The organism is Rhizobacter sp. P2_G4, from assembly GCF_056403575.1.
On sequence record NZ_JBFUFG010000002.1, the window covers coordinates 1,253,855 to 1,366,134 of the forward strand.

Sequence of the window (112,280 nt, forward strand, 5' to 3'; positions counted from 1 at the left end):
CTACAGCGGAATCCGGCCGAAGATTCATTCACGCTTTGAGCCGGCGCCTGACTTTTTGATTCAAGGGCCGGGGGAGCACGGTGTGGCTGAATTGGTGAATCTTTTTGGGATCGAGTCGCCGGGGTTGACGTCTTGTTTGGCGATTGGGGATGAGGTGGTGGGGCGCTTGTCGTTGTGATTGCCGCCTCGCGTTGACGCCTTTTCTGCCTACCAGCAGGCGCGCCGGTCAGCCCTAACAGATGACGAATTACATCCCCGAATAATTCGGCCCGCCGCCGCCCTCAGGCGTCACCCACACAATGTTCTGCGTCGGGTCCTTGATGTCGCAGGTCTTGCAGTGCACGCAGTTCTGCGCATTGATCTGCAGGCGATCGGTGTTGTCTTCGTTCTTCACGAACTCGTACACGCCTGCGGGGCAGTAACGCGCCTCGGGCCCGGCGTACTTGGCGAGGTTGATCGCCACGGGCACGCTGTTGTCCTTCAGCGTGAGGTGAGCTGGTTGGTGTTCTTCGTGGTTCGTGTTGCTGACGAACACGCTGCTCAGCCGGTCGAAGGTGATCTTGCCGTCGGGCTTGGGGTAGGTGATCTGCTCGCACTCGGCGGCAGGCTTGAGGTACAGGTGGTCGGGCTTGTCGCGGTGGATCGCCCACGGCGGTGCCTTGAAGCCCAGGCGGGGCAACAGCCAGTGTTCGATGCCGACCATCAGACCGCCGAAGAGGTTGCCGAACTTGAACCAGCTCTTGAAGTTGCGCGAACCCTCGAGCTCGGTGCGCAGCCAGCTCTTGTCGAAGGCGACCGGGTACTCAGCCAGTTCATCGTGCTGGCGGCCGGCCTGCAGGGCCGCGAAGGCGGCGTCTGCGCACAGCATGCCGCTCTTGATGGCCGCGTGGCTGCCTTTGATGCGCGCGCCGTTGAGGTAGCCGGCGTCGCAGCCGACGAGCGCCCCGCCGGGGAACACCGTCTTCGGCAGGCTCATGATGCCGCCGGTGGTGATGGCGCGTGCGCCGTAGCTGATGCGCTTGCCGCCTTCGAGGAAGGCCTTGATGCGCGGGTGCGTCTTCCAGCGCTGCATCTCTTCGAACGGGCTCAGGTACGGGTTGCTGTAGTTGAGGCCGGTCACGAGGCCGAGCGTCACCTTGTTGTCTTCGAGGTGGTACATGAAGCCGCCACCGTAGGTGTCGTTCTTCATGGGCCAGCCGGCGGTGTGGATCACGAGGCCGGCCTGGTGCTTCGCGGGGTCGATCTCCCACAGCTCCTTCACGCCCAGTGCAAAGGTCTGCGGGTCCTTGCCCTGGTCGAGTTTGTACTTGGCGATGAGCTGGCGGCCGAGGTGGCCGCGAGAGCCTTCGGCAAAGACGGTGTACTTGCCGTGCAGCTCCATGCCGAGCTGGAAGTTGCCCGTCGGCTGCCCATCCTTGCCGACACCGAGGTTGCCGGTGGCGATGCCCTTGACCGAGCCGTCGTCGTTGTAGAGCACCTCGGCAGCAGTGAAGCCGGGGAAGATTTCAACGCCCAGCGCCTCGGCTTGCTGGCCGAGCCAGCGGACGACGTTGCCCAGCCCGACGATGTAGTTGCCTTCGTTGTGGAAGTTGTTCGGGATCAGGAACTTCGGCGTGTCGAACGCACCACCTTGCGTCAGCCACAGCAGCTTGTCGTCGGTGACCGGCTGGTTCAGTGGTGCGCCGTCGGCTTTCCAGTTGGGCAGCAGTTCCGTTAATGCCTTCGGGTCCATCACCGCGCCACTCAGCGTGTGGGCGCCAGGTTCGGAGCCTTTCTCCAGCACGACGACAGAGACTTCCTTGCCTTGTGCGGCCGCGAGCTGCTTCAGCCGAATCGCCGTGGCCAGGCCTGCCGGGCCACCGCCGACCACCACCACGTCGTATTCCATGGCTTCGCGCGGACCGTACTGGGCAAGAATTTCGGCGGGGGTCATGCAGTCTCCTTCGATGAACATTTGCCGGGCATTCTAAGTGGCGCAGAGGCTTAAAAGAACGATCGTTCTTTTTCTCTGATCCGCTGATGAAGAAGCGGCGCGTTGCGCAAATGCGCGTGCTATCTTCATCGCAACATTCGAACCCTTGAGGAGAAGTACATGGCCTACACCATTGATCTGTCCGGCCGCGTGGCGCTCGTCACTGGCGCCTCCAGCGGACTGGGCACGCAGTTCGCCAAGACGCTGGCGGCTGCGGGTGCTGCCGTGGTGCTGGCCGGCCGGCGCGTCGAACGCCTGAAGACCTTGCGCGCAGAGATCGAAGCCTCGGGCGGCGACGCCCACGTGGTCACGCTGGACGTGACGGACCACGACAGCATCAAGGCCGCGGTGGCCCACGCCGAAACCGAGATGGGCACGATCGACATCCTGGTCAACAACTCGGGCGTGAGCACCACGCAGAAGCTCACCGACGTGTCGCCCGAAGACTACGACTACGTCATGGATACCAACACCAAGGGCGCCTTCTTCGTGGCGCAAGAGGTGGGCAAGCGCATGTTGGCGCGCGCCAAGGGCTCGGCCCCGGGCACCTTCACCGGTGGGCGCATCGTCAACATCGCATCGATGGCGGGGCTCAAGGTGTTGGGCCAGATCGGCGTGTACTGCATGAGCAAGGCGGCGGTCGTTCACATGACGCGCGCGATGGCGCTGGAGTGGGGCCGTTACGGCATCAACGTGAACGCGATCTGCCCTGGGTACATCGACACCGAGATCAACCACCACCACTGGCAGACCGATCAGGGCCAGAAGCTCATCAGCATGCTGCCGCGAAAGCGCGTCGGCCAGCCACAGGATCTGGACGCCGTGCTGATGATGTTGTGCTCGAACGAGAGCCACTTCGTGAATGGCGCGGTGATCCAGGCAGACGACGGGTTCGCCGTCTGATGCGTGAGCTGTCTCTGCTCGAAGCGCGTGTGCTGGGCGTTCTCATCGAGAAGGCCCACACCGTGCCCGACAGCTACCCGCTGTCGCTCAACTCGCTGGTCTCGGGCTGCAACCAGAAGACCACGCGCGACCCGGTGATGAACGCCACCGAGGCCGAGGTGCAGGTGGCGGCCGATGCGCTGAAGGCGCTGCACCTGGTGTTCGAGTCGAGCGGCTCACGTGTGACACGCTACGAGCACAACATGGGCCGCGCACTGGCGCTACCGTCGCAGTCGGTGGCCGTGTTGGCGGTGCTGATGCTGCGCGGGCCGCAGACCAGCTCGGAGCTGCGCGCCAACACCGATCGGCTGCACCGCTTCGCCGATGTGTCGTCGGTCGAGGCCTTTCTCGACGAACTGGCCGCGCGGTCTGAAGAGAAGGGCGGTCCCTTGGTGATGAAGCTGCCCCGTGCGCCAGGCGCACGCGAGGCGCGATGGACACACCTGCTGTGCGGAGCCGTCGACGTGTCGGCGATGCCCGTGGCTGCGCAGTCGGAAGACTTCGTCGCAGCCAGCGAGCTGGCGGCCATCAAATCGCAGCAGCTAACGATGCAGCGGGAGATTCAGGATTTGAAAGCGCTGGTCGACAAGCTATACGCCGAGCTGGGTGTCAGCCGGGATTGAGCGCTCGAAGCACGGCTGCCGGCGAGATCAAACGCTGAGCAGCTTGTGCACGAGATCCGGCGTGGTGGCCGCGCCGTACTTGCGCATGAGCCTCGCGCGATAGACGTCGACGGTGCGTGGGCTGATGCCCAGGCGCTTGCCGATCAGCTTGCTGGTAAGCCCATCAATGAGCAGCGCCACGATCTCGCGCTCGCGCGCCGTGAGTTCGGTCTTGAGCTGGCGATGCGAAGAAAGGTCCTCGAACGACCAGATGCCGGCGGCGTGCGGCTGCGTCGGGTCCAGCGCTCGGCCCGACACATGGCACCAGAACAACTCGCCGCTCTTCGGGCCGTCCACCCGTTTCATCACCCGCTCGTCGGCGTACCAGCCGTTCGCGTTGAGGCTAGCCGCGATGCGCTGGCCGGTGCGCTCGAACTCGGCGTGCGTGGGATAGAGCACCTCGAAGGACTGGCCCAGCAGCTGCTCTCGGGCGGCGCCGAACATGTCCAGCACATGCTGGTTGCAATCGAGCATCAACCGGTTGCGCGACAGCACCAGGCCCACCGGCGCGAGATCGAAGGCGGTGCGGTAGTCGTCGGCACTTAGGGGCATCGCGGCGGTGGAATGGGGCACGGATGAGGGCGTAAAGAGAGCGCAGGAAGCTGCGCGGGTATGTGTCTAGTCAATTCTACGTAACGACTACGTAATGCGTTACGTAGTACGCTCCGGCGCTGGAATTCCACCCTGCAGGAGATTGCAATGAACAAGGTGTACGCCAGTGCCGCCGAGGCGCTGAAGGGCATCGTCAATGACGGCCAGTTGCTGGCGGTCGGCGGCTTCGGCCTCTGCGGCATTCCCGAGGCGCTGATCGCCGCGCTGCGCGACAGCGGCGTGAAGAACCTCAGCGTCATCTCCAACAACGCTGGTGTCGACGGCTTCGGCCTGGGCCAGTTGCTGGAGACGCGGCAGATCAAGAAGATGATCTCCAGCTACGTGGGCGAGAACAAGGAGTTCGAGCGCCAGTACCTGGCCGGTGAACTCGAGCTCGAGTTCACGCCGCAAGGCACGCTGGCCGAAAAGCTGCGCGCTGGCGGCGCCGGCATCCCCGCCTTCTTCACCAAGACCGGTGTCGGCACGCTGGTGGCCGAAGGCAAGGAGACGCGCGAATTCGACGGCCAGCTGTACGTGATGGAACGCTCGCTCGTGCCCGACGTGAGCCTGATCAAGGCGCACAAGGCCGACAAGAGCGGCAACCTCATCTTTCGCCGCACGGCGCGCAACTTCAACCCCGCAGCGGCAATGGCCGGCCGCATCACGGTGGCCGAGGTCGAGCAGATCGTCGAGACGGGCAGCCTGGATCCGGACGAGATCCATCTGTCCGGCATCTACGTGCACCGCATCGTGCTGAACGCCACGCCCGAGAAGCGCATCGAGAAGCGCACCCTGACCGAAAAGGCTGGCGCGTAGCCGGACCCAATTTTGAAGGGTGTCGCGAGGCACCCGCTTATCCATCTCTCCGAAGGAGTCCCACCATGCCGTGGACACATGACCAAATGGCCGCCAAGGCCGCTGCCGAACTGAAAGACGGCTTCTACGTGAACCTTGGCATCGGCCTGCCGACGCTGGTGGCCAACCACGTGCCGAGCAACATCGAAGTCTGGCTGCACAGCGAGAACGGCATGCTGGGCATCGGCCCGTTCCCGACCGAAGACCAGGTCGACGCCGACATCATCAATGCCGGCAAGCAGACGGTGACAACGATCCCCGGCTCGTCGATCTTCGGCTCGCACGACAGCTTCGCGATGATTCGCGGCGGCAAGATCAACCTCGCCATCCTCGGCGCCATGCAAGTCAGCGAGAAGGGTGATCTCGCGAACTGGATGATCCCCGGCAAGATGATCAAGGGCATGGGCGGCGCCATGGATTTGGTGGCCGGCGTCGGCCGCGTGCTGGTGCTGATGGAGCACGTGGCCAAGAAGAAAGACGGCGGCATCGATTTGAAGCTGCTGCCTTCGTGCACGCTGCCGCTCACTGGCGTGGGCGTGGTCAACCGCATCATTACCGACCTCGCGGTGATGGACGTCACGCCACAAGGGCTGAAGGTCGTCGAGATCGCACCCGGCGTCACGCGCGAAGAGTTGCAGTCCAAGACAGGCGTGCCGCTGCACTGAGGCGCGGCGTTCAACACGTTGCGCCGCACCCCGGGGAACTCAGCATCGTCGACTGAGCGTGCCGGCCTCGGCATCGCGCTGGTGTTGCTGGCTGGCGCGGGCTTCTCGCTGCTCGACGGCACCGTGAAGTATCTCGGTGCCTTTCTGCCCCTGCTGCTGGTGGTGTGGACGCGCTACACCGTGCAGGCGCTGGTGATGGGCGTGTGGCTGGCGCTGCGGAGCGGACGAGCCGGCTTTCGCGTCGCGCATCCCAGCTTCCAGGTGTTGCGTGGCGCGCTGCTGCTGTCCACCAGTGTGCTGGCCTTCTTGGGCTTGCGTTCGATGCCGGTGGCGGAGTTCACCGCCATCGTGATGCTGGCGCCCGTCGTGGTGACCCTGCTGTCGCCACTGCTCTTGCACGAACGCGTTTCGCCGCTGCGCTGGGGGCTGGTGCTGCTGGCCTTCGGCGGCGGGTTGCTGGTGGTGCGGCCGGGCGCTGGCATCTTCGGCGCGGCCGCGGTGTACCCGATGCTGGTGGCGATTGCAGGCGCGCTGTTCCAGATCCTCACGCGGCGCATGGCCTCGCTCGAAGCGCCGTTGACGACGCATTTCTGTACGGGGTTGGTCGGTGCCGTGCTGCTGAGTCTGGCGCTGCCACTCTCGCCGGAGCCTTTGCTGCAGGTGATGGCCGATGCGCCAGCCTGGCAATGGGGCCTGATGCTGCTGGCCGGCCTGTTCGGCACCTTCGGGCACCTGGCCTTCATCCACGCGGTGGGTGTCGCGCCGATGGCGGTGCTGATGCCCTTCACCTATGTGCAGATCGCCTATGCGGCTTTGCTGGGCGCGATCGCGTTCTCGCATCTGCCGGACCACCTCGCGCTGGTCGGCATGGCGGTGATTGCCGTGAGCGGCGCCTTGTCGGTCTGGCTGAATGTACGCAGCGGGCCTCGCACGCCGGTGGTCGCGATGGACACGACGATCGGCGACTAGATTTCAGCGCTTCGCGAGTCCCCGGGCGATCTCGGTCACGAGGTCCGGGCCCTTGTAGATGAAGCCGGTGTAGACCTGCACAACGTCCGCACCAGCGGCGACCTTGGCCTGTGCATCCGCAGCGCTCATCACACCTCCCACGCCGATGATCGGAAAGCCCGCACCCAATGCCGCGCGCAACTGGCCGATGACGCGGTTGCTGGCAGCGAGGACCGGCGAACCCGAGAGGCCCCCCATTTCCTCGCCATGCGGCAGGTGCTTCACGGCGTCGCGCGCGATGGTGGTGTTGGTGCCGATCACGCCGTCGATGCCGTTCTTGCGGAGGGTGGCAGCGATCACCTGCACCTGCGCGTCATCGAGGTCAGGCGCGATCTTCACGAACACCGGTACTCGGCGGCCGTGCCGTTGCTCGAGCTGCAGCTTGCGCTCTTGCACGGCGGAGAGCAGGGCATCGAGCGCCTGGTCGCTTTGCAGCTCGCGCAAGTTCTTGGTGTTGGGCGACGAGATGTTGACCGTCACGTAGTCGGCATGCGGGTACACGCCGTCGAGGCAGGTCAGGTAGTCGTCAACAGCACGCTCGATCGGCGTCGCGGCGTTCTTGCCGATGTTCAGGCCGAGGATGCCGCCGCGCTTGCGAAAGTTGCTGCGCTTGACGTTCGCGATGAAGGTGTCGAGCCCCTCGTTGTTGAACCCAAGGCGGTTGATCAGCGCGTGGGCCTCGGGCAGGCGGAACATGCGCGGCTTGGGGTTGCCGGGCTGGGCCTTCGGGGTGACCGTGCCCACTTCGACGAAGCCGAAACCCATGGCGCCGAAGCCGTCGATGCAGCGGCCGTTCTTGTCCAGGCCCGCAGCCAAACCGACGCGATTTGGAAACTTCAGGCCTGCCAGCGTGACGAGATCATCGATACGCGTTTGCGACACCGCGCAGACCAGCGGCGTGTGCTGGATGCGTGCGAGCGCGCCGAGGGTGAGTTCATGCGCTTGTTCCGGGTCGAGCCCGAAGAGGAAAGGGCGGGTCAGGGCGTAGGGGACGAGGGGCATCGGGAACACTCTTGGATAATCCGCGCATTCTCTCAAACGCATTTCAGCAGGCGGGCCACTCATGACGCAAGACGAACTCAAAGCTTTGGTGGGCCAGGCGGCCCTGGCCTACGTGGTGCCCGGCAGCGTGGTGGGGGTCGGCACCGGCTCCACCGTCAACTGCTTCATCGATGCGCTTGCGGGCATCAAGGGAACGATTGCCGGCGCGGTGTCGAGCAGCGAGAAGAGCACCGAACTCCTGCGTGCGCATGGCATCGCAGTGCTCGATAGCAACACCGTGGCCAGCATCCCGGTCTACATCGACGGCGCCGACGAGATCGATCACGGCGGCAACATGATCAAGGGTGGTGGGGCCGCGTTGACGCGCGAGAAGATCGTGGCCGATACCGCCGAGCGTTTCATTTGCATCGCCGATGAATCCAAGCTCGTGGAGACGCTGGGCACATTCCCGCTGCCAGTGGAGGTGATTCCGATGGCGGCTGCGCAAGTGGCGCGGCGCCTGCGCGGTCTTGGTGGCGACGCACAACTGCGTGCGGGCGTCGTGACCGACAACGGCTGCCACATTCTCGACGTGCGCGGCTTGTCGATCACCGACCCCGCCGCCATGGAGCGCGAGATCAACCAGTGGCCGGGTGTCGTGACGGTCGGCATCTTTGCTCGCAACAAGGCGAGCGTGTGTCTGCTTGGTACGTCGCTGGGCGTCAAGACGCTCACTTTCTGAACCGCAGCGGCCAGCGGGGGCTGAAAAGCGCGTACCCTCGGGCCTGTTGCATCGCGTTCCAGCAACCCACAGGAAGGACGGCTTATGGCCAAACCAAATTACTCGTTTGAAAAGCGCCAGCGCGAGCTGGCCAAGAAGAAGAAGAAAGAAGAGAAGCTGAAGGAAAAGGCGGATCGCAAGGTCAGCGGTGAACCCGCAGCTGGAGACGACGAGCCGCAGCCGGCCGAAGACGCATCGGCCAATCCGCCGAGCGAGAGCTGATCCGCAGCCGGCGCGGCGCTTGCCACCATGGCCAGTCGCCGCAAACCCGGCCCACCTGCATCGCCGACAGCGCCTCTGGCGCCTGCCACCTACGCGCCAGTCCTCAACGCAGGCATCCAGGCCACCACGGCGCGTGTGCAGGAAATGCACAACGCCATATCCGGCAAGACCTTCGACGCCTTGCTCATGCTGCCCGGCTTGTCGGTACCCACCCGGCTGGTGCAAGGCGCGCATGACGCCATCACAACCGGGGTGTACGCGGCAGTGCGCCATGGCGCCAACGCCTTGCTCGCGCTGGCGGGTGATGCCGAGCGCCTGTTGGTCGACCCGACGCGCGAACTCGAAGGCCGCGAGCTTGCATTCCGCAGTGCGCTGAACGCGGCGGCCGGTGATGCGCTGGCGCAGGCCGGCAGCCCCTTGGCTGTGCAGATGGGCTTGCATGCCGATGGCAAGACGGTGGCGCTCACGCGTGAGGCATTGGCAGGCCTGCGCGAGCGTGTCTGCGTTTTCGTGCACGGCCTGGCTTGCGACGAGCAGAGCTGGTGGCTGTTCCCGGATGCGTGGCGCGGCTCGCAGTGGGACGGCATTGGCAGCAGCTACGGTGTGCTGTTGGGCGCCGAGCTTGGCTTCAGCTCGCTCTACCTTCGCTACAACACCGGCGTGGCGATCGACGACAACGCGCGCCAACTGGCTGAGCACTTGGCCCGACTGACGACGCTTGCGCCGCAGGTGCGCGAGATCGTGCTGATGGGCCACAGCATGGGCGGCCTGGTCGCGCGCCGTGCCTGCGAGCGGCCTGCCGAGCATGACGCGGGTTGGCGCCAGCGGGTCCATACCCTGATCTGCCTCGGCTCGCCGCATCAGGGTGCACCGCTCGAGAAACTTGGCCACTTCGTGGCTTCGGCGCTGAGCCTGTCCAACGTGACGCAACCGTTGGGCACGATTGCCAACGCGCGCAGCCAGGGCATCAAGGACTTGCGCCAGGGCCTGCGCGGCAAGAAGCGCCGGCCCGACGGCCTGGCGCTGCGCCTGGTAGCCGGCAGCTTGGCCGACGAATCGGACGCGATGATGGGGCCGATGGTCGGCTCGGTTCTCGGCGATGGTCTGGTGACCACCCGCAGTGCGTCCGACGCCAGCCTCACAGGCGATGTGCAGCGCGTCGAACTGGCCGGCCTCGGGCACATGGCCCTGCTCAACCACCCTCGCGTGTATGCGCTGATCCGCGAATGGCTTGGGGCGTCACCCCTTTGACGCATCGCGCCGAACTGCGCGGCTGATGAAGCGTGCTGGGTCGACGGCGTCGAGCAGGCTCGATTCCAGTGGTGATGGGGCACCCGTGATCAGAGACGCCAGCGTGCGTGCACCGAGCGCAGACCAGGTGATGCCGCGCGAGCCCAGGGCAGTGAACACATAAAGCCCGGGCATGCGGGGCACGAAGCGTGGTTGATCGAGCGGGCGGCCAATCTTCTCGCTGCTTGTGTCGGGCACGCCACCGATCAGCGGCAACCTGTCTTGTGCGACCCAGCGCCAGCCGGTGCGGCCTTGCATCGACGATGGTGGGACGTCGATCGCGTGGCCCACCAGGCGGGCCAGCTGAGCCAGGTTGTGGGCGTGGTCTTCACTGCGGACTGCTGGCTCCATGTCGCCAGGTTGTGATGTCGCGCCGAAGAGCGCCAGGCCATTCAGCTCGGGCAGCAGGTAGCCAGCACCGGCAACCGGCACGCTTGGCAACGCCAGCGCTGGAGCGTGCCGGCGCTCGAACATGCTGACCTGGCCACGAACGGCTTCCATCGACCAGTGCGGCTGGTCGAGCAGGCGCAGCGCATCACCGGCGTTGGCGAGCACCACGGTCTCGGCTTCGTCGATGACCTCGCCCTGTGCGTCGAGCAACTGCCACACATCGCCGACGCTTCGGAGTTGCGCCGCTTGAACTCCGCCGCGAAAAGTCGCGAGCGGTGCCGCTTGTTCCATCCAGGCGCTTGCCAAGCTCTGTGGCTGCACCCACCCGCCGCCTGGATAGAACCAGGCTGATTGCTGAAGTGGGATGCCGCTCAGGGCGCTGGCTTCTGTCGGCGAAATAGCGCGCACATAGTCATCCGGCAGGCCCAGTTGTTCGAGCACGGCCTTCATGACGGACACCTCGGCGTCGTCGAGCCGCAGCAAGCCCTGGACAGCGCCCGCCACGCCGCGCTTGTTCACGGCTTCGAGGACCGTGGCTTCCGCATGCAGCGCGGCCGCGCGGTTGAAGCGTGCGTGCGTGCCGTCTTGCGCATTGACGATGCCGTGGAACAGGCCCGCGAGGTTGCCCGAGGTTTCCTGCGCGGGCGAGGCGTGCCGGTCGAGCACCGTGCTGCTCCAGCCTTGCTCGGCCAGGGCCCATGCGGTGGCGCACCCCGCCAGACCGGCACCGACGATCAACGCGCGCTGGCGCTTTGGTGGAGCGGCAACGCGCGACGGTGCAGCACGCGGCGCGAACGCCGGTGCATAACGAGCCAGCGTGATGTCGCGCTTGCCGCCGCGACCGGGCGCCTTGCGCACGTCGAAGCCCGCGGCGCGCAAGCCGTCGCGCACGGCAGTGGCGGCGGTCCAGGTGGCCAGGGTGGCCTCGGGTGCGGCGAGGCGCGCGAAGGCTTTGAACAGCCGCGGCTGCCACATCAGCGGGTTGCGTGCGGGCGCGAATCCATCGAGGTAAAAGGCGTCTACACGTGCCACCAGCTCGGGCAGCCAGGTGTTCACGTCCCCCAGTGCGAGCAGCAGTTGAACCTGGCCGCCCTCGAAGTTCAACGAGTGCAGGTTGTGCGTGAGAGGGGGCCAGGCGTCGAGAAGCTGCTTGGCCAGGTCAGGGGCCGGGGATTGCGCGTGGGCTCGGCGCAGGTCGTCGACTGTGAGCGGGTGCTGCTCGATGGAGATGAAGACGAGGCGCTTGCTGCGAGATGGATCGGCTCGCCAGGCCTGCCAGGTGGCGAGGAAGTTGTTGCCCAGGCCGAAGCCGGTTTCGAGCACGACGAAGCGGTCGCGGTGCCGCCAGCGCTCCGGCAATCCGTTGCCGACGAGGAAGACGTGGTGGGCCTGCGTGAACGCACCGGCCAGCGGGTGATAGATGTCCTGGTAGGTGGCCGAGTAGGGCAGGCCATCGTCGTTGAAGCTCAGCGAGGCGGCGACGACAGGTTGGGTCTTCATGCCTCGGCTTGCGTGGCCAGCCAAACCAGCAGTCGATCACGCGCGTCAGTGAGGCCGCGGTAGGCCAGCACCGCGGGGCTCATGCTGGCGAGGGCGTCATGCACTTGCTTCGCGTGTGCGGCATCGGGCAGCGCTTGGGTGAGCGGTTGCAGATCCACACGGATGGTGAAGACCGCCTGCTTGAGCTTCGGCAGGGGGATGAAGGTCTGGTGCTCGGTGCGGAAGAAGGCTTGCTGCGCCAGCTGCTCCGCGCTGATGTCTGCCGGCCATGGGGCAGGGTCTTGCCGTTCGGGATGGGCATGCAGGCGAGGGTGGCGCGTGATGGTCCACACGAAGCGCTCCCAGCGATCGTGGCCGGTGACCAGCCGGGCGAGATGATCGGCCGCGGTGATCAGCAACTGGTTGTCGGCCACCGGCGCGTGCACCTGCGCGAAATGGCGGCCGATCTTCTCTTCGGGCGCCCAGCCCGAGGGCAGGCACACGGCCATCCACGGGATGTGCGCTGTGGTGCCGTCGATGATGGCGAAGTCTTCGACGAAGGCGAGGCTCAGCAGCGCGGGCAAGCGCCACTCGGGCGGCAGGGCGCGCAGCGTGGTGCCGACTTCGGGCAAGGCGTCACCGTGAGGCAGCGGTTCGCTTTCCGTGCCTTGCAAGGACCAGCCGAGTTGATGGGCGTGGACATCCGTCGGTCCTTCGGACGACCATGCGTGGGGATGCTCGTTTGCGGCCTGGGCGCTGACTGCCTGCAATGCCGGGCGTGCATCGAATCCAGGGCTCGCAAGCAGCGCCTGAGGTGCATACGCGCTGAGCACCGCCAGCTTCTCGCGCAGTGCCCGATCACCCGGCTGATTGGGTGTCAGCTGCGGCGCGCCCGCTGCGATGCGGCGCAAGCCCGGCTGCATGCGGAAGGGGGCGGTGATGCTGGCGAAGTCGAAACTCATGCCGCGATGATGACCGCAAAAGAGAAGGGCCCGCAACGCGGGCCCGCCTTCCGTCGCGCCGAAAGCCTTACACGCGCTTGCGGTACTCGTGCGTGCGGGTGTCGATTTCGATCTTGTCGCCGGTTTCGACGAACAGCGGCACGGCCACTTCGAAGCCCGTGGCCAGCTTGGCCGGCTTGAGCACCTTGCCCGAGGTGTCGCCCTTGACGGCCGGCTCTGTGTAGGTGACTTCGCGCACCAGGCTCGTCGGCAGTTCGACCGAGATGGCCTTGCCGTCGTAGAACACCACTTCGACGGGCATCGCGTCTTCGAGGTACTGGATGGCGTCGCCCATGTTCTCGGCTTCCACCTCGAACTGGTTGTACTCGGCGTCCATGAAGGCGTACATCGGGTCGGCGAAGTAGGAGTAGGTGCACTCCTTCTTGTCGAGAATGATCTGGTCCATCTTGTCGTCGGCCTTGAAGACGACTTCTGTGCCCGAATTGCCGACCAGGCTCTTCAGCTTCATGCGCACGGTGGCCGAGTTGCGGCCGCCGCGGCTGTATTCGGTGCGCAGGACAACCATCGGGTCCTTGCCGTGCATGATCACATTGCCGGCGCGAATTTCTTGAGCGATCTTCATAGCGATTTCCGTGTGCGGTGCCCGCAGGTGCGATGTGCTTGTGCAATACGCGCTGGCGGGCAAGTTGGTGACGCGTGGAGCGCGTGCCGGAAATGCATTTGAGATGCACCAGAACGCGCAAAGCCCGCAATTTTAGCGTGATTCGGCTGCGAAACCCAGCAGCTGCGTGACCAGGTCGGGTTGACGCATCAACTCTTCGCGCCAAGCCAGGCACTGGCTTTCCCAAGGCCCGAGCAGGGGCAATCGGTCAGGAAAGGCAGCCAGACCGTTCCAGCTGGCCCAGAGCTCGCGCAAACCCTCGACCGGCGGAAATCGATCGAGAAAGGCCGTCAGCTTGCCGGCGTGGGCGTCGTCATGTTGCGGGTAGATCTGCCAGACGAAGGGCTTGCCGGCCCACTGCGCGCGCACGAAGGAGTCTTCACCTCGAACGAAGTTGAGGTCGCAGCTCCAGAGCAGGCGGTCGTAGTGGTGCTGGCTGACATGGGGCAAGCGCTGCGTGCGCACGCCCAGCGGGAGCCGGGACGGCTCGGCCACGCCGGGTGTCAGCAGCACCACGGTCGGCGTATCGGCCAAGGCTTGCAGCAGCGCGGCCTGAGCGGGGTTGTCGTAGCTGAACAGGCTGACCAGACGCTCGCCCGGCTGGCGCTGGATGGCGTGCTGCGCCAGCCAGGCGTCGCGGTCGAACGACTGCTGTGCTCGCTCCAGCCCGGGCTCGCGGATCAGGCCTCCTGTGGCCGGCGTGAAGCCGGGATAGAAGAACCATTTGGTCAACCCTCGGCCCGGCCCGCTGAGCTGCGGCGAGGGCAGGCGGTGGCTGCGCTCCACGTATGCCTCGGCGCTGAGGTACTCGAGGTTGATCCACAGCGGTGCCCTTGCCGCACCGGCCATGCGCTGCACGAAAGCGGCCGGCAGCTCGCAGCCGAAGGCTTCGATCACCACATCACCCGGTTCGACCCTCGACATCGAATCGGACCAATCGTGCACCGCAACACCCGGTCGGCCGGCTGGCGCCATCCAAGCCAATGCCGACGGGTCGTCAACCCACAGCCGCACCCGTTCGCCGCGCGAGGCGAGGTCGGCGGCGAGGCGCCAGCACACGCCGATGTCGCCGAAGTTGTCGATCACGCGACAGAACAAGTCCCACTGCATGCGTGGATTATCGAGGCGGCACAATTCGCGTCCGATGAGCGAAACACTCCCTGACCAAGAGCCCGATGACGAGGCGCCGGACGCTGCGCGCGAGCAGCTGTTGAACGACGTGGCCGCGCTGCCGGCCTTGCCGGGCGTGTACCGCTATTTCGACGCTCAAGGCGCGGTGCTCTACGTGGGCAAGGCGCGCGACTTGAAAAAGCGCGTCTCGAGCTACTTCCAGAAGAACCACGGCGGCACGCGCATCGGCCACATGATCACGAAGATCGTGCGGCTGGAGACGACCGTCGTGCGCTCGGAAGCTGAAGCGCTGCTGCTCGAAAACAACCTCATCAAGACGCTCAACCCGCGATACAACATCCTGTTTCGCGACGACAAGAGCTACCCGTATCTGAAGATCGTGTCGCACACCTTCCCGCGCATGGCGTACTACCGTGGGTCGGTGGATCGCAAGCACCGGTACTTCGGGCCGTACCCCACGGCCTGGGCGGTGAAGGAGTCGATCCAGATGCTGCAGAAGGTGTTCAAGCTGCGCACCTGCGAAGACACGGTCTTCAACAACCGCACGCGGCCGTGCCTGCTGTACCAGATCAAGCGCTGCTCGGGCCCGTGCGTGCAGTACATCGGCCCCGAAGACTACGCACGAGACGTTGCCAATGCCGAGCGCTTCCTGCTCGGCGAGCAGCAGGAGGTGATGGACACGCTGCAGTCGCAAATGATGGCGCACGCCGAAGCGTTGCAGTTCGAGCAGGCGGCCGAGATCCGCAACCAGCTCGGCGCACTGTCGAAGGTGCTGCATCAGCAGTCGGTGGAAGACAACACCGGTGTCACGACCAAGGACGCCGACATCTTGGCGGTGAAGGTGCAAGGCGGCCGGGCCTGCGTGAACCTGGCGATGGTGCGCGGCGGCCGGCACCTGGGCGACCGCCCGTACTTCCCCGCGCATGTGGACGACGCCACAGCGGTCAACGACGCTGAAGGCGAAGAGCGCGACTCGCCCGAGGTGCAGGTGCTCGAGGCCTTCATCGCGCAGCACTATCTGGAAAGCCCCGTGCCGCCGCTGCTGGTGCTGAGCCACGCGGTGAGCAAGTCGCTGATCGAAGCGCTCTCGGTGCACAGCGGCATCAAGGTGACGGCGCAACACCAGCCGCGCGAGCCGCGCCGGGCCTGGCTGGACATGTGCATCCAAGGGGCCGACATCAAGCTCACGCGATTGCTGTCAGAAGAAGGTTCACAGCAGGCGCGCACGCGCGCTTTGGTGGATGCGCTGGACATGGCAGTCGAAAATCTCGACACCTTTCGCATCGAGTGTTTCGACATCAGCCACACCGCGGGCGAGTCGACTCAGGCATCGTGCGTGGTGTTCGAAGGCCACAAGATGCAAAGTTCGCAGTACCGCCGCTACAACATCGAAGGCATCACTGGCGGCGACGACTACGCCGCCATGCGCCAGGTGCTGACGCGCCGCTACAGCAAGCTCGCTGCGGCTGCTCAAACCGGCGAAGCGCGCCTGCCCGACCTCGTGCTGGTGGATGGCGGCAAAGGCCAGGTCAGCATGGCGCGCGAGGTGTTCGAAGAGCTGGGCCTGGACCTCGGGCTGATCGCCGGTGTCGAGAAAGGCGAGGGCCGCAAGGTGGGCCTCGAAGAGCTGGTCTTTGCCGATGGTCGTGAGAAGGTCTATCTCGGCCACGACTCGGCCGCGTTGATGCTGGTGGCCCAGATCCGTGACGAGGCACACCGCTTTGCCATCACCGGAATGCGCGCCAAGCGTGCGAGTGTGCGCACCGGAGGCAGCCTGCTCGAGGACATACCGGGCATCGGCCCGAAGAAACGTGCGAAACTTTTGCAGCGCTTCGGGGGGGCTCGCGGCGTGGGCCACGCGAGTGTCGAAGATCTCGCCAGCGTGGATGGGATATCCAAGGAACTGGCAGAGGAAATCTATCGTGCACTGCATTGACTTGAACTCGATGAAGCGTGGCGTCCATGCTCGCTGGGCCGCCGTCGGCGGCGTGGCATTGGCACTTGGGCTGGCCGGTTGCGGCAGCAAGCCGCCCGTAGAGGCGCCACCCCCACCACCGGCGGCAGTAGCACCTATTGCTGCAGTGCCGAGCGCGGGCGGCTCCGTGAAGCTGTCGCCGCCTCTGCCCTCGAAGAACTGGAACGAGTTCAAGCTGCAAGCGGCCAAGCGCATGGTGGCGGCAAACCCGAATGGCTCATACACCGGCAAGCCTCAGCAGATGCTGCTGGCCATCCCGGTGATTGAGGTCGAACTCAACGTCGATGGCAGCATCAAGAACATCGACATCATGCGGCGCCCGAGCCAGGCACCCGAGACCACGCAAATGGCGATCGACGCCATCCGGCGCGCCGCGCCGTTCGGCGATGTCTCCAAGCTGCCCAAGCCCTGGAAGTTTGCCGAAGCTTTCCTGTTCAACGACGACAAGCGCTTCAAGCCACGCACGCTCGACGCACAGTAACCGGGCACTGCGCGACCTCATCCGCGCGGGTGCCGAGAACTTCGGCACAATGCCCGCATGTTTTTCAATCTGCCAACCCTGCTCACTTGGGCACGCATCGTCGCGATCCCGCTGATCGTTGGCATCTTCTCCCTCGAGATCAGCGAGGCGAACAAGAACCTCGTGGCCACGGTGCTGTTCATCGTGGTGGCCCTGACCGATTGGGCCGATGGTTACCTGGCGCGCAAGCTGAATCAGACATCGTCGTTCGGCGCCTTCCTCGACCCTGTGGCCGACAAGTTCCTCGTCTGCGCCGCCTTGCTCGTTCTCGTTCATCTGAACCGTGTGGATGCCTTGGTGGCGCTCGTGATCATCGGGCGCGAGATCGCGATCTCGGCCTTGCGTGAATGGATGGCACAGATCGGCGCGTCGCGCAGCGTGGCCGTTCACATGCTGGGCAAGGTTAAGACGGTGGTGCAGATGGTGGCCATTCCGTTTCTGCTGTTCCACGGTTCGCTCTTCGGGCTGATCGACACCCACGTGTGGGGCACGGTGCTCATCTACTGCGCTGCCGTGCTGACCATCTGGTCGATGGTGTATTACCTGCAGAAGGCACTGCCCGAGATCCGAGCCAAGGCCCGATGAATTTGCCATGACTGCGGCTCAGCGCACTGCGCTGCTGCGCGCCATGCCGGCGGTGTTCGTGTTCATCTGGAGCAAAGGGTTCATCGTCGCGCGCTACGGCATGCCGCACGCGCCACCGTTCACCTTTCTGTCGTTGCGTTATGCGCTGTCGGTGCTGTGCTTCGGCATCTGGATCACCATCGCACGGGCCGAGTGGCCGCAAGGTCGAACGCAGTGGATGCATTTGTGCGTCAGCGGTGTGCTCATGCATGCGGGGTACCTCGGAGGCGTGTGGGCCGCAGTAAAGACTGGCATGGGCGCCGGCACCGTCGCCTTGCTCGTCGGCCTGCAGCCGGTGCTCACGGCCTTGTGGTTGAGTGCCAGCGCGAAAACAGATGCATCACGCGCATCGCGCAGGCAGTGGCTGGGTCTGTTGCTCGGCCTTGCCGGGCTCGTGCTCGTGGTGTGGCCCAAGCTCGGCGCGGGCGAGTTGTCCGCCTGGAATCTGTCACTCGCGGCGCTTGCGCTGCTGTCGATCACCATCGGCACGCTGTATCAAAAGCGCTTCGTTGCGCCTTGCGATGTGCGCACTGCGAACACAGTGCAACTGCTCGCAGCATTCGCCGTCAGCCTTCCCGTGGCCTTGCTGGAGCGTGAGCACATCGTGCTGCACCCGCACTTCATTGGTGCCCTGGTGTGGTCGGTCGTGGGTCTCACGCTCGGGGGCAGTTCGCTGCTCTACCTGTTGATTCAGCGCGGTGCAGCAACGCAGGTCACGAGCCTGCTTTACCTCGTGCCACCAAGCACTGCGTTGATGGCATGGTTGCTTTTCAACGAGTCGTTGACCGCGCCGATGTTGGCGGGGATGGCGTTGACTGCCGTGGGTGTGTCGCTGGTAGTGCGCCGCGAGGGAAAGCCCGAACCATCGGTCACGTGATACTCAGGTAGGCGTGGCACCGAGGCTTGTCAAGCGTGGAAGCACGTGGCGTAGCCCGGCGATGATGCAGTTGATTACGCATAGAATCCGCTTCCGCGCTTGACACTGGGTGTGCGTGCGGCTGTAATGATTCGAGCCGTGATGCCACCTGTTCGTGAACAACGGCGCGGCCCAGATCACCATCCCAGATTCTTCAGAGACACCTTTTTTGAGGGGGTACCTTCGTGAACAAATCCGAATTGATTGAACACATCGCCAAGCAGGCTGACATTTCCAAAGCGGCTGCCACGCGCGCATTGGAAGCCCTGATCGGCGGTGTGAAATCAACACTCAAGAAGAACAACAGCGTATCGCTGGTGGGCTTCGGTACCTTCAGCGTCAGCAAGCGTGCGGCACGTGCCGGCCGCAATCCGCGAACCGGTGCCACCATCAAGATCAAGGCCGCCAAGGTCCCCAAGTTCCGTCCGGGCAAGGCCCTCAAGGATGCAGTTAACTGATTGATGCTCTCGGGTGCTTAGCTCAGTTGGTAGAGCGGCGCCCTTACAAGGCGTAGGTCGGGGGTTCGAGCCCCTCAGCACCCACCAACGAGACACCACGCAAGCCCCCAGCAGGCTCGCTTCCATCAGCTAAAATCTTCACCGTCCACCCCTCGAAGGCGAACCTTGGTTCGCCTTTGTCGCATCTGGAGGCAGCCTTGCTTCCATGCTTTGAGACCCACTGATCGAGGTCATCGATGTTTGAATTTGTCCGCACCCACACGCGCATCTTGCAGTTCATTCTGCTGATCCTGATTGTTCCTTCGTTCGTGGTCTTCGGGATTCAGGGCTACAGCCGTCTCTCTGATGGAGCGAACGCAACCGTCGCCACCGTGGCTGGCCAGAAGATCACGCAGAGCGAGCTCGACGCAGCTCACCGCAGGCAGATCGACATGCTGCGCAACCAGATGCCCAACGTCGATGTGAAGATGTTCGACACGCCGCAGATGAAGCGCAACACCCTCGACTCGCTCGTGCGAGAAAAGGTCTTGCTCGTGGCGGCAGACAAGGCCGGCTACGAGACGACCGACGAGCGTCTCTTGCGCGAGTACATGACCAATCGCCAGTTCGACCAGTTCCGCAAACCTGACGGTGGCCTGAATGTCGCGGCACTCGAGGGCGCTCTGGCTGCGCAGGGCCTCAGCAAGCAGGGTTTCGACCGCTTGAAGCGCGAAGAGCTGGCTATGCGCCAAGTGCAGGCCGGCATCGCCGGTACCGTGTTCGCGCCGGCGACCGCCGCGTCGGGTGCCATCGATGCGATGTTCCAGCAGCGTGAGGTGCAGGTGCAGCGCTTCGACACCAAGGACTATCTGAGCAAGGTAAACCCGAGTCAGGCCGAGATCGAGGCCTATTACAAGGACCCAGCTCACGCCGCCGAATTCCAGACCAAAGAAAAGGCCGACATCGAGTACGTGGTGCTCGACCTCGAAGCCATCAAAAAGGGCATCAAGGTGCCCGAAGAGGAATTGAAGAAGTACTACACCGAGAACGAGAAGAGCTTCACCGTGCCCGAAGAGCGGCGTGCAAGCCACATCCTCATCAAGGCCGAGAAGGACACTGCTGACGAGCGCGCGAAGGCCAAGGCAAAGGCCGAGGCTCTTCAAGCCGAACTCGCCAAGAACCCGGCGGCGTTTGCCGATATTGCACGCAAGAATTCGCAAGACCCCGGCTCAGCCGAGAAGGGCGGCGACACCGATCTGTTCATCGGCCGCGGTGACACCGACAAGGCGTACGAAGACGCGCTGTTCGCTCTGAAGAAGCCGGGTGACCTGAGCCCGGTGACGGAAACCAAGGAGGGTTTCTACATCCTGCAACTGAAGGCTGCTCGTGGTGGCGACAAGCGCAGTTTCGAGAGCGTGCGTGCCGAGATCGAACAAGAGCGCAAGAAGCAACTCGCGCAGGCTGAGTTCTCCAAAGACGCAACTGATTTCACCAACCTCGTTTATGAGCAAGCCGACAGCCTGAAGCCGGCAGCCGACCGGCTCAAGCTGGAGGTGCGCACGGCCAAGGGCGTGACCCGCACTCCGGCTGCCGATGCGGCGGGTCCGCTGGCGTCGCCCAAGTTGCTGGAGGCCTTGTTTAGTGCTGACGCGCTGCGCAACAAGCGCAACACCGAAGCCGTCGAGACATCGGCCAGCACGCTGGTGTCGGCGCGCATCACTCAGTACAGCCCAGCTGCCACGCCGCCGCTGGCAGAAGTCAGCGCCAAGGTGCGCGAGAAGGTCGTCGCCATTCAGGCGGCGGCATTGGCGCGCAAGGAAGGCGAAGCTCGGTTGGCCGCATTGCGCCAGACGCCGACCACCGACCTCGGCAGCCCACCCATGACCGTTTCGCGCGCGCAGGCCAAAGACCTGCCGCGGCCAGTGGTCGACGCCGTGCTCAAGGCACCCGCCAATCCCTTACCTGCCGTCACTGGCGTTGACCTGGGCAACGATGGCTACGCCGTGGCCCGTGTCCTCAAGATTCTGGGGCGCGACCCGATTGCAGCGGACGCGACGCAGGCGTCGGCTCAGTACGCGCAAAGCTGGGCGGCGGCCGAGGCGCAGGCCTACTATGCTGCGTTGAAGTCGAGATTCAAGGTCGAGGTGACCGCGCCCGCTGCGACCGAGATTGCCGTGAACAAGTGATTGCCGAGCGGGAGCATGGCGGCTTCATCCGCTATACTCCTCGGCTCAGTGGTGGCTGTAGCTCAGTTGGTAGAGTCCAGGATTGTGATTCCTGTTGTCGTGGGTTCGAGCCCCATCAGCCACCCCAAAAGTCAGCCAAGGCCTCCGAGTGATCGGAGGCCTTTTGTCTTGGGGCGTCAGCCTTTCTCGGACAACTGGCGGATGCAGACGCGGCAGCAGATGCCTCCGCTGACGACTTCGCGCCACTCGACTTCACCGCTCAACTGCTTGACGCGCTTGCGCACGCCGCCCAGGCCGAGGCCGTGCGCCCAGGCTTGTGGGTTGCGGCCGACGCCGTTGTCGGTGACGCTCAGGTCCACCCGGTCGCTTTCAAGCACGAACTCGATGTCGACGCGGCGCGCCTGCGAATGCTGGATGACGTTGTTCACGAGTTCCCGCATCACACGGGTCAATGCCGACCACTGGACGACGGTGAGCGAGATGTCGATGTCGGCGCTGAAGCTCCAGCCTAGAGAAATGTGTGCGGCGGTGAGGCGTTGGGTGAGGTCGGCCTTCCACTCTGCCGAGGCATGCGAGAGCGGGTGGTTGGGCGCCGCCAGGCCGCGCGTCAAGGTCTTCAAGTCTTGAAGCGTGTGGCGAACATAGTTCTCCATCTCGGGCGACTGGGCCTTGTACATCAAGGTCAGCAGGCGCGCGCCGATGTCGTCGTGCAAGTCCTGCGCGAGGCGCAAGCGCTCTTCGCTTCGGCCTTGCTCGACAGCCTTATCAAAGGCCACAGCACGAAGCAGCTGTTCCACCACGCGGTCCGCGAGGCGTGCGTCTTCTGACGTGAACAAGCGCCGTCCATGGTGCGCAAAGCGGATGACGATGGAGCTCGCGTCCGTGCTGTCACTGCCAGTCAACTCCGGCACTGGAATCGACAAGGCAGAGCCACCGCCTGTGACATGCGTGTGGGTGCTTCGCCTGTCGATGACCACGGCCTCGAGGGGCTCGAACAAGTCGCGCACGAGTTGCGTCAGCAGGGCCGGAGTGCGTTCGGGATGAACCTCGACTTCACGTGCAATGCGGTAGAGCTTCTCGAACATGCGCTCGGTGGTGAGCACGTTCTCATTGCGCAGACGGTTCAGCAGCCACTGGCGTACGCCGGAGTACAAACCCAGTGAGAGGAACAGCGCCAAGGTGAGAGAGGCGAACTGTCCGAGAGAGAAGGCGGCGACAAACAGCAGGTCAAGAATGGTTGCGATGGTGCTGACGGCGGCCAGCAGCGAGAACTCGCGCATCACCTGCTGCGACTTGGTCAGGAAAGGCAGCAACAGCAACAACGACGCAAGAAAGACGTACCAGATCGTCGGCCCGACGGCGGCGATTTGTTGCTGCACCATCGGCACGCCGTTGGTCGCAGTCAGTGCAACGGTGAGCAGCAGCCAGGTGCTGACAGCCAGCACAGCAAATCGTCGCATCACGATGGCAAATGGGTGCGGCTCGATGCGGTGCGACCAGGTGAGCAAGCCAATGGTCAGCAGGCACATGGCCGCGACACTGAATTGCAACCACCACCAGGCGCCAGGCAGCTGGCCATTGCTCAGCAGCACGATCAACCCGGCGACGGCAGCCCACCCTAGCCAGGCCATGCTGGCGGCGCCGGGAATGCGCCGCGGGTGCAGCGCAGAGGCATGCACCACAGCCGCGGCCGTGAGCAGGTCGAAGCTCATGCGCACCGGCATGTTCCAGCCCGGCAGCGGCAAGGGCAGGGCCAGTTCCATCGTGGACTCGATGGCAATGAAAGCCAGGTTGCCCGACTGGCAAAGCGCCGAGAGCACATAGAGCAGATTGCGTGCGGTCGGCCGCGCGAGCAGCACCACCATGGCCACAAGGTACAGCACGAGGGCCAAGCCCGACAGCAGCCAGAACATCGCCCCGAGCGAACCGAGCCCGCGCGGTGCGAGCTGCTGCTCGACCATCTCTCCTTCGGCGAAAACGAGCTTCGCCTTGCTGTGCGAGAGCGCACCCGACAGCTGCTCGTGCATCGTGCGATGGCGTTCGCGCTCGATGTCGCTCGGCAGCCAGCGAGAAGAGCGCCGCAGCGTCAGTGCGTCCACCACGGCAACGTTGCTGTCACCACCAATTACGCCGACCAGGGTGTGACCCACCTGCGCCTTCAGCGAAGGGGCGGTAGAGGACGCGAGTTCGAGTTGGCCTTGCGCTCCGACCTTCCAGCTGGCGTCGAGATGAGGTGCCTCGGCCAACCAGCGCGCCAGCAGCAGCACCGCCACGCAGCCGAGCAGGGCGGCCACGACGAGCAACCGCAAGCGCCAGCCCATCCAGCGAGACAAGGGCTCGCTGCCATCGAAGCTGCCGTCGATCAGGCCGGAGTCGAGCGCGCTTGTGTCAGCGCCTGCGCTGAAGCCGGCGGGCTCATGGGGATTCGCTGGAGCCGCACCACGCAAACGCATGTCCATGGTGGCGTACGCGGCGGTGCCGGGTCGGCGTTAGACCAGACCCTGCTTGCTGGCCAGCACAGCGGCCTCGGCGCGGCTCGACACGTTGAGTTTTTTGTAGATCGACTTGATGTGGTCGTTGACGGTGAACCACTTGATGCCCATCAGGTTTGCGATTTCCTTGATGGTGAAGCCCTTGCTGAGATAGGTCAGCACTTCGCTCTCGCGCGGCGTCAGCCGTTCATGATCCAGCGGCGCACCGCGGCCCAGCGGCATGGGGCGGCTGCTCTGGAAACCCGAGGTGCCTGCCAGGCCCGGCTCGGCCAAGCCGCCCATGCCACCCGGACCCTGCCGGAAGTGGCTCAGCAGCCGCCGGGCGATGGCCGGCGACAGAGGTGGCTGRCCGCGCACGATCTTCTGCAGCTCCTCGACCAACACCTCGAAGCGGTCTTCTTTCAGCAGGTAGCCATCGGCCCCGCATTGCAGGGCGGGGAAGAGGTGGTCGTCGTCGGAATAGAGCGTAGTGACTATCTTGGTGGCGGGATAGCGCGCCAACTCGGCGAGCAGTTCCATGCCGTTGCCGTCGGGAAGCTCCAGGTCGACCAGTACCAGCTTGAACGGGTCGGCCGGTGGTTCGCTGCGCTGGGGGTCAAGCAGGCCCACGTGGCGACGCGCGCTTTCAAGGTCACCGGCCTCGGTGATGATGATGGTGTCGCTGAAGCTCTCGCGCACCACGCGGCAAAGAAAGCTGCGGGCGACCGGGTTGTCCTCAACGATCAAAACCTTGATAGCCATGCCGTACGGACGCTCTCAGGAGGGGCTTGCATCGTAGCGCACTGGACGTGCGGGCTTGTATCCCACGAATACCAGGGTCCGAGGTTGCTGCCAGCCGCTTGCAGACGCCGTGCCAGCCGTGGGTCGTCGTGGCGCAGTCGGTTGCCGGTAGCCTTGAGAGGGCCTCCAGCCGGACTTGTGTGAGAGCGGTGCGCCGGAAGGTCAGTCGTTGACGAGCACGAGCTTCCCACGCACTTGGCGGCTGCCCATTCGGGCAAAGGCTTCGGGCAGCGATGTCATCGGCAGGCGAGCATCGATCACCGGCTTGATCTTGCCCTGGGCGTACCAGTCAGCCAGGGCGGCCAGCGAAGCGGCATGGTTCTTTGGTTCGCGGCGCGCGTACTCGCCCCAGAACACGCCGACGATCGAGGCGCCTTTCAGCAGCGTGAGGTTCAGTGGCAGCGACGGGATGGCACCTTGTGCAAAGCCAATCACCAGGTACCGGCCACGCCATGCGATGGAGCGGAACACCGGCTCGGCCAGGTCGCCGCCCACCGGGTCGTACACGACGTCGGGGCCTTTGCCGTCAGTCAGCGCCTTGATCTCGTCGCGGATGTTGCCCTTGCTGTAGTTGATCGTGGCATCGGCGCCGAGTTCTTTGCACAACGCGCATTTCTCGTCAGTCGACGCAGCAGCAATGACCTTGGCGCCCGCCGCTTTGGCGATCTGGATGGCAGCGGTGCCTACGCCTCCGGCAGCGCCGAGCACCAGCACGGTCTCACCAGCCTTGAGCGCGCCGCGGTCTATCAGCGCGTGATGGGTCGTGCCATAGGTGCACAGGAAGGCGGCGGCGTCGTCGAAGGCAAAGCCCTTGGGCAAGGGCATCAGCAGGTTCGCCTTGACGCATGTGTGGGTGCCGAAGCCGCCACCGCCGCCGAACGCGGCTACTGCGTCGCCGACCATCAGGCCAGTGACGCCTTCACCCAGCGCCTCGATCACGCCGGCGTACTCGGAGCCCGGCACGAAGGGCAGCGGCGGCTTCATCTGATACTTGTTCTGCACGATCAGCAGGTCAGGAAAATTCAGGCTCGCCGCCCGGATGGCGATGCGAACTTCACCGGCCTTGGGTTCGGGCGTCGGCAGCTCCTTCCACTCGAGCGCTTCCGGGCCAATCGGGTTCTCGCAAAGCCATGCCTTCATGATCGTCTCCGTCTGGTTTTGTCAGCGGGAATGATAAACAGCGAGGCCTCTGTGCACGCGTCACGCAGGTGACGAGTCCCTACAATCGCCGCATGCGCATCCTCATTGCCAACGACGATGGTTACCTCGCGCCCGGCCTTGCGGCCCTGGTGCAGGCTTGCGAAGGGCTCGGCGAGATCGACGTCGTGGCACCGGAACAGAACGCCAGCGGGACGTCGAATTCGCTCACGCTGAACCGCCCGCTGTCAGCCTTCACTGCCGCCAACGGCTTTCGCTACTTCAACGGCACGCCGTCCGACTGCGTGCACGTCGCCCTGACGGGCTTGCTGCCGCACCGCCCGGACCTCGTGCTCTCGGGCATCAACAACGGCGCCAACATGGGCGACGACACCTTGTATTCGGGCACCGTGGCGGCGGCGATGGAGGGCTTCTTGTTCGGCATACCCGCCATCGCGTTCTCGCAGGTCGAGAAGGGCTGGGCGCATGTGGACGCTGCGGCGCAGGTCGCGCGCGCCATCGTCGAGCACGTGCTGGCGACGCCGCCAGCCGCCGGGCCGTGGCTGTTGAACGTGAACATTCCGAACCGCGCTGATGCGGTCACGCTGCCCCGCGAATTCACGCGGCTCGGTCGGCGCCATGCAAGCCAGCCGGTGATCCGCCAGACCAACCCGCGCGGCGAACCCATCTACTGGATCGGCCCCGCCGGCGATGCCCGTGACGCTGCCGCCGGCACCGACTTCCACGCCACTGCAAACGGCCGTGTCTCGATCACGCCGCTGCAGGTGGATCTGACGGACCATGCGGCCCTTCCGGCTTGGCGGCAATGGGCCGACCAATGAGTGCCCCGGAGCGGCCCCGTCCGAAATTTCCTTTGCGGCTCGATGGCCTGAGCGGCGCACCCAAGAAGTCTCCGATGTTGCGACCGCAGCAACCGCTGCACCAGGCAGCAGCTGACTCGGCAAGAACGGTCAGGCCATCCGGCCTGGGCCTCGATTCGGCAGATGTGCGCCAGGGCATGATCACCAAATTGCAGGCTATCGGTTTGCGCGATGAGTTGGTGATGGCGGCGCTGGCGAAGGTGCCGCGCCATCTCTTCGTCGACACTGCACTCGCAACGCAGGCCTATGAAGACACCAGTCTGCCGATCGGGCTTGGTCAGACCATTTCAAAGCCTTCAGTGGTCGCTCGCATGATCGAGCTGCTGATGGCCGGCGCCTCGGCACGCGCTCGGCGCGGGCTAGGACACACGCTGGAGATCGGTACCGGCTGYGGTTACCAGGCTGCAGTGTTGTCGCAGCTGTCGAGGCAGGTGATGAGCGTCGAGCGCCTCAAGCCGCTGCACGACAAGGCGCGAGAACTGCTGGCGCCCTTGCGATTGATGAACATTCGGCTGGTGTATGGTGACGGCATGCGGGGGCATCCTCCCAACGCGCCCTACGACAGCATCATTGCCGCAGCGGGCGGCGAGTCGTTGCCAAATGCTTGGCTTGAACAACTTGCCGTCGGCGGGCGTCTAGTCGCTCCAGTGCACGACGCAAGTGGCCGTCGCCAGGTGCTGGTGGTGGTGGACCGAACAGAAGAAGCTTACGAGCGCTCAGTGCATGAGGCCGTGAACTTCGTCCCCTTAAAATCAGGAACGGATTGATGACATTGGCCATGATGCGATGGATAGCAAGCGGCGCGCGAGACGCCCGCAATTCGAGCTGGGCACGGCACGTGGGCGGCGCGCTCGTCGTGCTGGTGTTGGCTGGCTGTGCATCTTCGACATACCGTGCTCCGGTGGAAGACCGCTCGGTGTTGAACCGCGCGGGTGGCTCCGCAGCGACGCCCAGCGCCTTGCCGGCCTCGGCGCCTGCAACGGTCGCTCTTCCCGCAGAACCCGGCAAGGTACTGCCCGGTGCAGAGAATGCCGGCAAGCCTGGCTTCTACACCGTCAAGCCGGGCGACACCTTGATTCGTGTCGGCCTGGAGACCGGGCAGAACTGGAAGGACATCATCAAGTGGAATACCCTGGACAACCCGAACGTCATTGAGGTCGGACAGGTGCTGCGGGTGGTTCCGCCCGGTGCAGATCCCAATGCCGTGGCAACGCGCGGCGTGACGACCGCCAAGCTCGAAACGCGTCCGCTCGATGCACCGAAGGGTCCGCCTGCTTCCGCCTCCGCTGCACCGGCGGCGCCGCCGACCCCACCCCCGGTCGCTCAGCCGACAGCGCCTCCGGCGGCAGCCCGAGAAGGTGATGACGATGTCAACTGGTTGTGGCCGGCTTCTGGGCCGGTGGTTGGCAATTTCGACGAGACACGCACCAAGGGCCTCTCCATTGCCGGCAAGGCCGGTGACCCGGTGCTTGCGGCCGCTGATGGGCGGGTGGTGTATGCCGGCTCGGGGCTGAGAGGCTACGGCAACCTCGTGATCATCAAGCACAACAACACCTACCTCACTGCGTACGCGCATAACCAGACCTTGCTGGTGAAAGAAGAGCAGTCGGTGAAGCGCGGGCAGAAGATCGCCGAAATGGGCGCGACCGATGCCGAGCGGGTGCTACTGCACTTCGAGATCCGCAAGCAGGGCAAGCCCATCGACCCTGCCAGGTTGCTGCCGCCGCGCTGAAGCGCGATTGGCCTAGCTTCAAACCCGTTCCGCGCGCAGCACCATGAGCAAGAAGCGCAGCACACAGAACGGGCTTGTGCCAGATTCTGCGGCCCAGATTCCGGTGTCGCCGACGGTTGCTCAGTTCTCGCCGCCGAGCCTTCAGTCGGTACTGCAAGGCACAGCGGATTCCGCACCCGACGCGGCAGACCCATTGATCGAAGACGCGCCCGCGGCCATCGAGATCGCGGCGGGTGACGGTGAGGTCGGCAACACCTTGCAGACCTACCTGCGCGAGATTCGCCGTGCGCCCTTGCTCACGCCGCAAGAAGAGTTCGAGACGGCGACCCGGGCCCGCGCTGGCGATTTCGCCGCCCGCCAGCAGATGATCGAGCGCAATCTTCGTCTTGTGGTGAGCATTGCCAAGAACTACCTCGGGCGCGGCTTGCCGATGACCGATCTGATCGAAGAGGGCAATCTCGGGCTTATGCACGCCATCGGCAAATTCGAGCCAGAGCGTGGTTTCCGTTTCTCCACCTATTCGTCGTGGTGGATACGGCAGAGCATCGAGCGGGCGATCATGCATCAGGCTCGATTGGTTCGATTGCCGGTGCATGTGGTGCGCGAGCTCAACCACGTGCTGAAGGCGCGTCGTGCACTTGAAGCCGCGTTGACGCATGCGGATGGCGACCAGCCGGTGCGAGTCGAAGACATTGCAGCTCGACTGGGCCGCCCGGTTCACGAAGTCAGCGAGTTGCTGAAGTTCTCCGAAGCACCGACGTCGCTGGATGCACCGTTGGACCGAGATGGCTCCGAGTCGATGCTTGACAGCGTGGCCGACGATGGTGCCAGCGACCCGGCCAGCCACACTCTGAATCACGAGGTCGACGTGCTGCTTCAGCACGGCCTGGACGAACTCAACGATCGCGAGCGCGAGGTGCTGGCGGGACGCTATGGGCTGCGCGATCGCGAGCCCGAGACGCTGGAGGTGTTGGCCGAGCGGTTGGGGCTCACGCGTGAACGCATCCGCCAGATCCAGCAGGAGGCGCTGGTCAAGCTCAAGCGCCGCATGGCCCGAAGCGGCATCAACCGCGAGTCGCTTTTTTGAGGCGCTGGGGCTGAGACAATTGGTCTCATGACAGCAGCAGATGAGTGGTTGAAGGTCGAGTCTCTCGACCTCGAGGCGCAGGGCGTTGCACACAACGCCGAGGGCAAGGTGGTCTTCATCGAAGGTGCTTTGCCAGGCGAAGAAGTACTGGTCAGCGTCCAGCGCAAGAAGAACAACTGGGAGCAGGCCTCCCTCGTGGCGTTGCGGCATGAAAGCTCACAGCGCGTGACGCCCGGTTGCCGGCACTTCGGCACCTGCGGCGGCTGCAAGATGCAGCACTTTCATGTCGGCGCGCAGGTCGCGACCAAGCAGCGTGCGCTGGAAGATGCGCTCTGGCACCTGGGCAAGGTGAAGGCCGAGCGCATGCTGCGGCCGATCGAGGGCCCATCCTGGGGCTATCGCTATCGGGCGCGCTTGTCCGTGCGCTACGTCGTCAAGAAAGAGCGCGTGTTGGTCGGCTTTCATGAGCGCAAGTCGAGCTACGTGGCCGACATGGACAGTTGCGAAATTCTGCCGCCGCACCTGAGTGCGATGCTCGTGCCGCTTCGCGACCTGATCACCGGCATGGACCAGCGCGACCGGTTGCCGCAGATCGAGGTGGCGGTGGGCGACGAGGTCACTGCGCTGGTGTTGCGGCACCTCGAGCCGTTGACTGAGAAGGACCTGCAGCGGCTGCGCGATTTCGCGTCAGCCCATGGCGTGCAGTGGTGGCTGCAGCCGAAGGGGCCGGAAACAGTTCATCGGCTGGATGCTGAAGGGCCGTCGCTGGCTTACACCTTGCCGGAGTTCGGCATCAGCATGCCGTTCAAGCCCACCGATTTCACGCAGGTCAATCACCAGATCAACCGCGTGCTCGTCAGCCGGGCGTTGCGCCTGCTTGATTCGAAGCCGGACGAGCGGGTGATTGACTGGTTTTGCGGCTTGGGCAACTTCACGCTGCCGATCGCCACGCAAGCCGGCGAGGTACTGGGAATCGAAGGCAGCGAGACGCTGGTCGCCCGCTCACGCGAGAACGCGGCCCTCAATGGCCTGGGTGGCAAGACGAGCTTCGTCGCGCGCAACCTCTTCGAGATCACGCCGGAAGAGCTGGCCAGCTATGGCAACGCAGGCAAATGGCTGGTCGACCCCCCGCGCGAAGGTGCGTTCGCGTTGGCAAAGGCGCTGGCCGATYTGGCGGCCGACCCCATCCGGGCCATGAGCTATGTGCCGCCAAGTCGAATCGTCTATGTCAGCTGCAACCCCGCGACGCTGGCACGAGATGCCGGCCTGCTGGTGCACCAGGCCGGCTACACCTGCGTGGCAGCCGGGGCGATCAACATGTTCCCGCACACGGCACACGTCGAAAGCATGGCGGTCTTCGAAAGAAGCTGACCAGAAAAAAAGAAGGGGGCCCCAAAGGGCCCCCGCCTTCCGACCCGCCGATAGGCGTTAGTCGCGTTCGCCGCCAAAGATGCCGAGGATGCTCAGCAGATTGACGAAGACGTTATAGACGTCCAGATAGATCGCCAGCGTGGCAGTGATGTAGTTGGTTTCACCGCCGTCGATCACGCGCTTCAGGTCGTACACCATGTAGGCCGAGAAGATCACGATCGCAAGCACTGACACGGTGAGCATCAGCGCCGGCATCTGCAGCCAGATGTTGGCCACGCTCGCTGCAATGATGCCGAGCAGGCCGACGAACAGCCATTTGCCCATGCCGGAGATGTCGCGCTTAATGGTGGTGGCCACAGTGGCCATGCCGAAGAACACCAGCGCGGTGCCGCCAAAGGCCATCGCGATCAGCTGGCTGCCGTTGCGATAGTTGCCCAACACGCTGCCGATCATTCGCGACAGCATCAAGCCCATGAAGAAGGTGAAGGCCAGCAGCAAGACCACACCCAGGCCTGAGTTCTTCGTCTTCTCGATGGCGAAGAAGAAGCCGAACGCGACGCCCATGAAGACCATGAAGCCGATGAGCGGGTTGCGTGCGAACCAGTTGAACCCCATTTGCATGCCCACCCAGGAACCCAGCACCGTGGGCACCATGGAAAGCGCCAGCAACCAGTAAGTGTTGCGAAGCACACGGCTGCGCTGATCGGCCGTGGTGATCGAGCCGGTCATGCCGTATGCGGTCTGCAGGTTGTCGTTCATGGAAACTCCTAGTGAAAAACTGCCTGGGTCAGACCCGGGCAGGTGAATTCTAGTTCCCCACTGGCATAGTGCGACATTCCTGCAGGCCCGTGTCGCGACGAAAGTCCATCGACCGGCACAGGCACGCAATCACTTTCACAACTACGGGAACACCGATGAAGACCAAGCCGATGCTGACCCTCGAGGACGTCAAGAAAATCGCAGCCGCAGCTGAAGCAGAGGCGCTCCGCCAAGCCTGGGCAGTGACGATTTCCATCGTCGACGACGGAGGCCACCTGCTGTGGCTGCAAAGGCTTGATGGTGCGGCGCCGATTTCGGCCCACATCGCACCGGCCAAGGCTCACACCGCAGCACTCGGGCAGCGCGAAAGCAAGGTCTACGAAGACATGATCAACCAGGGGCGGACGGCGTTTCTGAGTGCGCCGGAGGTCCAAGGGCTGCTCGAAGGCGGCGTGCCCATCCTCGTGCAAGGACAGTGCGTGGGCGCCGTGGGCGTCAGTGGGGTGAAGGCGAGCGAAGACGTTCAAATCGCCAAGGCCGGCATCGCGGCCCTGGGCTGAGCGTATTCAGGCAGCGATCGGAATCAACGCGAAGGTCGCTGCGTGAGGCCGGTTGCCCGACGACGACGAGCGAGCGTTATCGAACACGTCCCGCGCGCAGTCGGCGCAGCTGCCGCAGCAGGATGCGACTCCGCTGTCCATCTGCAGTTCGTCAAAGCTGGCGCAGCCATTGCGAACGTGGCGCTCGATGTCGCGGTCTGAGATGCGGTGACACACGCAAACAATCATTCGAATCGCTCCCGGCCCGATTCAGTGGGCCGTCAGACGCGATCATAAATAAGAATGATTCGTAATTCAAGGGGCGATCAAGCCCCTGTTTGCGGGAGGTTTTGGCAATTCAGGAAGCCACGTCGCCCATCTGGGATTGCAGATAGTTCTGCAGGCCCACCTTGGTGACCAAGTCGAGCTGGGTTTCCAGGAAATCGATGTGCTCTTCGGTGTCGTCAAGGATCTCCTGCAGCAAGTCGCGAGAGACATAGTCACGTACCGATTCGCAGTGTGCAATGCCGTCTTTGATGGTGGCTTGCGCGCCTTGCTCTGACTTCAGGTCGCAATTCAGGATCTCGACGGTGTCTTCGCCGACCAGCAGCTTCCCAAGGTCTTGCAGATTGGGTAGTCCATCCAGTGTGAAGATTCGATCCATCAGGCGGTCCGCATGCTTCATCTCGCCGATCGATTCGGCGTATTCCTTGGCCGCCAGCTTGTCCAAGCCCCAGTGCTTGAGCATGCGGTAGTGCAGGAAATACTGGTTGATGGCCGTGAGCTCGTTCTTCAGCTGTGCGTTGAGCCACTCGATGACCTTGGGGTCGCCCTTCATGCTTCACTCCTCGTTTGATAGGCGCTGATTATGGGTGCGGAGGCACCACTCAAGTCCTTGTCCCGCGGGCCGTACCGGGCTCTAGAAACGATAAGCGTTCTTACTCCAGACCGGGGAGGCTGCGCCTCTTGCCTCGGGTACAATTCGAAGGTTTACCCGCAACCCCACCGCCCAGCGAATCTCTCGCTGTTTCCTGCCGAAAACTCCACCAGTTTTCCCAACCGGTCTCGTGCTCGAAGAGCAGAGCTGGGCGCGCACAAATCGGAGAATCGTGTGCCCCCGCCATTGCTGCCAAATCAAGCTCAGGCTCTCCTTGCACTTGCGGACGGAACGGTCTTCCAAGGCGTGTCCATCGGTGCTGCCGGCCACACGGTCGGCGAAGTGGTGTTCAACACCGCGCTGACCGGCTACCAGGAAATCCTCACCGACCCGAGCTACTGCCGCCAGATCGTCACGCTGACCTATCCGCACATCGGCAACTACGGTGTCAATGTTGAAGACGTCGAGGCCAGCAAGGTGTTCGCCGCCGGCCTGATCATCAAAGACTTGTCGATCGTCGCATCCAACTTCCGCCAGAACATGAATCTGTCGGACTACCTCAAGCGCGAGGGCACCGTTGCCATTGCCAACATCGATACCCGTCGGCTGACGCGCGTACTGCGCAGCAAGGGCGCGCAGAACGGTTGCATATTCACGCTGCCTCTTGGCGAGACTTTGACGGCTGCGCACGCGGACAAGGCGATCTCGCTGGCCAAGTCGGCACCGTCCATGAACGGCCTTGATTTGGCGAAGGTGGTCAGCCAGACGGACGTCACCGAATGGAGTGAAACCGAATGGGTGCTGGAAGGCGGTTACGGCTCGCTCAAGTCGCCCCGCTTCCACGTGGTGGCTTACGACTTCGGGGTGAAGCGCAACATCCTTCGCATGCTCGCCAGCCGTGGTTGCAAGGTGACTGTGGTGCCTGCTCAGACCTCGTCGGCCGATGTGCTCGCACGCAAGCCCGACGGCATCTTCCTCAGCAACGGCCCGGGTGACCCTGAGCCTTGCGATTACGCCATTCAAGCGACACGTGAGCTCATCGACGCGGGCATTCCCACGTTCGGCATTTGCCTCGGGCACCAGATCCTGGCGCTGGCCTCGGGCGCCAAGACCTTCAAGATGAAGTTCGGCCACCACGGTGCCAACCATCCGGTAAAAGATCTGGACGATGGCCGCGTCAGCATCACCAGCCAGAACCATGGTTTCGCGGTCGATGAGAAAACRCTGCCTGCCAACCTGCGCCCCACGCACGTGAGCCTGTTCGACGGCACGCTGCAAGGCCTGGCTCGCACAGACAAACCGGCCTTCTGCTTCCAAGGCCACCCCGAGGCCTCGCCCGGACCGCATGACATCTCGTACCTGTTCGACCGCTTCACCGCGCTGATGGAGAAGAACAATGCCTAAGCGCGCAGACCTCAAGAGCATCCTCATCATCGGCGCCGGCCCGATCATCATCGGCCAGGCCTGCGAGTTCGACTATTCCGGCGCGCAAGCTTGCAAGGCGCTCCGCGAAGAAGGCTACAAGGTCATCCTCGTCAACAGCAACCCGGCGACGATCATGACCGACCCGGAGATGGCCGATGTCACCTACATCGAGCCCATCACATGGCAAGTGGTCGAGAAGATCATCGCGAAGGAGCGGCCTGATGCAGTGCTGCCCACCATGGGGGGCCAGACCGCGCTGAACTGCGCCCTGGATTTGCACAAGAACGGCGTGCTCGCCAAGTACGGCGTCGAGATGATCGGGGCCAACGAGAAGGCGATCGAGAAAGCCGAAGACCGCCTGAAATTCAAGGATGCGATGACGGGCATCGGCCTGCATTCCGCCAAGTCTGGCATTGCCCACTCAATGGAAGATGCGCTCGCCGTTCAGCGCCGCATCACGCAAGATATTGGCGGCACCGGCTTCCCGATGGTGATCCGCCCGAGCTTCACGCTGGGCGGCACGGGTGGCGGCATTGCTTACAACCCGGAAGAGTTCGAAGAGATCTGCAAGCGCGGGCTCGACCTGTCGCCCACCAAGGAACTGCTGATCGAAGAAAGCCTCATCGGTTGGAAAGAATTCGAGATGGAAGTCGTGCGCGACCGCGCCGACAACTGCATCATCGTGTGCTCCATCGAGAATCTCGACCCGATGGGCATCCACACCGGTGACTCGATCACCGTGGCGCCGGCGCAGACGCTCACCGACAAAGAGTACCAACTCCTGCGCAACGCAAGCATCGCGATCCTGCGTGAAATCGGTGTGGACACCGGCGGCTCCAACGTGCAGTTCTCCATCAACCCGAAGGACGGCCGCATGGTCGTCATCGAGATGAACCCGCGCGTGAGCAGATCGTCGGCTTTGGCCTCCAAGGCCACGGGTTTCCCCATCGCGAAGGTGGCCGCCAAACTCGCCGTCGGCTACACGCTCGACGAGTTGCGCAACGACATCACCGGTGGCGCGACGCCAGCTTCGTTCGAGCCCAGCATCGACTACGTGGTCACCAAGATCCCGCGCTTCGCCTTTGAGAAGTTCCCGGCGGCCGACTCGCACCTGACGACGCAGATGAAGTCTGTCGGCGAAGTGATGGCGATGGGCCGCACCTTCCAGGAAAGCTTTCAGAAAGCCTTGCGCGGCCTGGAGACTGGCATCGACGGCTTGACCGAGCGCTCGACCGATAGGGACGAGATCATCGAAGAGATCGGTGAAGCTGGCCCTGAGCGCATCCTGTACGTCGGTGACGCGTTCCGCATCGGCATGAGCCTGCAGGAAGTGTTCGAAGAGACCGCCATCGACCCGTGGTTCCTGGCGCAGATCGAGCAGTTGATCCAGGCCGAGAAGGCGCTGGCCGGTCGTGCGCTCGATGGCCTCTCGACCGAAGAGCTGCGCTTTCTCAAGCAGAAGGGGTTTTCCGACAGGCGCCTGGCCAAGTTGCTGGGCACGCACCAGCACGCCGTGCGCGAGGCGCGCTGGGCGAAGAACGTGCGCCCCGTCTACAAGCGGGTGGACACCTGCGCGGCCGAGTTTGCCACGCAGACCGCCTACATGTACTCCACCTATGACGAGGAGTGCGAGGCCGAGCCCACTAACCGCAAGAAGATCATGGTGCTCGGTGGCGGTCCAAACCGCATCGGCCAGGGCATCGAGTTCGATTACTGCTGCGTGCACGCTGCGCTGGCGATGCGCGAAGACGGCTACGAGACCATCATGGTCAACTGCAATCCCGAGACGGTGTCGACCGATTACGACACCTCGGATCGCCTGTACTTCGAGCCGGTGACGCTGGAAGACGTGCTCGAGATCGTCGACAAGGAAAAGCCGGTCGGTGTGATCGTGCAGTACGGCGGCCAGACGCCGCTGAAGCTGGCGCTCGATCTTGAGCGTGCAGGTGTCCCGATCGTCGGCACCTCGCCCGACAGCATCGACATTGCCGAAGACCGTGAGCGCTTCCAGAAACTGCTACAGCAGCTTGGCCTGAAGCAGCCGCCGAACCGCACCGCCCGCACCGAGGAGCAGGCGCTCGTCTTGGCTCAAGAAATCGGTTACCCGCTGGTTGTGCGCCCGAGCTACGTGTTGGGTGGGCGCGCGATGGAAATCGTGCACGGCGACAAGGACCTCGAGCGCTACATGCGCGAAGCCGTCAAGGTGTCGGAGAAGTCGCCGGTGCTGCTCGATCGCTTTCTCGATGACGCGATCGAGGTCGACGTCGATTGCATCAGCGACGGCAGCGACCGGGCCGACGGCACGATGATCGGCGGCATCATGGAACACGTTGAACAGGCGGGCATCCACTCCGGCGACTCGGCGTGCTCGCTGCCTCCTTACTCGCTGCCCAAGACACTTCAAGGCGAACTGCGCCGCCAGACGATCGCGATGGCGCGCGCTCTCAAGGTCAAGGGGCTGATGAACGTCCAGTTCGCCATCCAGGGCGAGGGCGCCGACGCGGTGGTCTACGTTCTCGAAGTGAATCCGCGGGCGTCGCGCACGGTGCCCTTCGTTTCCAAGGCGACGGGGCAGCCATTGGCGAAGATTGCTGCTCGCTGCATGGTGGGTCAGAAGCTGTCGGAGCAAAAGGATCGCCACGGCCGCGTGCCGAGCGAAGTCATTCCACCGTACTTCTCGGTGAAGGAAGCGGTCTTCCCGTTCAACAAGTTCCCCGGCGTGGATCCGATCCTTGGCCCGGAGATGCGCTCCACCGGCGAGGTGATGGGGGCAGGGCGCAGCTTCGGCGAAGCCATGCTCAAGAGTCAGCTCGGCGCGGGCTCGCGCCTGCCGACCAAGGGCACGGTTTGCATCACGGTCAAGAATGGCGATAAGGCGCGCGCAGTCGTCGTAGCTCGTGATTTGCACGCCCTCGGTTTCCAGGTCATCGCGACCAAGGGCACGGCCGCGGCCATCGCCGAAGGTGGCGTGCCGGTGAAGGCCGTCAACAAGGTCAAGGATGGCCGGCCCCACATCGTCGACATGGTGAAGGCAGGAGAGATCCAGCTCGTCTTCACCACGGTGGATGAAACGCGTACGGCAATCGCTGACTCGCGCCACATCCGCCAGGCTGCACTTGCCAACCGCATCACCTACTACACCAGCATGGCTGGCTGTGAGGCTGCTGTCGAAGGCATGAAGCACCAGGATGATCTGGTGGTGCTATCCCTGCAGGAACTGCACGCGGAACTGCACTAGACTTTCTCGATCTCCTGGGGGGAACGCGGGACGCCCCAAGTTCCCTTGTCCCTCGGGGGCGAGCCGGCAGAGCCGGCCCGGGGCACCATTTCACACATCGGCCGCCGCCGAAACTCCCGCAAGGGAGAAGGCGGCGGTTCTCATTTTGAGTTTCAAGGTTTCAACATGGCCACCATTCCCATCACCAAACGCGGCGCGCAATTGCTGAAAGACGAGTTGCATCGCCTGAAGACCGTGGAGCGCCACGCTGTGGTTCAGGCCATTGCGGAAGCGCGTGCGCAAGGGGATCTGTCGGAGAACGCCGAATACGAAGCCGCCAAGGACAAGCAGGGTTTCATCGAGGGGCGCATCCTCGAGGTCGAAGGCAAGTTGGCTGCGGCACAGATCATCGATCCGAGCACGTTGAACGCCGATGGCCGTGTCGTCTTTGGTGCCACGGTCGATCTGGAAGATGAAGAGACCGGTGCAGCCGTCACCTACCAGATCGTCGGTGAAGACGAAGCCGATCTGAAGCAAGGCCGCATCTCGATTGGCTCCCCAATCGCGCGCGCGCTCATCGGCAAGGAAGAAGGCTCAGTGGCCGAAGTTCAGGCGCCCGGCGGCTTGAAGAGCTACGAGATCATCAAGGTTCGCTATCTCTGACCGCGGCATCGGTGATGCGCATTGACCTGAGGCGTGCCGCTGCGCTGCTTGCCGGTCTCTGGGCTGGCGTGATTCTGTGCATTGCTGCGATCGGAGCGCCGGCAAGCTTTGCCATCGCGCCGCGCGACGTCGCCGGACAAGTGGCTGGGCAGATGTTTGCGCGAGAGGCCTATGTGGGCCTCGGCGTCGCGCTGATCCTGCTGATGGCTATTCGTCGACGCACCAGAGATGACGTCGAGGCGGGAGCTGGTTCGGTGATGAGCGCCAACATGTTGCTGGTACTCGGTGCGCTCTTCTGTACCGTTCTTGGCTACTTCGCCCTGCAGCCGATGATGGCTGCAGCGAAAGTGGGGCAGGGCGCACTTTCCTTCGGCGCCTTGCACGGCATTTCTGCGGTGTTCTTTGTGCTCAAAGGCCTGCTGATCCTCGCACTGGCGTGGCGCCTTTCAGCGGCCTGAGGCCGATCTCAATCAACAGCAGTTCGCTTGACGCTGGTGATGCGCTTCTTTGCCCGCTTGACCTGCCCGCCAGCGGCGATGCGCTGATTGCCGAGCAGTTTGATCTTCTTGACCTGGGGCCGGTGATTGCCGCTTTTGGAGAACTTGAGGATCTTCACCACCTTGGGGCCGGCTCCGCGGTCCTCGCGTTCGATCTTTTCCTTCGGCGGAATCGGGCGCCACAAGACGAGCAGCTTGCCGATGTGCTGAATGGGCGCGGCATTCAGTTCGTCGCTCAGGCGGGCGAGCATGGCCTCGCGGGTCTCGCGCTCATCGGAAAACACCCGTACCTTGATCAGGCCGTGGGCGTTGAGCGCGGCATCGGTTTCCTTGATCACGGCGGGAGTCAGGCCATCGCCGCCGATGCGAACCACGGGTTCGAGGTGATGGGCTTCAGCGCGTTTTTCCTTGCGCTGGGCGGGGCGGAGTTCGATGGCAGGCATGCCTCTATTATCGTTGGCAAAGGGTTGGGCCAAGGTGTCCGCCCAAGAGCAGGCTCATGAAAACACAGACGAAAAGCAAGAAGGTGAACAAGGCGTGGTTGCACGACCACGTGAACGACACCTATGTCAAGCTGGCCCAGAAAGAGGGCTACCGCGCGCGTGCCGCTTACAAGCTGAAGGAAATCGACGAAACGCTGCAGCTGATCAAGCCGGGGCAGCTGGTGGTCGATCTGGGCGCGGCACCCGGCGCCTGGAGCCAGTACGTGCGCCGCAAGTTCGCACCCAAGGAAGCGGGCGTCGGAGGGGCAGCAGCTGGCGCGCTGAACGGCACCATCATTGCGCTCGACGTGCTGCCGCTGGAGCCGATCGAGGGTGTCAGCTTCCTCCAGGGCGACTTTCGGGAAGATGAGGTGCTGGCCCAGCTGCGCACGCTGTTGGCAGGACGTGCGGTGAACGTGGTGATTTCCGACATGGCGCCAAATCTCTCAGGTATCGAGAGCTCGGATGCCGCGCGAATGGAACATCTGGTCGAGTTGGCGGTCGAATTCGCACAGAACCATCTGGCGCCCAACGGAGCACTGGTGGCCAAGGTGTTCCATGGCAGCGGTTACAGCCAGTTGACCAACCTTTTCAAGAAGACCTTTCGCGTTGTGAAACCGCTCAAACCGAAAGCATCTCGAGACAAATCGGCTGAAACTTTTCTGGTCGGCATGGGACTGAAGAAGCCTGGTGTTGCGGTCGACGGCCGATCGTGAAGTAGTGCCCTGGCTCCAGCGATGAGCCTGCGCGCCGCGAGGGAAACGAAAGCGGTCACCGCACTTGACTGGAATAGAATCCGCCCCATATGCCGTGGATGCGGGGCACGCCGTGCGCCTGTGCGGAAGTTTTGATTGCAAAGGAGCCGCGGTGAACAATCAATGGTTCTCTAAAGTCGCTGTCTGGTTGGTGATCGCCCTGGTGCTGTTCACTGTCTTCAAACAGTTCGACAAACCCCGTGTTGCCGAGGGTGTGACCTACACCCAGTTCATGGACGACGCGAAGGCCGGCAAGGTCAAGCGCGTTGAAGTCCAGGGGCGCAACCTGAAGGTCACGCCGTCAGACGGCCAGTCGTACACCATCGCGTCGCCCGGCGACATCTGGATGGTCGGGGACCTGATGAAGTACGGTGTTCAGGTGTCTGGCAAGGCCGACGAAGAGCCGTCGATCCTGATGAGCATCCTGGTCTCCTGGGGCCCGATGCTGCTGCTGATCTGCGTCTGGATCTACTTCATGCGGCAGATGCAAGGTGGCGGAAAAGGCGGCGCCTTCAGCTTTGGCAAATCCAAGGCGCGGATGCTCGACGAAGCCAACAACACCACCACGTTTGCCGACGTCGCAGGTTGCGATGAGGCCAAGGAAGAGGTCAAGGAGCTTGTCGACTTCCTGAAGGATCCACAGAAATTCCAGAAGTTGGGTGGCCGTATCCCGCGTGGCGTGTTGCTGGTCGGCCCTCCGGGAACTGGCAAGACCCTACTCGCCAAGGCGATTGCCGGCGAAGCCAAGGTGCCGTTCTTCAGCATTTCGGGTTCTGACTTCGTCGAGATGTTCGTTGGCGTGGGCGCAGCCCGCGTGCGCGACATGTTCGAACAGGCCAAGAAGAGTGCGCCTTGCATCATCTTCGTTGACGAAATCGACGCGGTCGGTCGTCACCGCGGTGCCGGCTTGGGTGGCGGTAACGACGAGCGCGAGCAGACCTTGAACCAGATGCTGGTCGAGATGGACGGCTTCGAGACCAATCTCGGCGTGATCGTGATGGCGGCGACCAACCGGCCCGACATCCTCGACCCCGCGCTGCTGCGCCCAGGCCGTTTCGACCGCCAGGTCTATGTGACCTTGCCCGATGTTCGTGGCCGCGAGCAGATCCTCAATGTGCACATGCGCAAGGTGCCGGTGGGCCAAGACATCCGTGCTGACATCCTGGCGCGAGGTACGCCTGGTTTCTCGGGTGCCGACCTGGCCAACCTGGTCAACGAGGCCGCCTTGTTCGCGGCGCGCCGCAATGGTCGCGTGGTCGACATGATCGACTTCGAGAAGGCCAAGGACAAGATCATGATGGGCCCTGAGCGCAAGTCCATGGCCATGGCCGAGGAAGAGCGTCGCAACACCGCGTACCACGAGTCGGGCCACGCTTTGGTGGCACGACTGATGCCCAAGGCTGACCCGGTGCATAAGGTGACGGTGATCCCGCGTGGCCGTGCGCTGGGTGTCACGATGCAGTTGCCCGAAGGTGATCGCTACAGCAGCGACAAGGTCCGCATGCTGAGCACTATCTCGATTCTCTTTGGCGGGCGTATCGCCGAAGAGGTGTTTATGAACGAGATGACCACCGGCGCCAGCAACGACTTTGAGCGCGCCACGCAAATTGCTCGCGACATGGTCATGCGCTATGGCATGAGCGAAGCGATGGGCCCGATGGTCTACGCTGAGAACGAAGGCGAGGTCTTCCTGGGTCGGTCGGTCACGAAGACGACCAACGTGTCCGAAGAGACCATGCAGCGTGTCGACGTAGAAGTGCGCCGCATCATCGATGAGCAGTACGCGGTCGCCCGGAAGCACATCGAAGACAACAAGGACAAGATGCACGCGATGGCGAAGGCCTTGCTCGAATGGGAAACCATCGACGCCGAGCAGATCGACGACATCATGAACGGCAAGCCGCCGCGCCCGCCGAAGGACTGGTCGACACCCTCCAGCAAGTCGGGGGGCTCGGTGCCTCCCGTCAACCCTGACAGCGCGCCCGCCGCGGCCTGAACGGGCTTCGAAGGCAACTTCAGAAAACGGGGCTTCGGCCCCGTTTTCGTTTCTCGTGGTGAAACTGCATGACCGCGTCGACCTGGCAGACAACCCGTTTTCGCATCGACCTGAGCGAGCACCGGGTGATGGGCATCGTCAACATCACGCCGGACTCGTTTTCCGACGGCGGGCGACATGCAACCACGAAAGCTGCGCTTGCGCACTGCGAGCAATTAGTGAAGGAAGGGGCCGACATCCTTGACTTGGGAGGCGAATCGAGTCGCCCGGGTGCTGTCCCCTTGCCACTGGAAGAAGAACTGGCCCGCGTGTTGCCGGTGCTGCAAGGAGCACTGTCGCTCGGCGTGCCGGTGTCCGTCGACACCTACAAGCCGGAAACGATGCGTGCAGTGCTCGATCTGGGTGCGGACATCGTCAACGATATCTACGCCCTGAGGTGGATAGGGGCCATGGAAGTCGTTTCTGCGCATCCGACTTGCGGTGTGTGCCTGATGCACATGCAAGGCGAGCCTGAATCGATGCAGATCAAGCCGATCTATGGCGACGTGCTGCCAGAGGTGGGTAGTTTTCTGCGCAGCCGTGCGACAGCGCTTGAGGCGGCGGGAGTGCAGGCTGAGCGCATCGTGCTCGACCCTGGCATCGGCTTTGGCAAGACGGTTGAACACAACCTCGCGCTCCTCGCTCGGCAGCCGGAGTTGCTCGCGCTGGGCTACCCCTTGCTGATCGGCTGGTCGCGCAAGAGCAGCCTGGGCGTCTTGACCGGCCGCGCGACGGGTGACCGGGTCGTCGCCAGTGTGGCCGCCGCGCTGGCAGCCGCACAGCATGGTGCCAAGGTACTGCGCGTTCACGACGTGGCGGCCACGATTGATGGCCTCAAGGTGATGCGCGCGGCGGGCCTTTTAGGCGGCTCGTAAACCCGGCTGCTGCACAATCCTGAGGCAGCAATAGYAGCCACAAAGCCAAGAGAAGCAACCAAGCATGAGCAGAACCTATTTCGGCACCGATGGCATCCGTGGGACCGTGGGGCAGGCGCCCATCACGCCCGATTTCATGCTGCGCCTCGGCCACGCTGTCGGCCGCGTGCTGAAGTCTCACACCGCGCGGGCCACCGTGCTGATCGGCAAGGACACTCGCATCTCGGGCTACATGATCGAATCGGCCCTCGAAGCCGGCTTTGCTTCTGCTGGGGTGGACGTGTTGCTCAGCGGGCCGTTGCCCACGCCGGGCGTCGCTTACCTGACCCGTGCGTTGCGGCTCGACCTGGGGGTTGTGATCAGTGCGTCTCACAACGCCYACCCAGACAACGGCATCAAGTTCTTTTCCGCGCGCGGCGAGAAGCTGTCCGACGAATGGGAGATCGAAGTCGAGGCAGCATTGGCCGAAGCGCCGCATTGGGTGGACTCGGCGCGGCTTGGCAAGGCACGGCGCCTGGACGACGCGCGAGGTCGCTACGTAGAGTTCTGCAAGAGCACCTTCGGCAACGACCTCTCGCTCAAGGGGCTGAAGATCGTGGTCGATGCGGCCCATGGTGCGGCCTATCAGACGGCGCCCGAGGTTTTCCACGAGTTGGGGGCCGAGGTCGTGCGCATCGGCTGCAGCCCGGATGGCGTCAACATCAATGCCGGCTTCGGCGCGACGGCTCCGGCGGCGCTGGTGAAGGCCGTCCGTGAGCACAAGGCCGACTACGGCGTCGCGCTCGACGGCGACGCCGACCGCTTGCAGTTGGTGGACGCCGGCGGCCGCCTCTACAACGGCGACGAATTGCTGTATGTGATGGTCGACGACCGGCTGGCCCAAGGACAGCGAGTGCCGGGCGCAGTCGGTACGCTGATGACCAACATGGCCGTCGAAGTGGCGCTCAAGGCGCGCGACATCGAGTTTGTCCGTGCCAAAGTCGGCGACCGTTACGTGTTGGAAGAACTCTCCACTCGCGGTTGGCTGCTGGGTGGCGAGGGTTCTGGTCACCTGCTGGCGCTGGATAAGCACACCACGGGCGATGGGATCGTCAGCGCCCTGCAGGTGTTGCAAGCCATAAGTCGCAGTGGCAAGTCGCTGGCCGAGCTGCTGGCGCCGGTGACGCTGTTTCCGCAGGTGCTGATCAACGTGCGGCTCGAACCTGCGCAGGATTGGAAGGCGGCGGCCGGCTTGGCCGAAGCCGAGAGCCAGGTTCGGCGCGAGCTTGGCAACGATGGGCGCTTGCTGATCCGCGCTTCGGGGACCGAGCCGCTGGTACGCGTGATGGTCGAGGCCCGTGATGCGGCCCAGGCCCAAGGCTGCGCCGACCGGCTGGCGAACCTGTTCCGAGCCTGAATATTTCGCCCCGCGAGGGGTGATATGTCAGTTGCGTGACAACACAGTGACGATGACAAGTCGTCCATTTGTGTCACGGCGGTGTCACATGCGACTTTTACAGTCACGCCATTCCATCAGTTGCTCACTGGAAAGGTGCACACGCATGAACTCCTCGATTCGATTTGCCACGACCACGATCGCCCTGGGCCTCCTGTCCGGCGCAGCCTTCGCTCAAGACGTTACCGGCGCCGGCGCGACATTCCCGGCGCCCCTGTATGCCAAATGGGCAGACTCCTACAACAAGGTCAGCGGCGCTCGCATCAACTATCAATCCGTCGGCTCGGGTGCCGGCCTGAAGCAGATCCGTGGCAAGACCGTCGACTTCGGCGCGTCCGACATGCCGCTCAAAGACGAAGAACTTAAGGCCGACGGCCTGGTCCAGTTCCCGACCGTCATTGGCGGCGTGGTGCCGGTGGTCAACATCGCCGGCATCAAGCCGGGTCAGATCAAGTTGACCGGTCAAGTGCTGGGCGACATCTATCTGGGCAAGGTCACCAAGTGGAACGACGCTGCGTTGACGGCACTGAACCCCGGTGTGCCGTTGCCTGATGCCGCCATCTCGGTGGTGCGCCGTGCCGACGGTTCGGGCACGAGCTTCATCTTCACCAACTACCTCTCGAAGGTGAACGAAGAATGGAAGACCAAGGTCGGTGAAGGTACGGCCGTCAACTGGCCTGCCGGCGCGGGCGGCAAGGGCAACGAAGGCGTGGCGGCATTCGTCAATCGCCTGCCCAACTCGATCGGCTATGTCGAGTACGCCTACGTCAAGCAGAACAAGATGACCTACACCCAGCTGAAGAACAAGGACGGCGTTTTCGTCTCGCCTGACGACATCAACTTCAAGGCTGCAGCAGCTGGTGCCGACTGGAACAAGAGCTTCTACCAAGTGCTGACCGAGCAGGCCGGCAAGGATGCGTGGCCGCTCACTGGCGCCACCTTCATCATGATGCACAAGGCGCAAGACAAGCCTGCCCAGGCTGCCGCTTCGCTGAAGTTCTTCGAGTGGGCCTACGCCAACGGCGATGCCGCCGCCGCTGACCTCGAGTACGTGGCACTGCCTGATGYGGTGAAGAATCTGGTGCGCAAGCAGTGGGCCGAGATCAAGGACGCGACGGGCAAGCAAGTCGCGTTCAAGTGAGCTGAACAGAGCATCGATCGACTGCGGTGAGCGCCCGTCAACGGGCGTCACCGCTTGCCTAACGGAGGGGCCGTGGCCGCTACACTTCCTGCATCTCACTACGAGCCAGACAAGATGCAACGCTCTGACCCGTTGGGGCACCCGCCTTCGGATCGGCGGTCTGCGCCGTGGGCTGACACGGTGTTCTCGGTGCTCGCGCACGGCGCCGCCATCCTCACCTTGCTGCTGCTGGCGGGCATCATCGCCTCGCTGCTCTACGGTGCCGCACCGGCGATCCGGGAATACGGCCTGAGCTTCTTGTGGACCAGCGAGTGGGACCCCGTGCAGAACAAGTACGGCGGCCTGGTCATGATCTACGGCACGCTGATGACCTCCCTCATCGCGCTGCTGATTGCGGTGCCTGTGAGCTTCGGCATTGCGCTGTTCCTTACTGAACTGTCTCCGGGCTGGCTGCGCCGCCCGCTGGGCATTGCCGTCGAGTTGCTGGCCGCCGTACCGTCCATCGTCTACGGCATGTGGGGTCTGCTGGTGTTCAGCCCCGTGCTCTCCACATACGTGCAGCAGCCGCTGCAGGCGATGCTGGTCAACGTGCCGGTGCTGCGCACGCTGGTATCCGGCGCGCCAGTGGGCATCGGCATCCTGTCCGCCGGCATCATCCTCGCGATCATGATCATTCCGTTCATCGCCTCGGTGATGCGGGATGTGTTCGACGTGACACCCGCCATGYTGAAGGAGTCTTCGTACGCTTTGGGCTCCACGACCTGGGAGGTTGTGTTCAAGGTGGTCCTGCCGTACACCAAGACGGGTGTGGTCGGCGGCATCATGCTGGGGCTCGGTCGTGCACTCGGCGAGACCATGGCCGTGACCTTCGTGATCGGCAACTTCAACCAGCTCAACAGCTTGTCGCTGTTCGAGGCAGCGAACAGCATTTCTTCCGCACTGGCCAACGAGTTCGCCGAAGCAGGCGAGGGTCTTCACCAGGCTTCGCTGATCTATCTCGGCCTGGTGCTGTTCTTCATCACCTTCGTGGTCTTGTCGTTCTCCAGGCTGCTGCTTTCTCGCCTGAAGAAGGGCGAGGGGACCCGCACATGAGCAGCAATAACTTCATCGCGATGGACGCTGGCCGCTTGGCCAAGCACCGCCGGCGCAAGACAGTGAATGCGATTGCGCTGACGCTGTCGCTTGCTGCCATGGCCTTCGGCTTGTTCTGGCTGTTCTGGATACTGTTTGAGACCATCCGTCTGGGTCTGGGCGGCTTGAACCTCGATACCTTCACCCAGATGACGCCGCCGCCGCAAGCCGAAACTGGTGGCTTGGCCAATGCCATCTTCGGCTCTCTGGTGATGGTGGGCTTGGCCACTGCGGTCGGCACACCTGTCGGCGTGCTTGCGGGCATCTATCTCGGCGAATATGGGCAGAAGACATGGCTGGGCAGCGCCACGCGCTTCATCAACGACATCTTGTTGTCGGCGCCGAGCATCGTGATCGGCCTCTTCATCTATTCGGTGGTGGTTGCGCAGGTCAAGTCGTTCTCGGCGATGGCTGGCATTCTGGCGCTGTCGCTCATCGTGATTCCGGTGGTGATCCGCACCACCGAAAACATGCTGACGCTGATCCCCAACTCGTTGCGTGAAGCGGCCTACGCGCTAGGCACGCCGAAGTGGCGCGTCATCATGACGATCACGCTGAAGGCGGCACGGGCGGGCGTGATCACCGGTGTGCTGCTGGCGCTGGCGCGCATTGCAGGCGAGACAGCGCCTTTGCTGTTCACCGCCTTGTCGAACCAGTTCTGGACCACCAACCTCGCGGCACCAATGGCCAGCCTGCCGGTGACCATCTTCAAGTTTGCGATGAGCCCGTACGAGAACTGGCAGAAGTTGGCATGGGCGGGGGTATTCCTCATCACGCTCGGCGTGCTGACGCTCAACATCATGGCGCGGGTTTTCTTCCGCAACAAACACTGATTCCGGAGTTCGCAGAACATGGACACCAAAGTCGAATTTGGCGTGACCGAAAAGCCGAAGCTGGCGGTTCGCGACCTGAACTTTTACTACGGCGCGTTTCATGCGCTCAAGCACATCAACCTCGAGATTCCCGAGAAGAAGGTCACTGCCTTCATCGGCCCGTCGGGCTGTGGGAAATCGACACTTCTGCGCACCTTCAATCGCATGTTCGAGCTCTATCCCGAGCAGCGCGCAGAAGGCGAGATCATGATCGACGGCGAGAACATCCTGAAGTCGAAGCAGGACGTCTCGCTGATCCGCGCCAAGATCGGCATGGTGTTCCAGAAGCCGACGCCATTCCCGATGTCGATCTACGACAACATCGCTTTCGGTGTTCGCCTGTTCGAGACTTTGCCACGTGTGGAGATGGACGAACGCGTCGAGTGGGCGTTGAAGAAGGCCGCGTTGTGGAATGAAGTCCGCGACAAGCTCAATCAAAGCGGCTCTGGCCTGTCAGGTGGCCAGCAGCAGCGCCTGTGCATCGCGCGAGGTATTGCGATCAAACCCGAAGTGCTGCTGCTCGACGAACCCTGTTCGGCGCTGGACCCGATCTCCACCGGCAAGATCGAAGAATTGATCCACGAACTGAAGAACGACTACACCGTCGTCATCGTCACGCACAACATGCAGCAGGCCGCACGCTGCTCCGACTTCACTGCCTACATGTACTTGGGTGACCTGATCGAATTCGGCCCAACGTCTGAGCTCTTCATGAAGCCGAAGAAGAAGGACACCGAGGACTACATCACCGGCCGGTTCGGCTGATACCAGAGGCCACCAAGGAGCCAACATGAGTGAAAAGCATCTGTCCACGCAATTCGACACAGAACTCAGTGGTATCTCCACCCGCGTTCTGGAGATGGGCGGCTTGGTCGAGTCACAGGTGGCCCAGGCCGTTTACGCGCTCACCAACTTCAGCGGCGAAGTCGCCACCGAAGTGCTGCGCAACGAAGAGCGCGTGAACGCGATGGAGATCGAGATCGACCGTGATCTGTCGACCATCATTGCGCGGCGCCAACCCACGGCACGCGATCTTCGCCTGCTGATTGCCATCTCCAAGACGATCGCGAACCTGGAGCGTGTGGGCGACGAAGCCGCACGCATTGCGCGCACCGTGCAGCGGTTGATCAACACCGGCGTGTCGAGCCGCCTGCGCCTGCCGGTGAACGACCTCGCGTACGAGTCCGAGCTCGCCATTGCCCAGTTGCGTAAAGCCCTGGACGCGTTTGCTCGGCTAGACATCACCAAGGCCGTCGAGGTGCTCAAGCAGGACGACCAGATCGACCAGGAGTTCGATGGACTGATGCGCAAGCTCATCACCTACATGATGGAAGACCCGCGCACGATCTCATCGAGCATTGACCTCATCTTCGTGGCCAAGGCCATCGAGCGTGTAGGTGACCATGCCAAGAATCTGGCTGAAGTCATCATCTACATCGTCAAGGGAACCGACGTGCGGCACAACCCGGTGGAAACCGTGGAGTCGATGGTCAAGTGAGCATGACTGCAAGACACGCCAAACGGAACGAGCGCCAGGCCGCTCTCGAGCCGACCTGCATCCGCTCTGTGGATCGGCCGGGGTACTCAACGGACAGGGAGTTGCCATGAGCCAGGTTCTGGTGGTGGAAGATGAATCGGCCATTGCCGAACTGATCTCGATCAACTTGCGCCACGCCGGCTACGAGGTGGTGGTATCGACCACCGCTGACGAGGCGTTGCAGCAAGTCGACAAGGTGCTGCCCGATCTCGTGGTGCTCGACTGGATGCTGCCAGGCCAGTCCGGCCTGCAGCTCGCCAAACGCTGGCGTTCACAAGCGCGCACGCGCGAGTTGCCGATCATCATGCTGACCGCACGCGCCGAAGAGTCTGACAAGATCTCCGGGCTCGACGCAGGGGCCGACGATTACCTGACCAAGCCGTTCTCCACGCATGAACTGATGGCGCGCATCCGCGCCGTGCTGCGCCGCAAGGCGCCCGAAGCGCTGGACGCCGCGGTGGAGGTGGGGCTGCTTAAGCTCGACCCGGCCACGCGACGCGTGGCACGCGATGGGCAGGAAGTTCGCCTCGGTCCGACCGAGTTTCGCCTGCTGCATTTCTTCATGACCCACCCCGAGCGCGTGCACAGCCGCTCGCAGTTGCTCGACCGCGTGTGGGGCGACCATGTCTTCATCGAGGAGCGCACGGTCGATGTCCATGTGAAACGCCTGCGCGAAGCCCTGAGCCCTGTGCACTGCTCCCACATGATCGAAACCGTGCGCGGTGCGGGCTACCGACTGACGCAGCAAGTGCAGACCCTGTCTGCCTGAATCGAGTGAACTGGCTGCTACCGCGACTGTTGACAGGCGCCATCGTGATGGCGGTGGGTGGCTTCATCGGGTTTCTGGCCGGAGACCCCTTTCATGCGCCCGTGGTGGGCTCGGTGATGGGCGGTGCCATCGGTGTGAGCGTGCTGGCGCTGATCGATACGCTGCGCGGCTACCGGCTCATTCACTGGTTGAGCGGCACGCTGGAAAACCAGGCACCGCGCGACACAGGCTTCTGGGGTGAGATCGGCTACCGCGTCGAACGCTCCATTCGCAGCCGCGAAAAAGGCATGGAGCTTGAGCAGACGCGCCTCGCGCAGTTCTTGTCCGCAATGGAGGCGTCACCCAACGGCGTGCTGCTGCTCGATGAAGGCGACCAGATCACGTGGTGCAACTCGATTGCAGCCGATCACTTCGGGCTGGACCCGACGCGAGACCGCCGCCAGCGCGTCACCAACCTCGTGCGTGCGCCGGCCTTCGTGGCCTATCTGCAGGCTGGAGAATTCGGCGAGCCCGTGCTGATCCCCGAGCCGCGCGGACGCGGCACCTTGTCTGTTCTCGTTCGGCCGTATGGCGATGGGCTCAAGCTGGTGCTGTCTCTGGACGTGACGGAGCGCGAGCGCTCAGATGCGATGCGGCGCGATTTCGTGGCGAATGTGTCGCACGAGATCCGCACGCCGCTGACGGTTTTGTCAGGCTTCATCGAGACCATGAGCAACCTGCCGCTCACCGAAGTGGAACGGCGCCGCGTGTTGGTGTTGATGTCGCAGCAGACGCAGCGCATGCAGACCCTGGTGAGCGACCTGCTCACGCTGGCGCAGCTGGAAGGCAGCCGCCGCCCGCCAAGCGATCGCTGGGTGGCTGTGGGCAAGCTGCTGGGGCAGGCACATGCCGACGCGTCGGCCTTGTCTATGGGGCGGCACCAGTTCACCGTGACGGATGCCGATGCCGCTCAATTGGCCGGCACGGAGAGCGAGCTGTTGAGTGCCGTTGGCAACCTGGTGACGAACGCCGTTCGCTACACGCCTGAGGGTGGACGCATTGGCGTGGCGTGGCGCATGCGAGACGACGGCTCCGGTGAAATCACCGTGAGCGATACCGGCATCGGCGTCGCGCGCGAACACATCCCGCGCTTGACCGAGCGCTTCTACCGTGTGGATGGCAGCCGTTCGCGTGAGACGGGTGGCACTGGCTTGGGACTGTCCATCGTGAAGCACGTGGTGCAGCGCCATGGCGGTGAGCTCGACGTGCAGAGCGAACCCGGCAAGGGGTCGAGCTTCTGCCTGATTTTTCCGTCGGCGCGTGTGCGCCTTGTCGAGCCGGCAGCTGATGCCAAGCGCTTCACTCGCGCCAGCGATCAGGCTGTTTCGGGTTGACGAGCGCGAGAGCTACCGGGCTGTGAAGCTTTCGCTGTTGCGCCGATAGACCGCGATGACCTCTTCCTTGTCGGAAGGGCGCTGTTCACGGGCCATGAGCAGCCAGCCCGGCGCTGCCTGTGCACGCTGCGAGACGGTTTCGGTGAGCAGCAAGAACTCGCAACGTGTGTTGCTTCCACTCGCCGTGCCGTCGACCCGATAGTCGCCGAAGAACTCGAGTGCGGCCAGCTGCGCCCGGGTCATGCCGGGGGCCGCGATGCAGGCGTCTCGAGGCACGTACTGGGCGATGCGGGTGATCAGCGGCCTGTAGCTGCGCGCGTAGTCGAACAGTGGCAGGCCGAGCGTCATCAACAACAACCAGCACAGGGCCACGCCGCTGGCGGGCAGCACCATGCTTTTCCACAATGGGTGGCGATTGCGCCCGGTGCGCCACTGCACCAGCCACAACCAAGCCACGGTGGCCAGCGCAGCCAAGATCAAGGCCACGACCGAGAGGCTCGGCACGAAACCGGGGGCGAGGCGCATCACATTGGCCGCGGGCTTGGCAGGGATGCCGGTGTAGACAGAGAGATAGACGACCCAGATCGCAATCGCCAAGGCGCTAAAGAAGAAGACCGAGAACCAGTCGATCGCCGAGGCTGTGCCGCGGTGAAGCGTGGGCAGCGCGAATGAGGCCAACACCGCCAGGGGCGGTAGCGCCAGCATTAACGCGCGGTCCGACCCACCCATCGCGATGCAGGCAACGAGGCCGACCAGAGCGCAGCCCAGTGGCACGAAGATGTGCCGATGCAGCAGGTGGTTGCGCCACCGCCAGAGCGTCCACAACGCCAGCGGCCAGGCTGGCCACATGAACCACGCGAAGAGACGGGAGATGCTGAAAATCTCGGCTGCGACGTTGTAGGTCTGAAGCCTCCAGCCCCAGGCACCCAAGGCCGTGGCGACCAACGCAGCCAGAACGGCGGAAGCCACGACCCAGGCCACAAAACGCCGCGCCGGCTCATAGCTACTGCGCACGCAAGCCACGGCACCTACTGCGGCCAACAGCATCGCGATGCTGGGCGCGCCGCTGGCTGCCAGTGCAGGCAAGGCGGCTAGTACGGCGATGCGGCTTTGCCAGGGACGGAACGGGCCGGCCGACAGCGCATACAGAAACAGCGCGACGCTGGCCAGTTGCACGAGCTCGGGCGTGGTCTCATGGCCGAGCTGCAGCAAGCCGAGCGACGCGATCAGGGCGAGCAACGCGCCGTCAGCGACAGCGCGGGCGTAGTCGGTCGGGCGTGCCTCGCCGCCAAAAGCGAAAGGCACAGGCTGGGCTGCGTCGGTGCGGGCCAGGTGATAGGTGCTGTACCAGGTCAGCAGAAAGCTCAGCCCCAGCAGAATGGTGAACGGGATGCGAGCGGCCAGCTCGGGGGTCATCCATGGGCCTAACAGCTTGATGAAACCTGCTCCCAGCCAATAGGGAAGAAGCGCCGCATCGGCTGGCAACCCACCGACCATCGGCGAGAGCCACGAGGTGTGGTTCTGCGCGATGTTCACCATGTAGCCGAAGGCAATGAGGTCGGCGCTCTTCCAAGGGTCGCGGCCGAACAGGCCGGGCAGCAGGTAAGCCGCACACAGCAGCAGCAGCGCGACACGTGGCAGGCGACTGGCCGCACGCTCAGTCACGAGAGCAGGGTTCGGTGAGTTCAAGGTGTCATGGATTTGAGCAGACGGCGATGATGCAGCAACTTGGCCGTCGGATGAACGCTTGCGCCAATGAAAAAGGCAGCCGAAGCTGCCTTTGTCTGTGTCCCGTTTGACGCTTATTTCTTGAGGTGCGCAAACTTGTTGCGGAACTTCTCGACGCGGCCGCCCAGGGAGTCCACGCTTTTCTGCGTGCCGGTATAGAACGGGTGCGATTCGCTGGTGGTTTCGAGCTTGAAGAGAGGCACTTCACGGCCGTCTTCCAGCTTGATCATTTCCTTGGCTTGCGCGCACGAACGTGTCACGAACTTGAAGCCGTTGGACAGGTCGACGAAGCAAACGTCGCGGTAGTTGGGGTGAATGCCGTCTTTCATGGGAACCTCTTCGCGGTGAGTACCGGGAGCCACGCTGAACCCTTCAGCGCACTTTCCAGAATGCGGAAAACCCGAGATTATGCCACGGAGCTGACGCCCGTCAGCCGCCGCGCCGCATCATGTCGAAGAAATCGTGATTGTTCTTCGTCGACTTCATCTTGTCGAGGATGAACTCCATCGCCTCGATCTCGTCCATCGGGTACAGCAGCTTGCGAAGAATCCAGGTCTTTTGCAGGATTTCAGGCTGCAGCAGCAGTTCTTCGCGGCGGGTACCGCTCTTGTTGATCAGGATCGAGGGGTAGACGCGCTTCTCGGCCATGCGGCGGTCGAGGTGGATTTCGCAGTTGCCCGTGCCCTTGAACTCTTCGTAGATCACTTCGTCCATGCGGCTGCCGGTATCGACCAGCGCAGTGCCGATGATGGTCAGCGAGCCGCCTTCTTCGACATTGCGTGCGGCACCGAAGAAGCGCTTCGGGCGTTGCAGCGCATTGGAATCCATGCCGCCAGTCAGCACCTTGCCTGACGATGGCAGCACGTTGTTGTAGGCGCGGGCGAGGCGGGTGATGGAGTCCAGCAAGATCACCACGTCGCGCTTCATTTCGACCAGGCGTTTGGCGCGCTCGATCACCATCTCGGCCACCTGCACGTGGCGGGCGGCGGGTTCGTCGAAAGTCGAGCTGATGACTTCACCGCGCACGGTGCGAACCATTTCGGTCACTTCTTCCGGGCGCTCGTCGACGAGCAGCACGATCAGGTAGACCTCGGGATGGTTGGCCACCAGCGCATGCGCCAGCTGCTGCATCATCACCGTCTTGCCGGTCTTGGGCTGCGCGACCAGCAGGGCGCGCTGGCCTTTGCCGATCGGGGCGATCAAGTCGATGATGCGGCTGGTGACGTTCTCTTCGCTCTTGATGTCGCGTTCGAGCTTGAACTGTTCCTTGGGAAACAGCGGGGTCAAGTTCTCGAACATGATCTTGTGCTTGCTCTCCTCGGGCGTCACGCCGTTGACGCGATCCACCTTGACCAGTGCGAAGTAGCGCTCGCCATCTTTCGGGACGCGAACTTCGCCTTCGATGGCATCGCCGGTGTGCAAGTTGAAGCGTCGGATCTGGCTCGGCGACAGATAGATGTCGTCGGTCGATGCCATGTAGCTCGCATCAGGGGCCCGCAGGAAGCCGAAGCCGTCAGGCAGCACTTCGAGCACGCCATCACCGAAAACCTGCTCGCCGCCCTTGGCGCGCTTCTTCATGATCGCGAACATCAGCTCCTGCTTGCGCATGCGAGCGACGTTCTCGATCTCCAGCTCTTCGCCCATCGTGATGAGGGCAGAGACGTGGAGGGCTTTCAGTTCGGAAAGATGCATGGGCGGTGCCCCTGGTGTGATTCCCAGTTGGCTGACATCAGCCAAGTCTGGTGTTTTGCGGTTGAAGCCACCAGCGACTTAGATAAGCCGAGATGGAAACACGCGTTGCGAGCAGATATGCAAAACGCTGGAGTGGGGGCCGAACCGACGCGCCTCAAAGGGCGTGGTGGCTAAGTCTACGTGCGGTGGCGTGTGGTGGGCCTCATGAGCCCCTATCCATTGCCACCGCGATTGACCTGATTATAGATGACCGTCGAGGAACGCCGTCAACTGGGCTTTCGACAAGGCGCCCACCTTGGTAGCGGCCAGCTGGCCACCCTTGAACAGCATCAGGGTCGGGATGCCGCGGATGCCGAACTTGGCAGGCACGTCGCGGTTCTCGTCCACATTCAGCTTGGCGATTTGCAGGCGGCCGTCGTAATCCTTGGACACTTCGTCCAGAATGGGGGCGATCATCTTGCAAGGGCCGCACCATTCAGCCCAGTAGTCCACCAGGACGGGCTTGCTTGCCTGAAGCACGTCGCTGTCGAACGATGCATCGGTGGTGTGTTTGATCAATTCACTGCTCATTGTCTTGTCCTCTGGCTGATGCTGCTCGTTGCGAGCGGCAAGGCAGAATGATTCTGACACAAAGCCTTCTCCGCCGTTGCCCACGGCACCTCAGGCTCTCTATGGCGTTGATAGCTCGTTTGTCCCTTGAAATACCGCCCACCTGGGGTGACATCGCCGCGCGGTCATCGGCATGGATACAAGCCCGAGGCATCGACCCGCGATCCGCCGTCGTGCTGGTGCCGTTTGCACAGCACCTCACACCTGCCCGCAAGGCTTGGGTGCAACAAGGCGGATGGCAGCCGCGCATCGAGACCTCGCACACGCTGGCCGCTGCGCTCGGGCCAATACCGCGCGCCGATGATGGGCAACTCACGCTCGACGTCAGCACCGACCGGCTGAATGCGGCGCGTTTGCTCCGTTCGCAATCGTGGGTGCGTAAGGACCTGCTCGCGTTTGACGAGGCGGTGACCGCCGTGGTCGCGACTGCCCATTCGCTGACGAAAGCTGCAGCAGCCATTCGGCCGGATCTGCGAGCCGCCCACTGGCAACAGGGCCGCGAGCAGTTAGGCTCTTCAGGAGGCCCGGGTGCCAGCGAGCGCGCCTTGGCGCGCCTCGCACTCGAGTGGGCTGCGTTGGCTCCGCCCAGACCGACCGACGCGCTGTTTTCGCTGGCGCCCTCGGCCTGGATCGTGATCCAGGCGGGTGGGGAAGACGCCCTCACGCTTCAATTGCTGTCGTCAGCGCCCGAGTCGACAGCCTGTGTCGTGCTGGACTGCGACGCACCCGTTGCCGCATCGCTTGCATCCCATCTTTCGCTCGCCGCCTGCGACGGCTTCGAGCATGAAGCCGAATGTGCTGCAGCCCAGGTGCTAGCGCATTTGCAGCAGGGCGAAACGCCGGTGGCCCTGGTCGCACAGGACCGCGTGCTGGTGCGGCGCGTGCGTGCGCTGCTCGAGCGTCAACAGGTGAGCCTGCTCGACGAGACTGGCTGGAAACTGTCGACCACACGCGCAGCCGCGCAAGTCATGAGCTTGCTGCGTGCCGCCAGTCCCGTCGCATCCACCGATCTCTGGCTGGATTGGCTCAAGGCGGGTGCTTGGCTGGACGCAAGGCGAGCCGTTGTCGATTTGGAAACGGCTTGTCGGCGCGAAGCCTGGAGCCGTGCGACCGCGATTGATGCCATCCGATTGAGCCCGGCTGCGGCCGACCTGCACGCGAACGCGACGGCGGTGTTGCAAGGCTTGGCCCTCGAACGCCGGCAGCCCTTGTCCTTGTGGTTAACCGCGCTTCAAACGGCACTGAAAGACAGCGGCATGTGGGGCGCCTTGACCGCTGACGAGGCCGGCGCGCAAGTCGTGCAGGTGTTGCGGCTGGCGGACCCGCCCGCATGGTCGGGCCAGCAGGCAGCGCAGACCATGATGGCGCTGGACGACTTCAGCGCGTGGGTCGATGGCGCGCTGGAAGACGCTGCTTTCATTCCCGCCGCCCCGCCGGAGCAACCCAGCGTCGTCATCACGCCGCTGACGCGCGTGATGCTCCGGCCGTTCGCGGCCATCGTGTTCCCGGGGTCGGATGACCACCATCTGGGCGCTGCCGCCGCCCCGCAGCCGCTGTTGAACGACGCCCAGGCGCTGGCGCTCGGCGTGCCCACGTCGGCGCAGCGGCGCAACGCCGAGACGCTGGCCTTTGCGCATGCCGTGAGCGCCGCGCCGGTCAGCTTGTTCTACCGGCGCAGCGAAGGTGCTGAGCCTCTGGCGCAAAGCCCTGTCGTTGAACGCTTGGGGCTGCAGCTGCGGCGAGCCGGCCGAGCCTTCACGCCATGGGTCGATCCGCGACACGAGCAGCGCATTTCGCCGACATCCATCGGCATGCCGGCACCCAGCGCTGCCACCTTGCTGCCTGCAAAGCTTTCGGCCAGCGCGTGCGAGGCCTTGCGCGCCTGCCCCTATCGCTTCTACGCGCTGAATCTGCTGCGCCTGCGCGAGGCCGATGAGCTTGATGCCGAGATCGAGAAGCGCGACTACGGTACGTGGTTGCATGCCGTGCTGATGGCGTTTCACGAGCAGCGCACGGGGCCTGATTCGGCCGAGGCGGAATGCGCACAGCTGACGGCGGTTGCGCATCAGCAGAAGGTGGCCTTTGGCCTCGACGACGCAGACTTCCTGCCCTTCGAAGCCGGCTTCGCCGAACTTGCCCCGCGCTACATCGCCTGGGTCCATCAGCGTGACGCGCAAGGCGCGAACTGGTGGCAGGGCGAACTCGATCGCGAGACACAGCCGCCCGAATGGCAAGGCATCACGCTGCACGGCCGCATCGACCGTCTCGACCACGTTCGCGATGACCAGGGTGCAGCCATCGAGCTGATCGACTACAAGACCGGCAGCGCGGGCGCCCTGCGAGACAAGGTGAAACAACCCCTCGAAGACACGCAGCTCGCGTTCTACGTCGCGTTGATGCAGGGCGAAACCAAGGTGCCTTTGCAGGCGATGTACCTTGCGCTCGGCCGCAAGATTGAAACCATCTCGCACCCCGACGTCGAAGCGAGCGCCCAAGCCCTCGTCCAAGGTCTCGCTCACGACCTGGCTCGCATCCGCCAAGGGGCTGGCATGCCGGCCCTGGGTGAAGGGCAGGTTTGCGATTTTTGCGAAGCGCGTGGCCTGTGCCGCCGCGACCACTGGACCACCCGATGACCGCGCCCGCCTACCAGGCCAATGGCCAACCCACGACGCGCGAGGCGTTCTATGCCATCGCCTGCGACCCGCAGCGCAGCGTGGTCGTCGAGGCCTGCGCCGGCGCAGGCAAGACCTGGATGCTGGTGTCACGAATCATGCGGGCCTTGCTCGACGGCGCCAAGCCTCACGAGATCCTGGCCATCACCTTCACACGCAAGGCCGCGGGCGAGATGCGCGAGCGCCTGAACGACTGGCTGCGCGAATTCGCCTCGCCTCACATGAGCGACGAGCAGCGTGCACGTGAGCTGGTGATGCGCGGTGTGGCGCCCGCACAGGCGCAGGCACTGGCGCCCGCGCTGGCCGGCTTGTACGAAAGCATGCTGGCCATCGGGCGCAGTGTCGAGATCCGCACCTTCCATGCGTGGTTCTCGCAACTGCTGCGTGCCGCGCCGCTTGATCTGCTGGCCGAGCTGGGCCTCGCGCCCGGCATGGAGCTGATGGAAGAGCTCGACGACCACAGCGCCGCCGTGTTCCGCCGCTTCCACGCTGCCATCCTTGCCGATGAGGGGCTGCGTGCCGACCACGCTGCCCTGGTGCAGCGCCGTGGCCGCGACCAGGTGCGCGCGTGGTTCGATGCCGCGCTCCAAAAGCGCGTTGAGCTGGAGTTGGCTGACGAGGCGGGTGTGCTCGAATCCAGCGTGCCGCCGCCCGCATCTTTGGGCGCCCCCACCGACGTGCTGCATGGCGCGCCATGGCGCGAGACGCTGCGCGAACTGGCGATCGCCCTGGCACTCGGTGGCCTGAAAGCACAAGACGCGGCGACCGGTCTCGTCATGGCGCTGGCCCACACCGATTCGCAGGCAATCTATGCTGAGGTGCGCGACGCCTTGTTCACCAAGGCGAGCACGCCACGCAAGCTCGGCAACGTGCCGAATCTCGCATCGGTGCAGACCGAAATCGACGCCATCGCCGCGCTGCTGCAGCAGCACGAGGCCCACGTCGAGCACTTGCAGCTCGTTCGCCTGTCGCGCGTGCTGCTCGGCGAACTGGCCGCCTACAAGCGCGCACGCGGCCTCGCTGACATGGCCGACCTGGAGCGCTGCGCGCTGGCCTTGTTGCGCGATGCCACACTGTCTGGCTGGGTGCAGGAGCGGCTGGACACGCGCATCCGCCATGTGCTGATCGATGAGTTTCAGGACACGAGCCCGCTGCAGTGGCACGCGTTGCACAGCTGGCTGTCGGCTTACGTCGGCGCCGGGGGCGGGCAGAGTGGTCAGCGCCCGCCTGGCGTCTTCATCGTCGGCGACCCCAAGCAGAGCATTTACCGCTTCCGCCGCGCCGAGCCCCGCGTGTTTGCTGCAGCACGGCAGTTCGTCAGTGAAGGCTTGGGTGGCGCCTGGCTGGCCTGCGATCACACGCGGCGCAACGCGCCCGAGGTGCTCGCAGCCATCAACCAGGTGTTCAGCACCGCCACGCAACAAGGCGACTACAGCGACTTTCGCGCCCACACCACCGAACTCGGCCCGGTGAAAGGCGCCGGCGTGCTGGCCTTGCCGCCGGTGCTGCGGCCGCCCAAGGCGGTGAAGGGTGAAGACCCGGCTCCGGCCGAATGGCGCGACAGCCTCGCCGTGCCGCGCCACGAGCCGGAGGAGTTGCTGCGCGAGCAAGAGGCGCGCTGGGTGGCGCAGGCGGTTCACGAGCTGATGCAGACCGGCCAGGCGCGCCCGAGCGAGATGTTCGTGCTGTGCCGTAAGCGAGCATCGCTGCGCCTCGTCGCTCAGGCGCTGCAGGCCCTGCACGTGCCGTTTGCAGCCGCCGAAGACTTCGCGCTGATGTCGGCCCCCGAAGTGCGCGATCTGGTGGCCGTGCTCGACGTGCTGGCGTCAACCTCGCATCGCCTGTCGCTCGCACACGCCTTGCGAAGCCCCTTGTTCGGCGCCAGTGACGGCGACTTGGTGGCCTTGGCGCTCGCGGCCGGGCGCAGTGGCGACTGGTGGGCCGCGCTGACGCAAACCGACCACGCCGATCGCCCGGCCTTGCAGCGTGCGAGCACGCTGCTCCTCGCGTGGCAAGAGGCGGCCCACCAACTGCCGCCGCACGACCTGCTCGACCGCATCGTCTTCGAAGGCCAGTACCGCGAGCGCGTGGTCGCGGTGGTGCCCGCCGAGCGCAGGCTGGCCGCACTAGACGCCATCGCCGCGCTGCTGAGCCAGGCGCTGATGCTCGACGGCGCGCGTTACGCCACGCCGTACAACTTCGTGCGCGCGCTCAAGCGCCGCGCGATCAAGGTGTCGGCTCCGGTCCAGCCCGATGCAGTCCAACTGCTCACGGTGCACGGTGCCAAGGGCCTGGAGGCCAAGGTCGTGTTCGTGATGGATGCGCAGCCCGAAGCCAGCAACCCCGACACCGCCACCTTGCTGGTTGACTGGCCGGTCGAGTCAGATCGGCCGGCGCGTTGCGCTTTCATCTACTCCGAGAGCCGCTGCCCTCCATCGCTGCAGGGCTTGCTGGAGCAGGAGCTGGTGGCGCGCCAGCGCGAAGAGCTCAATGGCCTCTACGTGGCGATGACGCGGGCGCGCGAGCGGCTGGTGTTCAGCCGCACCGAGCCGCACCGGGCCGCGCCGTCGTGGTGGGAGCGCGTGCAGGGGCTGGTGCAGGCGTGGGAACCTGCGGCGGTGCATCAAGCTCGGCATGCCGACGCAAGTGGGGCGATCGTCATGCCGGCCTTGCCGACGTGGACACCCGAACCGGTGACGCCACGCCCACCGCGCGAGGCCGACAGTGAGGTCTCTCGCCTGGGCCAGGCCGTTCACCGCGTACTGGAATGGGCCAGTGCACCGGCCGCGCCGTCGGCGGACATCGATCAACTGGCCGCTGCCGCAGCAGGGGAATTCGCCGTCACTGCAGCCGAAGTGGCGCGCGTCGCCGGCACCATCTGGCGCAGTCCGGCTTGCCGGCCTTTCTTCGCGGGCCAAGGCCTGCTGTGGGCCGGCAACGAGGTGCCTGTGGCCGATGCCGGCGAACTGCTGCGCATCGACCGCCTGGTGCACCTGGCGCAGGACGATCAGCCCGTCTGGTGGGTGCTCGACTACAAGCTTGCGCTGCAACCGCAGGCACAGGCCGAGTACCGCGAGCAGATGCTGCGCTACCGCAAGGCGGTGATGGCCTTGCAGCCCGGCGAGCCGGTTCGCTGTGCGCTGATCAACGGGCTGGGGCAGGTGATCGAGGTCGGGTGAGCTTGGGGTAAGGGCGGGTTGATCCTCTTGAATGCGGGCCTCGAAAGCGCACACTGGAACTGACCGAATAAGGCCGTCTTTTCGAGCCTGATCCGCGCATTGCGTCACGCCGTGGAGTCGTCCAATCGGTGAGCGCCGCGACCTTTGCGCGGCTGTGCCCACGCGCCTCCATGCTTGAACCTGATCGCACTGCCGCCAAGCCCAACCCGACCAGAATGTTCGGTCGCTTCGAGCTGCGCCAATTGCTGGGCAAAAGCGATCGAACGATGGCGTGGCTGGCGTTCGACCCGCGCTCGGCGCAAGAACTGATCCTCACCTTGCCCCGTGTGCAGCCGGTCAATGCCGAGGCGGTGGAACGCTGGCTTGCCGACGCCCGGCACGCAGCACGCCTCAACCACCCAAACCTGGCCCATGTCGTCGAAGTCGGCGTGCAGGACCACTGGCCCTGCATCGCCGTCGACCGCGCCCTCGGCCTCACGCTCGGCGAACGCCTGGCCGCTCAGCGCCAATTGCCACCCGAAGAAGCGGTGGGTTGGCTTATCCAATTGCTAGAGGGGCTGGCCTTCGTCCACGATGCCGGCTTGTCCCACGGCGACCTTCAGTTGCACCAGGTGCTGGTGAGCGAGCAGGGCACGGTGCGACTGATGGCCGTCGGCGCCAGCCCCAGTGCAGCGGCTCATGCCGAGCCGACCAACGACCGGGCGATGCCGCTCGACCCCAACCGCCTTCGCCATGCCCGCCAGGCCGGCGTGCGCGACGTGCTTGCCGCCGGCATCCTGCTGCACCAGATGCTGGGTGGCACGCCGGTGCTCGACGAGCCCGACACTGGCCGCGTGATCGACCGCCTGCCGCCGCAAGGCCGCGAGCTGGTTCGCCTGCCGTGGACCACGCCGCAGCCGGTGCCCGAAGCGTTGCGCGCCATCGCCAACCGCACCACCACCTCACAAGAGCGCCAGCGCTATCACAACGCCAGAACCTTGCTGGCCGCACTCAACGGCTGGCGAGAAACTGCAGCGCAAGACAACGGCGGCGCACTCGCCTTGCTGATCGACCGCCTGCGCACCGTGGGCCACCTGCCTGCCGCCCCCGGTGTGGGTGCGCGAGTCGCGCGGCTGGCCGTGGCCGAGGGCCAGCGCACCGACGAGATGGCAGAGCAGATCCTGCAGGACATGGGGCTCAGCTTCGAGCTCTTGCGCACGGTGAATTCGGCGCAGGTGCAGGGCACCCAGATAGCAGGCAACGGGCCGGTTCTCACGATCCGCCGCGCCGTTGCACTCGTGGGGCTGAAGGGCGTGCGCCAGGCGGCGGCGTCTTTGCGCGCTTGGCCTGGCCCGTTGTCCGAACTACATGCGACCGCCTTGCAGCGCCTGATGGAGCGGGTGCGCCTGGCGGGCCATGCCGCACAGGCTTTGCGGCCTGCCGGCTACGACCCGGAGGTCGTTTACCTTATCGCCATCCTGCAGAACCTCGGGCGCCTGATGGTGCAGTACCACTTCCCTGAAGAGGCCGAGCAGATCCGCCAGCTGATGCAGAGCCAGCCGGCAGCACAACCCGGCGAACCCGAGCTGGCCGGCATGACCGAAGAGGCGGCCGCTTTTGCCGTGCTGGGTGTCGACATCGAATCGCTGGGAGCTGCCGTTGCCAAGCACTGGGGCCTCACCGACGAGGTGCTGCACATGGTGCGCCGCTTGCCGGTCAACCACCCCGTGCGCGTGGCCGACAGTGACGGCGACATGCTGCGCATTGCCGCCAGCGCGGCCAACGAAGCGGTCGACGTGATCACCCAGCTGCCACCGACCCGTGTTGCTGCGGGTCTGGCGCATGTGGCGCAGCGCTATGCGCGCTCCCTGTCGATCACCGTCAAGGACATCAGCGAAGGGCTGCAGGCTGCGCGCGGCAGCTTGCAAAACAATGCGCCGGCGCGCGTTCCGCAGCCACCGGCCCGTGAAGACGTGGCGCAGGGAGAACCCGGCACCACCGAGTTCTCGGCCTTGCTCGCTTCACGCAACCGCTGAGGTCGACAAACCGCCATGCCATCGGCATCCGTCGACACCCTGGGTCGTTTCGAGCTGCGCAGAAAACTCGGCGAAGGCGCACAGGCCACCGTGTGGCTGGCATTCGACCCCCGCCTCGAGCGAGAGGTGGCCGTCAAGCTGATGCGTGTGGGCGCCAATGCGCTGGCGGTCGACCAGTGGCTGCAAGAGGCGCGTAGCGTGAGCCGCCTTAACCACCCGCACATCGTGCCGGTGTTCGAGGCCGACGTGCACAACCAGCAGCCCTACCTGGTGTTCGAGTACGTGCCCGGCCCCACGCTCACGGCGCACTTGCGCGCTCGTGGCGCCATGCCGGCGCGCGAGGCAGTCGAGATGATGGTTGGCGTGCTGGATGCACTGCAGGTGGCGCACGCTGCCGGTGTGGTGCACCGCGACCTGAAGCCCTCGAACATCCTCGTCGACGGCAGTGGCCGCGCGCGCGTGATGGACTTCGGCATTGCCGCGCGGGTGAACGACCAGGCCAGCCAGCAGCAGGTGGTCGGCACGCCCGGCTACATGTCGCCCGAGGCCACGCATGGCATGAAGCCGTCGCCAGGGATGGACGTGTTCGCGGCCGGCATGGTGCTCGCCGAGATGCTCTCGGGCAGGCAGCTCCTCGCCGAGAAAGACCCGTACCGCGCGATGTACCGCGTGGCGCACGAGGACCTCGCGTTGCCGGCGGGCATGGCGCCCGAAGTCGATGACGCCTTGAGCGCCATCGTGCTTCGCAGCCTGGCGAGGGACACGTCCAAGCGCCATGCGAGCGCTGCCGAGTTGCGCGACGCGCTGCAGCAATGGCTTGCGCCCGCCGTGGTCGAGGCGGCAGCGGGAAGCAGCAGCGGCACGCTTGAGTTCCTGCTGCGCCGCATGCGGCATAAGACCGACTTCCCGGCGCTGTCAGATTCGGTGGGGCGCATCCAGCGTGTCGCGAATTCCGAGAACGAAAGCCTTGCCAGTTTGTCAGGCGAGATCCTGAAAGACGTGGCGCTGACCAACAAGCTCCTGCGCATGGTCAACACCGCGCGCTACAGCCATGCGGGCGGCGGCAGCATCAGCACGGTCTCGCGGGCCGTGGCGCTGATCGGCTTTGCCGGCATCCGCAACATGGCCTTGAGCCTGGTGCTGCTGGAGCACATGCACGACAAGGCGCACGCCAACCTGCTGAAGGAAGAGTTCCTGCGTTCGCTGATGGCCGGCTCGCTGGCGAGCGAACTGTTCGGCGCCGAACGCGAAGGCGAAGAAGCCTTCATCGGTGCGATGTTCCAGAACCTCGGGCGCTTGCTGACCGAGTTTTACTTTCCCGAAGAAGCACGCCAGGTGCGCAGCCTAGTCGCGGCCGCCATCGCCAAGGTACCGGCAACCGCGCGCAACACGAACCACGAGCACGCTGTGTCGATCTCCGTGCTGGGGCTGAGTTTCGAAGAACTGGGCCTCGGCGTGGCCAAGACCTGGGGCCTCCCTGACGGCCTGCAGCGCTGCATGCGCAAACCTACTGGCGATCCACCGAACCGCCTCTGCGACAAGGCCGATCGCGCCCTGTGGGTCGCCGTCGCAGCCAACGAGGTGACCGACGCGCTGATGAAGGCCGAGCCCGGCCGTGCGAGCGCTGCCGTGGCGGCCGTCGCCGAGCGCTACACCAAGTCGCTCGGCATCACCGCACGAGACATGCAGGCCGCTGCCGTGCTGGCGCAGCAGCGCTTGAGTGAACTGGCGCAGGCCATGAACCTGCACGCGCAGCCCGGCTCGCCGATGCAACGCCTGCTGGTTCAGCCCGGCAACGGCACGGCCGCCCACGTCGAGCACGACAGCCTGACCGAGCATGCGCTGCACGCGACGATGCCGGTGCCCCGCGATCCCGAGCCCACCGGCGAAGCCTTCGATCACCAGGCCGCCATCAACATGCTGGCCGCGGGCATCCAGGACATCACCAACACGATGGTCGAGGACTTCAAGCTCAACGAAGTGCTGCGCATGATCCTCGAGACCATGCTGCGAGCGCTGGCCTTTCGCCGCATCATCTTCTGCCTACGCGACCCGAAGACCGAGTCGCTGACAGGCCGCTTCGGGCTCGGTGACGGTGCGGAACTGCTGTCGCCGAAGTTCAAGGTGCCGCTGAAGCCTGCAGCCGGCGCGCCCGTCGATCTGTTCGCGGCCGTCTGCACCAAGGGCGCGGACACCTTGATTGCAGATGCCACGGTCGCGCAGATCGCCGGCCGGCTGCCGGCCTGGTACCGGCAGGCCGTCAACGCACCGGCCTTCTTGCTGTTGCCCTTGATGATGAAGGGCGCGCCGTTCGCATTGATCTATGCCGACAAGGCCCAGCCCGGCGCCATCGAGTTGGCTGAGAAGGAACTTTCGCTCTTGCGGACTTTGCGCAACCAGGCCGTGATGGCGTTCAAGCAGGCCAGTTGATCAGCGAAGGCGCCGCAGCGCGCCTCTCAGACGAGCGGGCGGGGCGCGGGCTTGCCGTCGCCGTAGAGGTCGGCGGTACGTGCGAGGGCCTTGCCGTCTTTCATGAACAGCAGCCCGTTCTCGATGTGATGCAGGCCACGGCGCTCGAGCTTGCGCAGCGTCTTGTTGGTGTGCACCAGCGACAGACCCAGCGCGTCGGCGATGTGCTGCTGCGTCAGCGGGAACGGCACGCCGCCTTCGCCGCCATCAGGCAGCATGGCGGCCGAGCGCTTGAACAGCACGATCAGCAAGGCGGCGATGCGCTCTTCAGCGTTGCGCCGGCCGACGGACAGCAGGCTGTCGTCGACCACCGACTGCTCCTGCGCGGTGAGCCAGGTGAGGTTGAACCCCATCGCAGGCTGGCTGCGGTGGAGTTCCCACAAGGCGTCGCGCGAGAACACGCACAGTTGCACGTCGCTCAGCGCCTGCACGCCGTGCGACAGCGCTTCGGACATCTTCTGCTGAACGCCGATGAAGTCGCCGGGCAGTAGGAAGTTGAGGATCTGCCGGCGCCCGTCCGTCAGCGTCTTGAAGCGGAAGGCCCAGCCGGCCCACAGCGTGTAGAGCAGGGCGTCCGACTGGCCCTCGTGGATGATGGCCTGTCCGGCCGCCACGTTGATCTGGCCGCGCTTGAGCGACTGAATCAACGCCAGTTGCTCGGGCGAATGGGGAATGAACAGGTCGAGCGTTCGCAGCGGGCAGTCTTTGCAGGCCACGGGAGTCATGCTTCTCCCTCCTTGGGGGTCACCGATGGGGCGCAAGTATGTGCGATCTGTGTAGGGCTGACGTTATGTCATTAGACACAGTGGATCGCCCAAGCACGGGCTAGATTCTGTGGCTTCGCGGCCGAACCACTCTCCCATCCATGTCGACTGGCGATCCTGTTTCTTCCGTTCTGTGGCTCAGCCGGCTCTGTCCGGCGTCCGACTTGAGTGTCGTGAAACAGATATGGCATGCCACTCGCCTGCGCAACGAGAGCCTGGGTCTCACCGGGGCGATGATCTTCGACGGCGAGCGATTCTGCGAGTTCCTCGAAGGCCACGTGCATGACATATCTGCCGTGCACCGGGACGTCGAGTTCGACCCTCAACACCTCGACCTTCGCGTGCTTCACGTGTCGCTGGAGACGGCGCCACGTCGGCTGGGCGGGTGGCGCACGGGTTATTGCGAGAGCTACGAGTTCGATGTCTTCACTGGGGAAGACGGCTTGCAGGGCGATGCAGCGGTGTCCGCGTTCATCGCCATGCTCCCGCGCTGCAGCCTGTCGCCTTAGCCCCTTCCGCGCGCCAGGATTCGGTCAGACGCTTCCTACCCGTTGCGGGCTCCTGATCCGACCGCGTCTCGCGCGCGGCACCGGTGGTGACTGCCACCCGCTGAGCCTATCGTTGCGTTCCACGTTTACTCCAACAGGAGACGATCATGGGATCAACGAAGCCAGACACCCCCTCCAAATCCGACAGCAAGGTTCAAGGCGAAGGCGACTACGAAGCTGCCCGCCGTTATGACGAGGCTGCACGCGGTTTTGCACAGTCCGGAAAGGTAGAGCCTGCTGCGCGCAAGGCTGCGCCGCGCGACGCTCAAGAAGCCAAGGAGATCGAAAAGGCCGAGGACATCGGCAAGTCACGCAGCAAGGGCGAAGACCCCGGAGACGCCCGGTGAGCGGACGGCCTCCGGGCGAGACGCGTTCGGCAACGGCAACCGGGGCCAAACCCCGCTTGCCACACGAGCACGACGAATCTTCAGACAGCCAGACCAGCCACGTGCGTCCTGTCATCAAGCAAGCCCATGACGATGTCGCCTCCGGCAAGGTCAGTACGGATCGCGATGCGCCGATGCAGGACACCTACGAACGTCAAAAAGACGGTTCCGCCACTGGCAATGACACCATCAAGAACACCGGTAAAAGAAAAGGCGAGAGCACGTGAGCGCCCAACTTACTGAAACAGACAACGACCGCCATCAACACACCGCCAGATACCTCATCCTGCTGAAGGACGAAACGGCTCAACGGGCCCTGCTGTTCGGCGGTGACCATCGTTACCTCACCGAACTGATCGACGACGATGGATTGGTGCTCGAGAACCTGATCCGCTTCGGCACGGCCTGCTTGCCACCGGGAGATCTGGTGCTCGATGCCGTGATCTCCCAGGCGGCAGCGCAGCCCATCAACATGCGATGCTTTGCGCTTGGCTGAGCCCAGCCGCCACCGCCAAGAATCTGCATGACCCGCTATCTCATTGCTTACCTCGCCGTTGCTGTCGCGCTCGTCGCGCTCGACATGCTGTGGCTGCGGGGCATCGCCACCGACTGGTACCAGCAAGGCATCGGCCATCTGATGGCGCCGCAAGCCAAGCTCACCGCGGCTGCGCTGTTCTACCTCTTGTACCCGGTCGGCCTGATCATCTTCGCGGTGTCGCCAAGTCTGCTGAGTCCTTGGTGGAAGGCTGCGGGCTTGGGTGCCATGTTCGGTTTCTTTGCGTACGCCACCTATGACCTCAGCAACCTCGCCACCTTGAAAGACTGGCCGCTGGGCCTGTCGGTGATCGACATGGCATGGGGCAGCGTGGTGAGCGGTGTCTCCGCCGTGGCGGGACGCGCGGCAGCCAATGCGTTTTGAACGCTGGCTGCGGCAAGAGGGATTGGGGTTGACGAGCCTTACCCCCGGCACTGGTTGCAACGCTTAGGGCTGCTTGGTTCCCCACCTGACCCGGTTGGGCGCGCTTCCATGCGGGGAGGCCCGTCAACGCGGATTGTAGGTGACGGATTCGATCAGTCCGTCGCGCGGGGTCATCGGAAATTCAGCGCAGCTGCAGTGCGTCGTCACCGAACTCGATGCCTAGCGGCTCGATGATCAGCTTCTTCGGGCCGGCTTCAACGCGGCCTGCCACGAGGGCCTTGATGCCTTGCGCTTCGGCCACGGCGACCGTGCGCTCTGCATCTTCGGCTTTCACGAACAGAGCAAAGCCGGCGCCCATATTGAGCGTGCTGTAGGCCTCTTGGTCGTCTTGCCTGGCGTGCTGCTGGATGAACTTCAGCACAGGCGTCACCTCGGGCACGGTGTGGATGCGGTAGGTGTGTGTGGCGGGGTGGCGCAGTAGTTTGCGCCAGCCGTGGCCGGTGATGTTGGCGCAGTAGCGCGGCATGATGCCGGCCTTGTAGAGCGCCTCGGTGACCGGCGAATACAGCACGGTGGGGGCGAGCAGCGCATCGCCATAGCTCAACCCCGGCTGTACTTCCGTCAGGTAGCCCTGCGGCAGGCGCTCGACGAGCTTGCGCGCGAGGCTCAGCCCGTTGGCGTGGATGCCACTGGAGGCCAGCAGCACGATGGCGTCGCCCGGTGCCAGTTGGTCACCGACCGACAGGCGCTCCTTCGGGTTGATGAGGCCAGTGCAGCTGGCTGCGAGGTCGATGCGGCCGTCAGCCACGATGCCGGCAAGCGCCGGGGTTTCGCCGCCGCCCCAGGCCACGCTGCAGACGTCGCAGGCGCGTTTCCAGCCCGCCACCAGGGCCTGCGCACGCTGCGCGTCGGAGAACCAGTCGGACCCGCCCGCGGCCCAATAGGCCTGCACCACCAGCGGCGTGGCGCCCACGGTGATGAGGTCATTGATGGCCATCGCGATGGTGTCTTGCGCAATGCTGTCGTAGTAGCTCTTGCCGGTGAGCGCCTTCATCTCGTCCGCCACCAACGACTTGGAGCCGAGGCACTCGACGATGGAGGCGATATAGAACGGGCCCACGTCGACCACGTAGGCCGATTCGCCGCGCGAGGCTTCGACCTCGCTGAAACCATGCGCCGACAGGTGCGTGCCGGTCTGCTTGGCGGCGCGCTGGGCTGCCACTTTCAGCGGATCGATCAGGTCGTAGTTGACGCCGGCCTGTTCGTAGCTGAGGGTGCTGTGCTTGTCTGGCGTGGGGTTCATCGAGAAAGGGGCCGTGAGGGAGGGCCAAGCGTGCAAAAGCGGGATTATCCGGCAGTCGCTCGGTGCCGACTTATAGAATCGCCGGATGTCTTACCTCGTGCTGGCCCGCAAGTACCGATCTCGCGACTTCGAAGCGCTGGTCGGCCAGGAGCATGTGGTCAAAGCGCTGACGAATGCACTGACGCAGCAGCGCCTGCACCATGCCTACCTGTTCACCGGCACGCGCGGCGTGGGCAAGACCTCGGTCTCACGCATTCTCGCCAAGGCGCTCAACTGCACCGGGCCCGATGGCGCCGGCGGCATCACCGCCCAACCCTGCGGCGTGTGCGATGCCTGCCGCGACATCGACAGCGGCCGCTTCGTCGACTACGTAGAACTCGATGCCGCCTCCAACCGCGGCGTGGAAGAAATCTCTCAACTGCTCGACCAGGCCGTCTACAAGCCGGTGGTGGGCCGCTTCAAGGTCTACCTGATCGACGAAGTGCACATGCTGTCCAACACCGCGTTCAACGCGATGTTGAAGACACTGGAAGAGCCGCCCGAGTACCTGAAGTTCGTGCTGGCGACGACCGACCCGCAAAAGGTGCCGCCCACGGTGCTCTCCCGCTGCCTGCAATTCAACCTGCGGCCGATGGCGCCGCAGACCGTGCAGGAGCACCTGGCCACTGTGCTTGCCGCCGAGAAGATCGACGCCGAGCCCGGCGCATTGCGTTTGCTGGCGCGTGCGGCGCGTGGCTCGATGCGCGATGCCTTGTCGCTCACCGATCAGGCAATCGCCTTTGGTGCCGGCAGCTTGTCCGAGGCCGGTGTGCGGCAAATGCTCGGCGCCGTCGACCGCAGCCATGCGGTGCGCTTGGTCGAGGCGCTGGCGGCCGGGCAGGGCGCCGAGGTCATTGCTGCTGTCGACGGCTTGAGAAGCCTGGGCCTCTCGGCCACCGGCACGCTGGAAGAGATGGTCGCGCTGCTGCAGCAGATGGCCGTGTTGCAGGCCGTGCCCGATGCGCTCGACGAGAGCGACCCCGACGCACCCACGGCTGCGCGTCTGGCTGGTTTGCTGGCGCCCGACGAGACACAGTTCCTGTACAGCATCGTGCTGCATGGTCGTGCAGAGCTGGGCTTGGCGCCCGATGAATACAGCGGCCTCGTGATGGTGCTGCTGCGCATGCTGGCGTTCCGGCCGGGGGGCGTGGCCACCGCTCCCCAGCGCAGCATGCCGACGACGAGCGCGAAGCCCGCCGCTGCAGCGCCGGTGCTGAGCCGGCCGGCTGCCGCACCCGCAGCCCCGGCTGTGCCGGCTGTGCCGGCTCGGCCGGCCGTGGTTGCTTCAGCGCCGGTCGCTCGCGCGAGCGCGCCGGCCAGCGAGCCGCCGCCCTGGCTCGACGATGAGCCGCCGTATGAAGGCGAGGTGCTCGCCGCGGAGGTGTTGGTCCGTGAGCCCGAGCCGCAGAAGATGCAGAGGCCGCCGGCTCCGGTCCCCGCAGCCGCCGCGACCTGGGTGCCCACGCCGCTCGGCGACCGTTGGGCGGAAGTGGTGAGCCAGATGAACGAGGCCGCAAGCATTTCGGCCCTGGTGCGCGAACTCGCGATGCAGGCGCAGTGCGTGGCCATCGAAGAACAGGCGCAGCCGGCCGTGTGGCGCCTGCGCGTGGAACGCGAAACGCTGCGCACCCCGGCGCAACGCGACAAGCTGCAGGCCGCGTTGTCCGAGTTGTTGAAGCAGCCGGTGCAGCTGGAGCTGGAGGCTGGTGTAGCCAGCGACACGCCGGCGCAACGTGCCGGTGCCGAGCGTGCACGCCGCCAGAACGAAGCCGAACAGATCATTCACAACGACCCGCTGGTGCAGGCCTTGATGCAGCAGTTCAAGACGGCGCGCATCGTGCCCGGCTCGGTCAAATTTCATTGATTCGCAGGAGAAACTTTCATGATGAAGAACCAACTCGCCGGCCTGATGAAGCAGGCCCAGGCGATGCAGGACAACCTGAAGAAGGCGCAGGACGAACTCGCCAACATCGAGGTCGAAGGCCAATCGGGTGCCGGCCTGGTGAAGGTGACGATGACCTGCAAGCACGACGTGAAGCGCGTGGCCATCGACCCGAGCTTGCTCGCCGATGACAAGGACATGCTCGAAGACCTGGTGGCCGCCGCGTTCAACGACGGCATTCGCCGTGCCGAAGAGGTGTCGCAAGAGAAGATGGGCAAGCTGACTGCCGGCATGCCTTTGCCCCCGGGCATGAAGTTCCCGTTCTGATTTGTGAAGGCGTTGGTCTGCCGAGCGGGTGGTGGTGAGCGAGCGTGTAGGCAGCTTCGTGTCTGAACCCGCTCTAGACGCACTGATCGAAGCCCTGCGCCGCCTGCCCGGTGTGGGCCAGAAGTCGGCGCAGCGCATGGCCTTTCATCTGCTGCAGCACGATCGCGAAGGGGCGAGGCGCATCGCCGCGTCGTTGCAGGGTGCGGTCGACAACATCCGCCACTGCGAGCAGTGCCACACCTTCACCGAAGCGCCGGTCTGCCACACCTGCCTCGATGAAACGCGCGACCGGCGGCTGCTCTGCGTGGTCGAGACGCCCGCCGACCAGGCCGCGATGGAGCGCACCGGCAGCTACCGCGGGCTGTATTTCGTGTTGATGGGCCACCTGAGCCCGCTCGATGGTCGAGGCCCGCGCGACATCGGTTTGCAGCAGCTGCTCGACCGTGCGTCCGACGGCGAGGTCGCCGAAGTTATTGTCGCCACCAACTTCACGGCCGAAGGCGAGGCCACCGCGCATGTGCTGGCCGAAACGCTGAAATCGCGCGACGTACGCGTCACGCGACTGGCGCGTGGGGTGCCGATCGGCAGCGAGCTGGAGTACGTGGACCTGGGCACCATCGCCCACGCGCTGGTCGACCGGCGCTGAGCTTCAGCGCTTGCGGGCAGCCGCCTTGCGCTTGACGGGCTTCTTGGCCTTGCTGCTGCGTACCGAAGGCTGCTTCTGCGCGACGAACACGACGACGCTTTGGCCGGCCGCAAAGCTTGCGCCGACGGCAACCTTGTTCCACTGCGCCACCTGCGCCGCGCTCACGCGGTAGCGCTTGGCGACCGTCGCCACCGTTTCGCCCCTGCCGGCGCGGTAGGTCACTCTTCTCGGCGGCAAGGATTCTGGGACGAGCGCCATGTTGGCGTTGTCTGCCACGTGCAGGGACACGTCTTTCAGCAGGTTCTGCCCGCGTGGCACCAGCAGCGTGGAGCCAGCCCGCACCAGCATGTGCGGCGGGATCTTGTTGACCTCGCGCAGCTCGGCCTCGCTCATGCCGACCTGCTTGGCCGCTTCGCTCGGCTTCAGCGTGCGCGGAGCGACCCAGGCCGTCCAGGTGGCGAACGGACCCATGTGGGCTGCCGCATTGCGCACGAACAGGCTGGCGTTGTCGTAGGGCAGCAGCAGCTGCGGCGTGCCGGCGGCCAGGATCACCGGCCGGTTCATCTGCGGGTTGAGTGTGTAGAACTCGTCTCGGGTGATCTCGGCGAGGCGAATGGCCACGGCCACGTCGATGTCACGCTCGATCGGCACGCTCAGGAAGTAAGGGTGATTGGCCAGCGCCGGCAGGGCGATCGAGAACGCCTCGGGCCTGAGCACCATGTTCTTCACGGCCTGCAACTTCGGCACGTAATAGGCCGTCTCGTTCGGCATGCGCAAGCTGAGGTAGTCGGTGGGCAAGCCCTTCTTCTGGTTGCGCGCGACGGCGCGCTGCACATTGCCTTCGCCCCAGTTGTAGGCGGCCAGCGCGAGGTGCCAGTCGCCGAACATCTCGTGCAGCTTGGCCAGGTAGTCGAGTGCGGCACGAGTGGACGCGAGCACGTCGCGCCGGTCATCGCGAAACACGTTCTGGCGCAGCTCGAAGTGCTTGCCGGTGGCCGGCATGAACTGCCACATGCCCGAGGCCTTGGCCGACGACACGGCCTGCGGGTTGAAGGCGCTCTCGATGAAAGGCAGCAGCGCCAGCTCAGTGGGCATGCCGCGCCGCTGCACTTCTTCGACGATGTGGAAGAGGTAGCGGCTGCCGCGTTCCGTCATGCGCTGCACGTAGTCGGGCCGCGTCGAATACCACTGCTCGCCGGTGCGCACCAATGGCGTATCGAGGTCGGGCATGGCGAAGCCACGGCGCAGGCGTTCCCACAGGTCGATGGCGGCAACCTGGGAGTTGAGATCGACCGGTTCTTCGGGCCGCAAGGGGTCGACCGGCGCGGCAGCGACGGGTGCTTCCATCGGGGCCGAAGCAGCTGCATCTGGCGCCGATGCGCTGAACGCGGGAGCCGACGCTGCGGCTGGTGGGAGATTTGCCTCGGCAATGACAGCCGGAAGGTTTGCGCTCTGGTCCGGTGGCTCGACGAGGGTGGTGCAAGCGCCCAGCAACAGGCTGAGCACCCATGCAGCGGCGAGCCGCACGATAGGAGAAGGGGTCATCTGAAGTTGTTTTTCCATTGGCGAAGCGCGGCCAGCACGTCGGTTTCGTTGTCGCTGGCGGCGCCTTGCGCCCGGGCGGCTTGCACCACCTCGGGTTGATGGCAACGCATGAAGGGGTTGATGCGCCGCTCGCGCGCAATGGAGCTGGGTAGCGTGGCTTCGCCTTGGGCCCGAAGGGCTTCGCAATGGGCGGTGTAAGCCAGCAGGTCGTCGTTGCGCGGCTCGACGGCACGCGCGAACTTTAGGTTGGACAAGGTGTATTCGTGGGCACAGCACACGCGCGTGCTGCCCGGCAGTGCAGCCAGGTGAGAGAGCGACGCATGCATTTGCGCAGGCGTGCCTTCGAAGAGCCGGCCGCAGCCGCCCGAGAACAAGGTGTCGCCGCAGAAGAGGATGGGCGCTTCACCGTCAAGCGGCGCGTGGAAGTAGGCGATGTGGCCGGCCGTGTGGCCGGGCACGTCGATCACGTCGAATCGGCAGCCCAGCAGTTCAACGTGGTCGCCGCCGTTCAGCGGCGTGCAGGGTTGGGGAATGTCTTCACGTGCCGGCCCGAAGACGGGGCCTTGCAGGCGGGGGCGCAAGGCTGAAAGACCGCCGACATGATCGGCGTGATGGTGGGTCACTAGAATCCCTGCGAGCACCAGGCCTTGCGCATCGAGCGCTTGCTCCACCGGTGCCGATTCCCCCGGATCGACGACGAGTGCCTGCCGGCCATCGTGAAGCATCCAGATGTAGTTGTCGGTGAAGGCAGGCAGTGCAACGAGGTTCATGGCGCAATTCGGCGGGATTATAGGTTTGGCCCCCTGGCTGAAAACGCCGCCCGGCCGCTACCTTCTGGCTTGGGAGCAAGCGCAGTTGGACCGGTGCGTGGCCGACATGTTCGGCTTCCACGCACTGCAGCTGGGCTTGCCCGAACTCGACGCTCTGCGTGCCAACCGCATGCCGCATCGCTGGTTGGCGGTGGATCAACAGGCTCCGGCGATGGACTCGATGCCAGCGCCCGAAGTTCCCAGCGATTCGGACTCCACCTTGCCCGCGCCAACCACGCGAGCCATCATGCTGCAGTGCGATTTCGACGCCTTGCCTTTCGACAGCCAAAGCCTGGACCTGATCGTGCTGCCGCATTCGCTGGAGCTTGCGCGTGACCCGCACCTGGCTTTGCGTGAAGTGGAGCGTGTGCTGGTGCCCGAAGGCCGCGTTGTCATCATCGGCTTCAACCCCGGCAGCCTGTGGGCATTGAGGCAGCGGCTGGGCCGCATGGTGCGCGGCATTGGCCTGCGGGTCGGCCACCCCCTCTTCATGCCGAGTCAAGGCGACTTCATCGGCTATTGGCGCATGCGCGACTGGCTGCGCCTGCTCAGCTTCGAAGTGGAAGAAGGGCGCTTCGGCTGTTATCGTCCGCCGCTTTCGTCCGACCCCTGGCTGGCCCGTTTCGAATGGATGGAGCGCACCGGCGACCGCTGGTGGCCGGTGCTCGGCGCCGTCTACCAGCTCGTTGCTGTCAAACGCGTGCGAGGCATGCGGCTGGTGGGCCTGGTGCGCCGCCAACGCCTGGCGACCAAAGCAGCCCCCGCGGTGGTGAGCAGCCATCGCAATCACAAGATCTTGCAGACCCATGACATCGACTGAACCCCGACCGACCATCCAACGCCCAGCCGTCACCATCTACACCGACGGTGCCTGCAAGGGCAACCCCGGGCCCGGCGGCTGGGGTGCCTGGCTGAGCACGGGCGAGCACGAGAAGGAACTGTTCGGCGGCGAGAACCCGACCACGAACAACCGCATGGAACTCACTGCGGTGATCGAGGCGCTGACCTCGCTCAAGCGCAGCTGTGACGTGATCGTCTACACCGACAGCCAGTACGTGCGCCAAGGCATCACGGAATGGATTCACGGCTGGAAGACGCGCGGCTGGAAGACGGCCGACAAGAAGCCGGTGAAGAACGCTGATTTGTGGCAACGGCTAGATGCGCTGCGCAGCCTGCACCACGTGGACTGGCGCTGGGTGAAGGGCCATGCCGGCGACCCCGGCAACGAGCGCGCTGATGCGCTCGCCAACCGTGGCGTGACGTCGGCCTCGGCGTGATCAGCGCGGCGGCGCCTGCAGCGCTGCCAACTCGTCCGGCGTGTTGACGTTGGCAAACGCCACGGCGTCGGCGAACACCACCTCGGCACGGCGCTGCTTGGCAGTCCAGCGTTCGATCTTGCGCTGGCCGGACTCCATGTAGCTCTGCAAGCTGGCTTGCAGTTCGCGCTTCATCAGGCAGAAGACGGGTTCGAGCTTGATCTCGCCACCACGCCGCGTGGCGGCGACAGCGACGTCCGCCGCCTCGTCTTGCAGCGCCTGCCAGAGGCGCTGCACTAGGTCGAGCGGCATTCGTGGGCTGTCGCAGGGAACGGTGACGAGGTAGGGCGTTTCGCAACGCGCCAAGCCGGCGAGGAAACCAGCCAGCGGGCCTTCATGGCCGGAACTCGACGGCTCATCGGCCCACACGGGCACGCCCATGCGTTCGTAAATCTCGAGGTTGCGGTTGGCGCTGATCATCATGCGGCCCACCTGCGGCGCGAGTCGCTGGAGCGCGTGCTGGGCGAGAGGCAAGCCTTCGAAGGCTTGCAGGCCCTTGTCGACACCGCCCAGGCGGCTGCCCTGGCCGCCGGCAAGGATCAGGCCGGTGATCTGGGCACGATCCAGCAAGATTCAGCCGCCGATGTAATGCATCTCGACGCGCTTGGCACCGCTGCCCGTGTCGGGCGCCTGCGTGCTGCGCAGCTCGGAGTAGCGGTCGCCGCGGCCTTGCCAGATGAGGCCGATGGCGCTGGCGATCTGCTCGTCGGTGTGGTCGCTGCGAAGCAGGGCGCGCAGGTCGTGCCCTTGCGTCGCGAAGAGGCACAGGAAGAGCTTGCCCTCGGTCGACAGCCGGGCGCGGTTGCAGTCCTGGCAGAAGGCCTGCGTGACGCTCGAGATGACGCCGATCTCTCCGCGCCCGTCGGCATAGCGCCAGCGCTCTGCGGTCTCGCCGCTGTAGTTGGCACCGATGGCTTGCAGCGAGTACGCCTCGTTCAGGCGCGCGACGACGTCTGCCGATGGCAGCACCTGGTCCATGCGCCAGCCGTTGGTGGCGCCCACGTCCATGTACTCGATGAAGCGCAGGATGATCGCGCCGCCGTATTGCTCGCGGAAGTGGCGCGCCATCGGCACGATCTCGCGGTCGTTCGTGCCGCGCTGCACCACCATGTTGACCTTGATCGGGCCGAGGCCCACGCGCTGCGCTGCTTCGATGCCGGCCAGCACGTCGGCGACCGGAAAGTCGGCATCGTTCATGCGGCGGAAGACGGTGTCGTCCAGCGCGTCGAGGCTGATGGTCACGCGCTTCAGTCCGGCGTCTTTCAATGCCTGGGCCTTGCGGGCCAGCAGCGAGCCGTTGGTGGTGAGCGTGAGGTCGAGCGGGTCGCCGTCGGGCGTGCGCAACTCGCTCAGCATCGAGATCAGCACCTCGATGTTCTTGCGCAGCAGCGGTTCGCCGCCGGTGAGGCGGATCTTCTGCACGCCGTGGGCTGCGAACAAGCGCGCTGTGCGGGTGATCTCTTCGAAGCTCAGCAGCGAGTCGTGCGGCAGGAACTGGTACTGCTTGTCGAACACCTCGCGCGGCATGCAGTAACCGCAGCGGAAGTTGCAGCGGTCGGTGACCGAGATGCGCAGGTCGCGAAGCGGCCGACCCAAGGTGTCGCTCAGCAGGCCGGTGCTCGGAATGGGCTGCAACGGGATGCGCGGCAACGCCGCTGCATAGCGGTGGTCTGCGAGGGGGATCACTTTCTCGGCCATGGAGCGATTGTGCCCGGGTGGCACACCCCATGCGGGAGTCAGGGCGTGAGCGGTTCGTCCACTGTCGCGGCAGCTGGCGCAACTGCGGTCGATGGCTCTGGTGCTACTGGCTCGGCCGCAGGCACTGGGGAGGCCAGCTCGGGACGGCGGGCGCCGGTGAAACGCTTGGACCAATAACGCACGCCCAGGCTTTCGACCCGCACTTCGCCGCCCGGCTTGGGGGCGTGGATGAACTTGTCGTCGCCGACGTAGATGCCGACGTGCGAGAAGGTGCGCTTCAGGGTGTTGAAGAACACCAGGTCACCTGGCTTCAGGTCACTGCGCTTGACGGGCGCGAGGCCGGTGGCTTTGGCTTGTTGGTCGACCTTGCGGGGCAGCAGCAAGCCGATGCTGTTTTCGTAGACCTCGCGGGTGAAACCGCTGCAGTCGAAGCCGGTGTCGGCCGTGTTGCCTCCACGCTTGTAGGGTACGCCAATGAAGGCCATCGCGGAGATCACGAGATCGGACGTGGTGTCTCGCACTTGCCGGCCCAAGCTGGCGGCGCCGTCGACCACAGCGCTCGAGGTCCGGGCGACGCGGGATTCCACGCCGCCTTTGTCGGCTAGCTGCTTGTTCACCCGGTCGGTGTTCGGAGCGGCAAGCGCAACCGAGGCGGCCGCGGTCCATGCCAGCGCGATGAGCGCCGTGCGAACCGAGGTGGGGATCAAACCAAGCATCGGCGCAGGATAGGCCAGGCCGCGATGAGGCGTCAACCAGAAATCGCTGATGCGACAGGGCTTTAGCGGATTTTCTTCATGCTTCGGCCGCCTTTTTCCACAGGTCTGCACCAATGTGTTTAGGCCTGGTACGGAGGTAGCCTGTCGGTTTGTGAGGGAGTGAAACAGACCTCATGAAACCGCGCACGTTCGACATGGAGCTTTTGGCATGACCCGTTTCGCTGACTTTCACCGGCGCTCGCTCGCCGACCGCGATGGTTTCTGGGCCGAGCAGGCGGCGCTGATCGACTGGCACCAGCCGTTCGAGCAGGTGTGCGACTACAGCAACCCGCCCTTCGCGCGCTGGTTCGTCGGCGGGCAGACCAACCTGTGCCACAACGCGGTCGACCGCCATCTCGCAGCCCGCGCAGACCAGAACGCGCTGATCTGGGTCTCCAGCGAAACGGGGCAGGAGCGTGTCTACAGCTACCGGGAGCTGCACGCCGAAGTTCAGTGCGTGGCTGCGTGCCTGCTGGCCCTGGGCGTGATGCAAGGCGATCGCGTGCTGATCTACATGCCGATGATTCCGGAGGCGGCGTTCGCGATGCTGGCTTGCGCGCGCATCGGCGCCATCCACTCAGTGGTGTTCGGTGGCTTCGCCAGCGGCAGCCTTGCAAGCCGCATCGATGACGCGACGCCTGCGCTGATCGTCAGCGCCGACGCCGGCAGCCGCAGCGGCAAGGTCGTTCCTTACAAGCCCTTGCTCGACGAAGCGCTTCGGCTCGCGGGTCATAAGACCCCGCAGGTCTTGCTGATCGACCGAGGGTTGGCTGAAATGACGAGGGTCGAAGGGCGGGACCACGACTACGCGCCCTTGCGCGAAAAACACCTCGGCGCCGTGGTGCCGTGCACCTGGGTGCCATCGACGCACCCCAGCTACACCCTCTACACCAGCGGCACCACCGGCAAACCGAAGGGGGTACAGCGTGATACCGGCGGCTACGCGGTGGCGCTGGCCGCGAGCATGAAGCACATCTTCCAGGGGCAGGCCGGAGAGACCTACTTCTGTGCCAGCGACATCGGCTGGGTGGTCGGCCACAGCTACATCATCTACGGCACGCTGATCGCCGGCATGGCGACGCTGATGTACGAAGGGCTGCCGATCCGGCCGGATGCTGGCGTCTGGTGGAGCCTGGTCGAGAAGTACAGGGTCAACCTGATGTTCACCGCGCCGACCGCCATCCGGGTGCTGAAGAAGCATGACGCGGCCTTCCTGTCGAAATACGACCTCAGCTCCCTGCGCACACTCTTTCTGGCCGGCGAGCCGCTCGACGAGCCCACGGCCACATGGATTTCGAAAGGGCTGGGCAAGCCGGTGATCGACAACTACTGGCAGACGGAAACCGGCTGGCCCATCCTCACGATCGCCAACGGCGTCGAGAAAGCGCCGAGCCGGTTCGGCAGCCCCGGTTTCGCGATGTACGGCTACGACGTTAAGCTGATCGATGACGCGACCGGAGAGGAGCTGACGCAACCGAATCAGAAGGGCGTCGTCGTGATCGAAGGCCCGCTGCCCCCCGGCTGCATGCAGACTGTGTGGCGCGACGACGAACGATTCGTCAACACCTACTGGAAGACGATCCCAGGCCGTATGGTCTACAGCACCTTCGATTGGGGTGTACGAGACGAAGACGGCTACTACTTCATCCTGGGCCGTACCGACGATGTGATCAATGTGGCCGGCCACCGTCTGGGTACGCGCGAGATCGAAGAGAGCGTCTCCAGCCACCCGATGGTGGCCGAGGTGGCCGTGGTGGGCGTGGCCGATGCACTGAAGGGCCAGGTCGCCTGGGCCTTCGTGGTGGTGAGGGATGCGAATGCGGTCGCAGACGATGCCGGCAAGCTCCACCTCGAGGGCGACATCATGAAAACCGTCGACCAGCAACTCGGGGCCGTCGCGCGGCCTTCGCGGGTGCGCTTCGTGACCGCGCTGCCGAAGACGCGCTCAGGCAAGCTGCTGCGCCGCGCCATCCAGGCCGTCTGTGAACAACGCGACCCGGGCGATCTGACGACGATCGAAGACCCGAGCGCGCTTCAACAAATCCGAGACTTGCTTTGAGGCCGTCGCCAGAAAAACAGTCCGTTCGGCCTGAGGTATCGAAGGCGTGCTCGGATGTACCGAGGCTTCGATACCTCAGCCCGAATGGACTGAAGTGATGAGCGTGAGAGGAGTTAGAGCACTTCTGAAGCGAAGTCCGCCAAGCGCGAACGTTCGCCGCGAGCCAGCGTCACGTGGCCGGAATGCGGCCACCCCTTGAAGCGGTCCACCGCATACGTCAGTCCCGAACTGCCTTCGGTGAGGTACGGCGTGTCGATCTGCGCCAGGTTGCCCAGGCAGACGATCTTCGTGCCTGGCCCGGCACGCGTGATCAGCGTCTTCATCTGCTTGGGCGTCAGGTTCTGCGCCTCGTCGATGATGACGAACTTGTTGAGGAAGGTGCGCCCGCGCATGAAGTTCAGGCTCTTGATCTTGATCTTGCTGCGCACCAGGTCGTTGGTGGCCGCGCGGCCCCATTCGCCGGCGCCGCCGTCGGTCTTGGACAGGACCTCGAGGTTGTCGTCGAGTGCGCCCATCCACGGGCCCATCTTTTCCTCTTCAGTGCCGGGCAGGAAGCCGATGTCTTCACCCACCGGCACCGTGACGCGCGTGACGATGATCTCGGTGTAGCGGCGGTCGTCCATCACCTGGCTCAGGCCGGCGGCCAGGGTCATCAGCGTCTTGCCGGTACCGGCGGTGCCGGTGAGGGTGATGAAGTCGCAGTCTGGGTCCATCAGCAGGTTCAGACCGAAGTTCTGCTCGCGGTTGCGCGCAGTGACGCCCCAGACGGCGTTCTTCTGATGCGTGTATTCGCGCAGCGTGCGGAGCACCGCCGTCTTGCCGGTGATCTCGGTGACCTTGGCGTACAGCGGCGCGGCCCCAGGCGCTTCGAGATAGACGAACTGGTTGATCAGCAACGAGGGCACCAGCGGCCCGCTGATGCGGTAGTACGTCAGGCCGCCCTGGTTCCAGCTCTCCATGGTCTTGCCATGCAGTTCCCAGAAGTCGCCGGGCAGCGTGAGCACGCCGGTGTAGAGCAGGTCGCCATCGTCCAGCGTCTTGTCGTTGAAATAGTCTTCGGCCGCCAGGCCGAGCGCGCGCGCCTTGATGCGCATGTTGATGTCTTTCGACACCAGCACCACCTCGCGCTTGGTGTTCTGCTCCCGCAGGGCCTGCACGACACCAAGGATCTGGTTGTCGGCCTTGCCCTGCGGCAGACCAGCCGGCAGGCTCACGTTGACCAGCGTGGTCTGGAAGAAGAGCTTGCCACCGGCGTCCTTGTGGCCTGTGTGGTTGAGCGGAAGGCCATCGGCCATGTCGGCCGACTCGCTGAGCGACAGGCTCGCGGCCAACGCATCGAGATCGCGGCTGACCTGGCGCGCATTGCGGGCCACTTCTGACATACCTTTCTTGTGATCGTCCAGCTCTTCGAGCGTGATCATCGGCAGGTAGACGTCGTGCTCTTCAAAGCGGAAGAGGCTCATCGGGTCGTGCATCAGCACGTTGGTGTCCAGCACGAAGAGCTTGGCCGGGCCGCTGCCGCGTGGCTTGCGGCGGCGCGGCTCAGGAGCTGGCGGGCGGATCACCGAGGCGGCGGGCGCCGGCGGCGGGGTGACCTTGGCGATCAGCGGAGCCGCTTCGCGGGGCGGCTCAAGCAAATCCAGCGTCGCGGGGCCGACGGGCTCGGCGGCGGCATGTTTCTGGTTTCGTTTGCCCGGTTTGGGCGCTGCCTGGGATTCGAAGTCGGCGGGGGTGAGGAGGGCGGCTCGTTTGACAGGCGGCTTGGGCAGTGGCATGGGTGGTGTGGGTCTCTCAGGTGGGCTGCAGGGAAACGTCAACGCGAACAAAAAAGCCGCACAGTCGCCTGTGCGGCTTGATTTTGGGGCATGTGGAATTCGCGACTCACAGGCATGAAACCCATTATGCACAGCTGAGATGGCGACTCAACCGCCATGACAGGCTCGTGGTTGAAAAACAAAAAAGGCCGCACCAGGCGACCTTTCTCGGGAGCGTTGCCTGAAACCGAAACCTCAGGCTGCTGCCTTCTTCAAGCCCTTCACGGCCTTGAGCACTTCGTCGACGTGCCCGGCGACCTTGATGCCGCGCCATTCGGCACGCAGGATGCCCGAAGCGTCGATCAGGAAGGTGCTGCGCTCGATGCCCTTGACCTTCTTGCCGTACATGATCTTGTTCTTGACCACGCCGAACATGTGGCACAGCTTCTCTTCGGTGTCGGCGATCAGCTCGTAAGGCAGCTCGAGGTTCTGCTTGAACTTGTCGTGCGAGGTCATGTTGTCGCGCGACACGCCGAACACCACGGCGCCGGCCTTCACGAAGTCCTTGTGGCGGTCGCGAAACTGCATGGCCTCGGTGGTGCAGCCGGGGGTGTTGTCCTTGGGGTAAAAGTACAAAACGACCGTCTGCCCGCTGAACGCCTGCGGCGTGAACTTCACGCCACCGGTTGCGAGCGCTTCAAATTCCGGGAGGGGTTTATTGAGAGCTGGCGTCATGAAGAATTCTGAAGTTGCGCCTCGTCAGGCGTAGCTCGTGATTATAAGGGCACGGACACCCTCAATCAGACCTGTGCATGCCACCAAGTCGGGTGTCGAGGCTCAACCGAGCAGCAACGCGGCGATCACGCGGCGACTCTCGCCCGCCAGCACGTTATAGGTGCGGCAGGCAGCCGCGGTGTCCATGGTTTCGATGCCGATTCGGCGGGCCATCAGCGTGCGCATGAGGCTGGGTGCGAGGAAGCGAAGGCGGGCGCCGCTACCGAAGATCACGAGCTCGGGCTGAAGGTCCGCCAGTCGGTCGAAATCGGCGACCGTCAACGCATCGAAGCTACCTTCGCCCCAGGGAACGATGTCGCCCAGCCAGGGAATGGCGATGCTGTTGCGGTAGGTCACGCCATTGACTGAAACGGCATCGGCCAACAAGCCTGAAATGACGTTCACGCCTTCGATGCGGTCGGGTTGCAGCTTCAATTCACGGACTCGGGAAATGGACGGGCCGACACCGGCGAGCCGGGCAGGGCGATGGACGATAATTCTAGGCTTTGCGCCGCCCAGGAGACCTCGTTGAAGCCCATCGTCAAGTCCGGCAAATTGGCCAACGTGGCCTACGACATCCGTGGCCCGGTGCTCGAGAAGGCCCGCCAGATGGAGGAAGAGGGCCACAAGATCATCAAGCTGAACATCGGCAACGTGGCGGCATTCGGGCTCGAGCCGCCCGACGAGATCGTGCAGGACATGATCCGCAACCTGCCCTCCCAGGTGGCCGCCGGCTACACCGACAGCAAGGGCTTGTTCGCGCCGCGCAAGGCGGTGGTGCACTACACGCAGGAGAAGCGCGTCACCGGCGTGACCGTCGATGACGTGTACCTGGGCAACGGCGCCTCCGAGCTGATCGCCATGAGCCTGAATGCGATGCTCGACAACGGCGACGAGGTGCTGATTCCTGCCCCCGATTACCCGCTGTGGACGGCCGTCACCGGCCTCTCGGGCGGCACGCCGGTGCACTACATGTGCGACGAGCAGGCCGACTGGATGCCCGACATCGCCGACATCAAGCGCAAGATCACGCCCCGCACGCGCGGCATCGTCGTCATCAATCCCAACAACCCGACCGGGGCGCTCTATCCCGAGAGCGTGCTGCTCGAGATCATCGAGGTCGCACGCCAGCACGAGCTCACGATCTTCGTCGATGAGATCTACGACAAGACGCTGTACGACGGCCACACCCACACCAGCATGGCCTCGCTGGCCGACGACGTGCTGTTCGTCACCTTCAACGGCTTGAGCAAGAACTACCGCGCCTGCGGCTACCGCGCCGGCTGGATGGTGGTGTCCGGCGACAAGCGCCATGCGAAGGACTACATCGAAGGCCTGAACATGCTGGCCTCCTTACGCCTGTGTGCCAACACGCCGGGGCAACTGGCGATCCAGACGGCGCTCGGCGGCTACCAGAGCATCAAGGACCTGGTAGCACCGACCGGCCGGCTGGGCCGCCAGCGCGACCTCGCGTACAAGCTGCTCACCGACATCCCGGGTGTCACCTGCGTGAAGCCGAAGGCGGCGCTGTACATGTTCCCGAAGCTCGACCCGAAGATCTACCCGATCACCGACGACCAGCAGTTTGCCTACGACCTGCTGGCTGAAGAGAAGGTGCTGATCGTGCAGGGCACGGGTTTCAACTGGACGCAGCCAGATCACTTCCGCGTGGTCTTCCTGCCCAACTCCGACGACCTCACCGATGCGATCGGCCGCATCGCACGCTTTCTCGGTCACTACGCCAAACGTCACTCTCACTGAGCTTCCCATGAAACCCATCCAAGTCGGCCTTCTTGGCATCGGCACTGTCGGCAGCGGCACCTTCAACGTGCTGAAGCGCAACCAGGAAGAGATTCGCCGCCGTGCCGGCCGCGGTATCCAGATCACCATGGTGGCCGACCTCGACACCGCGCGTGCCAAAAGCGTTGTCGGCGATTCGGTCCAGGTGGTGGCCGATGCCCGCCAGGTCATCGCCAACCCCGAGATCGACATCGTCATCGAACTGATCGGCGGTTACGGCATTGCCAAGGCGCTGGTGATGGAAGCCATTGCCGCGGGCAAGCACGTCGTCACGGCCAACAAGGCCTTGCTCGCAGTGCACGGCACCGAGATCTTCGCAGCGGCGCATGCCAAGGGCGTGATCGTGGCCTTCGAAGCGGCGGTGGCCGGCGGCATTCCGATCATCAAGGCACTGCGCGAAGGCCTCACCGCCAACCGCATCGAGTGGATCGCCGGCATCATCAATGGCACCACCAACTTCATCCTCTCGGAGATGCGTGCCAAGGGGCTGGACTTCGACGTGGTGCTGAAGGAAGCACAGCGTCTGGGCTACGCCGAGACCGACCCCACTTTCGACATCGAAGGCGTGGACGCAGCCCACAAGGCCACGATCATGAGTGCGATTGCATTCGGCATTCCGGTGCAGTTTGACAAGGCGCACGTCGAGGGCATCACCAAGCTGCAAGCGGCGGACATCAACTACGCCGAGCAGCTCGGCTACCGCATCAAGCTGCTGGGCATCACCAAGCGGCGCGACGACCTTGGCAAGAGCGGCATCGAGCTGCGCGTGCACCCGACGCTGGTACCGGCCAAGCGCCTGATCGCCAATGTCGAAGGCGCAATGAACGCGGTGGTGGTTCACGGCGACGCCGTCGGCACGACGCTGTACTACGGCAAGGGCGCAGGTGCGGAGCCGACCGCGTCGGCCGTGGTGGCCGACCTGGTCGACATCACCCGCCTGCACACCGCCGATCCGGATCACCGTGTGCCGCACCTGGCCTTCCAGCCCGACGAACTGGCCAACACGCCCATCCTCGGCATGGACGAGGTGGTGACGGCTTTCTATCTGCGGTTGCAGGTGGCCGATCAGGCAGGTGTGCTCGCGCGCATCACCGGCATCCTGGCCGAGCGCGGCATCTCGATCGACGCACTGCTGCAGCGCGAATCGGCCGAAGGCGAAGCACACACCGATGTGATCATCCTGACGCACGACACCGTCGAGGGCGAGATGAACAAGGCCATCACGCAGATGCAGGCCTTGCCGACCGTGCTGGCCCCGATCGTGAAGATCCGCAAGGAAGAACTGAGCTGACCGCATGAAGTACATCAGTACCCGCGGCGACAAGACCGAACGCGGCTTCTCGGACATCCTGCTCGAAGGCCTGGCGCCGGACGGCGGCCTCTACCTGCCGACGCAGTACCCGAAGGTCGCACGCAGCACGCTGGCTCAGTGGCGCAAGCTGCCCTACAACGAGCTGGCCTTCGAGGTGCTGTCGCTCTTCATCGACGACATCCCTGCGGCGGACTTGCGCGCCATCGTCGACAAGACCTACACGCCTGCCGTGTTCGGCACCCGCGAGATCACGCCGCTGAAGACGCTGGAGCCCGGCTTGCACCTCGAGGCCTTGTCCAACGGGCCGACGCTGGCCTTCAAAGACATGGCGATGCAGCTGCTCGGCAACCTGTTCGAGTACGAACTGGCCCGCCGCGGCGAGACGCTCAACATCCTGGGCGCTACCTCGGGCGACACCGGCAGCGCCGCCGAATACGCGATGCGCGGCAAGCAGGGCGTGCGTGTGTTCATGCTGTCGCCCAAGGGCCGCATGAGCCCGTTCCAGCAGGCGCAGATGTTCAGCCTGCAAGACGCGAACATCCACAACATTGCGGTCGAGGGCGTGTTCGACGACTGCCAAGACATCGTCAAGGCGACCTCGAACGACCTCGAGTTCAAGCGCCGTCACAAAATCGGCACCGTCAACTCGATCAACTGGGCTCGCCTGCTGGCCCAGGTCGTCTATTACTTCGCCGGCTACTTCCAGGCGACAAAGAGTGAAGAAGACCGCGTCAGCTTCGCTGTGCCCTCGGGCAACTTCGGCAACATCTGCGCCGGCCATGTGGCCCGCATGATGGGTTTGCCGATCAAGCACCTGGTGCTGGCCACCAACGAAAATCGCGTGCTCGACGAGTTCTTCCGCACCGGCGCCTACCGCCCGCGCGGCAGCGCCGAGACCTTCGAGACTTCGAGCCCGTCGATGGACATCTCCAAGGCCTCGAACTTCGAGCGCTTCGTGTTCGACCTGCTCGGCCGTGACGGCGAGCGCACGCGCGAGATGTTCAAGGCTCAATTGGAGAAGCAAGGCTTCTTCCAGCTCAGCCCGGCCGAGTTCGATCGCATCTCCGCCTACGGGTTCGTGTCGGGCCACAGCACCCATGCCGACCGCCTGGCGACGATTCGCGAGACCTGGAAACAGAGCGGCATGATGATCGACACCCACACGGCCGACGGCCTGAAGGTGGCGCGGGAATTCATCGAACCCGGCGTGCCGATGATCGTGCTCGAAACTGCCTTGCCCGCCAAGTTCGCCGCAACCATCGTCGAGGCGCTGGGTCGCGAGCCCGACCGCCCGCCCGCGCTGCGGGGCATCGAGGCCTTGCCCAAGCGCTTCAAGGTGATGCCGGCCGATGCCGTCGCGGTCAAGACTTACATCGCCGAGAACACATGAAAGTCGTCGGCATCAGCGGCTATTCCGGCTCGGGCAAAACCACGCTGATCGAGCAATTGATCGGCCGCCTGAAAGCAGCCGGGCAGCGTGTGTCCGTGGTCAAGCACGCCCACCACAAGTTCGACATCGACCAGGAAGGCAAGGACTCCTGGCGGCACCGGCGCGCCGGTGCGTTCGAGGTGGTGGTGGCCTCCGACCGGCGCCTGGCCATGATCCGCGAATACGAGGTCGAGGCCGACCCCACCGCACACCAACTGCTGGCCGAACTGTCTGACTGCGACTGGGCCATCGTCGAAGGCTTCAAACACGGCGACCTGCCGAAGGTGGAGGTCTGGCGTGCCGAGACGAAAAGCGTGGCGCACTATGGCGACGACCCTTTCATCGTCGCGGTTGCCACCGACCGGGTGCAAGATTTGCCCAAACCCACCACGCTGCCGGTCTTCGACCTCGCCGACGTGCAGGCCCTGGCCGACTTTCTCCTGGGCGACCCCAGCCGCTATGAATACCAATACAACTCACCCTACGACGCTGCTGACGCTTGACGACGCGCTGACGCGCCTGCTCGGCGCGCTGCAGCCCTTGGCGGACACCGAGACCGTCTCGACCTTCGATGCGCTTGGCCGCGTGCTCGCCGCCGACCTACATTCCATCGCCGACGTGCCCGCCGCGGACAACAGCGCGATGGACGGCTATGCACTGCGCCACGGCGACGTCCCGTCGGCAGGCACCGTGCTGCCCGTGAGCCAGCGCGTGCCGGCCGGAGTCGTCGGCACCGCACTGAAGCCCGGGACCGCGGCACGCATCTTCACCGGCGCATTCGTTCCCGAAGGCGCCGACACCGTCGTGATGCAGGAAGACTGCGAGGCGCTGGACGGTGCCGTGCGGGTCAACATCGTTCCCAAGCCCGCGGCCGCCATCCGCCGCCGGGGCGAAGACCTGGCCCAAGGCGCGATCGCGCTGCCCCGTGGCACACGGCTCACGCCGCAGGCCCTGGGGCTCGCCGCCACGGCCGGTGCCGCGACGCTGCAGGTGACCCGTCGCCCGCGCGTGGCGCTGTTTTCGACCGGCGACGAACTGGCCATGCCGGGCGAGGTGCTGAAGCCCGGCGCCATCTACAACTCCAACCGCTTCACGTTGCGCGCGCTGATCCAGTCGCTGGGCTGCGAGTGCACCGACCTCGGCATCGTGCCCGACCAGTTGGCTGCCACGCGCGAGGCCTTGCGCACGGCGGCAAAAGGGCACGATTTCATCGTCACCAGCGGCGGCGTCTCGGTCGGCGAAGAAGACCACCTGAAGCCCGCCGTGCAGGCCGAAGGGGCGCTCGAGCTGTGGCAGATCGCCATCAAGCCCGGCAAGCCGCTGGCATTCGGCAGCGTGCGCCAGCCGGGTGGCGGCAATGCATGGTTCGTCGGCCTGCCCGGCAACCCGGTGTCGAGCTTCATCACCTTCTTGCTGGCCGTGCGGCCGATGCTGCTGAAGCTGCAAGGCGCCACGGTGCTGCAGCCGGCCACCTTCCCGATGCGGGCCGATTTCAACTGGCCGCGCGCCGACCCGCGCCGCGAGTTCCTGCGCGTGAAGCGCAATGCGAACGGCGGCCTCGACCTCTTCAGCAACCAGGGCTCGGGCGTGCTCACCTCCACCGTCTGGGCTGATGGCGTGGTCGACAACCCGCCGAACAACCCGATCCGCGCCGGCGACAGCGTGCGGTTCATCAGCCTGGCGGAGTGGGCGGCGTGAAGGTCCAGGTGCGTTACTTCGCCTCGCTGCGCGAAGCGCTGGGCGCGAGCGAATTTGCCGAGGCCGCCGAAGGCAGCACGGTGGGGCAGTTGCGTGACGCCCTCATCGCGCGCGGCGCCCCGCACGCCGACGCGCTGGCACGCGGCCGCGCCGTGCGCACGGCGCTGGACCAGGTGCTGTGCAGCGAGGCCACGCCCTTGCGCGACGGTGCTGAGCTCGCGTTCTTCCCGCCCGTCACGGGCGGTTAGCCACCCAGCTTTCGCTGCGCATCGGCGAGCGCTGCCAACGCGCGGCGCGTGCCCTCCGCCGTGGCCGGTGTGTGAGGCGCCCGCACTTCATTCAGCATCCAGCCCTCTTGAGCCAGCACGGCCTTGAACACGCTCGGGTTGGGCTCGGCGAACAAGGCATGCGTCAACGGCGTCAGCGCGTGGTACAGCCGCCTGGCATCGGCGAGGTGGCCAGCCTTCAGCGCCGACACCATCGTGACGAAGTGCTCGGGCAGCAGGTGGGCCGACGCCGCGATGGCACCAGCGCCGCCCATGCACAGCGTGGCGAAGATGTTGTCGTCGTCGCCTGCCAGCACGGCCAAGCGCCCATCGGCGATCAGCGCTCGCGTCTGCTCGGTGTTGCCTCCGCAGTCCTTGATCGCCTGGATGTTCGGATGAGCAGCCAACTCGAGCAGGGTGGGCAAGGTCATCGCCACGCCCGTTCGAGACGGCACGTCGTAGAGCACCACCGGCACCGTCGACGCATCGGCCAGTGCCTGGAAGTGCGCGATGAGGCCGGCCTGAGAAGGCCGTAGGTAGTACGGCGCCGAGATCAACACGCCGGCCACGGCGCGCTGGGTGATGTCGCGCAAGCGGCCCATCATCTCGTCGAGCTGCGTGCCGGCCAAGCCCATCAGGACAGGCCGGCCTCGGCACTCGGACACGACCACGTCGAGCACGGCCAGTTGCTCCGCGTGGGTCAGCAAAGCGGCCTCGCCGGTGCTGCCGCACACCACGAAGCCGCAGACGCCTTGCTCGCTCAGATGGCGCACCAGCTGGCGCAAGGCCGCCTCATCGATGCGGCTCTCCCGAAATGGCGTGACGAGCGGAACCCACAAACCAGAAAAATCGAATCGACCCACGAGACAACTCCTTTGACGAGACCGATGAAGAGGTCCGGTCAGGGGAGCGCTGGATCAGGATGGCGGGGAGGGTACCGAAGCCGAGTGTCTGTTCCGTCGCTCATCTGACGACGGAACTGCAACGCTCCGGTCAGATGAGCGTTTGCTTTTTGGATTTGAGCGCAGGCGCACCCATGCCGCGAGCGGCGAGGGGGTTGATCTGGCACAAAGACATGGGCTTCATTCTGCCGGACGCGGTGCCACAATTCGAGCGATGAGTGCAGCGCGCGTGGCGATCCAGACACAAGATTTCGACCTCAGTGCCGAGGTCGCCGCACTGCGGGCGACCGATGCCGGCGTCGGCGCTGTCGTCAGCTTCGTCGGCACGGTGCGCGACCGCAGCGACGGCAAGGGCGTGACCCGCATGGAGCTGGAGCACTACCCCGGCATGACCGAGCGCGCGATCGAATCGATGATCGATGCCGCTCACGCGCGCTTCGACATCCGCGGCGTGCGCGTCATCCACCGCGTCGGCCCGCTACAACTGCAAGACCAGATCGTGCTGGTGGCTGTGACCTCGGCGCACCGCGGACAAGCTTTCAAGGCCTGCGAGTTCCTGATGGATTATTTGAAAACACAAGCCCCGTTCTGGAAGAAGGAACACACGCCCGAGGGCGCGCGCTGGGTCGATGCTCGGGTGGGTGACGACGACGCCCTGGCGCGATGGGGCATTGCCAGCAGCAACTCGACATCGGGCGTGGCCTCGTGACGGCCGCATTTCCGTGGGCGCAGATGCTGGCGGTGTCCGTCGGCGCTGCCATCGGGGCGCTGTTGCGCTGGGGCGCCAACGTCTGGTTGAACGCGCTTTGGAGCGGCTTTCCGCTGGGCACGCTGGTGGTCAATTGCGTGGGTGGCCTGTTGATCGGCATGGCCCTGGTGTGGTTCGACCGCACGCCCAATGACCTGCTGCGCCTGCTGCTGGTCACCGGCTTTCTGGGCGGGCTGACCACCTTCTCGGCGTACTCGGGCGAGTCGCTTTCGCTGATGCAGCGCGGCGAATACGCCTGGGCCTGCGCGCACACGATGGCGCATGTGCTGGGTTCGCTGGCCTGTGCCGGCCTCGGGTTCCGGCTGGGGCGTGCGCTCCTGGCTTGATGTCTGCTTGAATTTGGGCCGATGCGCCTCAGATCATCTGCAATCGGAGGATTGATCCATGCGTCTCGACAAACTCACCACCAAGTTCCAGGAAGCCCTCGGTGAAGCCCAAAGCTTGGCGCTCAACCGCGACAACCCCTACATCGAACCCGTGCACGTGCTGGCGGCGATGCTGGCGCAGACCGATGGCCCCAAGGCCCTGCTCGAACGCGCGGGCGTGAACACCGCCAAGCTGCAGTCGGCGCTCGACGCCGAGATCAAGAAGCTGCCCCAGGTGGAAGGCGGAGAGCAGGTTCAGGCGGGCCGCGATACTACCGCGCTGCTGCAGGCCGCCGAGAAAGAAGCCACCAAGCGCGGCGACCAGTACGTCGCCGGCGAGATGTTCTTGCTGGCTGCTGCCGACAGCAAAACCAGCATCGGCCCGCTGGTCAAGGAACACGGTCTCACCCGCAAGGCGCTCGACGCCGCCATCGACGCCGTGCGCGGCGGCCAGAAGGTCGACAGCCCGGAAGCCGAAGGCCAGCGCGAAGCCCTCAAGAAGTACACCCTCGACCTGACCGAACGCGCCCGCAAGGGCAAGCTCGACCCGGTGATCGGGCGCGACGACGAGATCCGACGCGCGATCCAGGTGCTGCAGCGCCGCACCAAGAACAACCCGGTGCTGATCGGCGAGCCGGGCGTCGGCAAGACCGCCATCGTCGAAGGCCTGGCCCAGCGCATCGTGGCTGGCGAAGTGCCCGACACGCTGAAGAACAAGCGCGTGCTCGTGCTCGACATGGCCCTGCTGCTGGCGGGTGCCAAGTTCCGCGGTGAATTCGAAGAGCGCCTGAAGAGCGTGCTGAAGGAAGTGGCGCAGGACGAAGGCCAGACCATCGTCTTCATCGACGAGATCCACACCATGGTCGGTGCCGGCAAGGCCGAAGGTGCGATCGATGCGGGCAACATGCTGAAGCCGGCGCTGGCGCGCGGCGAACTGCATTGCATCGGCGCGACCACGCTCGACGAGTACCGCAAGTACGTGGAGAAAGATGCTGCGCTTGAGCGGCGCTTCCAGAAGGTGCTCGTTGACGAGCCCTCGGTCGAAGCCACCATCGCGATCCTGCGCGGCCTGCAAGAGAAGTACGAAGTGCACCACGGCGTGGAGATCACCGACCCGGCCATCGTGGCTGCGGCCGAGCTGAGCCACCGCTACATCACCGACCGCTTCCTGCCCGACAAGGCCATCGACCTGATCGACGAAGCGGCGGCCAAGGTCAAGATCGAGATCGACTCCAAGCCCGAGGTCATGGACAAGCTCGACCGCCGGCTGATCCAGCTGCAGATCGAGCGTGAAGCGGTGCGCCGCGAGAAAGACGAATCCTCGCAAAAGCGCTTCAGCCTGATCGAGGAAGAGATCGCTCGCCTGCAACGCGAAGCCGCCGATCTCGACGAGATCTGGAAGGCCGAGAAGGCCACCGCGCAGGGCTCTGCCCACGTGAAGGAAGAGATCGATCGGCTGCGCACGCAGATCGAGGAATTCAAGCGCAAGGGCGACTTCAACAAGGTGGCCGAGCTGCAGTACGGCAAGCTGCCCGAGCTGGAGAAGACGCTGAAGGATGCGCAGGCCAAGGAAGTAAAAGGCAGCGCATCGGGCAAGCCTCAGCTGCTGCGAACCATGGTCGGCGCCGAAGAGATCGCCGAGGTGGTGGCGCGCGCCACAGGCATTCCGGTGGCCAAGCTGATGCAAGGCGAGCGCGACCGTTTGCTGCAGATGGAAACCAAGCTGCATGAGCGTGTGGTGGGGCAGGACGAAGCCATTCTCGCGGTGGCCAATGCCATCCGCCGTTCGCGCTCAGGCCTGTCTGACCCGAACCGGCCGACGGGCTCGTTCCTCTTTCTCGGCCCCACCGGCGTTGGCAAGACCGAGCTGTGCAAGGCGCTTGCGGGCTTTCTGTTCGACAGCGAAGACCACATGATTCGCGTCGACATGAGCGAGTTCATGGAGAAACACTCGGTCAGCCGCCTGATCGGTGCGCCTCCGGGCTACGTGGGCTACGAGGAAGGAGGGGCGCTGACCGAAGCCGTGCGCCGCAAGCCTTACAGCGTGCTGCTGCTCGACGAAGTGGAGAAGGCCCACCCGGACGTGTTCAACGTGCTGCTGCAGGTGCTCGACGACGGTCGATTGACCGACGGCCAGGGCCGCACCGTGGACTTCAAGAACACCGTGATTGTGATGACCAGCAACCTGGGCTCACACCTCATCATGCAGATGGCGGGGCAGGACACGGAACTCATCCGCGAAGCGGTATGGGCCGAGGTGAAGCAGCACTTTCGCCCCGAGTTCTTGAACCGCATTGACGAGACCGTGGTGTTCCATGCACTCGACCGGGCCAACATCGAGGCTATCGCGAAGATTCAGCTCAAGGTGCTGGAGGCGCGCATGGAGAAGATGGACATGAAGCTCGAGGTCTCGCCACAGGCGCTCGCCGAACTGGCCAAGGCCGGCTTCGATCCGGTGTTCGGCGCGCGGCCGCTCAAGCGAGCGATCCAGCAGCACATCGAGAACCCGGTGGCCAGGCTGATCCTCGAAGGCAAGTTCGGACCGAAGGATGTGGTGCCGGTGGACGTGCACGAAGGCGAGTTCGTCTTCGAGCGCGTGGTTCATTGAGCCCCCCAGTCGCTGCGCTCCTGCCCCCAAGGGGCGCCGCCTGGCGGCCCGGCAAAGCCGGTTCCGCGGGCGTTGCTTGATCGGTCGCTCGCTGTCGCGCGCTCAGCCTCCCAGTAGGGAGTCCATCCGCAGGATCTGCAGGCGCGCGAGTGTCAGGTTCGCGTGCGTCTTGTCGAGCACCGCGTGCAGGGCCAAGCCGGGATGGTTGGGCACCGCGCGCAGCAACAGGTGGTGCGTACCCAGCGTGATGGCGGCCTCGGGCAGCGTGTGGCCCAGCCCCAGCGTGCGGCTGGCCTGCGACATCGCGGCCAGCAGCGTGGCGCCGTGCTGGCCGAGTTCGTCGGCCGTGGGCCGTGCGCCTGCGTGCAGCTGGGTACGCCCGGTGGCCGTATCGAAAATGGCGACGCTGACCATGCCGGTGAGTTCGATCAGCTGGTTCACGTAGCGGGCCAGCGGCGTGTCGGCGGGGCGCGGCTCGGCGGCGCGCACTGTCGGCATCGGCTTCATCACGAATGGCGCGGGCCCGGATGGAGGACCGGCAGGCGACAACGCTGCTGGCGCGGTGACGGGCGGCTGGCCGGGGGCACGGCTGCCTGCGCCGGGCAAGGCAGGCAGGCTGCTGCCGGATTCGGTGTGGATGTGCTCGCGCAGCCGGTTCCAGGTGCCGCTGATGAACGACCAGGCGTCGGCCGGGCGCGTGACCTGCGGCGTGGTGCGCACGTTCACACCGGTGCCCCGGCCGAGGTCGGTCCCGTGGCTGCTCAGCGCGCTGGAGGCGGCCAGCGGCAGCAACAGCAGGTGCCGGTTGTGCCAGTTGTCCTTGATCATGGCCTCGTGCAGCGGCTCGAACGACGAGTTCATCAGGTGAGGCGGCATGTCGCCCACCATCAACACGCCGAGGCGGCTGTAGCTCAGCAGCACGCGCGCCAGTTCATGGCGTGCCACCGTGTCGGCGTCGGCTTCGGTGGTGTAGATGCGCAGCGACTGGTTGCCCGCAGGGAAATCGATGAACTCGAGCGTCGCCAGCGGCGTGCCGTAGCCCTGGCGGCGGATCACGAGCTTCTGCACGCTGCGGCCGCTGGCCGACGCCACGCCAGCCAACAGCTTGCGTGACGAGGTGGTGCCGATGTCGTGCAGCGCGATGAACTCGGGCTGCAGGTGATCGAACTGCTGCTGCATCGCCTCGGCGGGGTCGCACGAGACGAAAAGCTCACGCTGGTTGGGGTTGATCTGCCGGCCGATGTCGGGGCTCTCGGCGCTCACTTCGTCTTCTTCGCGGGGCTGAATCTGGGTTGCGACTGTGGTCTCGGCCCGGGTGGCCTGCCACCCGTCGTCATCTGGGCTGTCCGAAGGATGGTTGGGAGGGGAAATCGACATCTGTGTCCCTTGCATCGTCGCAGTGTAGGGGGCGCGTTTCAAATTGTGACTTTTACATCGGGATGATTTCACACCCCGGGCAAGGCGGGAATCCCTAAGGCGTGCGAAGCGGCTCAAGGCGCGTCGATAGAATCGGCCGCCTCTACGCTTGGTCCACCGCCCGCGCGCTTTTTGACGCCAGGTCGGCCCATCTCCGCCCATGTCTGCTCGCCAGTCTGCTTCGTCGACGCTCCCCGTGGTGATTGTTGGCGCGGGGCTTGCCGGCCTGACCGTGGCGCTGCACCTGGCCGAGCAGCGGCCCGTGGTGGTTCTGGCCAAGCGCAATCTCAACGAGGGCGCGACCGCCTGGGCGCAGGGCGGCATCGTCGGCGTGCTGGGCACGGACGACAGCATCGATTCCCATGTGCGCGATACGCAAGACGCCGGCGCCGGGCTCGTCGACGAGCAAACCGCACGTTTCATCGCCGAGCACAGCGCTGCCGCCATCGAATGGCTGGTGGCGTGCGGCGTGCCTTTCTCGCCCGACCCCACCGGCCCGCTCGGCCTGCACCTCACACGCGAAGGGGGCCACGCGGTTCGGCGCATTGCCCATGCGGCCGATGCCACCGGCAAGGCCATCCACGACGTATTGCTGAAAGAGGTGGCCCGCCACCCCAACATCCGCCTGCTGGAGCGGTGGATGGCGGTCGACGTGATCACCTCGCGCCACCTGAAGCGCGACGAGCCGCCGCGTTGCTATGGCGTCTACGCGCTCGACATCGACAAGCAACGCGTCGAGACGCTGCCTGCGAGCGCGGTGGTGATGGCGACCGGCGGCGCTGGCAAGGTCTACCGCTACACCACCAACCCCGACACTTCCACCGGCGACGGCATCGCAATGGCCTGGCGTGCCGGTGCGCGCGTCGGCAACATGGAGTTCATCCAGTTCCACCCGACCTGCCTGTACCACCCGCAGGAGCGCAGCTTCTTGATCACCGAGGCGCTGCGAGGCGAGGGCGGCAAGCTGCTGTTGCCCGACGGCACGCGTTTCATGCCCGCGCACGACGAACGTGGCGAGCTGGCACCGCGCGACATCGTCGCCCGCGCGATCGACTTCGAGATGAAGAAGCATGGTGTCGACAACGTGCTGCTCGACGCCACGCACCTGGGTGCCGACTTCCTGAAGGAACACTTCCCGACGATCTACGCGCGTTGCCTGGCCCTCGGCATCGACATCACCAGGCAGCCGATCCCCGTGGTGCCGGCGGCGCACTACACCTGCGGCGGCGTGGTCACCGATCTGCACGGCCGCAGCGACGTGCCCGGGCTCTACGCCGTGGGCGAAACCACCTACACCGGCCTGCACGGTGCGAACCGGCTGGCGAGCAACTCGCTGCTCGAGTGCGTGGTGCTGGGCAAGACCTGCGCCGACCACATCCTGAGCCAGACGATCGGGCTGCAGCCGGCCCCGCCGCCATGGGACGAGAGCAAGGTCGAGAACGCCGACGAACAGGTTGTCATCTCGCACAACTGGGACGAGCTGCGCCTCCTGATGTGGAACTACGTGGGCATCGTGCGCACCACCAAGCGCCTCGAGCGCGCCTTGCACCGCATCCATTTGCTGCGCAGCGAGATTGACGACTACTACGCCAACTTCCGCGTCACGCGGGACTTGCTGGAACTGCGCAACCTCGTCGACTGCGCCGAACTGATCGTGCGCTCGGCGCTGATGCGGCACGAAAGCCGTGGCCTGCACTACAGCCGCGACTTCCCGCAGACGCTGCCGGTCAGCTTCCCGACCATCCTCGTGCGGCCGGCGACCAGCAGCCAGCGCAAGGTGTCAGGTTCAGGCGACTCGATGTCCGGCCTTTGCGGCTAACTGACTACGGCCCCCCAGTCGCTTTGCTCCTGCCCCCGAGGGGCGCCGTCCGGCTTGGGGCGGCCCGGCGCCGGACCCGTCAGCTTCGAGCGCGCATCGCATTGCGTGCCTGCACGAACTCGAAGGCGTATTTCACCGCCTCGGCGATGGCCGCCTCGTTGTTGGCGCGCTCGTTCTCGGTGAGATAGAACACCAGGTCCACGTCGTGGCGGATGTAGCGCGGCGGCAGCCGGTTCAGCGCCACGCAGGCGACATCGGCGAGCAGTTCGCGCTGGACCTGGGGGTAGTCGCTTGAGCCGGTCGACACCGCCTCGAAGACGATCCGCTCGTAGTGGTTGTGGATGGATTCGAAGTCTGCGCTCATGGTGGGCAGGCTTCGACTCAAATGCGTTCGAGAACCCGCATGGAATAGTCCGTCGCCTTGACGTCCTTGGTCAAGCGCCCGATCGAGATGCGGTCGACGCCAGTGGCTGCAATTTCACGCATTTGCCCGAGTTGCACGTTGCCCGAGACCTCGAGTAGCGCGCGCCCGCCAGTGATGGCCACGGCTTCACGCATCAAGGGTTCGGTGAAGTTGTCGAGCAGAACGCTCTTGGCTCCTGCGTCCAGGGCCTCACGCAACTGCGTGATGTTCTCCACCTCGATCTGGATGTCGACGCCGGATCTCAAGGCCTCGGCATTGCGCAGGGCAGCCGTGACACCGCCGGCCGCAGCGATGTGGTTCTCCTTGATCAGGATGCCGTGCCACAACGCCAGGCGCTGGTTCTGCCCGCCGCCTGTTCGCACCGCGTACTTCTGCGCCTGTCGCAGCCCGGGCAGGGTCTTGCGCGTATCGAGCACCGCGCAGCCGCGTGGGTTGGGCGAGGCGCCAACGATCGCGTCGACATGGCGGCGCGTCACGGTGGCGGTGGCCGACAGCAGCTGCAGAAAGTTGAGCGCAGGGCGTTCGGCTGACAGCAAAGCTCGGGCGTCGGCTTCGATGTGGCAGACCAGCGTGTCGGCGGCCATCTTGGCGCCTTCGTCGGCGTGCCAGTCGACGCGGGCTTGGCCATCGAGCGCATGGATGCAGCCGTCGAACCAGTCGCGGCCGCACAGCACGGCCTCTTCGCGCACCAGCACCCGCGCCTTCACGCGTTGGCCGGCCGGCACGAGCTGCGCCGTCCAGTCGTTGCGGCCCATGTCTTCCATCAGCGCATCGCGAATGTTGCGCGCTCGCGCCTGTTCCAGCGTCTCGTTGAACTCGAACATGATTTGTCTCTTCAGGCGGCGCCGATGTTGGACACCAGGCCGGGTTTCTGGGTGGCCGCAGGGTTGCGCTTCACGAAGTCAAGCATGCGGTCGATGCAGCCCAGGGCCTGCGAGCGGATGGGTTCGTCGACAAAGATCTCGCCAGTGCCTTGCTCCAGGCATGCCACCACGCCCTGCAGCGCGTTCATCGCCATCCACGGGCAATGCGCGCAGCTCTTGCAGGTGGCGCTGTTGCCGGCGGTCGGTGCCTCGATCAGCGTCTTGCCGGGCGCCATCTGCCGCATGCGGTGGAACATGCCRTTGTCGGTGGCAACGATGAAGGTCTGCGCATCCATGTTGACGACCGCATTCAGCATCTGCGAGGTTGACCCCACCACATCGGCCTGGGCCACCACGCTTTCGGGCGACTCGGGGTGCACCAGCACCTTGGCGCCGGGGTGCTGCGCTTTCAACAGGTCGAGCTCGAGGCCCTTGAACTCGTCGTGCACGATGCAGGCACCGTTCCACATCAGCATGTCGGCGCCGGTTTCCTTCTGGATGTAGCGGCCGAGGTGGCGGTCGGGCGCCCACAAGACTTTCTCGCCCTGGTCCTTCAGGTGCTTGACGATGGCCAGTGCGCACGAGCTCGTGACCATCCAGTCGGCACGCGCCTTCACGGCTGCGCTGGTGTTGGCGTAGACGACGACCTTGCGGTCGGGGTGCGCGTCGCAGAAACGCGTGAAGTCGTCGGCAGGGCAGCCCAGGTCGAGCGAGCAGGTGGCGTCGAGATCCGGCATCAGCACACGCTTCTCGGGGCTCAGGATCTTTGCGCTTTCTCCCATGAAGCGCACCCCGGCGACGATCAACGTCTTGCTGGCGTGGTCACGGCCGAAGCGCGCCATCTCCAGCGAATCCGCCACGCAGCCGCCCGTCTCGAGCGCCAGGTCCTGCAAGTCGCCGTCGACGTAGTAATGCGCCACCAGCACCGCGTTGTGCTTGGCCAGCAGCGTCTTGGCCCGCGCCTTCCATTCCTCGCGGCCGGCAGGCGTCAGCGGCTCAGGAACCTTGGCCCACGCATGGGCCGTGCAACTGGCGCCAGTGGCGTCTTGCCGGGTGTAGTCGAACAGCACTTGGCTCATGGCTGGGTGTGATGGCGGGCCGTGTCAGCCCAGGCCAATCATGGTAGCCGCTGCAAGCTGACCCGGCGCTCACAAGCCCCTTGGCCAATGCACCGCGGAGCAAGTGCCAATCAAGCAACGCCCAAGAGCCCGGGTCTCCCGGGCCGCCAGGCGGGCCTTGCAGGCCGCGCCGGGCGAGGACGCCCGGCCCTTCGCCAGACATATCTTGTCCACTGGACAAGATATGTCCGGGCTCAGCCCCTCGGAGGCAGGAGCGAAGCGACTGGGGGGCCTATGTCAGTCCAGGCCTTGCTCAGCCTCCATCAGCTTGTAGCGAGCCAAAGCCAGATTGGTCCGCTGCTTGTCCAGCACGGCAAACAGGAACAGGTCACGGTGGCGCGACACGGTCCGCATCACGTGGTGCCGCGGGCCGGCGCTTGTCATCACCTCATCAGCTTCGGTGGTGAGGCCGAGGTCGCGCGAGGCCTGCTGGTGGGCGCGCAGTATCTGCGTGCTGGCGGCGGCGGCCAGCTCCAGTGGAATGGCTGGGTCTTCGCGTGAGTGCTTGGCAAGGATGAGGCCCGTGCCGCCGTCGACCACTGCGCAGGCGAGCACGCCATCGAGCGCCGACAGTGCTGCCAGCGCCTTCACGGCCAAGGCCGGATCGAGTGCCGGGCCGCGACCGGATGTCGTCGGTTCGGGAGTCGAGGTGGGGGTGGTCGGGGGCAAGGCCGCGGACGACGCAGACAGATCGGCCACCTTGATCTGGAAGCCATCGAGCCCGGTCGCGGCAGGCAGCTGCGGCGGAGCCCACACCGGTTCCTTCTTCACGCGGTTCCACATGCCCAGTAGCGAGTTCCACAGGGCAGACGCGCTGGTCAGCGCCTCGTTGAGCACCTGCACCTTCAGGCGCGCAGGCCAGTCGGCCATGCCGATCTTGTTGGCGATCCACACGGCGTTGGGCGGCAGCATGAAGAGCAGGGTGGGGCAGCGCCAGTTCGGGTGCCGCACGGCGGTCTGCAGCGTCTCGAGCATTTCGTCGATGGCGTGCGGCTGCATGGCGCCGACGATCACCGCTGTCATGTGGCTGCGCTCCATCAAAGCCAGCGGCACGGAGGCGTTGTCGACGCCAGGCGCCCGCACGTCGGCGTGGTAGATGCGCAGTGCGTCTTCGTGGCGTCGCTCAAGCGTGGTTCGTTCGATCATCGCCAGCGTGCGCAACGTGCCCTGCTCACGCAGGTGCAGCCGTTCGACCTGGCGCCCGCTGGCGTCGGACAAGGCCTTGATCACTGCTGCAGCCCACACGCCGGTCGGGTCGAAGAGGGCGATCAGGCGGCTTGCGGTATCGAGGTCGGCCCGGGTGGAGGCGAAGTGGTCGCGGATCGCCTGCGCGGGCGACCCCGAGACGACGAGGTCGCGCAGGTGGCTGTCGACCATCTGGCCCCGGTCGTTGACCTCGGTGGCGATGCTTTCCAGGATCGCGGTAGCAGCAAACCCATGGTCGCGCTCTTCAGGGGCGTGGTGGTCGTCACGGGTCTGGGTACCTCGGATCGTTCGCAGATCCCCGAAGAGCGATGTGAGCATGGCTTTTCCCTAGGTCGCGCGTCGACTGGCGCTGTGCGCGAAGTCTAGGCGGGGTGCGGCCGCGAGCCATCCGTAGGGTTGCAACCATTGGTTGATAACGCCCCCCGAACGAGGGACAGGGTAACTACCCAAGAACGCAGGTGTCAGGCTAGGCGAAGAAGCGGCTCGGCGGCGAGCCGACCGAGCGGCGCACCATGGCCGTGAACGCGCTGGCGCTCGCGTAGCCGAGTTCGGCCGAGATCACGGCCATCGGGATCTTGCGTGCGGCCATCGACAAGGCTTTGGCCAGTAGCACCTGCTGGCGCCACTGCAAAAAGGTGGTGCCGAGTTCGCTGCGGAACAGCCGCGCCACGGTGCGTGGGCTGGCGTTGGCATTGCGCGCGCAGGTCTCGAGCGTGGACCAGCGGGTCGGGTCGTTCAGCACCGCCTCGCACAGGGCGCGCAGCCGCTTGTCCCGCGGCAGGTCGACGCCGATCGGCACCGCCCGGGCGCGGCGCATTTCGTCGAGCACCAGCGCGCTGAGGTGGCGTTCCCGCTCGGTGGGCGTGCGTGGGCCGGGGTCGATCGACAGGTGCATCACGAGTTCGCGCAGCAGGCTCGACACCTCGATCACGCGGCACACGCGCCAGGGCGAATCGGCTGCAGGCCGCATCTCCGGACCGCACTGGTCGGCGTCCTGGTGCAGATAGAGCGTGCGCAGCTCGGCCTCTTCGACCACGGTGACCACGTGCTCCACACGCGGCGGGATCCACACCGCGCGCGACGGCGGCACGATGTAGGTGCTGTTCTCCGCCGTCACCCGCACGACGCCAGTGACCGAGAAGGCGAGCTGGCCCCAGGTGTGGCTGTGCGGTTCGATGTAGGTGTCGGTTGCGAGCCGGCGTGATTTGGCGCGGACCGGGTTGACAGCCGTCGGCGCATAGCGAGGCGGGTCGACCGGCGGCACGCTGGCGTGGCGGCGTTGGCTGCTTTGAAGGCGTGGCGATGAGGTGTCAGAGGCCATGTCCGGATCTCGATAGAACTTGACGAACTATCGTAACCTGGCCGCCGTGATGGCGCCTAGAGTTCAGGCATTCCCTCTGATTCAGCTCCTCATGACTGCAGCATCCGTCCCGCTTCGCCAAGACGCCAAGACCATCGGTCTGATCGGCCTGGCGCATGGCACATCGCATTTCTTTCACATGCTGCTGGTGCCCTTGTTCCCGCTGTTCCGCAGTGAGTTCGGCTACAGCTACTCGGAGCTCGGCCTGCTCGTGTCGACCTTCTTCGTGATCTCGGGGGTCGGGCAGGCGCTGTCGGGCTTCCTGGTGGATCGCGTGGGTGCGCGGCCGATGCTGTTCGCGGCCATGAGTTGCTTCGTGCTGGCCGCCTTGATGACGGCCACATCTCACAGCTACACCGGCCTGATGCTGGCCGCAGCCTTGGCGGGTCTGGGCAACTCGCCGTTCCACCCGATCGACTTCACCATCCTCAACAAGCGGGTGTCGCAGCCGCGCCTGGGGCATGCGTTCTCGGTGCATGGCATCACCGGCAACCTGGGCTGGGCCGTGGCGCCGATCTTCCTCACCGGCCTGACGGCATTGACAGGCTCCTGGCGCATGGCAGCAGCGGGCATGGGGGCCTGGGCGCTGCTGGTGATGGTTGTGCTGTGGCTCAACCGCGATGCGATCGACGACAAGGCCGGTGCATGGGCGCATGAGAGCGCAGCCGCCACAAAGGGCGCTGTCCCGCCAGCCTCCGAGCATCCGCTGGCGTTCTTGCGCTTGCCGTCGGTGTGGCTGTGCTTCTCGTTCTTCTTCTGGTCGACCTGCACGCTGAGTGCGGTGCAAAGCTTTGCCAGCCCCGCGCTGCAAAGCATGTATGGCCTGCCGCTGTCGGCCACCGCGTTCGTGGTCACCGGCTACATGCTCTGCGGCGTGGCCGGCATGGTGGCGGGCGGGTTTCTCGTCGCCAAGGCAGAGCGCCTGGAGCGAACCATCGGCGCTTGCCTGCTCGGCGCAGCCGTGCTGCTGTGTCTGGTCGGCAGCGGCCTGCTGCCGGGCGCACTGGCCGCCGTGGTGGCGGCGCTTTCCGGCTTTGGCGCGGGCTTGGCCGGGCCCTCGCGCGACATGCTGATCAAGCAGGCCTCGCCGCCCGGGGCCACCGGGCGCGTCTACGGTGCCGTGTATTCAGGCTTGGACCTCGGCTTTGCGGTGGCGGCACCGGCCTTCGGTTCGCTGCTCGACTACGGCCTGCCACATGCGGTGTTCTACGGCGCCGCGCTCACGCTCGTCGCGGGTGTCGCGTCGGCCTCTCTGGTGGGCATGGGCGTGGCCCAGTTGCGCGGGGATCGTAAAGTCGCTGCATGAGCACACGCAGCGACAAGACATCTTCACGATTGGCCGGCCACGTGCTGGTCGAGGCCTTGATTGCCCAGGGCGTAGACACCGTGTTCGGTGTACCGGGCGAGAGCTACCTCGCCGTACTCGACGGCTTTCATGAGCATCGCGAGCAGATCCGCTTCATCGCCTGCCGGCAGGAGGGCGGAGCGGCTTTCATGGCCGAGGCGCAGGGCAAGTTGAGCGGCCGCCCCGGCGTGTGCTTCGTGACGCGCGGCCCCGGCGCCACCAACGCCAGCATCGGGCTGCACACGGCGTTTCAAGACAGCACGCCGATGGTGCTTTTCATTGGGCAGGTGGCCAGTGACCAGCGCGACCGCGAGGCCTTTCAAGAGGTCGACTACCGGCAGATGTTCGGCCCTGGCACGCTCGGCTTTGCCAAGTGGGTGGGCGAAGTGCAAGACGCCGAGCGCTTGCCCGAATACGTGTCGCGCGCGTTTCACACCGCGATGCAGGGCCGGCCTGGCCCGGTGGTGCTGGTGCTGCCCGAAGACATGCTGACCCAGCTGACCGACGCTGCGGTGTTGCCTCGCGCCGAGCCCGCGCAAGCCTGGCCTGCGCCGGGTGCATTGCGCGACGTGCGCGCGATGCTGCTTGCCGCACAGCGGCCGTTCGTCCTCATCGGGGGCAGCGGCTGGGACGCCGCGGCCTGCAAGGCGATGCAACGCTTTGCCGAGAACTGGAAGCTGCCGGTCGGCTGCGCCTTTCGTTTCCAGGACTTGTTCGACAACTCGCACCCGAACTATGCGGGCGACGTCGGCATCGGCATCAACCCCAAGCTGGCGGAGCGTGTGAAGCAGGCCGACCTGGTGCTGGCCATCGGGCCGCGGCTGGGCGAGATGACCACCGGCGGCTACACGCTGCTGCAGCCGCCGCGTCCGGCGCAGAAGCTGATCCACATCCACGCCGGTGCCGAAGAACTGGGCCGCGTCTATGCGGCTGACCTGCTGCTGCAATCGTCGATGGCCAGTGCGGCCAAGGCGCTAGAGGCGCTGGCCGCACCGACACAACTGCCGTGGGCCGACTGGACGGCTCAGGCCCATGCCGACTACGAAGCCAACTTCGACGCCCAAGCGGTCGAGCCACTCGACATGGCGGTGGTCATCAAGACCATTCAGCACCTGGCACCGGCCGACACCGTCTACACGAACGGCGCTGGCAACTACGCCGGCTGGCTGCACCGCTACTGCCGCTACGCGGGCCTTCAGCACCATGGCCGAACGCAACTCGCGCCGACCTCGGGCGCCATGGGCTACGGCGTACCTGCGGCCGTGGCTGCCGCGTTGCTGTACCCCGAGCGCACCGTGGTCAACATCGCGGGCGACGGCGACTTTCTGATGACGGGGCAAGAGCTGGCCACCGCCACAGGCTACGGGGCCAAGCGGCTCATCAGCGTGGTGGTCGACAACGGCACCTACGGCACGATCCGCATGCACCAGGAGCGCGACTACCCAGGCCGCGTCAGCGGCAGCGATCTGTTCAACCCAGACTTTGCGGCGCTCGCACGTGCCTACGGCTGGAATGCGCACCGGGTCGACACCACGGCCGCCTTCGAACCGGCGTTTGCCGAAGCCCTGCGCTCGCAGCAACCGGCACTGCTGCACCTCAAGCTCGACGCCAATGTGAGCACCTCGCGGACCACGCTCACTGCGATTCGCAACAACGCGCGGCTCAGCGCGGCTTCATGAAGAGCAGCACCACGCCCACCAGCACCACGGCGGCGGCCAGCCATTCGAAACCCGTCACGACCTCGCCAAGCACGGCCACGCCGAGCAACATCGCGATCACCGGGTTGACGAAGGTATAGCTCGACGCCACCGCCGCGGTGGATCGTGCGAGCAGCACCATGTAGGCGTTAAAGGCGATCAACGAGCCGAACACCACCAGGTAGAACCACGCCGCCACGGCAGCTGGTTGTGGCGGCCACTGGGGCGTTTCGCCCTGGGTGGCCGACATGGCGAGCAGCACCACGCCGCCGCAGATCATTTCGCTGGCAAAGCCCACCGGTCCTGGCGCGAGCGGCAACGTCCGCTGGCTGAGCACGCTACCGATTGACCAGGTGACGCAGGCGATCGCAATGGCAGCCAACCCTGCCGGTGACGCCTGGAAGCCGGCGCCCTGGGTCAGCATCAGCACGCCCACGAGCCCCACGCCGATGCCCGCCAGTTCCAGCCGGCTGGGCTTCACGCCCCACAGCAGGTTGAGCGCGGCGATCATCAGCGGTACCACGGCGATGAAGGCCACCACCAGGCCCGAGCCGACGCTCTGCTCGGCATAGGCCGTGCCGCCCATGCCACCGCCGAGCATCAACGCCCCGACGATCAGCGCGTTGCGCCATTGCTGAAGCGACGGCCACGGGGCCTTGCGCCAGCGCATCCATGCCAACAAAAGCACGCCCGCGAACAGGAAGCGTGTGCCCATCTGGAAGAAGGGCGGAAAGCTCAGCAAAGCGAACTTGATGGCAAGGTAGGTCGAGCCCCACACCAGCCAGGTGGCTGCAAGGCAAAGCACCAGCAACGGGTTGTGCGACAGGCGCGCACCGGAAGGCGAGGCGAGGGCATTCATGGTCTGGGAGGCGTCACGGAAAGTTGGCATCGTAGAAAAGATGCGGCGCCATCGGAATGGCAAACTCAAGGTTCTGCGCTGCATGCTTCGTTGCTTTTCAAGGCGCATGAGGAGCCCGACCTTGAATCTCGATTTCGATTCACACGACACCCGCATCCTTGCCGAACTGCAGGCCGACGCGAGGTTGTCGATGGCTGAGCTTGGCCGCCGTGTGCACCTGAGCCAGCCGGCAGTGACCGAGCGCGTTCGCAAGCTCGAATCGGCCGGCGTCATCACCGGCTACCGCGCGACTGTGAACCTGGCGAGCCTCGGCTACGGCATCCGCGCGATGGTGCGCGTGGGCCGTGCCGACTACGCCCGCGTGGTCAAACTTGTTGGGCAGATGCCCGAGGTGGTCAACGCCTACAACGTGACCGGCGAAGACAGCTGGCTGCTCGAGATCGCCGTGATCGACGTCGCCCACCTCGACGCGGTCGTCACCCGCTTCTGCTTGCTGACCGAAACCTCGACCGCCATCATTCTCAACGCCGCGCGCGAGCATCAGCCCATGCTCCCGGCGCGCCAGCAAGACGTCAAACCTCCCATCAGGAAAGTGGCCAACGCATGAGCAACTCTCCCATCGATTTCGCGACCTGCGACCTGTGCGATGCGAACAAGGCCAGCACCGACGGCAACTTTCGCGTGTTGCCGCCGGTGTTCCGCGACTACGGCAAGCGGCTCAAGTTCGCCGGCCTCGTCACCACCGTGAAGTGCTTCGAAGACAACTCGCTGGTCAAGGCCGCACTCGACACGCCGGGACAAGGGCGCGTGCTGGTGGTCGATGGCGGTGCCTCGCTACGACGCGCGCTGGTCGGCGGCAACCTTGGGGCCGCAGGTGCGCGGAACGGCTGGGCCGGCATCGTGGTCGACGGTTGCGTGCGCGACACCGCCGAGCTCGCAGCCTGCGACCTCGGCATTCGCGCCTTGGCGCTGATACCTTTGCCCACGGAGAAGCGCAATGAAGGCCAGCGCGACGTACCGGTGCAGATCCAAGGCGTGTGGGTTCGCCCTGGCGATTGGCTCTATGCGGATGAAGATGGCATCGTGGTCACCGCCACGAAAGCCGTCTGACTGCCCAGGCATACCGCATGCGAACGCAGGGCCTGAGCGCTCCCACCGTCTTGCTCACCGGCTTCGAGGCCTTTGGTGGGCACTCCGTCAACGCGAGCTGGCTGGCCGCGCAGGCGCTGCATGGCCGGCAGATTGCAGGGCACCGCGTGGTCGCGGCCAGGTTGCCCACGGTGTTCGATCTCTCGCTGCGCGAACTGCAGGGCCTGTTGAACGCCCACGCTCCCTCACTCGTGCTTTGTCTGGGCCTGGCCAGTGGGCGCAAGGCCTTGTCGCTCGAACGCGTTGCCATCAACATCAACGATGCGAGCCTTGCTGACAACCACGGCGCTCAACCGGTCGACACACCCGTGGTGGCTGAAGGTCCGACGGCCTACTTCAGCACCTTGCCGCTGAAAGCGATGTTGCAGGCGCTGCGGCGGCACGGCCTGCCGGCCGAGCTGTCGCAGACGGCCGGCACCTTCGTCTGCAACCACGTGTTCTACGGGTTGATGCATGCGCTGGGAACGCAAGCTGACTTGAGAAGCACACGGGGCGGCTTCGTCCACGTGCCCGATCTTCCGGTGCTGGCGCTGCCCGATCTGGTGGGCGGACTGCACCTGATGCTGGAGACGGCGCTGACATCGCAGACCGACGCCCACTTTGCAGCCGGCGCCGTGCACTGAAACGGCTCAGCGCCGCACGACTTCCAACAACCGATCAAGCCCACCTTCGTTGATGGCCACCATGGCCTTCTCGCGGACGGCGGGTTTCGCGTGATAGGCCACGCTCAAGCCGGCTTCGCCCATCATCGGCAGGTCGTTCGCCCCATCGCCCATCGCAATGGCCTGCTTCGGCGAGATGCCCAGTTGCGTGCATGTGGCGAGCAGCATGCGGCGCTTTTCTTCCCCGTCGCAGATGTCGCCCCAGGGCTGGTCGACCATGCGGCCGGTGAGGGCGCCGTTGGCTGCTTCGAGCACGTTGCTGCGCGTGAAGTCGATCTTCAGCAGGTCGCGCACGTGGTCGGTGAAGAAGGTGAAACCGCCCGAGACCAGCAGCGTCTTCATGCCGGCTGCCTGGCAGGCTTGCACCAGCACCTGGGCTCCGGGGTTGAGCCGCAGCCGCTCATCGAGCACCTGCTGCATGGCTGATACGGGCACACACTTCAGCAGGGCGACGCGCTGGCGCAGGCTTTCCTTGTAGTCGCTGATCTCGCCGCGCATGGCGGCCTCGGTGATGGCGGCCACCTCGGCTTTGCGACCAGCGGCGTCCGCGATCTCGTCCACGCATTCGATGTTGATCAGCGTCGAATCCATGTCGAACGCGACGAGCTTGAAGTCGCTCAGGCGCGGCGGGACGGGGAGGTTCTGGATCACGAGGCCGGGAAGCGGCGTTGCAGTCATAAGAAAAACAGATGGGAGCGTGAGAAAAGTGGGATTGTCCCCGCAAGGCGCATTTGCCAATGGGCACACGGCTTGCGATGCTACGGCGCGGTAACTTATTTGGTTACCGAAGGTTTCTGTCGAAACAAGAAACGGCCCACAAGGCCCACAAACCGACCATGCGCATCCAACGTCTTTCAGCCCTTGCTGCAGTCGCTTTCGCCGCCGTTGCAACCCACGCAACGCTCGTCAATGCCCAGACCGCGAACCCCGACCCTGCGGCTGCCAGCCGGGTAGCGCGTGATGCGGACAACCCGATGCGTGTGATCCTCGAAGCCAGCAAGCTCAAGGTGCGGATCAAGCCCGATACCGAAGACGCGCCGCCCCCTGAAAAGCGCGTTGTCCGCACACCTGCTTCGCGGCCCGCGGCAGTGGCCAAGGCAACAGCGCCGGCCGCCGCAGTACCACCCGCGGCGTCCCAAGCTGCAGCCGCTCAGGCTCTTGCGCCTGTGAACCCGCCCGCACAGATGATGGCCAAGGCGGCCGAATCGGTGCCGATGCCCTCGGCGCTCGCCACGCCGGCGCCCATCGTGCCGGCACCCAAGCCGTTGGCCCTGCCGCCGATTCCACTCAAGCTCGCTCAGTTGGTTGAACCCGAGGTGCCTTCGTCGGTGATGCGCCGCATGCGCAGCGACGTGACCGTGGTGATCGGCCTCACCGTCAATGCCGATGGCTCGGTGTCGGACGTGGTGATCAAGTCCAACCCGATGAAGGCCTTGGACCCGGCCATCATCGACGCGGTGCGCCAGTGGCGCTACAACCCCATCGACGAGCCACGCACCCATGCGGTGCAGCTGGTGCTGCATTCGAGCCAATAAGCGGGTCTCACGCGACGCTCAAGCTTCAACCTTGGGCGTGCCCAGCGAACGCAATACATCACGAATCAGCTGGGCGCGGTCCTTCGGTTCCTTGGTCTCCCGCTCGATGCGCAGCTTGTCGTTGCCGGCGAGCTTGATGTGGCGGTTCTTCTGCACCAATTCGATGATTCGCATGGCATCAATTGGTGCATTGGGGCGGAAGCTGATGATCATCAGCTGCGGTGCGGCATCGATCTTCATCACGCCATAGGGCTTCGCCAGCACGCGCAGGCGGTGCACGTCGAACAGCGTCTGCCCCTGCGGTGGAAGCTTGCCGAAGCGGTCGGTGATCTCTTCGAGCAGCGTGTCGATCTGCTCCGGCTTGTCGGCCGTGGCCAGGCGCTTGTAGAGGCTCAGGCGCGTGTGCACGTCGCCGCAGTAGTCGTCGGGCAGCAAGGCCGGCGCGTGCAGGTTGATCTCGGTAGTGGCACTCAGCGGCGAGAGCAGATCGGGTTCGCGGCCCGCCTTCAACGAACGCACCGCTTCGCTCAGCATGTCGTTGTAGAGCTGGAAGCCCACTTCCATCATGTTGCCGCTCTGGTTCTCACCCAACACCTCGCCGGCGCCACGGATCTCCAGGTCGTGCATCGCGAGGTAGAAGCCAGAGCCCAGTTCTTCCATGTTCTGGATGGCTTCGAGCCGCTGCGCAGCCTGCTTGGTGAGGCCTTCGACATCGGGCACCAGCAGGTAGGCATAGGCCTGGTGGTGCGAGCGGCCCACGCGCCCGCGCAGCTGGTGCAACTGCGCGAGGCCGAACTTGTCGGCCCGGCTGATCACGATGGTGTTGGCGCTCGGCACGTCGATGCCGGTCTCGATGATGGTCGAGCACAGCAGCACGTTGTGGCGCTGGGCCACGAAGTCGCGCATCACCGCCTCGAGCTGGCGCTCAGGCATCTGGCCGTGGGCCACCGCGATGCGCGCCTCGGGCAGCAGCTCTTGCAGCTTCTGGCGGCGGTTCTCGATGGTCTCGACTTCGTTGTGCAGGAAGTAAACCTGCCCACCGCGCTTCAGCTCGCGCAGCGCGGCTTCGCGAATCGTGCCGCTGCTTTCGCCGCGCACGAAGGTCTTGATGGCCAGGCGCCGCTGCGGCGCGGTGGCGATCACGCTCAGGTCGCGCAGGCCTTCCAACGCCATTCCCAAGGTTCTTGGGATCGGCGTGGCGGTGAGCGTCAGCACGTCGACCTCGGCGCGCATCGCCTTGATGGCTTCCTTGTGGCGCACGCCGAAGCGGTGCTCTTCGTCGATCACCAGCAGGCCCAGGCGCTTGAACTTGACCTTGTCGCTGATCAGCGCGTGCGTGCCGACCACGATGTCGACGGTGCCGTCGGCCAGGCCTTCGAGCGTGGCCTTGACCTCTTTGCTGGAGCGGAAACGCGAGATTTCGGCGACGCGCACCGGCCACTTGCCGAATCGGTCGGCGATGTTCTGATAGTGCTGCTCGGCCAGCAGCGTGGTCGGCGCAAGGATGGCCACCTGCTTGCCGCCAGTGACGGCGACGAAAGCGGCCCGCAAGGCGACCTCGGTCTTGCCGAAGCCTACGTCGCCGCAAACCAGACGGTCCATCGGCTTGGGGCTGACCATGTCCTGGATGACGGCGTGGATGGCGGCCTTCTGGTCGGGCGTCTCCTCGAAGCCGAAGCTCGTGGCGAAGGCTTCGTAGTCGTGCGGCGAGAAGCGGAACGCAAAGCCTTCGCGCGCCGCGCGCCGGGCGTAGAGGTTCAAGAGTTCGGCCGCGGTATCGCGCACCTGCTCGGCGGCCTTGCGCTTGGCCTTGTCCCACTGGCCCGAACCCAGGCGATGCAACGGCGCCTCTTCGGCGCTGACACCGGTGTAGCGGCTGATCAGGTGCAGCTGAGCCACCGGCACATACAGCGTGGCCTTGTCGGCGTATTCGAGGTGAAGGAACTCGCTCGCACCGTCCCCGAGGTCGATGCTCATCAGGCCGACGTAGCGGCCGATGCCGTGGTTCACATGCACCACCGGGTCGCCGACCTTCAGCTCCGACAGGTCCTTGATCAGCGAGTTGACGTCGCTGACCTGCTCCTGCTTGCGACGGCGCCGCGCGGTGGGCGAGGTGGCGAAGAGCTCTGTTTCGGTGATGAACTGGATCGCCTTGCCGTCAGCCGGCTCCGTCCAGAAGAAGCCTTCGGCCATCGGCGCCACGGCGATGGCGTAGCGCTCGTCGCCCGCCTCGAACTCGGCCAGGCTGGCCACCGAGGGCGGCTCGATCTTGTTGTCGCGCAGCAGCTCGAGCAGGCTCTCGCGCCGGCCCTGGCTCTCTGCCATCACCAGCACGCGGTGCTGCGTGGCACCGAGGTGCAGTTGCAGCTTCTTGAGCGGATCGGGGGCGCCACGGTCCACGCTCAGGTCAGGAAGAGGGCGCGCCCATTCCACCGGCTCCTTTCCGCGGACGACCAGCGTGGCGTGTGCATTGGCCAGCGTGAAGAAGTCTTCGGGCCGCAGGAACAGGTCTTCCGGCGGCAGGATGGGCCGCTCGCGGTCGTGTTGCAGGAAGCGGTGGCGCTCGCGCGTGTCGGTCCAGAAGCGCTTCAGGGCTTCATCGGTCTCGCCGTGCAAGACCACGGCGGCCTGGGCACCCAGATATTCGAAGATCGTTGCCGTGCTGTCGAAGAACAGCG

104 protein-coding genes, 2 tRNA genes, 1 other RNA gene and 1 pseudogene (2 of these 108 running past the window's edge) are annotated in these 112,280 nt (G+C 64.9%); 69 read left to right on the forward strand and 39 right to left on the reverse strand.

Annotated elements, in window-relative coordinates:
* A protein-coding gene (locus tag AC1DYS_RS12215; protein WP_477899325.1) for an NAD(P)/FAD-dependent oxidoreductase crosses the window boundary here: on the forward strand, positions 1-178 show its final stretch. 941 nt of this gene lie to the left of the window's left edge; 178 of the gene's 1,119 nt are visible here — the last part of the coding sequence; the start codon falls outside the window, past its left edge; the stop codon is at positions 176-178.
* 69 nt (positions 179-247) lie between these two features.
* Here AC1DYS_RS12215 and AC1DYS_RS12220 read toward each other — a convergent pair whose 3' ends face one another.
* Complete coding sequence (locus AC1DYS_RS12220; protein WP_477899327.1) at positions 248-1,933, reverse strand: electron transfer flavoprotein-ubiquinone oxidoreductase; 1,686 nt, start codon at positions 1,931-1,933, stop codon at positions 248-250.
* A 159-nt stretch (positions 1,934-2,092) separates the two neighbouring features.
* Here AC1DYS_RS12220 and AC1DYS_RS12225 point away from each other — a divergent pair, with 159 nt between their 5' ends.
* Positions 2,093-2,875, forward strand: coding sequence for an SDR family oxidoreductase (locus AC1DYS_RS12225; RefSeq protein ID WP_047485783.1), 783 nt, complete (start codon positions 2,093-2,095; stop codon positions 2,873-2,875).
* On the forward strand, positions 2,875-3,537 hold the full coding sequence (locus AC1DYS_RS12230; protein ID WP_477899329.1) for a YceH family protein: 663 nt from the start codon (positions 2,875-2,877) through the stop codon (positions 3,535-3,537). The genes AC1DYS_RS12225 and AC1DYS_RS12230 overlap by 1 nt, the downstream gene beginning before the upstream one ends.
* A gap of 27 nt (positions 3,538-3,564) precedes the next feature.
* On the opposite strand, the gene AC1DYS_RS12235 is transcribed toward AC1DYS_RS12230, so the two are convergent.
* Complete coding sequence (locus AC1DYS_RS12235; protein WP_477899638.1) at positions 3,565-4,128, reverse strand: helix-turn-helix transcriptional regulator; 564 nt, start codon at positions 4,126-4,128, stop codon at positions 3,565-3,567.
* A 147-nt stretch (positions 4,129-4,275) separates the two neighbouring features.
* Between AC1DYS_RS12235 and AC1DYS_RS12240 the strand changes: the two genes are divergently transcribed.
* From AC1DYS_RS12240 to AC1DYS_RS12250, 3 genes are all read left to right on the forward strand, one after another.
* Positions 4,276-4,983 carry a CoA transferase subunit A gene (locus AC1DYS_RS12240; RefSeq protein ID WP_477899331.1) on the forward strand — a complete coding sequence of 236 codons (708 nt, stop codon included), beginning with the start codon at positions 4,276-4,278 and terminating at the stop codon, positions 4,981-4,983.
* A 65-nt stretch (positions 4,984-5,048) separates the two neighbouring features.
* Positions 5,049-5,687, forward strand: a complete 639-nt coding sequence (locus tag AC1DYS_RS12245) for a 3-oxoacid CoA-transferase subunit B (protein ID WP_477899333.1) — start codon at positions 5,049-5,051, stop codon at positions 5,685-5,687.
* An 18-nt stretch (positions 5,688-5,705) separates the two neighbouring features.
* Positions 5,706-6,656 carry a DMT family transporter gene (locus AC1DYS_RS12250; RefSeq protein ID WP_477899335.1) on the forward strand — a complete coding sequence of 317 codons (951 nt, stop codon included), beginning with the start codon at positions 5,706-5,708 and terminating at the stop codon, positions 6,654-6,656.
* 3 nt (positions 6,657-6,659) lie between these two features.
* On the opposite strand, the gene AC1DYS_RS12255 is transcribed toward AC1DYS_RS12250, so the two are convergent.
* Positions 6,660-7,697, reverse strand: a complete 1,038-nt coding sequence (locus AC1DYS_RS12255; RefSeq protein ID WP_477899337.1) for a quinone-dependent dihydroorotate dehydrogenase — start codon at positions 7,695-7,697, stop codon at positions 6,660-6,662.
* 61 nt (positions 7,698-7,758) lie between these two features.
* Between AC1DYS_RS12255 and rpiA the strand changes: the two genes are divergently transcribed.
* The 3 genes from rpiA to AC1DYS_RS12270 all read left to right on the forward strand — a co-directional run bounded on the left by rpiA (position 7,759) and on the right by AC1DYS_RS12270 (position 9,930).
* Positions 7,759-8,418, forward strand: coding sequence for a ribose-5-phosphate isomerase RpiA (gene rpiA, locus AC1DYS_RS12260; protein ID WP_477899339.1), 660 nt, complete (start codon positions 7,759-7,761; stop codon positions 8,416-8,418).
* Between the two features lie 84 nt (positions 8,419-8,502).
* Positions 8,503-8,679 carry a hypothetical protein gene (locus AC1DYS_RS12265; RefSeq protein WP_197067990.1) on the forward strand — a complete coding sequence of 59 codons (177 nt, stop codon included), beginning with the start codon at positions 8,503-8,505 and terminating at the stop codon, positions 8,677-8,679.
* Positions 8,680-8,706: 27 nt separating this feature from the next.
* A complete protein-coding gene (locus AC1DYS_RS12270; RefSeq protein WP_477899341.1) occupies positions 8,707-9,930 on the forward strand; it encodes a PGAP1-like alpha/beta domain-containing protein in 1,224 nt (407 codons plus the stop codon).
* On the opposite strand, the gene mnmC is transcribed toward AC1DYS_RS12270, so the two are convergent.
* From mnmC to earP, 4 genes are all read right to left on the reverse strand, one after another.
* Positions 9,919-11,859 carry a bifunctional tRNA (5-methylaminomethyl-2-thiouridine)(34)-methyltransferase MnmC2/FAD-dependent 5-carboxymethylaminomethyl-2-thiouridine(34) oxidoreductase MnmC1 gene (gene mnmC / locus AC1DYS_RS12275; protein WP_477899343.1) on the reverse strand — a complete coding sequence of 647 codons (1,941 nt, stop codon included), beginning with the start codon at positions 11,857-11,859 and terminating at the stop codon, positions 9,919-9,921. The two genes, AC1DYS_RS12270 and mnmC, sit on opposite strands and share 12 nt — an antisense overlap.
* Positions 11,856-12,800 (reverse strand): heme-dependent oxidative N-demethylase subunit alpha family protein, encoded by a 945-nt coding sequence (locus tag AC1DYS_RS12280; protein WP_477899345.1) that lies wholly within the window; start codon positions 12,798-12,800, stop codon positions 11,856-11,858. The genes mnmC and AC1DYS_RS12280 overlap by 4 nt, the downstream gene beginning before the upstream one ends.
* A gap of 67 nt (positions 12,801-12,867) precedes the next feature.
* On the reverse strand, positions 12,868-13,422 hold the full coding sequence (gene efp, locus AC1DYS_RS12285) for an elongation factor P (RefSeq protein ID WP_047485769.1): 555 nt from the start codon (positions 13,420-13,422) through the stop codon (positions 12,868-12,870).
* Positions 13,423-13,554: 132 nt separating this feature from the next.
* Positions 13,555-14,571, reverse strand: coding sequence for an elongation factor P maturation arginine rhamnosyltransferase EarP (earP, locus tag AC1DYS_RS12290; RefSeq protein WP_477899347.1), 1,017 nt, complete (start codon positions 14,569-14,571; stop codon positions 13,555-13,557).
* A gap of 34 nt (positions 14,572-14,605) precedes the next feature.
* Here earP and uvrC point away from each other — a divergent pair, with 34 nt between their 5' ends.
* From uvrC to AC1DYS_RS12330, 8 genes are all read left to right on the forward strand, one after another.
* Positions 14,606-16,528 (forward strand): excinuclease ABC subunit UvrC, encoded by a 1,923-nt coding sequence (gene uvrC / locus AC1DYS_RS12295; RefSeq protein WP_477899349.1) that lies wholly within the window; start codon positions 14,606-14,608, stop codon positions 16,526-16,528.
* Positions 16,515-17,048, forward strand: coding sequence for a hypothetical protein (locus AC1DYS_RS12300; RefSeq protein ID WP_477899351.1), 534 nt, complete (start codon positions 16,515-16,517; stop codon positions 17,046-17,048). Before uvrC ends, AC1DYS_RS12300 begins: the two co-directional genes overlap by 14 nt.
* 57 nt (positions 17,049-17,105) lie before the next feature.
* A complete protein-coding gene (gene pgsA / locus AC1DYS_RS12305; RefSeq protein ID WP_477899353.1) occupies positions 17,106-17,672 on the forward strand; it encodes a CDP-diacylglycerol--glycerol-3-phosphate 3-phosphatidyltransferase in 567 nt (188 codons plus the stop codon).
* Positions 17,673-17,679: 7 nt separating this feature from the next.
* The gene (locus AC1DYS_RS12310) at positions 17,680-18,588 is read left to right on the forward strand and encodes a DMT family transporter (protein ID WP_477899355.1); all 909 of its coding nucleotides are present in this window, start codon (positions 17,680-17,682) and stop codon (positions 18,586-18,588) included.
* A 224-nt stretch (positions 18,589-18,812) separates the two neighbouring features.
* Complete coding sequence (locus AC1DYS_RS12315) at positions 18,813-19,085, forward strand: HU family DNA-binding protein (RefSeq protein ID WP_047485758.1); 273 nt, start codon at positions 18,813-18,815, stop codon at positions 19,083-19,085.
* 11 nt (positions 19,086-19,096) lie between these two features.
* A tRNA-Val gene (locus tag AC1DYS_RS12320) sits at positions 19,097-19,172 on the forward strand.
* A gap of 149 nt (positions 19,173-19,321) precedes the next feature.
* A complete protein-coding gene (locus tag AC1DYS_RS12325; protein ID WP_477899357.1) occupies positions 19,322-21,250 on the forward strand; it encodes a SurA N-terminal domain-containing protein in 1,929 nt (642 codons plus the stop codon).
* Between the two features lie 51 nt (positions 21,251-21,301).
* A tRNA-His gene (locus tag AC1DYS_RS12330) sits at positions 21,302-21,377 on the forward strand.
* Positions 21,378-21,426: 49 nt separating this feature from the next.
* Here AC1DYS_RS12330 and AC1DYS_RS12335 read toward each other — a convergent pair.
* From AC1DYS_RS12335 to AC1DYS_RS12345, 3 genes are all read right to left on the reverse strand, one after another.
* Positions 21,427-23,709, reverse strand: a complete 2,283-nt coding sequence (locus AC1DYS_RS12335) for a sensor histidine kinase (RefSeq protein WP_477899359.1) — start codon at positions 23,707-23,709, stop codon at positions 21,427-21,429.
* A 30-nt stretch (positions 23,710-23,739) separates the two neighbouring features.
* Positions 23,740-24,483 (reverse strand): LuxR C-terminal-related transcriptional regulator, encoded by a 744-nt coding sequence (locus AC1DYS_RS12340; RefSeq protein ID WP_047485755.1) that lies wholly within the window; start codon positions 24,481-24,483, stop codon positions 23,740-23,742.
* A 201-nt stretch (positions 24,484-24,684) separates the two neighbouring features.
* Positions 24,685-25,662: an NADPH:quinone oxidoreductase family protein gene (locus tag AC1DYS_RS12345; RefSeq protein ID WP_477899361.1), complete on the reverse strand. Its 978-nt coding sequence runs from the start codon at positions 25,660-25,662 to the stop codon at positions 24,685-24,687.
* Between the two features lie 92 nt (positions 25,663-25,754).
* Here AC1DYS_RS12345 and surE point away from each other — a divergent pair, with 92 nt between their 5' ends.
* The 5 genes from surE (at position 25,755) to rlmD (ending at position 30,730) form a co-directional block, all read left to right on the forward strand.
* A complete protein-coding gene (gene surE, locus AC1DYS_RS12350; protein ID WP_477899363.1) occupies positions 25,755-26,501 on the forward strand; it encodes a 5'/3'-nucleotidase SurE in 747 nt (248 codons plus the stop codon).
* Positions 26,498-27,307: a protein-L-isoaspartate(D-aspartate) O-methyltransferase gene (locus AC1DYS_RS12355; protein WP_477899365.1), complete on the forward strand. Its 810-nt coding sequence runs from the start codon at positions 26,498-26,500 to the stop codon at positions 27,305-27,307. The genes surE and AC1DYS_RS12355 overlap by 4 nt, the downstream gene beginning before the upstream one ends.
* Positions 27,308-27,312: 5 nt before the next feature.
* The gene (locus AC1DYS_RS12360; RefSeq protein WP_477899640.1) at positions 27,313-28,272 is read left to right on the forward strand and encodes a peptidoglycan DD-metalloendopeptidase family protein; all 960 of its coding nucleotides are present in this window, start codon (positions 27,313-27,315) and stop codon (positions 28,270-28,272) included.
* Positions 28,273-28,348: 76 nt separating this feature from the next.
* Positions 28,349-29,359 carry an RNA polymerase sigma factor RpoS gene (rpoS, locus tag AC1DYS_RS12365; protein ID WP_477899367.1) on the forward strand — a complete coding sequence of 337 codons (1,011 nt, stop codon included), beginning with the start codon at positions 28,349-28,351 and terminating at the stop codon, positions 29,357-29,359.
* A gap of 27 nt (positions 29,360-29,386) precedes the next feature.
* A complete protein-coding gene (gene rlmD / locus AC1DYS_RS12370) occupies positions 29,387-30,730 on the forward strand; it encodes a 23S rRNA (uracil(1939)-C(5))-methyltransferase RlmD (RefSeq protein WP_477899369.1) in 1,344 nt (447 codons plus the stop codon).
* Between the two features lie 57 nt (positions 30,731-30,787).
* Here the strand turns inward: rlmD and AC1DYS_RS12375 are convergent, their stop codons facing one another.
* On the reverse strand, positions 30,788-31,489 hold the full coding sequence (locus AC1DYS_RS12375) for a Bax inhibitor-1/YccA family protein (protein ID WP_477899371.1): 702 nt from the start codon (positions 31,487-31,489) through the stop codon (positions 30,788-30,790).
* Positions 31,490-31,644: 155 nt separating this feature from the next.
* On the opposite strand from AC1DYS_RS12375, the gene AC1DYS_RS12380 reads away from it, so the two are divergent.
* A complete protein-coding gene (locus AC1DYS_RS12380) occupies positions 31,645-32,049 on the forward strand; it encodes a GlcG/HbpS family heme-binding protein (RefSeq protein ID WP_477899373.1) in 405 nt (134 codons plus the stop codon).
* Between the two features lie 6 nt (positions 32,050-32,055).
* Here AC1DYS_RS12380 and AC1DYS_RS12385 read toward each other — a convergent pair whose 3' ends face one another.
* Both AC1DYS_RS12385 and bfr read right to left on the reverse strand, forming a co-directional pair.
* Positions 32,056-32,277: a (2Fe-2S)-binding protein gene (locus AC1DYS_RS12385; RefSeq protein WP_477899375.1), complete on the reverse strand. Its 222-nt coding sequence runs from the start codon at positions 32,275-32,277 to the stop codon at positions 32,056-32,058.
* Between the two features lie 109 nt (positions 32,278-32,386).
* Positions 32,387-32,866 (reverse strand): bacterioferritin, encoded by a 480-nt coding sequence (bfr, locus tag AC1DYS_RS12390; protein ID WP_477899377.1) that lies wholly within the window; start codon positions 32,864-32,866, stop codon positions 32,387-32,389.
* A gap of 285 nt (positions 32,867-33,151) precedes the next feature.
* Here bfr and carA point away from each other — a divergent pair, with 285 nt between their 5' ends.
* From carA to AC1DYS_RS12410, 4 genes are all read left to right on the forward strand, one after another.
* Positions 33,152-34,309: a glutamine-hydrolyzing carbamoyl-phosphate synthase small subunit gene (carA, locus tag AC1DYS_RS12395; protein WP_477899642.1), complete on the forward strand. Its 1,158-nt coding sequence runs from the start codon at positions 33,152-33,154 to the stop codon at positions 34,307-34,309.
* Complete coding sequence (gene carB, locus AC1DYS_RS12400; RefSeq protein ID WP_477899379.1) at positions 34,302-37,568, forward strand: carbamoyl-phosphate synthase large subunit; 3,267 nt, start codon at positions 34,302-34,304, stop codon at positions 37,566-37,568. Before carA ends, carB begins: the two co-directional genes overlap by 8 nt.
* A 165-nt stretch (positions 37,569-37,733) precedes the next feature.
* Complete coding sequence (greA, locus tag AC1DYS_RS12405; protein ID WP_477899381.1) at positions 37,734-38,210, forward strand: transcription elongation factor GreA; 477 nt, start codon at positions 37,734-37,736, stop codon at positions 38,208-38,210.
* A gap of 14 nt (positions 38,211-38,224) precedes the next feature.
* Positions 38,225-38,668 (forward strand): DUF4149 domain-containing protein, encoded by a 444-nt coding sequence (locus AC1DYS_RS12410; protein WP_477899383.1) that lies wholly within the window; start codon positions 38,225-38,227, stop codon positions 38,666-38,668.
* 8 nt (positions 38,669-38,676) lie between these two features.
* Here AC1DYS_RS12410 and AC1DYS_RS12415 read toward each other — a convergent pair whose 3' ends face one another.
* Positions 38,677-39,150 (reverse strand): YhbY family RNA-binding protein, encoded by a 474-nt coding sequence (locus AC1DYS_RS12415; protein WP_047485732.1) that lies wholly within the window; start codon positions 39,148-39,150, stop codon positions 38,677-38,679.
* A gap of 56 nt (positions 39,151-39,206) precedes the next feature.
* Between AC1DYS_RS12415 and AC1DYS_RS12420 the strand changes: the two genes are divergently transcribed.
* The 11 genes from AC1DYS_RS12420 (at position 39,207) to phoR (ending at position 51,112) form a co-directional block, all read left to right on the forward strand.
* Positions 39,207-39,905, forward strand: coding sequence for an RlmE family RNA methyltransferase (locus AC1DYS_RS12420; protein WP_477899385.1), 699 nt, complete (start codon positions 39,207-39,209; stop codon positions 39,903-39,905).
* Positions 39,906-40,056: 151 nt separating this feature from the next.
* Positions 40,057-41,940, forward strand: a complete 1,884-nt coding sequence (gene ftsH, locus AC1DYS_RS12425) for an ATP-dependent zinc metalloprotease FtsH (protein ID WP_047485728.1) — start codon at positions 40,057-40,059, stop codon at positions 41,938-41,940.
* Positions 41,941-42,008: 68 nt separating this feature from the next.
* Positions 42,009-42,854: a dihydropteroate synthase gene (gene folP / locus AC1DYS_RS12430; protein ID WP_477899388.1), complete on the forward strand. Its 846-nt coding sequence runs from the start codon at positions 42,009-42,011 to the stop codon at positions 42,852-42,854.
* Between the two features lie 64 nt (positions 42,855-42,918).
* Positions 42,919-44,250, forward strand: a complete 1,332-nt coding sequence (glmM, locus tag AC1DYS_RS12435) for a phosphoglucosamine mutase (RefSeq protein ID WP_477899390.1) — start codon at positions 42,919-42,921, stop codon at positions 44,248-44,250.
* Positions 44,251-44,395: 145 nt separating this feature from the next.
* A complete protein-coding gene (pstS, locus tag AC1DYS_RS12440) occupies positions 44,396-45,430 on the forward strand; it encodes a phosphate ABC transporter substrate-binding protein PstS (RefSeq protein ID WP_477899392.1) in 1,035 nt (344 codons plus the stop codon).
* Positions 45,431-45,544: 114 nt separating this feature from the next.
* Positions 45,545-46,522: a phosphate ABC transporter permease subunit PstC gene (gene pstC, locus AC1DYS_RS12445; RefSeq protein ID WP_477899394.1), complete on the forward strand. Its 978-nt coding sequence runs from the start codon at positions 45,545-45,547 to the stop codon at positions 46,520-46,522.
* Positions 46,519-47,394 carry a phosphate ABC transporter permease PstA gene (gene pstA / locus AC1DYS_RS12450; protein WP_477899396.1) on the forward strand — a complete coding sequence of 292 codons (876 nt, stop codon included), beginning with the start codon at positions 46,519-46,521 and terminating at the stop codon, positions 47,392-47,394. The genes pstC and pstA overlap by 4 nt, the downstream gene beginning before the upstream one ends.
* An 18-nt stretch (positions 47,395-47,412) precedes the next feature.
* Entirely contained in the window at positions 47,413-48,198 is a 786-nt protein-coding gene (gene pstB, locus AC1DYS_RS12455) for a phosphate ABC transporter ATP-binding protein PstB (RefSeq protein WP_047485714.1), read from the forward strand.
* A gap of 25 nt (positions 48,199-48,223) precedes the next feature.
* Complete coding sequence (phoU, locus tag AC1DYS_RS12460) at positions 48,224-48,931, forward strand: phosphate signaling complex protein PhoU (RefSeq protein ID WP_477899398.1); 708 nt, start codon at positions 48,224-48,226, stop codon at positions 48,929-48,931.
* A gap of 106 nt (positions 48,932-49,037) precedes the next feature.
* On the forward strand, positions 49,038-49,739 hold the full coding sequence (phoB, locus tag AC1DYS_RS12465) for a phosphate regulon transcriptional regulator PhoB (RefSeq protein ID WP_477899400.1): 702 nt from the start codon (positions 49,038-49,040) through the stop codon (positions 49,737-49,739).
* A gap of 5 nt (positions 49,740-49,744) precedes the next feature.
* Entirely contained in the window at positions 49,745-51,112 is a 1,368-nt protein-coding gene (gene phoR, locus AC1DYS_RS12470; RefSeq protein WP_477899402.1) for a phosphate regulon sensor histidine kinase PhoR, read from the forward strand.
* 12 nt (positions 51,113-51,124) lie between these two features.
* Here the strand turns inward: phoR and AC1DYS_RS12475 are convergent, their stop codons facing one another.
* The 4 genes from AC1DYS_RS12475 to trxA form a co-directional block, all read right to left on the reverse strand.
* Positions 51,125-52,777: a hypothetical protein gene (locus AC1DYS_RS12475; protein WP_477899404.1), complete on the reverse strand. Its 1,653-nt coding sequence runs from the start codon at positions 52,775-52,777 to the stop codon at positions 51,125-51,127.
* A 137-nt stretch (positions 52,778-52,914) separates the two neighbouring features.
* The gene (locus AC1DYS_RS12480) at positions 52,915-53,169 is read right to left on the reverse strand and encodes a type B 50S ribosomal protein L31 (protein ID WP_047485704.1); all 255 of its coding nucleotides are present in this window, start codon (positions 53,167-53,169) and stop codon (positions 52,915-52,917) included.
* Between the two features lie 100 nt (positions 53,170-53,269).
* Entirely contained in the window at positions 53,270-54,532 is a 1,263-nt protein-coding gene (gene rho / locus AC1DYS_RS12485; RefSeq protein WP_047485702.1) for a transcription termination factor Rho, read from the reverse strand.
* 240 nt (positions 54,533-54,772) lie between these two features.
* A complete protein-coding gene (trxA, locus tag AC1DYS_RS12490) occupies positions 54,773-55,102 on the reverse strand; it encodes a thioredoxin TrxA (RefSeq protein ID WP_047486085.1) in 330 nt (109 codons plus the stop codon).
* Positions 55,103-55,221: 119 nt separating this feature from the next.
* Here trxA and AC1DYS_RS12495 point away from each other — a divergent pair, with 119 nt between their 5' ends.
* The 4 genes from AC1DYS_RS12495 (at position 55,222) to AC1DYS_RS12510 (ending at position 65,437) form a co-directional block, all read left to right on the forward strand.
* Entirely contained in the window at positions 55,222-57,774 is a 2,553-nt protein-coding gene (locus tag AC1DYS_RS12495) for a PD-(D/E)XK nuclease family protein (protein WP_477899407.1), read from the forward strand.
* Positions 57,771-60,992 (forward strand): UvrD-helicase domain-containing protein, encoded by a 3,222-nt coding sequence (locus AC1DYS_RS12500; RefSeq protein WP_477899409.1) that lies wholly within the window; start codon positions 57,771-57,773, stop codon positions 60,990-60,992. The genes AC1DYS_RS12495 and AC1DYS_RS12500 overlap by 4 nt, the downstream gene beginning before the upstream one ends.
* A gap of 170 nt (positions 60,993-61,162) precedes the next feature.
* Positions 61,163-63,007, forward strand: coding sequence for a serine/threonine protein kinase (locus AC1DYS_RS12505; protein WP_477899411.1), 1,845 nt, complete (start codon positions 61,163-61,165; stop codon positions 63,005-63,007).
* Between the two features lie 15 nt (positions 63,008-63,022).
* Complete coding sequence (locus AC1DYS_RS12510) at positions 63,023-65,437, forward strand: protein kinase domain-containing protein (RefSeq protein WP_477899413.1); 2,415 nt, start codon at positions 63,023-63,025, stop codon at positions 65,435-65,437.
* A gap of 26 nt (positions 65,438-65,463) precedes the next feature.
* On the opposite strand, the gene AC1DYS_RS12515 is transcribed toward AC1DYS_RS12510, so the two are convergent.
* Positions 65,464-66,201 (reverse strand): Crp/Fnr family transcriptional regulator, encoded by a 738-nt coding sequence (locus AC1DYS_RS12515; RefSeq protein WP_477899415.1) that lies wholly within the window; start codon positions 66,199-66,201, stop codon positions 65,464-65,466.
* 140 nt (positions 66,202-66,341) lie between these two features.
* Between AC1DYS_RS12515 and AC1DYS_RS12520 the strand changes: the two genes are divergently transcribed.
* From AC1DYS_RS12520 to AC1DYS_RS12540, 5 genes are all read left to right on the forward strand, one after another.
* Positions 66,342-66,749, forward strand: coding sequence for a BLUF domain-containing protein (locus tag AC1DYS_RS12520; protein ID WP_477899417.1), 408 nt, complete (start codon positions 66,342-66,344; stop codon positions 66,747-66,749).
* 146 nt (positions 66,750-66,895) lie between these two features.
* Positions 66,896-67,135, forward strand: a complete 240-nt coding sequence (locus AC1DYS_RS12525) for a hypothetical protein (RefSeq protein ID WP_477899419.1) — start codon at positions 66,896-66,898, stop codon at positions 67,133-67,135.
* Between the two features lie 101 nt (positions 67,136-67,236).
* Positions 67,237-67,401 carry a hypothetical protein gene (locus AC1DYS_RS12530; RefSeq protein ID WP_477899421.1) on the forward strand — a complete coding sequence of 55 codons (165 nt, stop codon included), beginning with the start codon at positions 67,237-67,239 and terminating at the stop codon, positions 67,399-67,401.
* Positions 67,398-67,670: a hypothetical protein gene (locus tag AC1DYS_RS12535; protein ID WP_477899423.1), complete on the forward strand. Its 273-nt coding sequence runs from the start codon at positions 67,398-67,400 to the stop codon at positions 67,668-67,670. The genes AC1DYS_RS12530 and AC1DYS_RS12535 overlap by 4 nt, the downstream gene beginning before the upstream one ends.
* Before the next feature lie 27 nt (positions 67,671-67,697).
* Complete coding sequence (locus tag AC1DYS_RS12540) at positions 67,698-68,093, forward strand: DUF2177 family protein (RefSeq protein WP_477899425.1); 396 nt, start codon at positions 67,698-67,700, stop codon at positions 68,091-68,093.
* A 27-nt stretch (positions 68,094-68,120) separates the two neighbouring features.
* Here the strand turns inward: AC1DYS_RS12540 and ffs are convergent.
* Together ffs and AC1DYS_RS12550 are read right to left on the reverse strand one after the other, a co-directional pair.
* Positions 68,121-68,218, reverse strand: an RNA gene (ffs, locus tag AC1DYS_RS12545) — signal recognition particle sRNA small type.
* A gap of 56 nt (positions 68,219-68,274) precedes the next feature.
* Entirely contained in the window at positions 68,275-69,396 is a 1,122-nt protein-coding gene (locus AC1DYS_RS12550; protein WP_477899427.1) for an AIR synthase-related protein, read from the reverse strand.
* 85 nt (positions 69,397-69,481) lie between these two features.
* Here AC1DYS_RS12550 and dnaX point away from each other — a divergent pair, with 85 nt between their 5' ends.
* Genes dnaX through recR form a run of 3 tightly spaced genes read left to right on the forward strand, consistent with a single transcriptional unit; the run spans position 69,482 to position 72,290 of the window.
* Positions 69,482-71,299, forward strand: coding sequence for a DNA polymerase III subunit gamma/tau (gene dnaX, locus AC1DYS_RS12555; RefSeq protein WP_477899429.1), 1,818 nt, complete (start codon positions 69,482-69,484; stop codon positions 71,297-71,299).
* Positions 71,300-71,317: 18 nt separating this feature from the next.
* A complete protein-coding gene (locus AC1DYS_RS12560; protein ID WP_047485682.1) occupies positions 71,318-71,644 on the forward strand; it encodes a YbaB/EbfC family nucleoid-associated protein in 327 nt (108 codons plus the stop codon).
* Positions 71,645-71,702: 58 nt separating this feature from the next.
* Entirely contained in the window at positions 71,703-72,290 is a 588-nt protein-coding gene (gene recR / locus AC1DYS_RS12565; protein ID WP_477899432.1) for a recombination mediator RecR, read from the forward strand.
* A gap of 3 nt (positions 72,291-72,293) precedes the next feature.
* On the opposite strand, the gene AC1DYS_RS12570 is transcribed toward recR, so the two are convergent.
* Together AC1DYS_RS12570 and gloB are read right to left on the reverse strand one after the other, a co-directional pair.
* Positions 72,294-73,835, reverse strand: a complete 1,542-nt coding sequence (locus tag AC1DYS_RS12570) for a transglycosylase SLT domain-containing protein (RefSeq protein WP_477899434.1) — start codon at positions 73,833-73,835, stop codon at positions 72,294-72,296.
* Positions 73,832-74,605, reverse strand: coding sequence for a hydroxyacylglutathione hydrolase (gene gloB / locus AC1DYS_RS12575; protein WP_477899436.1), 774 nt, complete (start codon positions 74,603-74,605; stop codon positions 73,832-73,834). Before gloB ends, AC1DYS_RS12570 begins: the two co-directional genes overlap by 4 nt.
* Here gloB and AC1DYS_RS12580 point away from each other — a divergent pair.
* Both AC1DYS_RS12580 and rnhA read left to right on the forward strand, forming a co-directional pair.
* On the forward strand, positions 74,604-75,464 hold the full coding sequence (locus AC1DYS_RS12580; protein WP_477899438.1) for a class I SAM-dependent methyltransferase: 861 nt from the start codon (positions 74,604-74,606) through the stop codon (positions 75,462-75,464). The genes gloB and AC1DYS_RS12580 overlap by 2 nt on opposite strands.
* A complete protein-coding gene (gene rnhA, locus AC1DYS_RS12585) occupies positions 75,451-75,921 on the forward strand; it encodes a ribonuclease HI (RefSeq protein WP_477899440.1) in 471 nt (156 codons plus the stop codon). Before AC1DYS_RS12580 ends, rnhA begins: the two co-directional genes overlap by 14 nt.
* Here the strand turns inward: rnhA and mobA are convergent, their stop codons facing one another.
* From mobA to AC1DYS_RS12600, 3 genes are read right to left on the reverse strand one after another with little or no spacing between them, the layout of a single operon-like run.
* Positions 75,922-76,530, reverse strand: coding sequence for a molybdenum cofactor guanylyltransferase MobA (mobA, locus tag AC1DYS_RS12590; RefSeq protein WP_477899442.1), 609 nt, complete (start codon positions 76,528-76,530; stop codon positions 75,922-75,924). It abuts the gene before it with no gap.
* A gap of 3 nt (positions 76,531-76,533) precedes the next feature.
* Positions 76,534-77,658, reverse strand: coding sequence for a GTP 3',8-cyclase MoaA (gene moaA / locus AC1DYS_RS12595; protein WP_477899444.1), 1,125 nt, complete (start codon positions 77,656-77,658; stop codon positions 76,534-76,536).
* A 38-nt stretch (positions 77,659-77,696) separates the two neighbouring features.
* Positions 77,697-78,374, reverse strand: a complete 678-nt coding sequence (locus tag AC1DYS_RS12600; protein ID WP_477899446.1) for a C40 family peptidase — start codon at positions 78,372-78,374, stop codon at positions 77,697-77,699.
* A 205-nt stretch (positions 78,375-78,579) separates the two neighbouring features.
* Here AC1DYS_RS12600 and AC1DYS_RS12605 point away from each other — a divergent pair.
* Positions 78,580-80,472 (forward strand): annotated as a pseudogene (locus AC1DYS_RS12605) (propionate--CoA ligase); the annotation flags it as partial.
* 113 nt (positions 80,473-80,585) lie between these two features.
* On the opposite strand, the gene AC1DYS_RS12610 reads toward AC1DYS_RS12605, so the two are convergent.
* The 3 genes from AC1DYS_RS12610 to AC1DYS_RS12620 form a co-directional block, all read right to left on the reverse strand.
* On the reverse strand, positions 80,586-82,247 hold the full coding sequence (locus tag AC1DYS_RS12610) for a PhoH family protein (protein ID WP_477899448.1): 1,662 nt from the start codon (positions 82,245-82,247) through the stop codon (positions 80,586-80,588).
* Positions 82,248-82,481: 234 nt separating this feature from the next.
* Positions 82,482-82,961: a peroxiredoxin gene (locus tag AC1DYS_RS12615; RefSeq protein ID WP_047485668.1), complete on the reverse strand. Its 480-nt coding sequence runs from the start codon at positions 82,959-82,961 to the stop codon at positions 82,482-82,484.
* Positions 82,962-83,063: 102 nt separating this feature from the next.
* Entirely contained in the window at positions 83,064-83,435 is a 372-nt protein-coding gene (locus tag AC1DYS_RS12620) for an Mth938-like domain-containing protein (protein WP_477899451.1), read from the reverse strand.
* 93 nt (positions 83,436-83,528) lie between these two features.
* Here AC1DYS_RS12620 and AC1DYS_RS12625 point away from each other — a divergent pair, with 93 nt between their 5' ends.
* From AC1DYS_RS12625 to AC1DYS_RS12650, 6 genes are read left to right on the forward strand one after another with little or no spacing between them, the layout of a single operon-like run.
* Positions 83,529-84,761, forward strand: a complete 1,233-nt coding sequence (locus AC1DYS_RS12625; RefSeq protein WP_047485664.1) for a pyridoxal phosphate-dependent aminotransferase — start codon at positions 83,529-83,531, stop codon at positions 84,759-84,761.
* Between the two features lie 7 nt (positions 84,762-84,768).
* Positions 84,769-86,091, forward strand: a complete 1,323-nt coding sequence (locus AC1DYS_RS12630; RefSeq protein ID WP_477899453.1) for a homoserine dehydrogenase — start codon at positions 84,769-84,771, stop codon at positions 86,089-86,091.
* Between the two features lie 4 nt (positions 86,092-86,095).
* Positions 86,096-87,502, forward strand: coding sequence for a threonine synthase (thrC, locus tag AC1DYS_RS12635; RefSeq protein ID WP_477899455.1), 1,407 nt, complete (start codon positions 86,096-86,098; stop codon positions 87,500-87,502).
* Positions 87,499-88,044 (forward strand): molybdopterin-guanine dinucleotide biosynthesis protein B, encoded by a 546-nt coding sequence (mobB, locus tag AC1DYS_RS12640; protein ID WP_477899457.1) that lies wholly within the window; start codon positions 87,499-87,501, stop codon positions 88,042-88,044. Before thrC ends, mobB begins: the two co-directional genes overlap by 4 nt.
* Entirely contained in the window at positions 88,001-89,239 is a 1,239-nt protein-coding gene (locus tag AC1DYS_RS12645) for a molybdopterin molybdotransferase MoeA (RefSeq protein WP_477899459.1), read from the forward strand. The genes mobB and AC1DYS_RS12645 overlap by 44 nt, the downstream gene beginning before the upstream one ends.
* On the forward strand, positions 89,236-89,487 hold the full coding sequence (locus AC1DYS_RS12650; protein ID WP_477899461.1) for a MoaD/ThiS family protein: 252 nt from the start codon (positions 89,236-89,238) through the stop codon (positions 89,485-89,487). The genes AC1DYS_RS12645 and AC1DYS_RS12650 overlap by 4 nt, the downstream gene beginning before the upstream one ends.
* Here AC1DYS_RS12650 and dapA read toward each other — a convergent pair.
* Entirely contained in the window at positions 89,484-90,368 is an 885-nt protein-coding gene (dapA, locus tag AC1DYS_RS12655) for a 4-hydroxy-tetrahydrodipicolinate synthase (protein ID WP_477899463.1), read from the reverse strand. The two genes, AC1DYS_RS12650 and dapA, sit on opposite strands and share 4 nt — an antisense overlap.
* Before the next feature lie 253 nt (positions 90,369-90,621).
* Here dapA and AC1DYS_RS12660 point away from each other — a divergent pair, with 253 nt between their 5' ends.
* Genes AC1DYS_RS12660 through clpB form a run of 3 tightly spaced genes read left to right on the forward strand, consistent with a single transcriptional unit; the run spans position 90,622 to position 94,149 of the window.
* Positions 90,622-91,116 carry a molybdenum cofactor biosynthesis protein MoaE gene (locus AC1DYS_RS12660; RefSeq protein WP_477899465.1) on the forward strand — a complete coding sequence of 165 codons (495 nt, stop codon included), beginning with the start codon at positions 90,622-90,624 and terminating at the stop codon, positions 91,114-91,116.
* The gene (crcB, locus tag AC1DYS_RS12665) at positions 91,113-91,502 is read left to right on the forward strand and encodes a fluoride efflux transporter CrcB (protein WP_477899467.1); all 390 of its coding nucleotides are present in this window, start codon (positions 91,113-91,115) and stop codon (positions 91,500-91,502) included. The genes AC1DYS_RS12660 and crcB overlap by 4 nt, the downstream gene beginning before the upstream one ends.
* Positions 91,503-91,560: 58 nt before the next feature.
* Positions 91,561-94,149, forward strand: coding sequence for an ATP-dependent chaperone ClpB (gene clpB / locus AC1DYS_RS12670; protein WP_477899469.1), 2,589 nt, complete (start codon positions 91,561-91,563; stop codon positions 94,147-94,149).
* A gap of 102 nt (positions 94,150-94,251) precedes the next feature.
* Here clpB and AC1DYS_RS12675 read toward each other — a convergent pair whose 3' ends face one another.
* The gene (locus tag AC1DYS_RS12675; RefSeq protein ID WP_477899471.1) at positions 94,252-95,526 is read right to left on the reverse strand and encodes a hypothetical protein; all 1,275 of its coding nucleotides are present in this window, start codon (positions 95,524-95,526) and stop codon (positions 94,252-94,254) included.
* A gap of 199 nt (positions 95,527-95,725) precedes the next feature.
* Here AC1DYS_RS12675 and nadB point away from each other — a divergent pair, with 199 nt between their 5' ends.
* A complete protein-coding gene (gene nadB, locus AC1DYS_RS12680) occupies positions 95,726-97,384 on the forward strand; it encodes an L-aspartate oxidase (RefSeq protein ID WP_477899473.1) in 1,659 nt (552 codons plus the stop codon).
* 79 nt (positions 97,385-97,463) lie between these two features.
* Here nadB and AC1DYS_RS12685 read toward each other — a convergent pair whose 3' ends face one another.
* The 5 genes from AC1DYS_RS12685 to AC1DYS_RS12705 all read right to left on the reverse strand — a co-directional run bounded on the left by AC1DYS_RS12685 (position 97,464) and on the right by AC1DYS_RS12705 (position 102,316).
* A complete protein-coding gene (locus AC1DYS_RS12685; protein WP_477899475.1) occupies positions 97,464-97,748 on the reverse strand; it encodes a late competence development ComFB family protein in 285 nt (94 codons plus the stop codon).
* Between the two features lie 17 nt (positions 97,749-97,765).
* Positions 97,766-98,632, reverse strand: a complete 867-nt coding sequence (nadC, locus tag AC1DYS_RS12690) for a carboxylating nicotinate-nucleotide diphosphorylase (RefSeq protein ID WP_477899477.1) — start codon at positions 98,630-98,632, stop codon at positions 97,766-97,768.
* 11 nt (positions 98,633-98,643) lie between these two features.
* Positions 98,644-99,750, reverse strand: a complete 1,107-nt coding sequence (gene nadA / locus AC1DYS_RS12695; RefSeq protein ID WP_477899479.1) for a quinolinate synthase NadA — start codon at positions 99,748-99,750, stop codon at positions 98,644-98,646.
* Positions 99,751-100,026: 276 nt separating this feature from the next.
* Positions 100,027-101,313: a roadblock/LC7 domain-containing protein gene (locus tag AC1DYS_RS12700; RefSeq protein ID WP_477899481.1), complete on the reverse strand. Its 1,287-nt coding sequence runs from the start codon at positions 101,311-101,313 to the stop codon at positions 100,027-100,029.
* A 148-nt stretch (positions 101,314-101,461) separates the two neighbouring features.
* Complete coding sequence (locus AC1DYS_RS12705) at positions 101,462-102,316, reverse strand: AraC family transcriptional regulator (RefSeq protein ID WP_477899483.1); 855 nt, start codon at positions 102,314-102,316, stop codon at positions 101,462-101,464.
* 91 nt (positions 102,317-102,407) lie between these two features.
* Here AC1DYS_RS12705 and AC1DYS_RS12710 point away from each other — a divergent pair, with 91 nt between their 5' ends.
* Positions 102,408-103,661, forward strand: a complete 1,254-nt coding sequence (locus tag AC1DYS_RS12710; protein ID WP_477899485.1) for an MFS transporter — start codon at positions 102,408-102,410, stop codon at positions 103,659-103,661.
* The gene (locus AC1DYS_RS12715; RefSeq protein ID WP_477899487.1) at positions 103,658-105,379 is read left to right on the forward strand and encodes a thiamine pyrophosphate-binding protein; all 1,722 of its coding nucleotides are present in this window, start codon (positions 103,658-103,660) and stop codon (positions 105,377-105,379) included. The genes AC1DYS_RS12710 and AC1DYS_RS12715 overlap by 4 nt, the downstream gene beginning before the upstream one ends.
* Here AC1DYS_RS12715 and yedA read toward each other — a convergent pair.
* Positions 105,363-106,256 carry a drug/metabolite exporter YedA gene (gene yedA / locus AC1DYS_RS12720; RefSeq protein ID WP_477899489.1) on the reverse strand — a complete coding sequence of 298 codons (894 nt, stop codon included), beginning with the start codon at positions 106,254-106,256 and terminating at the stop codon, positions 105,363-105,365. The genes AC1DYS_RS12715 and yedA overlap by 17 nt on opposite strands.
* Positions 106,257-106,362: 106 nt before the next feature.
* On the opposite strand from yedA, the gene AC1DYS_RS12725 reads away from it, so the two are divergent.
* The 3 genes from AC1DYS_RS12725 to pcp are packed head-to-tail and all read left to right on the forward strand — an operon-like array spanning position 106,363 to position 108,028.
* A complete protein-coding gene (locus tag AC1DYS_RS12725; RefSeq protein WP_477899491.1) occupies positions 106,363-106,863 on the forward strand; it encodes an Lrp/AsnC family transcriptional regulator in 501 nt (166 codons plus the stop codon).
* A complete protein-coding gene (rraA, locus tag AC1DYS_RS12730) occupies positions 106,860-107,366 on the forward strand; it encodes a ribonuclease E activity regulator RraA (RefSeq protein ID WP_477899493.1) in 507 nt (168 codons plus the stop codon). The genes AC1DYS_RS12725 and rraA overlap by 4 nt, the downstream gene beginning before the upstream one ends.
* A 17-nt stretch (positions 107,367-107,383) precedes the next feature.
* Positions 107,384-108,028, forward strand: a complete 645-nt coding sequence (pcp, locus tag AC1DYS_RS12735; protein ID WP_477899495.1) for a pyroglutamyl-peptidase I — start codon at positions 107,384-107,386, stop codon at positions 108,026-108,028.
* A 6-nt stretch (positions 108,029-108,034) separates the two neighbouring features.
* Here pcp and serB read toward each other — a convergent pair whose 3' ends face one another.
* Positions 108,035-108,745, reverse strand: coding sequence for a phosphoserine phosphatase SerB (gene serB / locus AC1DYS_RS12740; protein ID WP_477899497.1), 711 nt, complete (start codon positions 108,743-108,745; stop codon positions 108,035-108,037).
* 158 nt (positions 108,746-108,903) lie between these two features.
* On the opposite strand from serB, the gene AC1DYS_RS12745 reads away from it, so the two are divergent.
* Entirely contained in the window at positions 108,904-109,602 is a 699-nt protein-coding gene (locus tag AC1DYS_RS12745) for an energy transducer TonB (RefSeq protein ID WP_477899499.1), read from the forward strand.
* Positions 109,603-109,620: 18 nt separating this feature from the next.
* Here the strand turns inward: AC1DYS_RS12745 and mfd are convergent, their stop codons facing one another.
* A protein-coding gene (gene mfd, locus AC1DYS_RS12750) for a transcription-repair coupling factor (RefSeq protein WP_477899501.1) crosses the window boundary here: on the reverse strand, positions 109,621-112,280 show its 3' portion. The gene runs 781 nt beyond the window's last position; 2,660 of the gene's 3,441 nt are visible here — the last part of the coding sequence; its start codon lies beyond the right edge, outside the window; it ends in the stop codon at positions 109,621-109,623.

Excerpts from the sequence above, each read along its gene's own strand:
- rpiA (WP_477899339.1), top strand. The coding sequence starts at position 7,759 with ATGACGCAAGACGAACTCAAAGCTTTGGTGGGCCAGGCGGCCCTGGCC.
- AC1DYS_RS12225 (WP_047485783.1), top strand. The coding sequence starts at position 2,093 with ATGGCCTACACCATTGATCTGTCCGGCCGCGTGGCGCTCGTCACTGGC.
- AC1DYS_RS12520 (WP_477899417.1), top strand. The coding sequence starts at position 66,342 with ATGTCGACTGGCGATCCTGTTTCTTCCGTTCTGTGGCTCAGCCGGCTC.
- AC1DYS_RS12630 (WP_477899453.1), top strand. The coding sequence starts at position 84,769 with ATGAAACCCATCCAAGTCGGCCTTCTTGGCATCGGCACTGTCGGCAGC.
- nadB (WP_477899473.1), top strand. The coding sequence starts at position 95,726 with ATGTCTGCTCGCCAGTCTGCTTCGTCGACGCTCCCCGTGGTGATTGTT.
- moaA (WP_477899444.1), bottom strand. The coding sequence starts at position 77,658 with ATGGCCGAGAAAGTGATCCCCCTCGCAGACCACCGCTATGCAGCGGCG.
- AC1DYS_RS12700 (WP_477899481.1), bottom strand. The coding sequence starts at position 101,313 with ATGCTCACATCGCTCTTCGGGGATCTGCGAACGATCCGAGGTACCCAG.
- AC1DYS_RS12525 (WP_477899419.1), top strand. The coding sequence starts at position 66,896 with ATGGGATCAACGAAGCCAGACACCCCCTCCAAATCCGACAGCAAGGTT.
- rraA (WP_477899493.1), top strand. The coding sequence starts at position 106,860 with ATGAGCAACTCTCCCATCGATTTCGCGACCTGCGACCTGTGCGATGCG.
- AC1DYS_RS12710 (WP_477899485.1), top strand. The coding sequence starts at position 102,408 with ATGACTGCAGCATCCGTCCCGCTTCGCCAAGACGCCAAGACCATCGGT.
- AC1DYS_RS12265 (WP_197067990.1), top strand. The coding sequence starts at position 8,503 with ATGGCCAAACCAAATTACTCGTTTGAAAAGCGCCAGCGCGAGCTGGCC.
- AC1DYS_RS12380 (WP_477899373.1), top strand. The coding sequence starts at position 31,645 with ATGAAGACCAAGCCGATGCTGACCCTCGAGGACGTCAAGAAAATCGCA.
- AC1DYS_RS12385 (WP_477899375.1), bottom strand. The coding sequence starts at position 32,277 with ATGATTGTTTGCGTGTGTCACCGCATCTCAGACCGCGACATCGAGCGC.
- AC1DYS_RS12515 (WP_477899415.1), bottom strand. The coding sequence starts at position 66,201 with ATGACTCCCGTGGCCTGCAAAGACTGCCCGCTGCGAACGCTCGACCTG.
- efp (WP_047485769.1), bottom strand. The coding sequence starts at position 13,422 with ATGAAGATCGCTCAAGAAATTCGCGCCGGCAATGTGATCATGCACGGC.
- AC1DYS_RS12410 (WP_477899383.1), top strand. The coding sequence starts at position 38,225 with ATGCGCATTGACCTGAGGCGTGCCGCTGCGCTGCTTGCCGGTCTCTGG.
- AC1DYS_RS12705 (WP_477899483.1), bottom strand. The coding sequence starts at position 102,316 with ATGGCCTCTGACACCTCATCGCCACGCCTTCAAAGCAGCCAACGCCGC.
- AC1DYS_RS12685 (WP_477899475.1), bottom strand. The coding sequence starts at position 97,748 with ATGAGCGCAGACTTCGAATCCATCCACAACCACTACGAGCGGATCGTC.
- yedA (WP_477899489.1), bottom strand. The coding sequence starts at position 106,256 with ATGAATGCCCTCGCCTCGCCTTCCGGTGCGCGCCTGTCGCACAACCCG.
- AC1DYS_RS12270 (WP_477899341.1), top strand. The coding sequence starts at position 8,707 with ATGGCCAGTCGCCGCAAACCCGGCCCACCTGCATCGCCGACAGCGCCT.
- AC1DYS_RS12310 (WP_477899355.1), top strand. The coding sequence starts at position 17,680 with ATGACTGCGGCTCAGCGCACTGCGCTGCTGCGCGCCATGCCGGCGGTG.
- AC1DYS_RS12540 (WP_477899425.1), top strand. The coding sequence starts at position 67,698 with ATGACCCGCTATCTCATTGCTTACCTCGCCGTTGCTGTCGCGCTCGTC.
- AC1DYS_RS12745 (WP_477899499.1), top strand. The coding sequence starts at position 108,904 with ATGCGCATCCAACGTCTTTCAGCCCTTGCTGCAGTCGCTTTCGCCGCC.
- folP (WP_477899388.1), top strand. The coding sequence starts at position 42,009 with ATGACCGCGTCGACCTGGCAGACAACCCGTTTTCGCATCGACCTGAGC.
- mobB (WP_477899457.1), top strand. The coding sequence starts at position 87,499 with ATGAAAGTCGTCGGCATCAGCGGCTATTCCGGCTCGGGCAAAACCACG.
- clpB (WP_477899469.1), top strand. The coding sequence starts at position 91,561 with ATGCGTCTCGACAAACTCACCACCAAGTTCCAGGAAGCCCTCGGTGAA.
- AC1DYS_RS12345 (WP_477899361.1), bottom strand. The coding sequence starts at position 25,662 with ATGAAGGCATGGCTTTGCGAGAACCCGATTGGCCCGGAAGCGCTCGAG.
- AC1DYS_RS12660 (WP_477899465.1), top strand. The coding sequence starts at position 90,622 with ATGAGTGCAGCGCGCGTGGCGATCCAGACACAAGATTTCGACCTCAGT.
- uvrC (WP_477899349.1), top strand. The coding sequence starts at position 14,606 with ATGAGCGAAACACTCCCTGACCAAGAGCCCGATGACGAGGCGCCGGAC.
- AC1DYS_RS12550 (WP_477899427.1), bottom strand. The coding sequence starts at position 69,396 with ATGAACCCCACGCCAGACAAGCACAGCACCCTCAGCTACGAACAGGCC.
- AC1DYS_RS12415 (WP_047485732.1), bottom strand. The coding sequence starts at position 39,150 with ATGCCTGCCATCGAACTCCGCCCCGCCCAGCGCAAGGAAAAACGCGCT.
- AC1DYS_RS12255 (WP_477899337.1), bottom strand. The coding sequence starts at position 7,697 with ATGCCCCTCGTCCCCTACGCCCTGACCCGCCCTTTCCTCTTCGGGCTC.
- pgsA (WP_477899353.1), top strand. The coding sequence starts at position 17,106 with ATGTTTTTCAATCTGCCAACCCTGCTCACTTGGGCACGCATCGTCGCG.
- trxA (WP_047486085.1), bottom strand. The coding sequence starts at position 55,102 with ATGAGCAGTGAATTGATCAAACACACCACCGATGCATCGTTCGACAGC.
- AC1DYS_RS12600 (WP_477899446.1), bottom strand. The coding sequence starts at position 78,374 with ATGCTTGGTTTGATCCCCACCTCGGTTCGCACGGCGCTCATCGCGCTG.
- thrC (WP_477899455.1), top strand. The coding sequence starts at position 86,096 with ATGAAGTACATCAGTACCCGCGGCGACAAGACCGAACGCGGCTTCTCG.
- AC1DYS_RS12715 (WP_477899487.1), top strand. The coding sequence starts at position 103,658 with ATGAGCACACGCAGCGACAAGACATCTTCACGATTGGCCGGCCACGTG.
- AC1DYS_RS12560 (WP_047485682.1), top strand. The coding sequence starts at position 71,318 with ATGATGAAGAACCAACTCGCCGGCCTGATGAAGCAGGCCCAGGCGATG.
- AC1DYS_RS12505 (WP_477899411.1), top strand. The coding sequence starts at position 61,163 with ATGCTTGAACCTGATCGCACTGCCGCCAAGCCCAACCCGACCAGAATG.
- AC1DYS_RS12240 (WP_477899331.1), top strand. The coding sequence starts at position 4,276 with ATGAACAAGGTGTACGCCAGTGCCGCCGAGGCGCTGAAGGGCATCGTC.
- rho (WP_047485702.1), bottom strand. The coding sequence starts at position 54,532 with ATGCATCTTTCCGAACTGAAAGCCCTCCACGTCTCTGCCCTCATCACG.
- AC1DYS_RS12725 (WP_477899491.1), top strand. The coding sequence starts at position 106,363 with ATGAGGAGCCCGACCTTGAATCTCGATTTCGATTCACACGACACCCGC.
- AC1DYS_RS12280 (WP_477899345.1), bottom strand. The coding sequence starts at position 12,800 with ATGAGTTTCGACTTCGCCAGCATCACCGCCCCCTTCCGCATGCAGCCG.
- AC1DYS_RS12510 (WP_477899413.1), top strand. The coding sequence starts at position 63,023 with ATGCCATCGGCATCCGTCGACACCCTGGGTCGTTTCGAGCTGCGCAGA.
- AC1DYS_RS12480 (WP_047485704.1), bottom strand. The coding sequence starts at position 53,169 with ATGAAAGACGGCATTCACCCCAACTACCGCGACGTTTGCTTCGTCGAC.
- gloB (WP_477899436.1), bottom strand. The coding sequence starts at position 74,605 with ATGAACCTCGTTGCACTGCCTGCCTTCACCGACAACTACATCTGGATG.
- earP (WP_477899347.1), bottom strand. The coding sequence starts at position 14,571 with ATGCAGTGGGACTTGTTCTGTCGCGTGATCGACAACTTCGGCGACATC.
- AC1DYS_RS12580 (WP_477899438.1), top strand. The coding sequence starts at position 74,604 with ATGGCGCAATTCGGCGGGATTATAGGTTTGGCCCCCTGGCTGAAAACG.
- phoU (WP_477899398.1), top strand. The coding sequence starts at position 48,224 with ATGAGTGAAAAGCATCTGTCCACGCAATTCGACACAGAACTCAGTGGT.
- nadC (WP_477899477.1), bottom strand. The coding sequence starts at position 98,632 with ATGTTCGAGTTCAACGAGACGCTGGAACAGGCGCGAGCGCGCAACATT.
- surE (WP_477899363.1), top strand. The coding sequence starts at position 25,755 with ATGCGCATCCTCATTGCCAACGACGATGGTTACCTCGCGCCCGGCCTT.
- pcp (WP_477899495.1), top strand. The coding sequence starts at position 107,384 with ATGCGAACGCAGGGCCTGAGCGCTCCCACCGTCTTGCTCACCGGCTTC.
- greA (WP_477899381.1), top strand. The coding sequence starts at position 37,734 with ATGGCCACCATTCCCATCACCAAACGCGGCGCGCAATTGCTGAAAGAC.
- AC1DYS_RS12230 (WP_477899329.1), top strand. The coding sequence starts at position 2,875 with ATGCGTGAGCTGTCTCTGCTCGAAGCGCGTGTGCTGGGCGTTCTCATC.
- AC1DYS_RS12375 (WP_477899371.1), bottom strand. The coding sequence starts at position 31,489 with ATGAACGACAACCTGCAGACCGCATACGGCATGACCGGCTCGATCACC.
- AC1DYS_RS12335 (WP_477899359.1), bottom strand. The coding sequence starts at position 23,709 with ATGGACATGCGTTTGCGTGGTGCGGCTCCAGCGAATCCCCATGAGCCC.
- AC1DYS_RS12500 (WP_477899409.1), top strand. The coding sequence starts at position 57,771 with ATGACCGCGCCCGCCTACCAGGCCAATGGCCAACCCACGACGCGCGAG.
- AC1DYS_RS12610 (WP_477899448.1), bottom strand. The coding sequence starts at position 82,247 with ATGCCACTGCCCAAGCCGCCTGTCAAACGAGCCGCCCTCCTCACCCCC.
- dnaX (WP_477899429.1), top strand. The coding sequence starts at position 69,482 with ATGTCTTACCTCGTGCTGGCCCGCAAGTACCGATCTCGCGACTTCGAA.
- phoB (WP_477899400.1), top strand. The coding sequence starts at position 49,038 with ATGAGCCAGGTTCTGGTGGTGGAAGATGAATCGGCCATTGCCGAACTG.
- AC1DYS_RS12675 (WP_477899471.1), bottom strand. The coding sequence starts at position 95,526 with ATGTCGATTTCCCCTCCCAACCATCCTTCGGACAGCCCAGATGACGAC.
- AC1DYS_RS12570 (WP_477899434.1), bottom strand. The coding sequence starts at position 73,835 with ATGACCCCTTCTCCTATCGTGCGGCTCGCCGCTGCATGGGTGCTCAGC.
- rnhA (WP_477899440.1), top strand. The coding sequence starts at position 75,451 with ATGACATCGACTGAACCCCGACCGACCATCCAACGCCCAGCCGTCACC.
- pstB (WP_047485714.1), top strand. The coding sequence starts at position 47,413 with ATGGACACCAAAGTCGAATTTGGCGTGACCGAAAAGCCGAAGCTGGCG.
- serB (WP_477899497.1), bottom strand. The coding sequence starts at position 108,745 with ATGACTGCAACGCCGCTTCCCGGCCTCGTGATCCAGAACCTCCCCGTC.
- bfr (WP_477899377.1), bottom strand. The coding sequence starts at position 32,866 with ATGAAGGGCGACCCCAAGGTCATCGAGTGGCTCAACGCACAGCTGAAG.
- pstA (WP_477899396.1), top strand. The coding sequence starts at position 46,519 with ATGAGCAGCAATAACTTCATCGCGATGGACGCTGGCCGCTTGGCCAAG.
- AC1DYS_RS12325 (WP_477899357.1), top strand. The coding sequence starts at position 19,322 with ATGTTTGAATTTGTCCGCACCCACACGCGCATCTTGCAGTTCATTCTG.
- mnmC (WP_477899343.1), bottom strand. The coding sequence starts at position 11,859 with ATGAAGACCCAACCTGTCGTCGCCGCCTCGCTGAGCTTCAACGACGAT.
- AC1DYS_RS12245 (WP_477899333.1), top strand. The coding sequence starts at position 5,049 with ATGCCGTGGACACATGACCAAATGGCCGCCAAGGCCGCTGCCGAACTG.
- AC1DYS_RS12220 (WP_477899327.1), bottom strand. The coding sequence starts at position 1,933 with ATGACCCCCGCCGAAATTCTTGCCCAGTACGGTCCGCGCGAAGCCATG.
- AC1DYS_RS12235 (WP_477899638.1), bottom strand. The coding sequence starts at position 4,128 with ATGCCCCTAAGTGCCGACGACTACCGCACCGCCTTCGATCTCGCGCCG.
- carB (WP_477899379.1), top strand. The coding sequence starts at position 34,302 with ATGCCTAAGCGCGCAGACCTCAAGAGCATCCTCATCATCGGCGCCGGC.
- AC1DYS_RS12420 (WP_477899385.1), top strand. The coding sequence starts at position 39,207 with ATGAAAACACAGACGAAAAGCAAGAAGGTGAACAAGGCGTGGTTGCAC.
- AC1DYS_RS12615 (WP_047485668.1), bottom strand. The coding sequence starts at position 82,961 with ATGACGCCAGCTCTCAATAAACCCCTCCCGGAATTTGAAGCGCTCGCA.
- AC1DYS_RS12645 (WP_477899459.1), top strand. The coding sequence starts at position 88,001 with ATGAATACCAATACAACTCACCCTACGACGCTGCTGACGCTTGACGAC.